At 61.2% G+C, this 97,105-nt stretch carries 84 protein-coding genes (1 of these 84 only partly in view); 34 read left to right on the top strand and 50 right to left on the bottom strand.

Features of this window, described 5'->3' with window-relative positions:
- Window positions 1-124: 124 nt before the first annotated feature.
- From AO388_RS21700 to AO388_RS21690, 3 genes are read right to left on the bottom strand one after another with little or no spacing between them, the layout of a single operon-like run.
- A complete protein-coding gene (locus AO388_RS21700; protein WP_058417088.1) occupies window positions 125-844 on the bottom strand; it encodes a cobalt-precorrin-6A reductase in 720 nt (239 codons plus the stop codon).
- Window positions 841-1,953, bottom strand: a complete 1,113-nt coding sequence (locus AO388_RS21695; RefSeq protein WP_044309575.1) for a cobalt-precorrin-5B (C(1))-methyltransferase — start codon at window positions 1,951-1,953, stop codon at window positions 841-843. Before AO388_RS21695 ends, AO388_RS21700 begins: the two co-directional genes overlap by 4 nt.
- Entirely contained in the window at window positions 1,953-3,155 is a 1,203-nt protein-coding gene (locus AO388_RS21690) for a bifunctional cobalt-precorrin-7 (C(5))-methyltransferase/cobalt-precorrin-6B (C(15))-methyltransferase (protein WP_058417087.1), read from the bottom strand. Before AO388_RS21690 ends, AO388_RS21695 begins: the two co-directional genes overlap by 1 nt.
- A gap of 135 nt (window positions 3,156-3,290) precedes the next feature.
- Here AO388_RS21690 and cobG point away from each other — a divergent pair, with 135 nt between their 5' ends.
- From cobG to AO388_RS21650, 8 genes are all read left to right on the top strand, one after another.
- Complete coding sequence (gene cobG, locus AO388_RS21685) at window positions 3,291-4,634, top strand: precorrin-3B synthase (protein ID WP_083515860.1); 1,344 nt, start codon at window positions 3,291-3,293, stop codon at window positions 4,632-4,634.
- Window positions 4,627-5,253, top strand: a complete 627-nt coding sequence (locus tag AO388_RS21680) for a precorrin-8X methylmutase (protein WP_003368856.1) — start codon at window positions 4,627-4,629, stop codon at window positions 5,251-5,253. The genes cobG and AO388_RS21680 overlap by 8 nt, the downstream gene beginning before the upstream one ends.
- Window positions 5,253-5,984 (top strand): precorrin-2 C(20)-methyltransferase, encoded by a 732-nt coding sequence (locus AO388_RS21675; protein WP_003368854.1) that lies wholly within the window; start codon window positions 5,253-5,255, stop codon window positions 5,982-5,984. The genes AO388_RS21680 and AO388_RS21675 overlap by 1 nt, the downstream gene beginning before the upstream one ends.
- A complete protein-coding gene (gene cobJ, locus AO388_RS21670; RefSeq protein WP_024662970.1) occupies window positions 5,984-7,687 on the top strand; it encodes a precorrin-3B C(17)-methyltransferase in 1,704 nt (567 codons plus the stop codon). Before AO388_RS21675 ends, cobJ begins: the two co-directional genes overlap by 1 nt.
- A 347-nt stretch (window positions 7,688-8,034) precedes the next feature.
- A complete protein-coding gene (locus AO388_RS21665) occupies window positions 8,035-8,850 on the top strand; it encodes a hypothetical protein (RefSeq protein ID WP_024662969.1) in 816 nt (271 codons plus the stop codon).
- 58 nt (window positions 8,851-8,908) lie between these two features.
- Complete coding sequence (locus AO388_RS21660) at window positions 8,909-9,607, top strand: hypothetical protein (protein ID WP_024662968.1); 699 nt, start codon at window positions 8,909-8,911, stop codon at window positions 9,605-9,607.
- Window positions 9,600-10,235: a hypothetical protein gene (locus AO388_RS21655; protein WP_024662967.1), complete on the top strand. Its 636-nt coding sequence runs from the start codon at window positions 9,600-9,602 to the stop codon at window positions 10,233-10,235. Before AO388_RS21660 ends, AO388_RS21655 begins: the two co-directional genes overlap by 8 nt.
- A gap of 35 nt (window positions 10,236-10,270) precedes the next feature.
- Entirely contained in the window at window positions 10,271-10,906 is a 636-nt protein-coding gene (locus tag AO388_RS21650) for a hypothetical protein (RefSeq protein ID WP_058417085.1), read from the top strand.
- A 6-nt stretch (window positions 10,907-10,912) separates the two neighbouring features.
- On the opposite strand, the gene AO388_RS21645 is transcribed toward AO388_RS21650, so the two are convergent.
- From AO388_RS21645 to cpaB, 20 genes are all read right to left on the bottom strand, one after another.
- Entirely contained in the window at window positions 10,913-11,509 is a 597-nt protein-coding gene (locus AO388_RS21645) for a MarC family protein (RefSeq protein ID WP_003313945.1), read from the bottom strand.
- Window positions 11,510-11,578: 69 nt separating this feature from the next.
- Entirely contained in the window at window positions 11,579-14,368 is a 2,790-nt protein-coding gene (gene retS, locus AO388_RS21640; protein ID WP_003431733.1) for a hybrid sensor histidine kinase/response regulator RetS, read from the bottom strand.
- A gap of 90 nt (window positions 14,369-14,458) precedes the next feature.
- Window positions 14,459-15,754, bottom strand: coding sequence for a phosphoribosylamine--glycine ligase (purD, locus tag AO388_RS21635; RefSeq protein ID WP_003431732.1), 1,296 nt, complete (start codon window positions 15,752-15,754; stop codon window positions 14,459-14,461).
- A gap of 118 nt (window positions 15,755-15,872) precedes the next feature.
- A complete protein-coding gene (purH, locus tag AO388_RS21630) occupies window positions 15,873-17,477 on the bottom strand; it encodes a bifunctional phosphoribosylaminoimidazolecarboxamide formyltransferase/IMP cyclohydrolase (protein ID WP_003368841.1) in 1,605 nt (534 codons plus the stop codon).
- An 80-nt stretch (window positions 17,478-17,557) separates the two neighbouring features.
- A complete protein-coding gene (gene fis / locus AO388_RS21625) occupies window positions 17,558-17,878 on the bottom strand; it encodes a DNA-binding transcriptional regulator Fis (RefSeq protein ID WP_002555375.1) in 321 nt (106 codons plus the stop codon).
- Window positions 17,875-18,888, bottom strand: a complete 1,014-nt coding sequence (gene dusB / locus AO388_RS21620) for a tRNA dihydrouridine synthase DusB (RefSeq protein ID WP_003368840.1) — start codon at window positions 18,886-18,888, stop codon at window positions 17,875-17,877. Before dusB ends, fis begins: the two co-directional genes overlap by 4 nt.
- Window positions 18,889-19,205: 317 nt before the next feature.
- A complete protein-coding gene (locus AO388_RS21615) occupies window positions 19,206-20,522 on the bottom strand; it encodes a DUF3426 domain-containing protein (RefSeq protein ID WP_058417084.1) in 1,317 nt (438 codons plus the stop codon).
- Window positions 20,523-20,546: 24 nt separating this feature from the next.
- Window positions 20,547-21,425, bottom strand: a complete 879-nt coding sequence (prmA, locus tag AO388_RS21610; protein WP_058417083.1) for a 50S ribosomal protein L11 methyltransferase — start codon at window positions 21,423-21,425, stop codon at window positions 20,547-20,549.
- 137 nt (window positions 21,426-21,562) lie between these two features.
- Window positions 21,563-22,906 carry an acetyl-CoA carboxylase biotin carboxylase subunit gene (gene accC, locus AO388_RS21605; protein ID WP_003368837.1) on the bottom strand — a complete coding sequence of 448 codons (1,344 nt, stop codon included), beginning with the start codon at window positions 22,904-22,906 and terminating at the stop codon, window positions 21,563-21,565.
- A gap of 17 nt (window positions 22,907-22,923) precedes the next feature.
- Window positions 22,924-23,385 (bottom strand): acetyl-CoA carboxylase biotin carboxyl carrier protein, encoded by a 462-nt coding sequence (gene accB, locus AO388_RS21600; protein WP_003368836.1) that lies wholly within the window; start codon window positions 23,383-23,385, stop codon window positions 22,924-22,926.
- 76 nt (window positions 23,386-23,461) lie between these two features.
- Entirely contained in the window at window positions 23,462-23,914 is a 453-nt protein-coding gene (gene aroQ / locus AO388_RS21595) for a type II 3-dehydroquinate dehydratase (RefSeq protein WP_002555369.1), read from the bottom strand.
- A 129-nt stretch (window positions 23,915-24,043) separates the two neighbouring features.
- Window positions 24,044-25,831 (bottom strand): protein-disulfide reductase DsbD, encoded by a 1,788-nt coding sequence (locus tag AO388_RS21590; protein WP_269085763.1) that lies wholly within the window; start codon window positions 25,829-25,831, stop codon window positions 24,044-24,046.
- 105 nt (window positions 25,832-25,936) lie between these two features.
- Window positions 25,937-26,209, bottom strand: a complete 273-nt coding sequence (locus AO388_RS21585) for a DUF3613 domain-containing protein (protein WP_003431725.1) — start codon at window positions 26,207-26,209, stop codon at window positions 25,937-25,939.
- Complete coding sequence (locus tag AO388_RS21580) at window positions 26,206-26,943, bottom strand: hypothetical protein (RefSeq protein ID WP_058398073.1); 738 nt, start codon at window positions 26,941-26,943, stop codon at window positions 26,206-26,208. Before AO388_RS21580 ends, AO388_RS21585 begins: the two co-directional genes overlap by 4 nt.
- A 35-nt stretch (window positions 26,944-26,978) precedes the next feature.
- Complete coding sequence (locus AO388_RS21575) at window positions 26,979-27,863, bottom strand: type II secretion system F family protein (RefSeq protein ID WP_003431722.1); 885 nt, start codon at window positions 27,861-27,863, stop codon at window positions 26,979-26,981.
- Window position 27,864: 1 nt separating this feature from the next.
- Window positions 27,865-28,749 (bottom strand): type II secretion system F family protein, encoded by an 885-nt coding sequence (locus tag AO388_RS21570; protein ID WP_044309561.1) that lies wholly within the window; start codon window positions 28,747-28,749, stop codon window positions 27,865-27,867.
- Between the two features lie 18 nt (window positions 28,750-28,767).
- Complete coding sequence (locus AO388_RS21565) at window positions 28,768-30,024, bottom strand: CpaF family protein (RefSeq protein WP_003313926.1); 1,257 nt, start codon at window positions 30,022-30,024, stop codon at window positions 28,768-28,770.
- A complete protein-coding gene (locus AO388_RS21560) occupies window positions 30,024-31,214 on the bottom strand; it encodes an AAA family ATPase (RefSeq protein WP_003368829.1) in 1,191 nt (396 codons plus the stop codon). The genes AO388_RS21565 and AO388_RS21560 overlap by 1 nt, the downstream gene beginning before the upstream one ends.
- On the bottom strand, window positions 31,211-32,461 hold the full coding sequence (locus AO388_RS21555; RefSeq protein ID WP_003431720.1) for a type II and III secretion system protein family protein: 1,251 nt from the start codon (window positions 32,459-32,461) through the stop codon (window positions 31,211-31,213). The genes AO388_RS21560 and AO388_RS21555 overlap by 4 nt, the downstream gene beginning before the upstream one ends.
- A gap of 20 nt (window positions 32,462-32,481) precedes the next feature.
- Window positions 32,482-33,441, bottom strand: coding sequence for a Flp pilus assembly protein CpaB (gene cpaB / locus AO388_RS21550; protein ID WP_058398071.1), 960 nt, complete (start codon window positions 33,439-33,441; stop codon window positions 32,482-32,484).
- A 329-nt stretch (window positions 33,442-33,770) separates the two neighbouring features.
- Here cpaB and AO388_RS21545 point away from each other — a divergent pair, with 329 nt between their 5' ends.
- Window positions 33,771-33,977 carry a Flp family type IVb pilin gene (locus AO388_RS21545; RefSeq protein WP_003368826.1) on the top strand — a complete coding sequence of 69 codons (207 nt, stop codon included), beginning with the start codon at window positions 33,771-33,773 and terminating at the stop codon, window positions 33,975-33,977.
- A 42-nt stretch (window positions 33,978-34,019) separates the two neighbouring features.
- A complete protein-coding gene (locus AO388_RS21540; RefSeq protein ID WP_003368825.1) occupies window positions 34,020-34,427 on the top strand; it encodes a response regulator in 408 nt (135 codons plus the stop codon).
- Window positions 34,428-34,553: 126 nt separating this feature from the next.
- On the opposite strand, the gene pbpC is transcribed toward AO388_RS21540, so the two are convergent.
- Window positions 34,554-36,902 (bottom strand): peptidoglycan glycosyltransferase PbpC, encoded by a 2,349-nt coding sequence (pbpC, locus tag AO388_RS21535; RefSeq protein ID WP_058417081.1) that lies wholly within the window; start codon window positions 36,900-36,902, stop codon window positions 34,554-34,556.
- 95 nt (window positions 36,903-36,997) lie between these two features.
- Here pbpC and AO388_RS21530 point away from each other — a divergent pair, with 95 nt between their 5' ends.
- Window positions 36,998-37,291 (top strand): hypothetical protein, encoded by a 294-nt coding sequence (locus AO388_RS21530; RefSeq protein WP_003307908.1) that lies wholly within the window; start codon window positions 36,998-37,000, stop codon window positions 37,289-37,291.
- 312 nt (window positions 37,292-37,603) lie between these two features.
- On the opposite strand, the gene AO388_RS21525 is transcribed toward AO388_RS21530, so the two are convergent.
- Complete coding sequence (locus AO388_RS21525; RefSeq protein WP_058417080.1) at window positions 37,604-42,550, bottom strand: alpha-2-macroglobulin family protein; 4,947 nt, start codon at window positions 42,548-42,550, stop codon at window positions 37,604-37,606.
- Between the two features lie 346 nt (window positions 42,551-42,896).
- Here AO388_RS21525 and AO388_RS21520 point away from each other — a divergent pair, with 346 nt between their 5' ends.
- Window positions 42,897-44,237 (top strand): MATE family efflux transporter, encoded by a 1,341-nt coding sequence (locus tag AO388_RS21520; protein ID WP_003431715.1) that lies wholly within the window; start codon window positions 42,897-42,899, stop codon window positions 44,235-44,237.
- On the opposite strand, the gene AO388_RS21515 is transcribed toward AO388_RS21520, so the two are convergent.
- The 6 genes from AO388_RS21515 to AO388_RS21490 all read right to left on the bottom strand — a co-directional run bounded on the left by AO388_RS21515 (window position 44,231) and on the right by AO388_RS21490 (window position 50,767).
- On the bottom strand, window positions 44,231-45,133 hold the full coding sequence (locus AO388_RS21515; protein ID WP_054081955.1) for an alpha/beta hydrolase: 903 nt from the start codon (window positions 45,131-45,133) through the stop codon (window positions 44,231-44,233). The genes AO388_RS21520 and AO388_RS21515 overlap by 7 nt on opposite strands.
- Window positions 45,134-45,213: 80 nt before the next feature.
- The gene (locus AO388_RS21510) at window positions 45,214-46,350 is read right to left on the bottom strand and encodes a contractile injection system protein, VgrG/Pvc8 family (RefSeq protein WP_058417079.1); all 1,137 of its coding nucleotides are present in this window, start codon (window positions 46,348-46,350) and stop codon (window positions 45,214-45,216) included.
- 230 nt (window positions 46,351-46,580) lie between these two features.
- A complete protein-coding gene (speA, locus tag AO388_RS21505) occupies window positions 46,581-48,494 on the bottom strand; it encodes an arginine decarboxylase (RefSeq protein ID WP_003431712.1) in 1,914 nt (637 codons plus the stop codon).
- Between the two features lie 88 nt (window positions 48,495-48,582).
- Entirely contained in the window at window positions 48,583-48,954 is a 372-nt protein-coding gene (locus tag AO388_RS21500) for a translation initiation factor Sui1 (RefSeq protein WP_003313912.1), read from the bottom strand.
- 188 nt (window positions 48,955-49,142) lie between these two features.
- Window positions 49,143-49,688 (bottom strand): NUDIX hydrolase, encoded by a 546-nt coding sequence (locus AO388_RS21495; protein ID WP_003368817.1) that lies wholly within the window; start codon window positions 49,686-49,688, stop codon window positions 49,143-49,145.
- The gene (locus AO388_RS21490; protein ID WP_003431710.1) at window positions 49,688-50,767 is read right to left on the bottom strand and encodes a DUF2333 family protein; all 1,080 of its coding nucleotides are present in this window, start codon (window positions 50,765-50,767) and stop codon (window positions 49,688-49,690) included. Before AO388_RS21490 ends, AO388_RS21495 begins: the two co-directional genes overlap by 1 nt.
- Before the next feature lie 264 nt (window positions 50,768-51,031).
- Between AO388_RS21490 and AO388_RS21485 the strand changes: the two genes are divergently transcribed.
- Complete coding sequence (locus AO388_RS21485; RefSeq protein WP_044309551.1) at window positions 51,032-52,687, top strand: response regulator; 1,656 nt, start codon at window positions 51,032-51,034, stop codon at window positions 52,685-52,687.
- 7 nt (window positions 52,688-52,694) lie between these two features.
- On the opposite strand, the gene AO388_RS21480 is transcribed toward AO388_RS21485, so the two are convergent.
- Window positions 52,695-53,489: a response regulator transcription factor gene (locus tag AO388_RS21480; protein ID WP_058417078.1), complete on the bottom strand. Its 795-nt coding sequence runs from the start codon at window positions 53,487-53,489 to the stop codon at window positions 52,695-52,697.
- A gap of 167 nt (window positions 53,490-53,656) precedes the next feature.
- Window positions 53,657-54,127, bottom strand: a complete 471-nt coding sequence (locus AO388_RS21475; protein WP_003368812.1) for an A24 family peptidase — start codon at window positions 54,125-54,127, stop codon at window positions 53,657-53,659.
- Between the two features lie 75 nt (window positions 54,128-54,202).
- On the opposite strand from AO388_RS21475, the gene AO388_RS21470 reads away from it, so the two are divergent.
- Together AO388_RS21470 and AO388_RS21465 are read left to right on the top strand one after the other, a co-directional pair.
- A complete protein-coding gene (locus AO388_RS21470) occupies window positions 54,203-54,658 on the top strand; it encodes a TadE/TadG family type IV pilus assembly protein (protein ID WP_003431704.1) in 456 nt (151 codons plus the stop codon).
- On the top strand, window positions 54,648-57,428 hold the full coding sequence (locus tag AO388_RS21465) for a PAS domain-containing sensor histidine kinase (protein ID WP_058417077.1): 2,781 nt from the start codon (window positions 54,648-54,650) through the stop codon (window positions 57,426-57,428). The genes AO388_RS21470 and AO388_RS21465 overlap by 11 nt, the downstream gene beginning before the upstream one ends.
- Here the strand turns inward: AO388_RS21465 and AO388_RS21460 are convergent.
- The 3 genes from AO388_RS21460 to AO388_RS21450 form a co-directional block, all read right to left on the bottom strand.
- Window positions 57,425-59,458, bottom strand: a complete 2,034-nt coding sequence (locus tag AO388_RS21460; RefSeq protein WP_058417076.1) for a TadG family pilus assembly protein — start codon at window positions 59,456-59,458, stop codon at window positions 57,425-57,427. The two genes, AO388_RS21465 and AO388_RS21460, sit on opposite strands and share 4 nt — an antisense overlap.
- Window positions 59,459-59,594: 136 nt before the next feature.
- The gene (locus tag AO388_RS21455; protein WP_003368808.1) at window positions 59,595-60,911 is read right to left on the bottom strand and encodes a bifunctional DedA family/phosphatase PAP2 family protein; all 1,317 of its coding nucleotides are present in this window, start codon (window positions 60,909-60,911) and stop codon (window positions 59,595-59,597) included.
- Between the two features lie 3 nt (window positions 60,912-60,914).
- Window positions 60,915-61,586 carry a DNA-3-methyladenine glycosylase gene (locus AO388_RS21450; protein WP_058398067.1) on the bottom strand — a complete coding sequence of 224 codons (672 nt, stop codon included), beginning with the start codon at window positions 61,584-61,586 and terminating at the stop codon, window positions 60,915-60,917.
- Between the two features lie 285 nt (window positions 61,587-61,871).
- Between AO388_RS21450 and AO388_RS21445 the strand changes: the two genes are divergently transcribed.
- The 12 genes from AO388_RS21445 (at window position 61,872) to lipA (ending at window position 73,279) form a co-directional block, all read left to right on the top strand.
- The gene (locus AO388_RS21445; protein WP_058398066.1) at window positions 61,872-63,137 is read left to right on the top strand and encodes a glutamate-5-semialdehyde dehydrogenase; all 1,266 of its coding nucleotides are present in this window, start codon (window positions 61,872-61,874) and stop codon (window positions 63,135-63,137) included.
- A 22-nt stretch (window positions 63,138-63,159) separates the two neighbouring features.
- The gene (gene nadD, locus AO388_RS21440; protein WP_161420682.1) at window positions 63,160-63,819 is read left to right on the top strand and encodes a nicotinate-nucleotide adenylyltransferase; all 660 of its coding nucleotides are present in this window, start codon (window positions 63,160-63,162) and stop codon (window positions 63,817-63,819) included.
- A 60-nt stretch (window positions 63,820-63,879) separates the two neighbouring features.
- Entirely contained in the window at window positions 63,880-64,266 is a 387-nt protein-coding gene (gene rsfS, locus AO388_RS21435; RefSeq protein WP_002555337.1) for a ribosome silencing factor, read from the top strand.
- Between the two features lie 9 nt (window positions 64,267-64,275).
- Entirely contained in the window at window positions 64,276-64,743 is a 468-nt protein-coding gene (gene rlmH / locus AO388_RS21430) for a 23S rRNA (pseudouridine(1915)-N(3))-methyltransferase RlmH (protein WP_002555336.1), read from the top strand.
- 28 nt (window positions 64,744-64,771) lie between these two features.
- The gene (gene mrdA, locus AO388_RS21425; protein WP_003431692.1) at window positions 64,772-66,667 is read left to right on the top strand and encodes a penicillin-binding protein 2; all 1,896 of its coding nucleotides are present in this window, start codon (window positions 64,772-64,774) and stop codon (window positions 66,665-66,667) included.
- A gap of 31 nt (window positions 66,668-66,698) precedes the next feature.
- The gene (gene rodA / locus AO388_RS21420; RefSeq protein ID WP_003368803.1) at window positions 66,699-67,802 is read left to right on the top strand and encodes a rod shape-determining protein RodA; all 1,104 of its coding nucleotides are present in this window, start codon (window positions 66,699-66,701) and stop codon (window positions 67,800-67,802) included.
- A gap of 17 nt (window positions 67,803-67,819) precedes the next feature.
- Complete coding sequence (gene mltB, locus AO388_RS21415; protein ID WP_058417075.1) at window positions 67,820-68,827, top strand: lytic murein transglycosylase B; 1,008 nt, start codon at window positions 67,820-67,822, stop codon at window positions 68,825-68,827.
- Window positions 68,827-69,855: a septal ring lytic transglycosylase RlpA family protein gene (locus AO388_RS21410; protein WP_003431690.1), complete on the top strand. Its 1,029-nt coding sequence runs from the start codon at window positions 68,827-68,829 to the stop codon at window positions 69,853-69,855. The genes mltB and AO388_RS21410 overlap by 1 nt, the downstream gene beginning before the upstream one ends.
- A 241-nt stretch (window positions 69,856-70,096) precedes the next feature.
- The gene (locus AO388_RS21405) at window positions 70,097-71,257 is read left to right on the top strand and encodes a D-alanyl-D-alanine carboxypeptidase family protein (RefSeq protein WP_003431689.1); all 1,161 of its coding nucleotides are present in this window, start codon (window positions 70,097-70,099) and stop codon (window positions 71,255-71,257) included.
- Window positions 71,258-71,347: 90 nt separating this feature from the next.
- Entirely contained in the window at window positions 71,348-71,623 is a 276-nt protein-coding gene (locus AO388_RS21400; RefSeq protein ID WP_003368799.1) for a DUF493 domain-containing protein, read from the top strand.
- On the top strand, window positions 71,623-72,279 hold the full coding sequence (lipB, locus tag AO388_RS21395; RefSeq protein WP_003368798.1) for a lipoyl(octanoyl) transferase LipB: 657 nt from the start codon (window positions 71,623-71,625) through the stop codon (window positions 72,277-72,279). The genes AO388_RS21400 and lipB overlap by 1 nt, the downstream gene beginning before the upstream one ends.
- A complete protein-coding gene (gene lipA / locus AO388_RS21390; RefSeq protein ID WP_002555327.1) occupies window positions 72,272-73,279 on the top strand; it encodes a lipoyl synthase in 1,008 nt (335 codons plus the stop codon). Before lipB ends, lipA begins: the two co-directional genes overlap by 8 nt.
- Window positions 73,280-73,333: 54 nt before the next feature.
- Here the strand turns inward: lipA and AO388_RS21385 are convergent, their stop codons facing one another.
- The 5 genes from AO388_RS21385 to leuS all read right to left on the bottom strand — a co-directional run bounded on the left by AO388_RS21385 (window position 73,334) and on the right by leuS (window position 79,553).
- Window positions 73,334-74,671, bottom strand: coding sequence for a lytic murein transglycosylase (locus AO388_RS21385; RefSeq protein ID WP_003368797.1), 1,338 nt, complete (start codon window positions 74,669-74,671; stop codon window positions 73,334-73,336).
- 83 nt (window positions 74,672-74,754) lie between these two features.
- Window positions 74,755-74,910 carry an alternative ribosome rescue factor ArfA gene (arfA, locus tag AO388_RS21380; protein WP_002555325.1) on the bottom strand — a complete coding sequence of 52 codons (156 nt, stop codon included), beginning with the start codon at window positions 74,908-74,910 and terminating at the stop codon, window positions 74,755-74,757.
- 262 nt (window positions 74,911-75,172) lie between these two features.
- Window positions 75,173-76,210, bottom strand: coding sequence for a DNA polymerase III subunit delta (gene holA, locus AO388_RS21375; protein WP_003368796.1), 1,038 nt, complete (start codon window positions 76,208-76,210; stop codon window positions 75,173-75,175).
- A gap of 41 nt (window positions 76,211-76,251) precedes the next feature.
- On the bottom strand, window positions 76,252-76,857 hold the full coding sequence (locus AO388_RS21370; protein WP_003368795.1) for an LPS-assembly lipoprotein LptE: 606 nt from the start codon (window positions 76,855-76,857) through the stop codon (window positions 76,252-76,254).
- Between the two features lie 89 nt (window positions 76,858-76,946).
- On the bottom strand, window positions 76,947-79,553 hold the full coding sequence (leuS, locus tag AO388_RS21365; RefSeq protein WP_058398064.1) for a leucine--tRNA ligase: 2,607 nt from the start codon (window positions 79,551-79,553) through the stop codon (window positions 76,947-76,949).
- 312 nt (window positions 79,554-79,865) lie between these two features.
- Between leuS and AO388_RS21360 the strand changes: the two genes are divergently transcribed.
- Window positions 79,866-80,207, top strand: coding sequence for a hypothetical protein (locus tag AO388_RS21360; RefSeq protein ID WP_058417074.1), 342 nt, complete (start codon window positions 79,866-79,868; stop codon window positions 80,205-80,207).
- A gap of 113 nt (window positions 80,208-80,320) precedes the next feature.
- On the top strand, window positions 80,321-81,091 hold the full coding sequence (locus AO388_RS21355; protein ID WP_058417073.1) for a YdcF family protein: 771 nt from the start codon (window positions 80,321-80,323) through the stop codon (window positions 81,089-81,091).
- A 66-nt stretch (window positions 81,092-81,157) separates the two neighbouring features.
- On the opposite strand, the gene lnt is transcribed toward AO388_RS21355, so the two are convergent.
- The 5 genes from lnt to miaB all read right to left on the bottom strand — a co-directional run bounded on the left by lnt (window position 81,158) and on the right by miaB (window position 86,575).
- Entirely contained in the window at window positions 81,158-82,678 is a 1,521-nt protein-coding gene (lnt, locus tag AO388_RS21350) for an apolipoprotein N-acyltransferase (protein ID WP_003368791.1), read from the bottom strand.
- Between the two features lie 28 nt (window positions 82,679-82,706).
- On the bottom strand, window positions 82,707-83,549 hold the full coding sequence (locus tag AO388_RS21345; protein ID WP_003368790.1) for an HlyC/CorC family transporter: 843 nt from the start codon (window positions 83,547-83,549) through the stop codon (window positions 82,707-82,709).
- Between the two features lie 5 nt (window positions 83,550-83,554).
- The gene (gene ybeY, locus AO388_RS21340) at window positions 83,555-84,055 is read right to left on the bottom strand and encodes an rRNA maturation RNase YbeY (RefSeq protein ID WP_003368789.1); all 501 of its coding nucleotides are present in this window, start codon (window positions 84,053-84,055) and stop codon (window positions 83,555-83,557) included.
- The gene (locus AO388_RS21335) at window positions 84,048-85,070 is read right to left on the bottom strand and encodes a PhoH family protein (protein WP_058417072.1); all 1,023 of its coding nucleotides are present in this window, start codon (window positions 85,068-85,070) and stop codon (window positions 84,048-84,050) included. Before AO388_RS21335 ends, ybeY begins: the two co-directional genes overlap by 8 nt.
- Window positions 85,071-85,246: 176 nt before the next feature.
- Window positions 85,247-86,575 carry a tRNA (N6-isopentenyl adenosine(37)-C2)-methylthiotransferase MiaB gene (gene miaB, locus AO388_RS21330; protein ID WP_003368786.1) on the bottom strand — a complete coding sequence of 443 codons (1,329 nt, stop codon included), beginning with the start codon at window positions 86,573-86,575 and terminating at the stop codon, window positions 85,247-85,249.
- A 139-nt stretch (window positions 86,576-86,714) separates the two neighbouring features.
- Here miaB and AO388_RS21325 point away from each other — a divergent pair, with 139 nt between their 5' ends.
- The gene (locus AO388_RS21325) at window positions 86,715-87,041 is read left to right on the top strand and encodes a DUF1820 family protein (RefSeq protein ID WP_003368785.1); all 327 of its coding nucleotides are present in this window, start codon (window positions 86,715-86,717) and stop codon (window positions 87,039-87,041) included.
- 42 nt (window positions 87,042-87,083) lie between these two features.
- Here the strand turns inward: AO388_RS21325 and AO388_RS21320 are convergent, their stop codons facing one another.
- The 4 genes from AO388_RS21320 to AO388_RS21305 all read right to left on the bottom strand — a co-directional run bounded on the left by AO388_RS21320 (window position 87,084) and on the right by AO388_RS21305 (window position 90,908).
- Window positions 87,084-87,632 (bottom strand): tetratricopeptide repeat protein, encoded by a 549-nt coding sequence (locus AO388_RS21320; RefSeq protein WP_003431680.1) that lies wholly within the window; start codon window positions 87,630-87,632, stop codon window positions 87,084-87,086.
- A 296-nt stretch (window positions 87,633-87,928) separates the two neighbouring features.
- Entirely contained in the window at window positions 87,929-89,212 is a 1,284-nt protein-coding gene (hemL, locus tag AO388_RS21315) for a glutamate-1-semialdehyde 2,1-aminomutase (RefSeq protein WP_003368783.1), read from the bottom strand.
- Window positions 89,213-89,469: 257 nt separating this feature from the next.
- Window positions 89,470-90,087 (bottom strand): thiamine phosphate synthase, encoded by a 618-nt coding sequence (thiE, locus tag AO388_RS21310; RefSeq protein WP_003368782.1) that lies wholly within the window; start codon window positions 90,085-90,087, stop codon window positions 89,470-89,472.
- Between the two features lie 23 nt (window positions 90,088-90,110).
- Entirely contained in the window at window positions 90,111-90,908 is a 798-nt protein-coding gene (locus AO388_RS21305; RefSeq protein WP_046718967.1) for a hydroxymethylpyrimidine/phosphomethylpyrimidine kinase, read from the bottom strand.
- Between the two features lie 365 nt (window positions 90,909-91,273).
- On the opposite strand from AO388_RS21305, the gene AO388_RS21300 reads away from it, so the two are divergent.
- From AO388_RS21300 to AO388_RS21285, 4 genes are all read left to right on the top strand, one after another.
- Window positions 91,274-93,268, top strand: a complete 1,995-nt coding sequence (locus AO388_RS21300; RefSeq protein ID WP_046718968.1) for a sensor histidine kinase — start codon at window positions 91,274-91,276, stop codon at window positions 93,266-93,268.
- 122 nt (window positions 93,269-93,390) lie between these two features.
- Window positions 93,391-95,040, top strand: a complete 1,650-nt coding sequence (locus AO388_RS21295; RefSeq protein ID WP_058417071.1) for an acyl-CoA dehydrogenase family protein — start codon at window positions 93,391-93,393, stop codon at window positions 95,038-95,040.
- Window positions 95,041-95,092: 52 nt separating this feature from the next.
- Entirely contained in the window at window positions 95,093-96,556 is a 1,464-nt protein-coding gene (gene amn, locus AO388_RS21290) for an AMP nucleosidase (RefSeq protein WP_003368777.1), read from the top strand.
- A gap of 79 nt (window positions 96,557-96,635) precedes the next feature.
- A protein-coding gene (locus tag AO388_RS21285; protein ID WP_003368776.1) for a pseudouridine synthase crosses the window boundary here: on the top strand, window positions 96,636-97,105 show its 5' portion. The gene runs 163 nt beyond the window's last position; the window shows 470 of its 633 coding nt (coding positions 1-470); its start codon is at window positions 96,636-96,638; its stop codon lies off the right edge, out of view.

Raw genomic sequence — 97,105 nt, 5'->3', positions numbered from 1 at the left:
ATCCTGTGGGAGCGAGCTTGCTCGCGAAGGCGTATTAACGGATCACAGATTTCCAGCGGCTCCCCCGACCTCTTCGTGAGCAAGCTCCCCACAGGTCCATTCAGTGAGGACTAAAGACGGCTGATCAATCCAGGCCCAACGCCTCCAGCACTGCATCCACACCCCAGAACAGCCTATCAGCGTCAGGCAACTGCGGGCGTTTGAGGATCAGGACGGGCAGGCCGCGTTCGCGGGCGACGTCGAGCTTGGGTTCGGTGGAGCTGCTGCCGCTGTTTTTGCTGATCAGTACGTCGATGCGGCGTTGTTCGAACAACTGGCGCTCGTCTTCCAGCATGAACGGGCCACGTGCGCCGATCACTTCGCAGCGTTGGTTGCCGGGGTAGTCGTCCAGTGCCCGGAGTGTCCAGAACTGGTGCGGCGGGATTTCGTTCAGGTGCTGCAAGGGCTCGCGACCCAGCGTGAACAACGGGCGCTTGAACGGGAGCAGGGCAGTGGCCAGTTCTGACCAGTCAGCCACTTCGCGCCAGTCGTCCTCTGGACCTGCCTGCCACGCGGTGCGGCGCAAGGCCCAGCAGGGAATGCCGGCCAGCCTGGCCGCTCGCGCTGCGTTGTGGCTGATCTGTGCGGCGTACGGGTGGGTGGCGTCCAGCAGCAAGTCGACGCCCTGTTCGCCCATGTACTGCGCCATCCCCTCGGCGCCGCCATAACCGCCGACCTTCAATTGGCAGGCCAGGTCAGACGGCACCCGGCCCACGCCCGCGAGGCTGTAGATGTGCTCAGGCCCGAGCTTCCGCGCAATCGCCAAGGCCTCGGTAATGCCGCCCAGCAGCAGGATGCGTTTCATGTCGCTTCTCTCTGTAAATCAACGCCAGCCTGACCCACCAGTCCGCCCTGACGGTCAATGGCGAAAACCTCCACCTGAACGCTCGCAGGCACGATGCTGCGCGCGAAACTCAGCGCGTGGCGACACACTTCGTCACCCAGTGGCACACCTGCCGCAGCGCTCATCGCCAGCGCTTGCTGACTGGTGTTGGCTTCAAGGATCCGTTGTTGCAGGCCTGCATCCGCGCCGACCTGCGCAGCCCAGTGCGCCAGTTGCGGCAGGTCGATGCTGGAATGGCGGCTGTGCAGGTCCATATGGCCGGCGGCCAGCTTGCTGATCTTGCCGAAGCCTCCGCACACGCTCAACTTATCCACAGGCACCTTGCGCAAGTGCTTGAGCACCGCACCGACAAAGTCGCCCATCTCGATCAGGGCGATATCGGGGATTTTATAGACGCGGCGCATGGTGTCTTCGCTGGCATTGCCGGTGCAGGCGGCGATATGCCGATAGCCGTTGGTGGTGGCGACGTCGATGCCCTGATGGATCGAGGCGATATAGGCCGCGCAGGAGAACGGCCGGACAATCCCGCTGGTGCCGAGAATCGACAGTCCGCCGAGAATGCCCAGGCGCGGGTTCATGGTCTTGAGCGCCAGCGCCTCGCCGCCCTCGACGCCGATCGTGACTTCGAATCCGCCGCTGTAGCCTTGTTCTTCGGCCAGCCGAAGCAGATGCTCGGTCATCATGCGCCGGGGCACCGGGTTGATGGCCGGCTCACCGACTGCCAGCACCAGCCCGGGGCGGGTCACGGTGCCGACGCCTGCACCCGCCACGAAGCGCACGCCTGCTGCCGCCTGTAGCCTGACGCGGGCAAATACCAGCGCGCCGTGGGTGACATCCGGATCGTCGCCTGCATCCTTGAGCGTTGCAGCTTCCGCGAAGTCATCCACAAGCCGGCAGAATTCCAGGCGCATCTGTACCTGTTTGCCCTTGGGCAGAACGATGTCCACCGCATCGCTGATCTGCCCACAGAGCAACAGCCGCGCGGCTGCGAGGCTGGTTGCGGTCGCACAACTGCCAGTGGTCAGGCCGCTGCGCAGTGGCGCAGGCTGTTCGGCGGTTTCTTCGCGCATCAGGGTTTGACTACGTCCAGCAGGGTGATCGGCAACGCCTGACGCCACGTGTCGAATTCGCCAAGGGGTTGTGCATGGGCGACGTGGATACGGGTCAGCTCGCCGCCATGCCGTTCGCGCCAGGCCATCAAGGCCGTTTCGCTTTGCAGGGTGACCGCATTGGCGACCAGTCGGCCGCCCGGACGCAGTTGTTCCCAGCAGGTTTCCAGCACGCCGACACGCGTCACGCCACCGCCGATGAAGATCGCATCCGGGCGTTCCAGACCGCTCAGGGCCTGAGGCGCGCTGCCCCGCACCAATTGCAGGCCGGGCACGCCGAGTGCGTCGCGGTTGAATTCGATCAGTTGCTGGCGGCCTTCATCGGCTTCGATAGCCATCGCCCTGCAGGTCGGGTGCGCGCGCATCCATTCGACGCCGATGGAGCCGCAACCCGCGCCGACATCCCACAACAGTTCGCCCGGCAGCGGTGCAAGGCGGGCGAGGGTGATGGCGCGCACGTCGCGCTTGGTAAGCTGGCCGTCATGTTCGAACGCGCTGTCCGGCAAACCTGAAATGGGGCTCAGACGGATGGCGCTGGCGTCGGCACGACAGTCGATGGCAACCAGGTTCAGCGCGGCGATCTCGGGGTTGCCCCACTCGCTGGCCAGTCCTTCGACGCGCCGCTCGGCTTCGCCACCCAGATGTTCCAGGACGGTCATGCGGCTTGGACCAAAGCCGCGTTCGCGCAACAAACCGGCAATCAGGGCGGGGCTGCTGCCGTCGTTACTCAACACCAGCAGACGCATGCCATGGTGGACGTGTGCGTTCAGCGCGGCCACCGGCCGGGCAACCACCGACAGGGTGACGACGTCCTGCAGCGGCCAGCCGAGGCGGGCGGCGGCCAGAGAGTAAGAGGAGGGCGCGGGCAGAATGCGCATTTCGTCAATGCTGACCACGCGTGCGAGACTGGCGCCGACGCCGAACATCATCGGGTCGCCACTGGCCAGCACGCAGATCTCGGCACCCCGCTGCTCGAGCACCGGGTTCAACGAGAAAGGACTCGGCCACGCACGTCGTTCGGCGCGAATGCACGGCGGCAGCAACGCCAGCTGACGCGGGCCGCCGAACACCTGATCAGCGTGCAGCAGAGCGTGTCTGGCGTTCTTGCCGAGCCCTTTGTAACCGTCTTCTCCGATTCCCACGACTGTCAGCCACGGTGACATGTACCTACCTCAATCCGAACTTCCGACAGAGCGCCTTTTCATGCCTGCGGACAAAGCAGGCATAATACCGCGCCCGACGGGGTACAAGTGCTCTAATCAACGTCCGTTTCCAGCCAGTTCACATCGGGTGACCCATTGAACGAGCAGCAGTCCGCTCGCACATCCTCTGCAACGCTACGCCCCTCGGCCTGCCCGGGGTTGCTGCGTATCGTCCCGGCACTGGACGGCGGGATCTGCCGGATCAAGCTGGCGGGCGGGGTGATCACCCGTGCGCAGGCCATGGCCGTTGCCGAGGCCGCGAGCACGTATGCACAGGGTGTTATCGAAGCCACCAACCGCGCCAATTTGCAGATTCGCGGCATTGGTGCCAATCACGACGGGTTGATCGGCGCCTTGATGGCGGCAGGGCTCGGCCCCGCCAACCCGGCCAGCGACGATGTGCGCAACCTGATGCTCAGCCCGACGGCCGGGCTGGACCCGCAGATGCTCTTCGATGCCCGGCCGCTGGCGGCGCAGATTCTCGACGCGCTGGAACATCACCCGCGTTTTCATGAGCTGTCCCCCAAGTTTGCCTTGTCGCTGGACGCTGGTGAAGCGCTGGTCATGCTCGAACACCCGCATGACGTGTGGCTGTCGGCGCTGAAAGTCGATGGCGAAGTGTTGCTGGCGTTCGGGCTGGCCGGCTGCCCGGCCCATGACCGACCGCTGGCGGCTGTCCCTGTGGCCGAGGGGAAGACGCTGGTTGTCGCACTGCTGGAGCTGTTTCTCGACCTTGCCCGTCCCGAGCACACCCGGATGCGACACCTGCTGGCCGAGGTTTCGACCGACGATATGCTGCGCGAGCTGTCGACCCGGTCCGGCTGCACAGTGCGGACCGATAAGGCGATCACCGATTGGCAGCGTCCGGCCATTCAAGGCATTCGCCACATTGGTGTTTATCCACAGGCCCAGCCGAATCGGGTGGCGGTGGGCGCTGCAGTACCGTTGGGGCGTCTCGATGCGGCGATGCTTTCCAGTGTGGCGCAACTGGCGGCGGATCAGGGCGACGGCACGCTGCGCCTGACGCCCTGGCAAAGCCTGTTGTTGCCGAACGTGCCGGTCGAGCGCGCCGCGGCGGTGCTGGACGCGTTGCAGGCATCGGGATTCGTCGCGGCGGCCGAGCAACCACTGGCGCAGATGCTCGCCTGTACCGGTTCTGCCGGGTGCGCCAAGGGGCTGGCCGATACCAAGTCCGACGCCCTGCAACTGGCTGCCGGGCTGGCTACCGGCCAGGCTGTGCACGTGAGCGGCTGCACGCGTTCCTGCGCTGCCGCTCACGTAGCGCCAGTAACCTTGCTGGCTGTCGCGCCGGGCCGTTACGATCTTTATTTTCGCGATGCAGCGCATGCCGGTTTCGGCGTGCTGCGCGCGCGCAACCTTACTATTGAAGCAGTCGGCGCGCAGTTGAACGCCGGCTCACGGAGCAACATGCATGATTGATTACATCCGCGATGGTCAGGAGATATATCGCAACTCTTTCTCGATCATTCGCGCCGAAGCGCGTCTTGACACGATCCCTGCCGACCTGGAAAAACTCGCCGTGCGCGTGATCCATGCCTGCGGGATGGTCGAAGTCATCGAAGACCTGCGCTTCTCGCCGGGTGCCGGTACTGCCGGGCGCAACGCTCTGGCCGCCGGAGCGCCGATCCTGTGCGATGCGCGCATGGTCTCCGAAGGCATCACTCGCACCCGTCTGCCCGCCAATAATCCGATCATCTGCACCTTGCATGATGAAGGCGTGCGGGAAATGGCCCTGGAGCTGGGCAATACGCGTTCTGCGGTGGCGCTTGAGCTGTGGCGTCCGCACCTGGAAGGCAGCGTGGTGGTCATCGGCAACGCGCCGACCGCGCTGTTCTATCTGTTGGAAATGCTCGATGCCGGTGCGCCGAAGCCTGCACTGATTCTCGGCTTTCCGGTCGGCTTTGTCGGCGCCGCCGAGTCCAAGGCGATGCTTGCCGCCGATAGCCGCGGTGTGCCGTTCGTGATCATGCAGGGCCGCCGTGGCGGCAGCGCCATGGCCGTGGCCGCAGTCAACGCACTGGCCACGGAGATCGAATGATGCAGGCACGCGGTCGATTGATTGGCCTGGGCGTAGGTCCCGGCGACCCGGAGCTGATCACTGTCAAAGCCCTGCGTCTGCTGCGCGAGTCGCCGGTGGTGGCGTATTTCGTGGCCAAGGGCAAAAAGGGCAACGCATTCGGCATCATCGAAGCGCATCTGCAGGACGTTCAGACCCTGATGCCGCTGGTCTACCCGGTGACCACTGAGGCATTGCCGCCGACACTGTCCTACGAAAAGCTCATCAGCGACTTCTACGACGAATCCAGCCGGCACATTGCCGCGCACCTGGACGCCGGACGTGACGTGGCGGTGATCTGCGAAGGCGATCCGTTTTTCTATGGCTCCTACATGTACCTGCACGATCGTCTGGCCGAGCGCTACGAGGCCGAAGTGATCCCGGGTGTGTGCTCGATGCTCGGTGGCGCTTCGGTGCTGGGCGCGCCGCTGGTGTATCGCAACCAGAGCCTGTCAGTGCTGTCCGGCGTGCTGTCCCACGACGACCTGAAACGCAAGCTGGCCGACGCCGACGCGGCGGTGATCATGAAACTGGGGCGCAATTTCCACAAGGTTCGCGAGGTGCTGACCGAACTGGGGATGGCCGGGCGTGCGCTGTATGTTGAGCGCGCCACGATGAGCAACCAGAAAATCGTCCCGCTGGACCAGGTCGACCCGATGTCTTCGCCGTATTTTTCGCTGATTATCGTCCCTGGCGACAGGTGGCAAGGCTGATGACCTCCATGACCCCGGCCATCGTCATTCTCGGCAATGGCAGCCTTGCCACCGCGCGGCGCATTCAACAGCTGTTCCCCGATGCGCTGATTCATGGCCTGGCCGAGCGCGTGCAGGGGGCCGACCGCACTTACAGCGAGTTCGGCGCGACGCTGCGCCAGCTGTATCAACAGAACACACCGATCATCGCCCTTTGCGCAGCCGGTATCGTTATTCGCACCCTGGCCGCCGTGCTGCTGGAGAAGGGCGCCGAACCGCCAGTGCTCGCCGTGGCCGAAGACGGCAGCGCCGTAGTGCCGCTGCTTGGCGGCCTTGGCGGGGTGAATGTCCTGGCGCGCAGCATCGCCAGCGGGCTTGGCGTTGCGCCAGCGATCACCACCAGCGGCGAGCTGCGTTTCGGCACCTGTCTGCTCAACCCGCCAAGCGGCTATGCGCTGGGCGATCTGGAGCTGGGCAAGCGTTTCGTTTCCGACCTGCTGTCCGGCGAACCTGTACGCATCGAGGGCGAAGCCCCTTGGCTGGCCCAGGCGCAACTGCCCGAAGACCCACAGGCCGCGCTGGCCATTCATGTTGGCAGTACCCTGCGCGAGCCGTCACCCCATGAATTGCTGATCTACCCGCGTAACGTGCTGGTGGCGGTGACTGACCTCAGTGACGAACTGGCTGAGCACGTGCGCTCGGCCCTGCGCGAGGTACGTATTGCCGGGCAGTCCTTGGCGTGCCTGTTGGCTGCCGAGGAGCAGATGGCCAATCCGCACCTGCACAAGGCTGCCGCCGAGCTGGACGTTGCGGTGCGATTCGTCAGCGCCGCTGCGGCCAGCGAGATGGCCATGAAGGCTGTGCCGCAGCTGTTGCCACCGCTCTGCGTCGACGCCCACACCGCGATTGCTGTCGCGGCGCAACCGCTGGAGGTGCAGAGTATCGGCCGCGGGCGTGGCCGCGTTGCCGTCATTGGTCTGGGCCCTGGCGCAGCAGACCTGATGGTGCCTGCGGTCAAGGCCGAACTGGCACGTGCCAATGATGTGCTGGGCTATGAAACCTACGTGCGGATGGCAGGGCCGTTTCGTGCCGATCAGGTACTGCACTGCACTGACAATCGCGAAGAAATGCAGCGTGCCCGGCATGCCTTCGAGCTGGCTGCTCAAGGCCGTTCGGTGGTCGTGGTGTCGTCCGGTGATCCGGGAGTGTTCGCCATGGCTTCAGCGGTGCTTGAGGCGTTGCATGAGTCGGATAATCCTCACTGGCATGCGGTCGAGCTGGAGATTCTGCCGGGTGTCTCGGCTTCTCTGGCAACCGCCGCTCAGGCTGGTGCGCCGCTGGGGCATGATTTCTGCGTGCTGTCGCTGTCCGACAACCTCAAGCCCTGGGACATCATCGAAAAGCGTCTGGACCTCGCCTGTCAGGCCGATCTGGCGCTGGCATTCTACAACCCGATATCTCGCTCCCGACCCTGGCAACTGGGGCGTGCGCTGGAGATTGTCCGCCAGCATCGCATCCCTGCAACCCCTGTGACGCTGGGCCGCGACATCGGCCGTCCCGGGCAGACATTGAGGGTTATCACGCTGGGCGAATTGACACCGGAGCAGGTGGACATGCGCACCATGGTGTTGATCGGCTCCTCCCTGACGTGCACCTTTGCGCGCCACGGAGGCGGCAACTGGGTCTATACGCCGCGTTGGTACGGCAACAAGCCTACAGGTTGAGCGCACACGCGTGTCATACCTGCTGCCATTTATCGTGGGAAAGTGCTGAAGTGGCGATGTCACTTCAAGCCTGTGAGCCTTTGTTTCGGCCCAGAGGCTTGAGCGAATCGGCTCTCTTCAACCGTCGTCGTCGGTAGTCCGATTCCAGAAGCCTCCCCGGAATATTCGCTCACCTGCGGTACGCCGGGAGGCAGATGGCGGGTTGAATCTGGCTCTGCGTATCGAGTTCGGCAGCCAAGTGCCCGAAAGCCACCAGAGGGCAACGGAAAGCTCCGAAAAAACCGCCTGATTTATTTCGTTAGTCTCGATTCAGTCCATCAGGACGCATGAGTTAAAGGACTAATGAAATGACACAGGACAAAACCATGAACAGCACTGACAACCTCGATTACATTGCCGCCTGCGAGCTGGCTGAATGCCCAGCTTCGTTGGGCGCATTCGCGGCCCCCGCAATCCCCGGATTGCCTCAGGCAGGTGACGTCACTGACGCACAGTCCGGCCATGAAGGTGCGGTGGTTGCAGGCAGTGTGCTGGCATTTCCCAACGGTATGTCGGCGCAGAGCAAGCAGGACGTGATGAATTCCTTTCTGTTCGCCACCCTTGTGGCCAACAAGGCGTTCAGCTCTGAAACCCAGGGCGATCAGTGGTATGACAAATTCAACGAAGTGCTTTCCAAGGTGGGCTGGCTCTCCACCCATTGGAACTATGCGCGCTACCGTGCCACCCAGCAGCGTTTCACCATGGACGAAGTCGGTCTGGAGATCCTCGGTTCGGCCATTGCAGCTGCCGCGTTACCCGGGCCTGCATCGCTGCTGATGCTCAAAGTGGCTGCAGATGCCGTCGCCGCGCTGCAGGCCAGGAAAGAACCCCTGCGCCTGTTCGAGAGCCAGACCAAGGCACACCGTGGCGGTAGCTTCCGTATCGCCTCCTGTATCGAATCCGGGGACAGCATCGTCAGTCTGGCCATGGCGGCAGTCAGCTTTCAGGCCGACAGTGACGTCACCAATGTGCTGTTCTGGGAATGGCAGGGCACCAGTGTCCAGACCTGGAAGGGCGAGCACAACCTGTTGCTCAACACGGACCTGTATGCGCGCTATCGCAAGCTGATCGAGCAACGGCTTGGCGACAATGTCAGTAATGCGATTGCAGAGTACGAAATCTGATCGGAGTGTTGGCGGAGGCGCGGACTGCCTCCGCTTTCGGGATAAAAGGAATTCTCCCATGAAGCAGGAATTGGATGCCGTAGTCGTCAATGCGGGCTGTTTGATGTTTTTCCCCGAGCCGCAGCGGGTCGCCCTGAAAAATGATGTGCTGGACTCGATGCTGTACGTGCAGCTGGCCGCATCGAAACAACACTCGAAGTTTGCCGAACCCGAAAAATGGAATGAAACCCGTCTCACCGCTGCGCAGCGTTTCGGCTGGCTGCCGAGCGCCAGCGAACATATCAGCCAGCCTTTGCCTGAAGACTCCGCTGAAACAGTGTGGAGTTGCATGGTGCGTGCGCTTGTACCGTGGGTGTCAGCCGAGACGCTCCTGCGTGCGGAGGCGTTCATGCGCAGGGCAGGCAGCCAGTCCGTCGCGAGCGAAGCGCTTCATCTGTTGCGCAGTCAGACGGTACAGAGCGGTTTGAATCACTCGGGAAAATTGCAGGTCAGCGTAGTTCTGCAACTGGCTTTCGTCGACACCCGACAGAAGCTCAAGCTGGTGCAGCTTCAATTCACCACACGTCAGCCGTTGTCATCCGGGTTTCTTTTCGAGGTCATCGAGTCGAAGAGTGTCTACGGCAACATCGCTGTGACTGTCCATGCAATGCAACTGTTTGAACAGGTCTATTCGCAGTTTCGCGATGGCATCGACACCGCGCTGTCGAGCAAGCGTGCGTGCCTGATCATGCCGCTCGGGGGCAGTCCCGATGTCTGATCCGGATGAAACTCTACTGACGGGTGCCAGCGTGCTGTCCTTCGCCCGCAATGTCGAACCTGATTTGCGCCAGGACATAATGGATTGTCTGCACCATGCCCGACTGGTCGCAGATGATCGCCATTCTTCCAGAGTGAACTGGCGTGCATGGCTGGATGCTTACCAGCGCTCGATTGCCGCCACAGGCGGTTCGCGGAGCGCCGGGATCAACGATGCCCGATTGAAAATCCACAGTTTCAGTGACATTGGAAAACTGCAGCTATCCGTGGTCGATAACGCTGGCGAGCTTCGCCAACTCTACCGCAGTTCGCTCGACAGGCTATTGAGCAGTGATCATGCGACGAGTTTTTTCAGCAGCTGGTTTACGTCCGGGCGCTCAGAAAGCTTTCAGCTCATGCCCTGTGCAATGCGCAATAAGGACGAGGTGTCGATCCTTCTGTGCAGCCTGCAGATGACCACCCTGGCGCTGCGGCCCGCGCGTTATTTCTGGCAGATATTGGGCGGCGAGATGCAGGTGCGTGCCGTCAGTACTGCGTTCCGCTTCAGTCGCCAGAGTTTCGAGCCTTTTCGCCAGACGGTGCAGGACGCCCTGGCTGATCGTGCTGCAGCCGAAATCATCAGTCTTTAGCAACCTGGATAAGCCCATGGAAGGGAGTAACGCAAATGAATGCAGACACAGGTAACGCGGCCTATCTGGGCACTATCGCCAGTATGGTCGCGTTTTTGCCCGGGCTTTCGAACGAAGAGCGCACGGATGTTCAGAACGTTCTTCTGGACGCCCAGTTGTTCGCGGGCAGGCAGTTTGATTTCAAAACCCAGTGGGGGACCTGGATGTATTACTACCGCAGCCGCCTCAAGGCGCGCGGTATACAGCAAAAGGGCGTGGTCCTTGGGGACTCGCTGGTGGTGAGCAGTGTCGACGATTTATTGCAGGCCACGTTCAAGGTCAGTCATCCTGCGGATCGTAAGCGTCTTGGCGACATGGTGCAGCGTGCGGTTGCTGCAATGGGGGTAGGCCAGGCAGCAGAGTCGTACTTTCAGCGCGGCTTCGACCAGGGACGTCTGGGCAGTTTTCAGATCGTACCCTGCGAAAAGTATGAACTTGGCCGGATGCTCCTGTTGCTTTGCAGTCTGCACCTGAGTGTGGACGACCATGCGCCAGGAAGGCGAAGACTGCTGTTTCACTTCAAGGGCGGCAGTTACATCTTTGACAGCAAGGTGTATGCCGCTCATCGTGACGCGGTGATGCGTTATCTGGACGGCAGGGCGCAAGGCATGGTGCGGGCTGCAAGTATCTGAGTTCTGTCAGGGCAGCAGGTAGCCCCTGATGCCGGTGAAAATGATTTGCGCGGCCAGTGCACAGACGAACAGTCCCATCAAACGGCTGACAATCTGCAAACCCTGATCGCCGAGGATGCGTTCGATACGGTTGGAGAGGTAAAGCACGACGCCGACGGTCAGACTGGCCAGCGCAATACTCAGAATGGCGGTGAGTTTGTCGTCCCAGTGGGGCTGACTGACGCCCATGACCAGCAGCGCACCGATCGTACCGGGGCCGACGGTCAGCGGGATGGTCAGAGGAACGATGGTCACATCCTGCTGGATATTGTCGGTCTGGACCGCCGACTTGCCCTGGGCCATGCCCAGTGCCGAGATGAACAGCACGCTGCCAGCCCCAATCCTGAATGCATCGACCGTGATGCCGAATACATCGAAAATCACGCGCCCGAACAGATACAGCAAGACGCTGGAAACCAGTGTCGCCAGTGCCACCTTCCAGGCCAGGCGCCGCTGTTCCTTGCGCGAGTGACCACGCGTCAGGCTGATGAAGCAGGAAAGAACGAAAAACGGGCTGTAAAGCACCAGCATTTTCAGATAGACGCTGAACAACACGTGAAGCATGGCTTCGACTCACAGCAGCAGGTGGATGGCATCGGCAGTCTATCAGGCCACAGGCCTTTCCCGTCGCCGTCAGTTTTGCCGATAGTGCTCGCCGTCCGACGTCAGCCCACGGGCCTTGTCACGGTGCGCCACCCAGTGCTCGACCAGTTCGCGCAACTGCGACAGTTCGATGGGCTTGGCCATGTGGCCGTCCATGCCAGCCTGGCGTGCGCGGTCTTTATGCTCGGTGAGAATATGCGCGGTCAGTGCAACGACCGGGGTGCGTACACGCTGATTGCCGACTTCCCAGGCGCGCAATTGCTCGGTGGCCGAGAAGCCGTCGAGTATCGGCATCTCGCAGTCCATCAGCACCAGATCATAACGCTGCGCTTTCATGGCTCGCAGCGCTTCTTCGCCATTGCTCGCGGTATCGGGGTTGAGGTTGAGCTTGCCGAGCATGCCGCGGATGACCTTGGTCGAAATGCTGTTGTCTTCGGCCACCAGAATACGGAAGTCGCCGGGGACGCTGACCGGCGGCGTCACGACCGGGCCGGGCTTGTTCGACACGACACCCTTGTTCAACTGGGTCAGTTCATCTGCCAGCGTGGTCTTGAGCGTATAGCCCGCCACCGGTTTGGCCAGAATGCGCTTGATGCCGCAGTTGCGCGCGATGATCTTGCTGGGTGCATTGCTGATGCCGGTCAGCATGATCAACAGTATGTCGTGATTCAGGCTCGGGTCTTCCTTGATCTTGGCGGCCAGTTGCATACCGGTCATGCCCGGCATGTTCTGATCGAGCAGGACCACATCGAAATAGTCGCGCAGGTGCGCCTTGGTCCTGAGCAAGGCCAGTGCCTCCTTGCCGGATGCCACTGCACTGACATTCAGGCCCCAGGCACTGCATTGCTGAACCAGCACTTTGCGGCATGTGTCGTTGTCATCGACCACCAGCACCCTGGCATCTTTGAGCGGGCTGTCCAGATCAATGGTCGGCTGTTCGAGCAGCTTGGCGTCCAGAGGCAGGTTCAACCACAGCGTATTGCCTTGCGCGCCATTGTTCTGAATGCCGAATTCGCCATCCATCAGTACGATCAACTGACGAGCGATCACCAGTCCCAGATGACCGCCGAGCCGGCTGCTGGCCAGGAAGTTCCGGCTGTGCAGTTCGGCGTGCAGCAGTTCTTCACGTTCTTCGTCGGAAAGCGTTTCGCCGCTGTCCTGAACCGAAATGCGCAGCCGCGTATTCCCGCTTTTCGAGGACTCAAGGGCGACTGCCAGCAGAATCTCACCTTCGTCGGTCTTCTTCAGGGCATTTTCCAGCAGGCTCAGCAGTGTCTGGCGCAGGCGGGTCGGGTCACCATTGATGACACGTGGCACCTGAGGCTGGATCTGGCTGATCAGCTCGACCTGTTGCTGTTCGGCCTTGGCGCGGAAGATATTCAGGCAGTCCTCGACCAGCGCGCCGATGTCGAACTGCACGTCGTCCAGTTCGATCTGTCCTGACTCGAGCTTGGTGATGTCGAGAATCTCGTTGATCAGCGTCAGCAGTTCGTTACCGGCACTGTGAATGGTCTGCACATAGTCGCGCTGTTTGACCGACAGCGGGGTGCCGAGCAGCAGCTCGGTCATGCCCAGCACGCCGTTCATCGGGGTGCGAATCTCGTGGCTGATCTTGGCCAGAAACTCGGCTTTGGCGTTGATTTCGGCGGTGCTGGCCGCCTGATCGCGGCTGATGCTGAAGCGGTCTTCGGTGATACTGCGATGGCGTTCGCTGAGGGCCAGGCTCATCAGCAGGCCGCTGATGCAGAACACGCTGAGCAGCGCCAGCAGCAGCCATTGCGGTGGCACCAGGCTCAGCCACAGCAGGCCGGGCAGGACCACCATGTAGCCGATATTGAAGGTGATCATTCCGAGGACAAACAGGCGCGCCGAGCGATAGCCCTTCTGCCAGTGCCACATCGACACCGCCAGAATGCTCAGTGTCGTCAGCGAGACCAGGCCGAACGTCAGGAAGTTGATCGGCAGCTTTTCGTCGAACAGCACCAGCAAGGCGCCGATCCCCATGAGCACCGCGTTGCCCAGCAACAGACGATCGAGTTTGCGGGCATTGCGATGGACGAAGAAACAGTAGGTGTAGATCAGGCCTGCGACAGCGGCCAGCAGCAGCGCCAGGTGTGCGCTCGGGGTTTGCGCGATATTCCACGGGTCGATCGGGCGGAGCAGGTTGAGGAGCAACAGCGCACTGAGCCCGAGTAACGATTCGCAGGCGGCCAGCCACAGATTGCTGCGCGACCGGGTGTGTCCGTAACGCGTCAGATTCTGCACGATCAGCATGGACAGCGCGCCAAACAGCAGTCCGAACAGCAATGGCTGGGTTTCGTTGGCGGCGCTTTCGATGGCCGGTTCAAGGGTGATGCTGGGGCGCATTTTCTGCGCAGAGACCAGTCTCAGGTAGATATCCAGCGAGGCCGAGCTTTGCGGAACCGGCAGCAGGAAATCGTTGGATGGCAGTCGCTGATCTTCAATCGGCACGTCGTTGCCCGTGCGTAGATGATCAATCTGTCGATCGCCGTCCATGACATACATGTCGGCGCTGGAAAGGTCCGGGGCGAAGATACGCAGCAATTGCTCGTGCTGGGTCGGTTGCAGGCGGTAATGCAGCCATACCGCGCTGCCGCGATCCGCTGCCGCGACCCGTTCCAGCTCGGTGGGGCTGAATTGATTCTGATAGCGCGCCGAGCGGATTTCATCCAGCGTCAGATGGGCCTTTTCGTCGAGCAGCGTCGACCAGCCTGCACCATGCTCGGCCTGCGCCGAAAGCATGAACAGCAGGGTCAGCAGTCCAACGGTTGAGGCTATGGCAATCCTGAGCCAGCGCACAATGAAATCCCTTCGTGAGTGAATGCCTGGTAAAACCGCGAATACCGGAGCAACCGGCCAGCCTCTGCTTGAAGAGGCTGGTCCGATCGATTATTCCTGGTCTTCGCCACGCTCGCGGGCAATGGCACGGTAGCCAATGTCCTTGCGGTAGAAACACCCTTGCCAGTCGACTTTTGCGGCCAGCGCATAGGCATTTTCCTGCGCGTTGCCGACGCTGTCACCCAGCGCTGTGGCACACAGTACACGACCACCGCTGGTCACGACACGCTCATCCTGCAAGGCCGTGCCTGCATGGAATATCTTGCCTTCGAGCTGTGCCGCTGCGTCCAGACCCTCGATGACCGCGCCTTTGGCGTAGTCGCCAGGATAACCGCCTGCGGCCAGCACGATACCCAGGCTGGGGCGTGGGTCCCACTGTGCTTCGATCTTGTCCAGCGCTTGCGCCAGCGCAGCCTCGACCAGCAGTACCAGGCTCGATTGCAGACGCAGCATGACCGGCTGGGTCTCCGGGTCGCCGAAGCGGCAGTTGAACTCGATGACTTTCGGGTTGCCTGCTTTATCGATCATCAAACCAGCATAGAGGAAGCCGGTGTAAACGTTACCTTCATCGGCCATACCCCTGACGGTCGGCCAGATAACCAGGTCCATGACACGTTGATGAACCTCGGCGGTGACCACCGGGGCAGGGGAGTAGGCACCCATCCCGCCGGTGTTCGGCCCGCTGTCGCCGTCGCCGACGCGCTTGTGGTCCTGGCTGGTGGCCATGGGCAGTACATTCTTGCCGTCGACCATGACAATGAAGCTGGCCTCTTCGCCATCGAGAAACTCTTCGATGACAACGCGCGAACCGGCGTCGCCAAAGGCGTTGCCAGCCAGCATGTCACGTACGGCGTCTTCGGCTTCTGCCAGGGTCATGGCGACGATCACGCCCTTGCCCGCGGCCAGGCCGTCGGCCTTGATGACAATCGGCGCGCCTTTTTCACGCAGATAGGCCAGGGCAGGCTCGATCTCGGTAAAGTTCTGGTAGTCGGCAGTAGGAATCTTGTGACGCGCCAGGAAGTCCTTGGTAAACGCCTTGGAGCCTTCAAGCTGGGCAGCGCCAGCGGTCGGGCCGAAGCAGTCCAGGCCTCGGCTGCGGAACAGGTCGACGACGCCTGCAACCAACGGTACTTCCGGGCCGACGATGGTCAGCGCAACGTTCTTTTCAGCGAAATCCGCCAGTTGCTCCAGTGCCAGAACGTCGATGGCCACGTTTTCGCATTTGGCCTCGATCGCCGTGCCCGCATTGCCCGGTGCGACAAACACCTTCTGCACGCGTGGGTCCTGAGCGACTTTCCATGCCAGGGCGTGTTCACGACCGCCGCTGCCAATGATCAAAACATTCATTTCAAAAACCTCGATGACGCTGATTCTGGAGTACGCGGTGTGCCTGGGGCGACCCAACCCGCTGTACGAGGCCGCAATGACGCAGCAGACGCCTGCGCCAGTGCGGCCGTTTTTCTGATTAGTGCCGGAAGTGACGCATACCGGTGAACACCATCGCGATGCCGGCTTCGTCTGCTGCAGCGATCACTTCGTTGTCACGCATCGAGCCGCCCGGCTGGATGACAGCGGTGATGCCGACCTTGGCCGCGTTATCGATGCCGTCACGGAACGGGAAGAAGGCATCGGAGGCCATCACGGCGCCCTGAACCTGCAGCCCGGCATGCTCAGCCTTGATGGCCGCGATACGCGCCGAGTTCACACGGCTCATCTGGCCAGCGCCGACGCCGACGGTCTGGCGGTTGCGGGCGTAGACGATGGCGTTGGACTTGACGTACTTGGCGACTTTCCAGGCGAAGATCAGGTCATGCATTTCCTGTTCTGTAGGCGCACGCTGGGTGACGACCTTGAGGTCGGCCTCGGTGATCATGCCGATGTCACGGCTCTGTACCAGCAGGCCGCCATTGACGCGTTTGTAGTCCCAGGCAGGCAGGCGCTCGCTCCACTGGCCGCTGGTCAGCAGGCGCACGTTGGCTTTGCTCGCGACGATGGCGCGGGCTTCGGCGCTGACGCTCGGGGCGATGATCACTTCGACGAACTGGCGCTCGACGATGGCCTTGGCGGTTGCAGCGTCCAGCTCGCGGTTGAAGGCGATGATGCCGCCAAATGCCGACTCGGAGTCGGTGGCATAGGCCAGTTCGTAAGCCTGGCGAATGCCGCCTTCATCGTCCGGGCAGACCGCGACACCGCACGGGTTGGCGTGCTTGACGATCACGCAGGCCGGTTTGACGAAGCTCTTGACGCATTCCAGTGCGGCATCGGTATCGGCCACGTTGTTGAACGACAGCTCCTTGCCTTGCAGCTGGGTGGCGGTGGCGATGCCGACCTCGGCAGGTTTGGCTTCGACGTAGAACGCCGCACTCTGGTGCGGGTTCTCGCCGTAGCGCATTTCCTGAGCCTTGACGAACTGGGTATTGAAGGTGCGCGGGAACTGGCTGCGGCCTTCGGTGCTCAGGGTTTCGGCAGTCTGGTCGACGCCGCCCAGGTAGTTGGCGATCATGCCGTCGTAGGCGGCGGTGTGCTCGAACGCCTTGAGCATCAGGTCGAAGCGCTGGGCGTAGGTCAGGCCACCGGCCTTGAGGCTTTCCAGAACCTGGCCGTAATCGCTGGCATTGACCACGATGGCGACGTCCTTGTGGTTCTTCGCTGCGGAACGGACCATGGTCGGGCCGCCAATGTCGATGTTTTCGATGGCGGTCGGCAGGTCGCAGCCTGGCTTGGAGACAGTGGCTTCAAACGGGTACAGATTGACCGCAACCAGATCGATCGGCTTGATGCCGTGCTCGGTCATGATGGCGTCGTCTATGCCGCGACGACCCAGAATCCCGCCATGGATCATGGGGTGCAGGGTCTTGACCCGGCCATCCATCATTTCAGCGAAGCCGGTGTAGTCGGCCACTTCGACTGCCGCGACGCCGTTGTCCTTGAGCAGCTTGAACGTACCGCCAGTGGAAAGAATCTCGACGCCCAGCGCTTCAAGCTCGCGGGCAAACTCAAGGATTCCTGTCTTGTCGGATACGCTGATCAGGGCGCGGCGGATCGGCAGGCGGGTAGTCTGGTCGGTCATCTCGATTTCCATCAAAAGCAAAAGAAGTCAGCAAAAAAAAGCGACCGCGGTGCAAGGTCGCCTTTTCTGTTTTGAATGCTTTAAAGCAGATCGTACTGTTTGAGTTTCTTGCGCAGCGTGCCGCGATTCAGTCCCAGCAGCTCGGAGGCCTTCGTCTGGTTGCCCTTGACGTAGTTCATCACGCTTTCCAGAAGCGGAGCCTCGACTTCCGACAACACCAGGTTGTAGACGTCAGTGACGGATGCGCCTTCGAGGTGGGCGAAATAATTGTGCAGCGCCTTCTCGACACTTCCGCGCAGGGTCTGACCCTCTTCGCTCGGCGTGTTGAGGTGCTGTTTCAAATTGACGTTGTCGCTCACGGGTGTTGTTCCACTCACTAAAGTCTCGGTCATCATCGTCATGCGGCCACCTCTTTATCATTCTCGTTATCCGGGCCCTTGCAGCCTTGGCTGAAGAACTCCCGGACGTTGGCGCACTGTGCTTCCGTATCTTCCAAACGATTGAAGTGGGCGCGAAACTCTCTGGCGCCCGGCAGGGTTGCGAGATACCAGCTGACGTGTTTGCGTGCAATGCGCACGCCCATCACGTCTCCATAGAAAACGTGGAGCGCTGCCAGATGCTCAAGCAGAATGCGTTCCACTTCACTCGACTGCGGCGCCGGGAGTGTCTCTCCGGTCCGCAGGAAGTGTTCTATCTCGCGAAAAATCCAGGGACGCCCCTGTGCGGCCCTGCCAATCAGTAATCCGTCTGCTCCGGTGGCCTTCAGCACGTGCCGGGCCTTTTCCGGTGAATCGATGTCGCCATTGGCAAAGACCGGTATCGACACGGCCTGTTTGATCTGGGCAATGGTGTCGTACTCGGCCTCACCGGTGTACAGGTCGGCACGGGTTCGCCCGTGCACTGCCAGTGCCTGAATGCCTGCCTGCTCGGCGATTTTCGCCACTGTCAGGCCATTTCGGTTGTCGCGATCCCATCCGGTGCGGATCTTCAGCGTGACCGGTACATCGACTGCAGCCACGACGGCCTGCAGGATGTCGTTGACCAGTTGCTCATCCTTCAACAGCGCCGAGCCAGCCGCCTTGTTACAGACTTTCTTGGCCGGGCAACCCATGTTGATGTCGATGATCTGGGCGCCCAGTTCGACATTGGCACGTGCTGCGTCCGCCAGCATCTGCGGATCACCACCGGCGATCTGTACCGAGCGCGGCTCGGGATCACCTTCGTGGATCATGCGCAGACGCGATTTGCGGCTGTTCCACAGGCTCATGTCACTGGTGACCATCTCCGACACCACCAGGCCGGCACCGAGTCTTCGGCACAGCTGACGGAAAGGCTGGTCGGTGACGCCCGCCATCGGGGCGAGGATCAAGCCGTTTTGCACTGTATATGGGCCGATGCGTACTGCCGACATAGCCTTACCTGTTGTGGAGGCCAAATCATCCGCAGGCCGTGTAAAAAACCGTTTCACCCGGTCTGCAACGGCTCATCCCGCCAGCCGCATGCGCCACCGTCAGATCGAACCGAGAGTTTGAAAAAGGGTTGGCATGATACCCGCTCTCGATGACTGGATAAAGGCTGAATTGGATAAAATCTGAACAGCTCTTGCCTGAGTTCGATGAGTCCGGTCAGAGGGTATTTTGTTGCTGAATTTCTGCGATCATGCAGCGTTCTTTGGTGAAAGTAGCGTGTAGAAAAGCAGTCTCGGCCGACGCTGTCGCGCCGGACGAGTCATTCCGGCGAGCGGAAGTTCAGGCTGTAGTTCACGGCCTTGGCACCTGGATCAAGGATATCCAGCGCGATATGGATCGGCGTCTGGGGTGGCATCTCTTCCTTGCCGGCCATTTCGCCGCTCAGGTATTCACTGGGCTTGAACCGACGACTGGCAATCAACTGACCGCCGGTATCGGAAAAACGCAGTTCCAGCAGGGGAAACGGCTGGGAAAACGAGGCGCGGTTGTAGATGATCGCGTCCACCACCAGAGCCCCCTGGAACTCTGGGTGGCTGCGCACGACCAGGTTGCTGCTCTTGAGCTGGGAAATGTCGACCTTGCTCGGCACCTTGCAGCCGACCTGCGGGCAAATCTGCTGAAACCACGGGCGATACTGGTCCTGGCGTGCCAGCTGATCGAAGTGGTACCAGACGTATTGTCCTGCCAGGCCCGCCAGCGCCAGTACGATCAACAGACCCCAGGCCAGGCGTCGCCCCCAGCGCGGTTTGGGCCGTTGCCAGTCCAGTTGCAAAGGGTCGTCGGTCAGGTCAAGAAGTGTCTGGTCGCGCACTGCCGGTTCGTTGCGGCTGCGCTTGCCCCGCGGTTCTGGCTCCGGCTCATGGTCGTCGTCTTCATCATCGTCATCCACCGCAGACCAGCGCTCGACTTTTTCGGCAGGCGGAGCTTTGCGCTGGATGATGACGGGCATCGGGGGCTCGTCATCGTCCAGATGCTTGTCCAGTGACAGCGACGGCTCGGTACGCGTGTCATCCTCCAGCGGCTCTGGAGCGTCTACAGCGTCGGTGTCCGGGATGACTTCTGCATGCAGCTCGGGCAGTTGCTCGACATCGTCGTTATGCAGCGTATCGACCCATGCCGCCTCGTCGCTCTGCCGACTGTCACGCTTCGCCGTCAGGCTCACATCGTCGTTGCCGATATCGCTTACAGGGCGGGCGAAGGTGTCAGGCCTGCGGGTCTCGCGATGTTCGAGGCGGGCCAGTTCTTCGTCCAGATTGAGATTGTCCAGATCCAGCTCGCTGACCTGCCAGGGATCGTCCTCTTCGGGCGTCTTTTCCGGCTCCGGCTCCGGCTCCGGCTCCGGCACTGGCGTCGGCAGGGCCTCCGGTTCGGGCAGGGCCGCGATCACCGGCGAGGCGGGCAGGGTCTCTTTTTCGGCGTCATCGCTGGCGCGCTGCTCGAGCAACTGCCGCGCTGCGTTGAACACCTGCAGGCAGGCTCCGCACCGCACCACGCCACGGGCCACGCTCAGCTGAGCGTGACTGACTCTGAAACTGGTCTGGCAGTGCGGGCACTGGGTGACGAAACTGTCGGTCATGCGGCTGTCCGGTTGAAGCGGCGATTAACGGCGGCGACCCGTGATGCGTACCCAGCCATCTCGGTTTGCGATCGGGTCCAGATCAAAACTTTCAGCATAGGCTGTCGCGACTTCCTCACCCTGTTCGGCAAGAATGCCTGACAGTGCCAGGCGTCCGCCGGTCCTGATCAGGGTTGCCAGTTGCGGCGCCAGGGAAACCAGCGGGCCAGCCAGAATGTTGGCGACCAGCACGTCGGCCTGCTGGGGCGGCAGATCCTCGGGCAGGTACAGCGGGAAGCGTTCGGCCGCGATATTGTTGCGTCCGGCATTGTCTCGAGAGGCTTCCAGTGCCTGCACGTCGATATCGGTACCAACGGCCTGTTCGGCACCCAGCAGCAGTGCGGCGATGGCCAGAATGCCCGAGCCGCAGCCGAAATCCAGCACGTTGCAGCCTTCGAGTTCCTGGCCGTCCAGCCACTCGAGGCACAGCGCGGTGGTCGGGTGGGTCCCGGTGCCGAACGCCAGGCCCGGATCGAGCAACAGGTTCACGGCGTCCGGCTGTGGTGCGGCATGCCAGCTCGGCACGATCCACAGGCGCTTGCCGAAACACATCGGCTGGAAGTTATCCATCCAGCTGCGTTCCCAGTCCTGATCTTCGATGACTTCGGCGCTGTGCTCGGGTAACTCTTCGCCGGTCAGCAGGCTCAGGTGTGCCAGGGCCATTTCGGCATTGGTGTCGGCTTCGAACAGTGCGAGCAGGTGGGTGTGCGCCCACAGCGGCGTGGTATTGAGTTCGGGTTCGAAAATCGGCTGGTCTTCGGCGTCCATGAAGGTCACGGACACGGCGCCGACTTCAAGAAGGGCGTCTTCGTAGGTTTCGGCTTGTTCTGGGCTGATGGCGAGACGGACTTGCAGCCAAGGCATGGCGGATTACCTTCGATTTGGAAATAAGTGCGGCTTTTACAGCCGGTGCGGCCGCAGGAAGCGGGCAAGTTTACTGCTATGCGCTGCAAACAACAAAGCCGCATCACTGCGGCTTTGTCGTGGTGAAGCAGACTGGCTTATTGATTGGCCAGTTTGTGCTCCAGGTAGTGGATGTTGATTCCGCCTTCGCAGAAGCCTTCATCGCGGGTCAGATCGCGGTGCAGCGGGATGTTGGTCTTGATCCCGTCGACCACGATTTCGTCCAGGGCATTGCGCATGCGTGCCATGGCTTCTTCGCGGGTCGCGCCCCAAGTGATCACTTTACCGATCAGCGAGTCATAGTTGGACGGTACCTTGTAGCCGCTGTACAGGTGTGAATCGACCCGTACACCGTTGCCGCCCGGTGCGTGGAAGTGCTTGACCAGACCAGGGCTTGGCACGAAGGTCTTAGGGTCTTCGGCGTTGATCCGGCATTCCAGCGCATGACCCTTGATGACCACGTCATCCTGGGTGTACGACAGTTTGTTGCCGGCGGCGATGCTGAGCATCTCCTTGACGATGTCGATGCCGGTGACCATTTCCGAAACCGGGTGCTCCACCTGAACACGGGTGTTCATTTCGATGAAGTAGAAACGACCGTTTTCGTACAGGAACTCGAAAGTACCCGCACCACGATAGCCGATATCGATACACGCCTTGACGCAGGCGGCCAGGACATCCTCGCGCGCCTTTTCGTCGATGAACGGTGCCGGCGCTTCTTCCAGAACCTTCTGGTGACGGCGCTGCAGCGAGCAGTCGCGATCGCCCAGGTGAATGGCCTGGCCCTGGCCGTCGGAAATCACCTGGACTTCCACGTGACGTGGGTTGGTCAGGTATTTTTCCAGGTAGACCATCGGGTTGCTGAACCAGGCCGCTGCTTCGGCGCGGGTCTGGGAAGCGGCTTCGATCAGGTCTTCTTCGCGATGAACCACACGCATGCCGCGACCACCGCCACCACCGGCGGCCTTGATGATCACCGGGTAACCGACTTCACGACCGATGCGCAGAGCGGTGGCCTCGTCTTCCGGCAGCGGGCCGTCGGAACCGGGAACGGTCGGCACATTGGCCAGCTTCATGGCGTCCTTGGCGGAAACCTTGTCGCCCATCAGGCGAATGGTGTCTGCTTTGGGACCGATGAAAGCGAAGCCCGATTTTTCGACCTGTTCGGCGAAGTCGGCGTTCTCGGCGAGAAACCCGTAACCCGGGTGGATCGCCGTGGCGCCGGTCACTTCGGCAGCCGAAATGATCGCCGGAATGTTCAGGTAGGACAGATTGGCCGGTGCCGGACCGATGCAGACGGTTTCGTCTGCCAGGCCCAGGTGCATCAGCTCGCGATCTGCGGTGGAGTGTACAGCGACGGTCTTGATGCCCAGTTCTTTACAGGCACGCAAGATGCGCAAGGCAATTTCGCCGCGGTTGGCGATCAGAACTTTTTCCAACATCGCAGGCTCTCCCCGGGTCAAACGATTGTGAACAGCGGCTGGTCAAACTCAACCGGCTGACCGTTTTCTACCAGGATGGATTCGATCACACCGCTGGCTTCTGCCTGGATGTGGTTCATCATTTTCATCGCTTCGACGATGCAGATGGTGTCGCCTTTCTTGACGGTCTGGCCGACTTCAACGAATGCAGGCGAAGTAGGCGCCGGGGTACGGTAGAACGTACCGACCATTGGCGACTTGACTACAAAGCCGTTCAGTTTCGGAGCCGATGGCGCTTCTGCAGCTGCCGCAACCGGTGCTGCTGCCGGAGCCGGAGCGGCTGCAGGTGCAGCAACCGGAGCCGGTGCGTAGTAAGGCTGTGCCGGAGTCTTGCTGTGGCGGCTGATCCGTACGGATTCCTCGCCTTCACGGATTTCCAGCTCGTCGATGCCGGACTCTTCCAGCAATTCGATCAGTTTCTTGACTTTGCGAATATCCATTAATCAACTCCCAAGGTTCTGTAAGGGCAATGTGTCGGCCGGCTCAAACCATATGGTCAGCTTCAGGCTGGACTCATCATGGCTTGGCACTGGCGGCCAGTTGTTCCAGGGCGGCTTCCAGGGCCAGTCGGTAACCGCTGGCGCCAAGGCCGCAGATCACTCCTACAGCGACGTCTGAAAAGTAGGAGTGATGGCGGAAAGGTTCGCGTTTGTGCACGTTCGATAAATGCACTTCGATGAATGGGATGCTCACTCCCATCAGCGCGTCACGTATTGCAACGCTGGTGTGCGTAAAAGCAGCCGGATTGATCAAAATAAAATCCACACCCTCACCGCGAGCGGCGTGAATGCGGTCGATCAGTTCGTACTCGGCGTTGCTTTGCAGATACATCAGATGGTGACCGGCATCGCGAGCGCGCTGCTCCAGGTCCTGATTGATCTGAGGCAGGGTGATAGTGCCGTAGACCCCGGGTTCCCGAGTGCCCAGCAGGTTCAGGTTGGGTCCGTGGAGGACCAGGATAGTCGCCATTGCGTGTTCCTTTTATTGTCTGCGAGCGGTTTACGCCCGGCGACTATGCCGGAAGGGCAGTGGACTGTCCAGTTAACAACAGTAGCCAGCACAATGAGCGATATTCGCGCAAAGTTTATGACTCAGGGATCAGTTTTGGTCATTGGCGCTGTTCAGACGCTCGATCAGGCCTGCCGCGTCGATTTCGCCGACGACCCGTACAGTTTGCTGTTCTTCGCCGTTTTTATCGAAGAAAAGCAGCGCTGGCGGGCCAAACAGCTTGTACCGGTCAAGCAGGGCGCGTTGCTCTGCGTTGCTGTCGGTCATGTCGAAACGCACCTGCTTGTAACCCGACAAGCGGGCGACCACACCCGGGTCAGGCAGGACTTCGTGTTCGATGACCTTGCAACTGATGCACCAGTCGGCATACCAGTCGAGCACCAGCGGTTTGCCCTCGCGCCGGGCTTCCTGCATCACACGGTCCAGTTCGGCGGAGGTGGTGATCGTCTGCCACTGTGAGGCGGCCGGAGCTACCGCTCCGTTATTCGCCGTGGCGTACTCGCGGCCCAGCGGGCGCACGGGGTCGGTGTGCCCGGACAGCGCGCCGTACCAGCACGCCAGCGCATAGACCAGCAGCGCCAGCCCCAGCAGTTGGGCGAGTTTCTGCCGTGTGGTTTTGACATTGAATTCCAGGGTGCCGAGAAACAGTGCGACACCGGCCGACAACAGACCCACCAGCAACAACGTGACTTGCCCTGGCAGTACGCGGCTCAGCAGGCCGATGGCCAGCCCCAGCAGCAGCACACCGATGGCGTTTTTAACCGTCACCAGCCAAGGGCCGCTTTTCGGCAGCCATGTGGCACCGCCGGTTGCGATCAGCAACAGCGGCGCGCCCATGCCCAGGCCCAGCGCGAACAGTTTCAGAGCGCCGCCGAGTGCATCGCCGCTGGCGCTGATATACAACAGCGCACCGGCCAGAGGCGCCGATACGCAAGGTGACACCAACAGGCTGGAGACCACGCCCAGCACCGCTGCACCCCACAATGAACCGCCCTGGGTCTTGCCGGCGATACGGTCCAGACGAGAGCTGATGGACTGCGGCAGGCGCAGTTCGAAAGCGCCGAACATGGCAATGGCGAAGATCACGAAGAATGCCGAGAACGGCACCAGTACCCAGGCCGATTGCAAGCGCGCCTGCAGGTTAAGGCCTGCACCGAACACACCCATCAGCGCGCCCAGCAGGGCAAAGCACGCCGCCATCGGCAGTACGTAAGCCAGAGACAGGCTCAGCCCGCGCAACCCGCCAACCTGGCCGCGCAGCACCACGCCGGACAGAATCGGCAACATCGGCAGTACACACGGTGTGAAGGTCAGGCCTACGCCCGCGAGAAAAAACAGCGCCAGTTCTTTCCAGCTCCAGGCGGCCGCTGTGGCTGCGCTGGCAGACGCCTGGTCGCTCGGGCTGGCGGCTACGTCGCCAATGCTCAAACGCTCGGTTTCAGGTGGATAGCACAAGCCCTTGTCGGCGCAGCCCTGGTACGTGACGGCGAGGGTGAAGGGGCGCTGTTCGCCGGGTTTGCGTGGCAGGTCGATATCGAGAATGCCGTGATAGACCTCGACATCGCCAAAATACTCGTCGTGTTTCTGCTCGCCCTTGGGCAGTTGCGCTTCGCCAAGGCCGATGTCGGCAGGCTCGGTGCGGAACTGAAAGCGGTGGCGATACAGGTAGTAGCCATCGGTGGCGACCAGCCTCAGCTTGATCGACTCCTGCGTCGTTTCGATCAGGCTCAACTGAAAGGCCTGACGCACTGGCAGGAAGTCCTTGCTGTTATCCAGCGAGCCGCCGCCCAGCGTGGATGAAGGTCGGCTGTCCAGCAGACCGGCGCCGGAGGCGGGTAGGGCCAGGATCAATAACAGCAGGCATAACAAACGGCGCATGGCAGTCTCGAATCTCGAAAGTCTGCGCATGATAACGGAGTGCCCGGCGGCGTGCCGAGGGCAGGTTGTAAGAGTGGGTGTCAGCAGGCCCACGACGTGCCGGAATTATTTCTTGCCCGAGGAAAAGCTGCCACCAGCTTCCTGGTCGTAAAAATCCGGGATCTTGTACTTATACGTGTCCAGCCAGCGTTGCAGGCTGAGGTCACGTTCTGCCGCGGTATTGACCTGCGGCGTCGGCGAAGCGGCCTTGCCGCTGGCTTGAAGCTGCAGCCAGGTCTCGGTCTGTCTGGTTTCAGAGGCCGCAGTTTCATTGTTGTCTGCCCAGGCATCACCTGCGCTCAACAGCAGTACACACCCGGTGAATAGGATGCGCTTCATGGTCGTACCTCCTGGGACTGACGATCATTTTGCCCTGTCAGGCTCGCAATGGGCCGTGCAGATGCTAGAGGAGCGGCAGGGGGCTTCCGCAATTGCTCGGCACGCGCCTGGGCATCGGTCACCTGCTCAGGCGTCAGCCCGGCCCGCGACGCCAGTTCGGCGGCTTGCGTCCAGTTATTCTGATAGATCAGCAGCGTGGCCAGGTTCACCGCCGCCAGCGAGTCCGATTGTTTGAGCTCCATGGCCGTCAGGAACTGAAAGCGTGCCTGTTCCAGTTTCAACTGATTGAGGTAGACGACGCCCAGGTCATTACGGATCTTTTCATCGGTCGGTTGCAGTTTGCTGGCCATCAGCAGGTGTTGCTGTGCCAGCGTGTTGTCACCACGCGCTGCGGCCAGTTGCCCTAGGCCATGCTCACCCTCGGCTGCCCGGCAGGTGCCCAGCAGGCTGCGGTACAGAGGCTCGGCCTCGTTGCTGCCCAAAAGCCGCAACACCCGGGCCTTGCGCAGGCGAACCTCGCCCAGGCTGTCGGGCAGGCTTTCCAGATTGGCAAGGCTGGCATGCAGGCGGCCTTCATCGGCCATGTTCTGAGCCAGATTCAGGGAGAACTCCTGATCCGAGGTCAGCTTGGGGCACTGGCCTGGCTGAGCCGTGGCCTGCGTCCAGAGGGGGCGACCATCACTGGCGCATCCGCCCAGCAACAACAGCCCGAGTAGTACGATCACTGGTTTCATTGCAATGCGTCCTTTCGTCCACGGGTAACACCGGGTCAACTGCCCAGTGCGCGGCTTATTGCCATGAAGCCTGGCCCGGCCAGAACAATCAGCAGGGCGGGGAACAGAAACACCATCATGACCACCGACATCTTTGCCGAGAGTTTGGAAATGTATTCCTGCAGACGGGTCAGGCGTCGGTCGTCGATCAGTTGCTTGAGCATGAGCAGAGACTTCAACGCGCCGCCGCCCTGATGAATCAGTTGATTGAGGATCACGCAGGTGTCGCTCAACTCGTCGACAGCCAGCAGGGCAGCGGTTTTTCTCAGTTCCTCGCCCAGCTCCAGGCCGGAGTCGACGCGCACCAGCACTACGCGGATTTCCTCGGACAGCACCGGCAACAGGTCCTTGCCTTCGTTGCTGAGCACCCGAAGGGCCTGCTCGACCGCCATACCGGACTCGAACAGGATGCGCAGCAGCGGGATAAAGGTAGAGATTTCCACCACCACTTGTTTCTGACGGCGCCGAGCTGCGGCCGCCAGAATCCGCTTGGGCAGCAGATAACCGACTCCCAAGGCAAAGATCGGCGCGATGAGCGGTTGCTGGACGCCTTTGAAAAACAGCAGTTGGCCGAGGATGACCATGACCATCAGGCCGACCGGAACGCCGACCTGGCAGGCCGCGAACAACGAACGTTTGCTGGCGCGCCGCCAGCCGATGCGGTTGAGCAGTATCTGGGTTTCCGAATCCAGGCTGATGCTGCGTTGGCCTATGCGGGTATCGCCGAGCAAGCGCAACAGGCTGCCGATGCGGCTTTCGCGGATCACCTGGCCCCTCAAGCGCCTGGCCACCAGACGTTCATTGCGGCGTTGACGGGCTACGCCGGACAACAGCAGAAATGCTGCAGCGGCAAGCATCATGGCAGCGAATACCAGTTCCATCTCAAATGCTCCTCAACATGCGCCACAGCACCACGCAGCCCGTGACCTGCAGCGCGAAGGCCATGCTCAGCATGATCTTGCCGCTGTCGTCGTCCCACATATGCAGCAGATAACTGGGGTTCACCGCCAGAAAGTAACCGGCCATGGTGATCGGCAGCAGGGCCAGCACCAACGCAGTCATGCGGGTTTCGCCGGTCATGGCGCGCAATTGACGACCGGCCTGTTCCCGATCGCGAATCAGCTTGATCAGGTTTTCCATCAGTTCGCTGGCATTGCCGCCATAACGGTGATTGACCCGCAAGCCGATGGCGAACAGGTGAAACTCGTCGCGCTCATACAGTTCGGCAAAATCCCTCGCCGCATCCGGCAGGCTGACGCCCAGCTGTACGTTACGCTCGATCCGGCTCATGCCGTCCTTGAGCGGCTGGTCCGTGGCATCGATGCCGTGCAGTACCGCGTCGGCCAGGGTTCTGCCGGACTTGAGGCTGCGCACGGTATGGTCGAGCAATTGCGGCAGTTGCTGGATCATGCGGCGCACGCGCACCTCATAGCGCCATGAAACGAACAGGCGCAGTGTCAAAGGCACCGCCAGCATGACGCTGATCGCGCCGACGCCCCCCGCCATTGCGTAGCCGATCAGTATCAGCAGCGCATACAGCGTCAAGGCCAGGCCCGCGCGCTTGGTCGGCTGTCCCAGCCCAGCGCGCAAAAAGGCCCGATCCAGGTAGGTCCAGCCGGTCTTTTCGACCACGGGTTGCACTTGCCCGGCCATCAGCCGCTGCCTGACCCGCTCACTGGCACCCTGGTTGAGCGCCAGATAGAACATGCGAATGGACGCCATCAGCAGCATCACGGAGATCAGGCCCAGTACCAGTGACGCACTCATGCCGACTCCCTGGTCATGTCAGTAGCCAGGCCGCAGCTTGTCGCCGGCAGCGTGGGCCGCTTCGCGCATGAAGCCGACCCCGGTGCGACGATCAACGCGGAACAGAGTATTGGTGACATAGATGTCATCGCGTATGCCGACCACTTCCACCACTTCACTGACACAGCGGCGCCCGTCAGGCAGACGCGTCAGTTGGATAATCACATCCAGTGCCGCGCAGACCATCTGGCGCAGGGTCTTTTCCGGGATCAGCCGCCCGGTCAGGCCCACCAGCGTTTCCAGGCGCAGCAGGGCATCCTGTGCATTGTTGGCGTGCACGGTACTCATCGAACCGTCGTGGCCGGTGTTCATCGCCGTCAACACGTCCAGCACTTCGACACCGCGGATCTCGCCGAGGATGATGCGGTCCGGGCGCATCCGCAGCGAGTTGCGGATCAGGTCGCTGGCGCGCACCTCGCCATGCCCTTCGGCGTTGGGCGGGCGGGTTTCCAGGCGCACCACATGCGGGTGACTGAGCTGCAACTCGGCGACGTCCTCTATGGTGACCAAGCGCTGATTGCTGTCGATCAACTGGCTCAGCACATTGAGCATGGTGGTCTTGCCCGTGCCGGTGCCGCCGCTGACCAGAATGTTGCAGCGTTTGCCGACGGCCTCCTGGAAGAATTCGAAAATCGACTGATCGATGGTCTGCATGGCCACCAGGTCAGCGCTCTTGAGCATGTCCTTGCGAAACTTCCGGATCGACAGACACGGGCCGTCCAGCGCGATGGGCGGAATGATCGCGTTGACCCGGCTGCCATCGGGCAGACGCGCATCGACCATCGGTGAGGATTCGTCCAGGCGGCGCCCGAGTGGTGCCAGGATGCGCTGCATCACGCGCTCGACATGGTGCGAATCGATAAAGCGCAGGTCGGTGTGGTGCAGCACGCCATCGCGCTCGACAAATACCTTGCCTGGCCCGTTGACCAGAATTTCCGTCACCGAAGTGTCGCGCAGCAGCACTTCCAGTGGGCCGAAGCCGGTCAGTTCATCGACCAGCTCTTCAGCCAGGCGCTCCATTTCGTAACGCGAGATGGCCAGCCGCAGCCGTGCGACGTATTCGGCCACCTTGTCGATGACGAATTGCGCCAGGGCTGGCCTTGAGCCTTCGAGCAGACTTTTGCCGCTTTCCTCCATGCCATCGATGATGTAACGGTGCAGCACCAGTTTCAGGCCTTGCCCGTCGTCAGGCTTGCCTTGCGTGCGCGATGAGACGCCAAACAGTTTCTCCGCCATTACCGGTTCCCCCACAGTCGAGCGAGCCAGCCCTGATCGGGTTTCTCGCGTGCCTCGGCATGCCGTGCCAAATGCTCGCCAAGCCGCCGCAGCCCGGAGCACAGAGCGTCGCGTGAGGCCAGTTCGAACAGCGTCACGCCCTGATTCTTGGCGTTGAGGCGCAGCTCCGGGGCAAGCGGCAGTACCGCCAGCACCGGCAGGCCGAAGGTTTTGCTCACGGTTTCGGAATTGGGTGCAACCGAGCGCTGATAGCGATCGACCAGCAGGCTGGCGTGCTGCATTTTCATGCCTTTTTCGCGCCAGTTGTTGAGCACCGTCAGGTTGCGTCGACAGCCCAGCACGCTCTGGTCGGTGTACCACAGCAACTGATCGCAATGGCTGACCAGCGAGCGCAAGGCCTCGCTGTCCGGCTGCCCCACCAGGTTCACGACCACATGCTGAAAATGCTGGCGCAGTGCGCTGAGCAGCATATAAAGCTCGGCGGCGCTGGACTGTTCCAGATGATCGTCGGCTTCGCTGTAGGCCAGAATGCGCAGGCCGCTTTCGCTGGTGGTGAAGGCGCTGTCGATCAGCGTTGCATCGAGCCTGCGCAAGTGGCGCAGGGCGTCACCGAAGCTGAAGGTCGATTCAAGACCGAGCATCAACAGGCTGTCGCCGCGTGGCAGGCCGAGGTCCAGCAGCAGTGTGCGCTGGCCGGTCTTGTGCACGACCATCGCCAGGTGCGTCGCGATCAAGGCCCCGTCGTCGTCGCTTTGTACGCCATACAGCACCGACAGGCCGCTCATGTTCGGGTTGGGCGTCACGGCGGGCAGGCGCTTGCTCAGACGTCTGACCAGGCCGGCGACCTCACTGGAGCGGGACCCGTAGGCAACGAAGTCCCTGGCCCCGGCGCGCATGGCGTTAAGCACCAACTGGTTGTCCATGCCATCGCCGAGCGCAACGATGGCCAGCATCGGCTTGGCTTCCAGCGCACTTTCGATCAGGGCGCTCTGAGTCATCAAATGCTCACGGTCGAGCCCGACGAACACCACGCTGGCAAACGTCACGTCCACCAGCGCCAGGAGGTCGTCGAGGCTGCCCGTACCGGCACTGACCACCTGACCCAGCGAACCCAGAGCACTTTGCAGCCACTCCAGGTCGGTATTATTACGGGTGATTGCCAGGAAGGTCTGGCTCAGGCTCTGGCTCATTTGGATAATCCGTCGCGGCGGTCGAAATCGCCGTTTTCCAGAAAATACAGACGCGGGAAGCTCGGGTCATAGGTGCGCAGCCCCTCGCCTGGCAGTGACGGCAGGCGGGCGTTGGCGGCCAGTGGCTGGACCAGATGCGGAGTGACGATCATCAGCAGTTCGCGCTCGTCGCGCTGGATCTGCGAGCTGCGGAAAAATGCACCGAGAATCGGGATGTCGCCGAGGCCGGGAAACTTGTCCACCGAGCCGCTGTTGCTGGAACTGATCAGGCCGCTGACCACGAAGCTCTCGCCGTCGGCAAGCGCAATGCTGGTGTCGGTACGGCGGATGTTGAGTGCCGGCACAGTGGTCCCGGCGATGGTGATACCGGCCGAGAAGTCCAGCTCGCTGACTTCCGGTGCGACCTTCAGCAGAATCCGGTCCCGGCCCACGACTGTCGGGGTCAGGGTCAGGCGCACGCCGAACTCCTTGTACTCGATGGAGATACCGTTGCCTTCACCATTGGGCACCGGCACCGGGAATTCGCCGCCGGCCAGAAAGCTCGCGCTTTGCCCGTTGAGGGCGACCAGGCTGGGGCGTGCCAGGGTGTAGGCGTAGCCGCTGTTTTCCATGGCATTGATCATGCCCAGCACCTTGCTGCTGCCACCGCCCCAGACGATATTGAAATTGCTGTTGTTCAGCGGAATGCTCGGCGTTATGCCGCCCACAGCGCCAGGTGTGACGTTGACGCCCGGCACCGTGCCGGGCGCGCCGAACAGAAAGTTGCTCGAGCCTTTGCCGAAGATCGAGGTGCTGGCCTCCTTGAGCTTGGTGCGGCTGACTTCGATAAAGCGGATGTCAGTCTGCACCTGGCTGGGTAACTGCGCATCGGCAGACGGCGCGGTGACACTCTCGACCATGGCGGTCGTCGCCCGGCCACGGACGAAGACCATGCTCTGGCGCGGCGCACTTGCGCAGGCAGTCCAGACCATCAGGCTGGTCGTACCCTGCGCGACGCCGGTCAACAGAAAACCGTCGGTGCCGTTGACGTGCACATCGGCGATTTTCGGATCACCCACGGCGATGCGGGTGATGGGTACCGCAGAGCGGACCTCCTGTTGAATGCCCTGGTCGATTTCCACGGCCGCCGGCATGGCGGCAAGGCCGGCACAATTGCCCGAAGCGGCCCACGCGCCTGGCGCGGACAGTGCTGCAAGGACTAACGCCAGCAGCCGGGGTTTTATAACTGGCACGGAACAACAGCTCATCAAATGCAATCCTTGCTCAATCAGGGAGTTTGTTGCGTGATCTGGTTACCGCGTATGACCTCGACAGCGCGAGACGTACGCGGGATTGCGCCTGCTGCTGGCGCGCTGGCCGGCCCCAGGCTCAGTTGTCTGAAGCTGACCAGTTGGCGGTTGGCTGAATCGAGTCGCTCGGCAGCGTCAGGGCCGCCGGCTTCGTTGGCCCAGTAGTCCTGCAGGTTGCCCTCGTCGGCGCTGCGCACGGCCAGACGCAGAACACCGGTTTGCGACGCCAGCATCAGGCGCGCCACCAGGGCCTGCGGCACCGCGACCGTGACGGTTCGCGCGTTGATTCGCTGCTGCTCCTGTTTGAGGCGTTCGTCAGCGTTGAGGTCCTGCACCGGCTTGCCGTTGCGGTCCGGACCGAGCAGCGCGCCAACGCCGAGAATCCGCAGGGCAGGCACCACGACCTGGCTCGACCGATTCGGATTGCTCACGTCCTCAGGCAGGTAAAGCAGTACATCCACGTAGTCGCCGGGGCTGAGTTGTCCGGAGGCGCCCGTCACTTCATCGACTTGCAACGCCAGGGCCCGCTCGTGTGGCCGAATCATCCGCGCCAGGGTGCCGCCCGTCTCGAAGCTGCTTTCGGTCAGCCAGGTTCCGGCGGTCAGCGTACGCCAACTGCTGCGGCCGACGATTTTATCGATGGCTTCAAAGCTACCGGGTGGGGCGACCTTGAGGCGCTCGATGGTCAGGTCATCGGCCGTGATTGCGGTGTAGGCAGGAACATCCCGCGCCAGCACCACAACGTTGTGACGCACAGCATCCTCGACGGGCGGAGTCGGAGGCGTCTGGATCGTTGTTACGGTGGTGACAGGCCCGTTGGGCGGAATGACAACAGCAGGTGCCTCAGCCTGTTTGCTGACGGCGATCCCCAGATACCCGGCAATCAACGCCCCCAATAAAAACAGGACAGCAAGCACCAGGGTAATGCGACTGCTCATGGCAACTTTTCCCTTTGTCATCGCAGGACAACTTCAACACACGCGGTGCGGCACTTCATCATCAGGCAATAGAGGACGAGGTTAAACGTCCGTTATGTGAAGGTAGCTCATGGCAACCAAAGCGCCATTCTGCTTTGGTATAAAAATGCTTTTACGTGAATGACATAGCCGTTTGGGCGCGCTGTGCAAGGTGATGGTCGACCCTATAACTTTCCGGTTAATGCTTTGTTGAGATTGTGGGTTTTTTGATTGAAGGCAATGCTGATATTGCGAGGGGATACACGCGCACGAAGGTTTATTGGCGCCACGAAGGCGCAAGGAGAAATGAGATGTTCCTTACACAGTTATATGTCAGCGTCTACGCTCGTATTCAGTCTTTTTTGAAGGACAAGGAGGGGGCATCGGCGATCGAGTACGCAGTGATTGTAGCCATGGTGGCGCTGGTGCTGTTTGCTATGGTGACGCCGATGGGCGACGCTGTTAAAGCTCAATTCAACAAAATTATCCTCGCCTTGGGTGGAACGGTGGCGAGTTAGTTTACTATTGTGACCTGAGTTCATTCTTGTCGAGATAACCACATGGCTGTCCACCCCATCCGCCAACAGCTGCTTCTGGTTGATGACGAAGAGGACGCAAACGAGGAATTGGCAGAACTGCTCGAAGGTGAGGGGTTCTGCTGTTTCACGGCGTCTTCCGTCAAGATGGCCCTGCACCAGTTGACCATTCATCCGGATATCGCGCTGGTAATCACTGACCTGCGTATGCCCGAGGAAAGCGGCATCCAGTTGATTCGCCATCTGCGCGATCACACCTCACGCCAGCATTTGCCCGTTATCGTCACCTCCGGCCATGCCGACATGGATGACGTCAGCGATTTGCTGCGCCTGCATGTGCTCGACCTGTTCCGCAAACCGATCTATCACGTCCGTTTGCTGGAAACCCTCAACAACCTGTTTCCCGAGCCGAAGGTTTTCCAGGTTCAGTGACGACAGGCATCGCGCCCTGCAGCATGATCACGCTGGAGCATGGGCACGATAGTTAAAGGGCTAGCGTTCCTCACGCTCCAGCGTGGGAACGCCTTTCGTGACGCTCTGCGTCACACCCGTCTGCGTTCACTCCACCACGCTGAATTCAACCCGCGCCGTCTGGCCGCTCTCGTCCAGCACGCTTAACTGATAACGCCCCGGTTTACTCAGGGTGGGGGTGAAGTCTTGCCGGGTGTCGGTGTCTGCCAGAGGTTTGCCATCGATAAACCACCAGCGATGGCCACTGCCGCCGAGCGCCGAGAGCGTGAGGCGTAAAGCCTGACGACTGGCGGCAGGCAGGCGCAGGTTGTCGCCTTCGCGCACGCCGACAATGCTCAGCGGGGGCGCCAGGTTCAGGTTCTGCGGTGGGCAATCCGGGTCAGCGAGCGGCAGGCGTGCATCACGCCGCTCTGCTCTGGGCAGCCAGGGCTCAAGAGGCGCAGGCCACAGCGCGATGTCCTGCGCTCGGGCGTCCGGGCAATTGGCCGCGACGCGTAGCCCCTTGGCATTGACCCAGACACGTTCCTGCACACCCAGCCCGAGCGGTTGGTCGGCCGCTTGCAGGGTGGGCGGCGTGGTGCCGTCAAGCGTCCAGGCGAAACGTTGGCGACGGCAATTGGGGTCGCTTTTGCTCATCGGTTGACCCAGCGGCCAGCAGATGGCGGCCACACCGACGTTCTGCGGCACGGGTTGCACCGGTGCGGCGATCCCGCGCTGACTGTCGCGATTGACCAGCACATCGTGCACCTGAAGCATCAGCGGCGCCGCCGAAGCCAGCCCGAACTGCCCTGGCACCGGTGTGCCATCCGGCCGACCGATCCAGACACCGACCAGGAAACGCGGCCCGACGCCAATCGCCCAGGCATCGCGGAAGCCATAGCTGGTGCCGGTCTTCCAGGCCAGTTGCGGGCGCTGTACCAGCTCGGCGCGCGGGTCGATGTCCGGGCGCGACTGGCCACTGAGAATGCGTCGAATGATCCACGCAGCGCCCGGTGACATCATCCGCCGTTCACGCAGTCGGTCCTGCGGTTGCAGTCGAACATCGGCACTGCGCCCGCCGCGCGCGAAGGCGCTGTAGCCTGTCACCAAGTCCTCTAGCCGACTGCCTGCGCCGCCAAGAATCAGTGCCAGACTCGGCTCGGCCAGCGGCGGCAGGGTCAGGGGGACGCCGCCATTGCGCAGTTCGGCGGCGAAGCGCTTCGGCCCGTAGACCTCGAGCAATTGCACGGCAGGCAGGTTGAGCGACATCGACAGCGCCGAACTGGCCGCCACCGGCCCGCCGAAACCGCTCGAAAAGTTGCCTGGTCGATAGTCGCCATAGCGCCGCGGTACATCCTGCATCAGGGATTCGGAGTGGATCAGCCCGGCGTCCATGGCCATGCCGTACAGGAACGGCTTGAGCGTCGAGCCCGGCGAACGCAGGGCAGTGACCATGTCCACATGGCCGAAACGCTTGGCGTCGTTGATGTCCACCGAGCCGACGTACGCGCGCACGGCCATGTTTTCCGCCTCGACCACCAGAATCGCTGCCGACGTTCGCTCCGGGAGTCGTGCGCGCCAGCCCATCAGCAGGTCTTCCATGCGCCGTTGCAGTGAGGCGTCCAGCGTGGTGCGGATCAGTGGCGGGCTGTTGGGGCGATTCAGGCGTCGGGCCAGCAACGGCGCCAGGCTCGGTTCCTGTCGCGGTGCCAGCCACAAAGGCTCTTCCAGTGCTTCGTTCACGCTTGCTTGCGGCCACACCTGAAACTCTGCCAGGCGCCTCAGCACCTTGTCGCGGGCCTGCTGCGCCCGCTGCGGGTGGCGATCAGGACGCAGGCGGCTTGGCGCCTGTGGCAGCACCGCCAGCAATGCTGCCTCGGCGCGGGTCAGGTTCTGCGGCGACTTGCCCAGATAGGCCCAACTGGCGGCTGCGACGCCTTGCAGTGTGCCGCCGAACGGGGCGCGATTGAGGTACAGACTGAGGATCTGATCCTTGGACAGGTGCCACTCAAGCTGCAGCGTACGCCACAGCTGACGAAACTTGCCGGATAGCGTGCGTGAATGCGGATCGAGCAACCGCGCCACTTGCATCGACAGCGTGCTGCCACCCGAGACTACACGGGCACCGCTGAGGTTTTGCCAGGTGGCGCGTAACAGCGCCAGCGGATTAACCCCGGGATGGCTGTAGAACCAGCGGTCTTCGTAGGTCAGCAGGGCTTCGAGGTAGTAGGGCGAGACCTGCTCGTTGCTGACCGGGTAGCGCCACACGCCATTGGCGTCGGCAAAGCGCCACAGTGGCGTGCCGTCCTCGGCCAGGACGACGCGAGCCAGATCGTCTCTGGGCAGTGGCAGCGGCCAAAGTCGGTCGGCCAGCCAGAGGAGGGCGATCAGCAGCATGATCGCGCCCGCCAGCCACTTGAATGTTCGCGGCAGGCGCAGAAGAAATTCAGGTTTCAACGCAAAGAGCCTTTATGATCCACGGAACCTGACACGCATTGCGACAGCCAAAGCGAGCAGACCATTTTCTTCACGACCCCAATCAGGACGTACATATGCAGGTAGAAGGCTTTTTTGAATGGCTCGGGCAGGCCATCGGCGCGATCATTCGCTTCTTTGTCGACGGTCTGGCGTGGTTGTTCAACGGGTTTACCCATGCTGGGGGAAATTTTGTCGATGGCTTGTCCCGCACGCTGGGCATGGACACCTCGCTGATCAGCATCATCGCACTGGTCATCGGCCTGATGCTGCTGTACTCGGCGGTCCGCGCCTTCATGCGCGCTTCGATCATCCTTGGCATCATCTGGCTGGCGCTGGGCCTCTGGTTGCTGAGCTGGATCATTCATTGATGCGTTGAAGGCTAGCCTGCCGCCATGGTGGGTGAACGGGGCGACGCCTTCGCGAGCAAGCTCGCTCCAACGTAGATACACCGAAGAACCACCATTGCTGTCGATGCAGTGAGGCCTTTGTGGGAGCGAGCCGGGCGACGCTTCGCTTGCTCGCGAAGACGATGGTTCGGGCACGCTGTTTCCGAAGCCTGTACCGGTCCTTTCGCGAACAATGCGGATCGCCGCCCCGGTCGCTCCTACTGGATCTGTGGTGCGTCGGCCCCTTTGTGAGCAAGCTTGCTTCCACTGTCATGCATTCCAATCAATTGGCGATCATTTTCCCTTCACCACCATCTGCGCTGGCGCTTCGCCCAGGGCTTGCCAGTTCGGGCGGTACATGGATTCGACCTGCGGCGGCGGTATGCGGTAGGTGCCCGGGGTGACGGCTCGCGCCAGGTAGAGCAGGTGCACAGTGCTGCTGCCGTCGATGTCCAGGGCTGCCACGTAGCGGTCGCCACGATATTCCTGATGCTTGATCCCGGCGTTTTCCATCGATTCGCGGATGGTTTTCACCTCCTCGCTGGCGTCTTCCAGGCTTGCCGCGCTTTGCGCCAGGTTCTGGTTTTCCAGCTCCAGGCCTGCAGGCAGCAGGTCCACCACCAGCGCATCCGGGACGCGCTGTTTGGCACCGATTTCCAAGTGCACCAGCACCAGTTGCCCGGTTTTCAAGGCGCCGATGTTCAGCGGTGCGCCGCTCAGGTTCAGGTACTCGCGGCGAATGCTCAGGTTTTCGCCACCCGCTACAGGCGCCTGGGTGGGATAACCGGAGACGGTCAGTTGCTGGTAAAGCGCTTCGACGCTCTGGTTGTGCACTGAAAGCGGCGAGGCCAGCAGCGAACCGTCCAGCTTGAGGCCCGGCTGCCGGTTGCTCAGTTCGCGGTTTTGAGTGCCGCTGACAATGCTGGCGGTCCAGTCTTTTTCCGGTTTGCCCAGCAGGTTACGGCCAGCCATGAACAGTGAATTGCCTTCCTGGGTCGACAGGTAACGATTGGCCGCCACCTCATCCGCCAAGGCGAATAGGCGCTCATCACGCTTGTCTTTGGCGAGGTCGTTTTCTTCCAGCAATGCCAGTATCAACGCCTGATCACGCAGCGAACTGCCGTAGTCGGCCAGCCATTCATTCTTGCGGCTGGCGGCCAGACCCGCCATCAGGGCCTGGTCGGCGCGGGGTTTGTCGCCCATCTTCTCCAACGCGACTGCCACTTGCACCAATGGCAGGCCGGAGCGGGCGTCACTGCGGCGGTCGAACAGGCTGCGCAAGGCGGCGAGCGGTGCCTGCTGACTGCGCGACAGCACCAGCCCGGCATAGGCTTGCACGGCGAAGCGCGTATGTTCGGCGTTCTGGCTGTAATTGACCTGAATCTGGCCGGCATCCTGCAGATAACGCAGCAGGCGTTCACTGGCTTTCTTCAGCGCATCCGGCGGCACGGCAAAGCCCTGATCGCGGGCGCGCAGCAGGAAGTCTGTGACATACGCCGTCAGCCAGTATTCCTCGTCGCTGTCCGAGCCCCACAGGCCAAAACTGCCGTTGTAACGTTGCATGCCCAGCAGCCGCTCGATGCCGATCTCGACCTTGCGCTTGCGTTCGGCATCCGTTTCGCCGGTCAGGCCCAGGCGTTTGAGGGTTGCGGCGTCGGCATACAGCGACGGGTACAGACCGCTGGCGGTCTGTTCCAGGCAGCCGTAGGGGTAGGCTTTCAATGCGCGAATCTGTTCGCCGAGGTTCAAGGGCGGACGGCTCGACAACGACAGCAGCGCCTCACGACCGGCCGGTTCGAACGCTTCCAGCGCGCCCTCCGGCAGGCTCCAGGGCTGATCATTGAGCGTGGCGCGATAATGCTTGAGCATTGCCGGGTAGGCCGGGCGTACGCCGACGGTCCATTCGCGTGTGAAGGCCGGCAGGTTTTCGCCCGGCAGGTCCAGACCTTCGACCAGCACCTTGATCTTGCCCTGACCCAGGCCGCCTTGCGCCAGCACCGGAACCTTCAGGGTGACGCGCTGGCCTTCCTTGAGCTGCAGGGGCTTGCTCTGGTCGCCGCCCGGAATGCTCAACTGGCCCTCAGCGCTGATTTTCACGTCCAGCTTCTGTGCCTTGCCCGACAGGTTGGAGACGTCCAGCGCCACGCTGGTCTGGTCGCCACCGGCAAGAAAGCGCGGCGTCGACAGTTCGGCGATGATCGGCGCGGCAACCACGGTTTTCGCCTCGGCCATACCGTAGCGGTCGTCGGTCCAGGCTTGAGCCATTACGCGCAGCTCGCCGTTGAAGTCCGGGATATCGACGCTGACTTCACCTTCACCGGCGTCATTGAGCGTCACCGGCGCACTTTGCAACGCCACGATGGTGACGCTGGTGTCCGGACGTTTGCCGCCCTTCGCCAGTGCATCGCCACCGAACGCCATGCTTGCCAGGCGCCCCTGACCGGCTTCGATCAGCTGACCGTAGATGTCCAGTTGGTCGGCTCCGTACTGCTTGCGGCCAAACAGGCTGGCAAACGGATCGGGCGTCGCGTAGCTGGTGATGTTGAGGATGCCGACGTCCACCGCCGATACCAGCACGTGGACTTGTTTGGGGACGCTGCCGTCAGCATTTTTGGCGGCGACCTTGAGGGTCAGGGGTTGTCTGGGGCGCATTTTCTCCGGCGCGGTGACCGTCAGCGCCAGCTTGCGCTGCGCCCGGTCCAGCGGCAGGTGCAGCACACCCACGGCGCGCTTGGGTGTGACATTGGCCTTGCGTTCACCGGGACGTATCACCAGAGCGGTGACGTACAGGTCGTGGCGTGCCCATTTTTTGTCCAGCGGGATGTCATACGATTTGCCTTCGGCAGGCACGTCGATTTCCTGCCACCACAGCGGACCTTCGCTGGACTCGACCAACAGATAACCCTTGCCCGCAGCCGGCGGGGTGACAGTGACTTTCGCGGTGTCGCCATCGTTGTAGGCCGGTTTGTCCAGCGCCAGCTTGACCTGATCCGGTCTGACCGCGCCGCCGTCAGTGTTGTCCTGCCAGCGATAACCGGCCCAGAAGCGCAGGCTGCTGACCATTCCGGTGGACGGGTCTTCCACCTCGACACGGTAAGGACCCCATTCGACCGGGAAGCTGACCTTGGCGGTGGCGTCCTTGGTGATGCTGACGGTTTCTTCGTTGAGGTTGAGGAATTTCTCGTTGAAGTGGTAACTCCAGCCGTCGTCGGCCGAGTAGTTCCAGTAGTAATCGCGACGCTCGCGGATCAGCCGGACTTTCACGTTGTCAGCGCCCAGCTTGTTGCCCGCCGCGTCGGCCATGACTATTTCAAAATCGGCCGGGCCGTCGCCGTTGGTCTGCGCTTCGCCCTTGGCCTCGTTGTCGTAGTCATCACCACCCGTGCTGCTGCCGAACAGTGCACGCACGCCGGGCAGGTGTTCGGCAGGCCAGATCGGCTGCACCAGACGACGGGTGATCGGCCGCCCGCCAGACTCTTGCAGGCTGGCTTGCAGAATCAGTTGCAGCGGCGATTTGGCCTGCGCCCACTCGCTCTGCACGGCGAGCGTCGAATGACCTTCGGCATCGAGGGTGACGGGCTCAAGCTCCAGATCATGCTTGAGGTCTTCCTCGGTGATCGAGCCGAACTGATAACCCGGCAGCTTCGGCACCGCCTCGCGCAGCGGGCGGACATAGACCTGACCGGTCAGCGTATTGCCCGAAGCGGGGGCGCCGTACAGGTAGCGGCCAGTGATATCGAATTGCGGGTTGTCAGCAGGCGCCACCGGCGTGTCGCTGCCCTTGAGTTCCAGCGCCAGACGCTCGGGCAGGAAGTCCTCGACCTTGAACTCGTAGAGCTGCGGTTTGCCGTCACCCAGGTTGAACATCAGTTGCCAGCGTCCGGTGGGCGCTTCGTCGGCAAGCGGCAATTGATACTGGTAGAAACCGTTGCTGTCGGCTTCCCAGACGAATTTGCGGCTGACCTGATCATCGGGACGGCGCACTTCGACGGTGATGGGCTGCGGCTTGACGGTGTTGCCGTCGCTGTCGCGCAGCAGGCCGTTGAGCAGCACGGTTTCGCCGGGGCGATACAGGTCGCGCGGGCCGAAGATGAAGAACTGCAGCGGGTGAGCCTGCGGGCCGGAGATATCGAACTCGGCCAGGTCCAGTGCCGAGCTGTTGAGGCGCAGCATGCTGGTCTGTTCGTCCTTGTGCGCCAGTACCACGGCAGCCTTGGCCGGCAATGGCAGTTGCGCGTGGCCGTCGCTGTCGGTCTTGCCCTGGGCGACGACCTTGCCGTTGTCGTCATACACATCGACGCTGATATCACTCAGCGCCTTGCCACCCTCGAGCGCTTGAGTGAAGACGTCCAGACGGTTGCTGTAACGGTGCACCGACAGGCCGATGTCACTGAGCGTCAACAGGGTGGCCGGCTGCGAGTAGCTGTAGGTGCCCGAGGCGCGCATCACCGCCAGATAAACACCTGGCTGTTGCAGGGGCTTGATACCGGCAATCGGCAGCAGCAGGGTTTCACGGGTGTTGCGCGCGGGCTTGAGGTCGAAGCGGCCGCTGTAGACCAGTTCGGCCATGGGCAGCAGTTCTTCGGAGCTGTAGCTGGACAGGCTCGACGCGCCGTCCCACTGGGCGAGGAAATTCGGCATCGAGTCGGGTTTGATGCGGAAGAACTCGACATCCACCTTGTCGACGTTCAGCGCGATCACCGGCAGGCCCTCGGCCAGACGGGTCGGCAACAGGCTGCCACGGCTGGCGAAACCGACCGAGGGCTGCAAGTCGCGGGTTTCCAGGCGGCTGATGTATTCGGCGGCAAGTTTGGCCTTGTTGACGGCCAGCAGACCGGCATCGACGGTCAGGACCAGTTTGCGCTGCGGCTCCAGGTGGCGCAGGCGCAATTCCATGAGGTTATCCGACAGTTCCCAGGCACCGTCGACCTTGCCGTTCTTGCTGTCCACCAGGTGAAGTTTTTCGTCGAATTTCTGTTCGGGGTCGAGCGGGACCGAGAAGCTCACCGACAGGGTGCTTGCGCCGTCGACCTGGATTTCCGACACGTCGATGACCGTCAGTTCGCGGCCTGCGTAGCGCTTGCTCAGCGCGGCTAGGTCGACTGCGGGTTTGGGCTTTTTGTCGTTGACCGTTGCCTGGGTCGTGGGGGCCGTGGCGGGCGCGGGTTTATCCGTTGAAGAAGAATCACAGGCGCTCAACAGCGCAAGCGCGCAAGCCAGAAACAATCCTTTGTTTAACATGGGGGCACTCATCGGCAACGGTAGAGAGGATGCGACTATATAACAGTCGTGATGACAAGTATTACTGTCAGATTGACCAGTAAGGTCACATATCGAGCGGACTGACTATCGTGCCATTGCGCGTTGGCATGCAGCGGGTGACGCAGAGCGTCACGAAATGCATTCACACGCTGTGGACTGACCCCAAAAAGTTAGACAGTTGACTATCGTTCCTCACGCTACAGTGGAGCGTGCTGAATGATAACGCTGCCGCTTTCGAGGCATGAGTGCCGTTTCCGGACGTATCGAAACGCTGGGACACCCTGCGTTTGATCTGGCTACAATGCCCGCCTTGCCGGGAGTTCTCATGTCTACGTTGTTCACTGACTGGCGTCATCGCTCAACCCATCGTCGTGTCTGGGCGCTTGCGACGCCGATGATTCTGTCGAATATTTCCGTGCCGCTGGTGGCGCTGGTCGACAGCGCGGTGATCGGTCATTTGCCGCACGCCCATCAGCTGGGCGCTGTGGCGGTGGGCTCTACGCTGTATACCTTTCTCGCCTGGGCGATGGGCTTTCTGCGCATGGGCACCACCGGTTTTGCCGCACAGGCGGCAGGGCGCAGTGATAGCGCAGCGTTGCGCCGCATTCTGTTGCAGGGGTTGCTGCTGGCCGTCGGGCTGGCGGTATTGCTGGGTGTGATCGCCTTGCCTTTCAGCCATCTGGCGCTGACGATGATGCAGCCGTCTGCCGATCTGCAGCAAATGACCCTGGATTTCTTCCACACCCGACTGTTCGGCCTGCCTGCGGCGCTGGCCAGTTATGCGCTGGTCGGCTGGTTTCTAGGCGCGCAGAACGCGCGGGCGCCACTGGCCATTCTGTTGCTGACCAATGCGGTCAACATCGTTCTCAATCTGTGGTTCGTCATCGGGCTGGACTGGGGCGTGATCGGTTCGGCGCGTGCGTCGGTACTCGCGGAGTGGACTGGCGTGGTGCTCGGTCTGCTGCTGGCACGTAACACCTTGCGCGCCTGGCCGGGCCGGATCGTCTGGTCGGCCTTGCGGCTATGGAGTAACTGGCGGCCCCTGCTGGCGGTCAACCGGGACATCTTTTTGCGCACACTCGCGCTGCAATCGGTGATGTTCCTGATCACCGTGCAGGGCGCTCGTTTGGGGGATGCGACGGTTGCTGCCAATGCCTTGCTGCTCAACGGCCTGCTGTTGACTGCCCATGCCCTGGATGGGCTGGCGCATGCGGTAGAAGCGCTGTGTGGCCATGCCATCGGCGCGCGGGACCGGGATACGTTGCGACGCTCCCTGGTGGTTGCGGGAGGCTGGTCATTGATTTCCAGCGTGGTGTTTGCGCTGTTCTTTCTGGTGGCCGGGCATGGCTTCGTCAGCCTGCAGACCGATATCCCGGAAGTACGCGCCACCGCGATGACCTATTTGCCGTATCTGGCACTGATGCCGTTGCTGGCCGTCTGGAGCTACCTGCTGGACGGCCTGTTCATCGGTGCTACCCGTGCGCGGGAAATGCGCAACGCGATGCTGTTCAGCGCAGCGGGCATCGCACCGTTGGCTTATCTGGCTGCCAGCCACGGCAACCACGCCCTATGGCTGACGTTCCTGGCCTTTACCCTGCTGCGCGGCCTGAGCCTTGGGTTCATTGCCTGGCGGCTGACGCGCAGCGACGGCTGGTTCGTTCACTGAGCCTTCTGCCCGGTTCCGTTCTTGTCAGACGCCATTTGCGGGGTGTGGCTGACGAACATGTCCACCTCATCGATCACAGGGGCCAGACCGCTCAGCAATCTGGCAAATGCGCCGACCAGCGTGCCGTGATTGGTGCGCGAGAAATACAAGTCTCGCACCGGCACGCCGGCTTCACGCAGCGACCTGGCCAGGCCGCCGGTGTTGCGCTTTGGATTGACCAGCGAGTCGGTGTTCGAGGCCATCAGCAATGCCGGTGGCGCGCTGGACGTGACGTGGTTGATGGGTTGCGAGTCTGGCGGTGAATTCGGGAAGAAGAACACCGGCTTCACGTCCGGGTTCTCGATGGGCAGGAAGTCGTAAGGCCCGGCCAGTCCGATCCAGCCGCTGAGGATGGAGGGGGACAAGCCTTCACGAGCCAGCCAGCGCGGGTCGAGCGCGAGCATTGCGGCGTTGTAGGCACCCGCGCTGTGGCCCATCACGTACAAGCGGCTCGGGTCGCCACCGTAGGTGTTCGCATGTTTGTGCGCCCAGGCCAGCGCCTTGGCCGAGTCTTCCAGAAAGCTGGGGTAACGTACCTGTGGATACAGCCTGTAGTCGGCGATAACCACCACCATGCCTCGCGCAGCCAGCGCTTCGCCGACGAACGCGTAATCGGCCTTCGAGCCGCTGTTCCAGCTGCCACCATAGAAAAACACCACGACCGGTGCCTTGGCCGGTTTCGCCTTGGGCGTGTAGATATCCAGCGTATTGCGTGGATCCGGCCCGTACGCCAGGTTGTAGACATGATCGACAGGCCCGCTGGGGTTCAACGTATTGAGCAGCTTCAAAGGCGAGCAACCGGACAAGGCTGCCAGTACGGCACCGGTCATCAGTGTCAGGAAAATCACTCGGATCATGGCGGAGGGGCTCTGGAAGGTGAGTCGGATATGCCTGAGACCATCACGCTTCATCCCAGTGCCGCACAGTTGCTGCTACGTCATTCAATGGCGTGTGGATCACTCGATTTGCCATCCGCTTTGTTGGCGAAGCTGATGCGCGGGCTGCTCAGCGTGAGACCGCTGTCGTCGATCTGTAACTTGCTCGGCCCGGCGTCGACGATCAGTGTGCTGCCTTCAGCCAGTTCTATGCGGGTCCCGTTCGCCAGTTGCAGTCGTCGGTCTGGCCCGGTGATCGCCTGCCAGTCAAGGTGCATCTCAACGTTATCGGCGGGTGCTTGATCACGCCTGTGGCAGCCGTCATCTGCCAGCGCTGAAAGGCAGCCACTGATCTGCGGCGGGCGTTTATCGTCTGCGCAAAAGCTCACTATCACCGACATCCCACCCCGACATTCGACATCCAGCCCCGCAGCCAGATGCAGCCAGCAGCCAGCATCGGGGCCTTCCGGGTGTTGCCAGTCCCATTCGAGGCGCACGTGCAACCGGCCTGACGCATCGGTCCTTGCCGGTTCGCCGTCGCGACCGATGATCCAGCCACGCTGCAGAGGCGCAATGCAGGGACGCGGTGCCGGGGCAGGTGCTGTGAACCCGGCTTCCCAAGGGATGGTGCCAAATACCAACTGGTGGCGGCGACGTGAGTGGACGAAATGGTAGTGAATGCCTTCTTCTGCACACAGCCGCTGGACCAGTTGCAGGTCGGATTCCTGGTACTGCACGCAGCTTTCGCGCTCGATGCATTCTGTCTGCAGGTCAAAGCGGAAGGTGTTCTTCAAACCATGTTCTTCCAGCACCTGGGCAATGATCCGCGTGGCAGTCATGTGTTGAAAGATACGTGAGTGCTGACGCAGCCCGAGGCAGGCCAGTCGAGGCCCCATCAGCAGCGTGTAGCAGGCCGGGCCGGGGTGGTAATGCTTGCGTGTCGCGCCGTGGATCTGACCGTGAAAGCCCTGCCCTTGAAAACTCTGCCCCGGAAAACCCTGCTCGCCGCCGCAGCTCAGCCAGGCAGGCTTATACATCAGGCTGGTGAGGTCCAGATCGAAACCGTCGCCGAGGATTTCCAGCTCAATGGTATACGGCTGGCTGATCGCTTCGGTTGCGCTGAACGATACGACGGTGAAACGGCGCTGCAGGCTTGCAATCTCCAGATGAAAGAATGGCGCGCTGGCGGGGTCGGGCATGGAGGGTTTCTCTACCGGGAATGCGACCGCGGATTCTCGCGCAGAAGCCGGGCAGGGTAGAGGTCTGCAGGTAGAACAGGACGTTGCCTACAGCAGGTGTCGGTGGGGGATTACGTCGAGTGGGTGGGCTGTATGAGCGCGGAGCATGCGCGGCGATGGTTACGCACGCCTCTGCATGCCAATGCGGAGCATTGGCATGATAAGCAGTCAGATCTGGCTCCGCGCAAGGATCAGGACGACAGGTACGACGAGCGGGTCAGCCCCAGGCGCAAGGCATCGAGGAAGTAGGTGCGCTCGCGTGGGGTGATCTTGGCGCTGGCGACCTTGTCCCGGTAATGGGTCATCAGTTCTTCCGGCGACAGGTGCACGTAGCGCAGCATGTCTTCGATGGTGTCGTGGGTTTCGATGCCGGCGTGGTAAACGCTGCCGTCCGGGTTCTGGTAGATGTTCACCGAGTCGGTATCACCGAACAGGTTGTGCATGTCGCCGAGAATTTCCTGGTAGGCACCCACCAGGAAGATGCCCAGCAGATAGTCTTCGCCTTCATTCAGCGAATGCACCGGCATGCTGGTCTCGATGCTCTGCTCATCGACGTACTGCTTGATCTTGCCGTCCGAATCGCAGGTCAGGTCCTGAAGCACGGCGCGGCGCACCGGCTCTTCGTTCAGGCGGTGCAGGGGCAGAATCGGCAGTACCTGGCCAATAGCCCAGGTGTCCGGCAGGCTCTGGAACACCGAGAAGTTGCAGATGTACTTGTCGGCCAGCTTGTCGTTGAGCTCGTCCAGCACCTGACGATGGGAGCGTTGACGGGCTTTCAGCGAGTTGTACAGACGGCGGCAGACGGCGAAGTAGCATTGCTCGCCCAGTGCCTTTTCCGACAGGCTGATCTTGCCGTCGGCGTACTGGGCCGCGATGTCGCTCATGTAGTGCGTGGCGCGCCAGTAGGTTTCGGTGACCATCTCGATGTCGGTCGGACCCAGCAGGTCGACCAGCCATTGCACGGTTTCCGGCAGGCTGGCCTTGTCGGCGATTTCCGGGACTTCGTCGTTGTGTTTTTCGACGTCGGTCACCTGAACCACCAGCATGGCGTGGTGGGCGGTCAGCGAGCGGCCGCTTTCCGAGAAAATATGCGGGTGCGGCAGGCTTTGCGCGTCGCAGAATTCCTTGAGCATGCCGACCACGACGCCTGCGTAGTCGTCCATGTCATAGTTGATCGAGCTGGCGTTGCGCGAGTGCGTACCGTCGTAATCGACACCCAGACCACCACCGACATCGATGTAGTCCACCGGCAGGCCGAGCTTGCGCAGTTCGCCGTAGTAACGGATCGCTTCCTTGAAACCGTGCTGATAGTCGGCCAGGTTGGCGATCTGCGAGCCCATGTGGAAGTGCAGCAGGCGGATGCCCTGATCCAGGCCGGCCATGCGGAAACGCTCGACCACCGACAGCAATTGCGCTGCCGACAGGCCGAACTTGGATTTTTCGCCACCGGTATCCGCCCATTTGCTCGATGCCAGGGAAGACAGACGCACACGCAGGCCGACCTGGGGGGCGACCTTCAGCTCGGCGGCTTCTTCGATCACCAGTTCGACTTCGGATTCTTTCTCGATGACGATGAACACGTTGTGGCCCAGCTTCTGGCCCATCAGCGCCAGACGGATGAACTCACGGTCCTTGTAACCGTTGCAGACGATGGTGCCGCCTTTCGGCGCCAGTGCCAGCACAGCCATCAGTTCAGGCTTGGAGCCCGCTTCCAGGCCGATGGAGACGTTCTGCGTGGCGATGATGTTTTCCACCACCGCTTCCTGCTGGTTGACCTTGATCGGGTACAGCGCGGTGTATTTGCTCTGGTATTCCAGGCGCGCAATGTTGCTGTCGAACGCGCCGGTCAGCTGACGCACGCGGTCTTGCAGGATGTCCGGGAAACGCACCAGCAAAGGCAGCGAGAGGCCGCTCTTGCGCAGGTTGTCGACCTGTTCGTAAAGGTCGATGGGCGAGCTGTCCGGCCCGTTGGGACGGACTTCAACGCGCCCCGCTTCGTTGATTGCAAAATAACCCGCGCCCCAATGGCGAATGCCATAAACGCTGCGGCTGTCCGCAACGGTCCATTGGCTGCCATCGTCTTTGCGTGTGCGTCGTACGGACATCGAAGTCCCCTATAAAGAAGTCGTAGCGCCAGCCAGTAGCCAGCTGCGCGCATTGTAATGAGTGGAAATGACGATTTGATTCGCGGGTTCAGCCGCCGGACTTTTTAGCCTTGAAGCCTTTTTTGATCAGCTCGGCCAACAGCAGTTCGACGTGATCGCCTTGAATCTCGATCACGCCTTCCTTGAGCGATCCGCCTGTGCCGCAGCGCTGCTTGAGGGCCTTGGCCAGCTCTTTGAGCGGCTCTTCGGCCAGCGGGACGCCGCTGATGGTGGTAACCGTCTTGCCGCCACGGCCCTTGCTTTCACGACGTACACGAGCAATGCCGTCACCTTCGGGGATGGCCGTCTGTTTGCAGGTGCACTCGGCAACGGGTTGACGACAATCGGGGCAGTGGCGCCCTGCGTCGGTTGAAAATACCAGGCCACCGAGGGCAGCGAGAGAAGCGGCTTTTTTAGCCACGCAAAAATCCTCTTGTTGAGGACTGAAGATGGGTCGGGCTCGTATGAGCCATCGACCGCGAAGCCCCACTCTGGCAGGGGCAGCGCTACTGAAACGGCAGGGCCGGTTCAGTTTGAAAAGGTCGCGCAGTGTAACGGCAAACCGGCCGGTTGCTAAGGGGCTGAATGCGCCAATTTCTGAACACTCGCTTACTGCTCGTTCTCTATCTGTTTCAGGTAGCGTTTCAGCGCCGCCAGGGAGTCGGGGCACCAGGGATTGTGCTCAGCCTGTTGCAGAACTTCGACGACGGGCATGAAGCGCGCTTCCAGCACCTCTTCAGGTTGCAGTTTCAAAGGGCCGTCCCACACGGCTGAAAACACTGCACACCAGAGCCGGTTGCCCGGCTGATCGAAGAAAAACTGTTCGTGGGCCTGCAGCGGCACGCCACTGACGCCCAGTTCTTCTTCCAGCTCGCGCGCAGCAGACTCCGCATAGCTTTCATCCGCCTGGACCATTCCGCCTGCGGCTACGTCCCAGTAGCCGGGATAGATCGCCTTGCTCAGCGTGCGTCGGTGCACACACAGCTCACCCAGACTGTTGAACAGCAGGATATAAGTGCCGCGTCCAATCAGCCCGCGTTCACGCAGGTCGGCGCGGACCAGTGAACCGAGCAGCCGATCCTGTTCGTCGACCCAGGCGATCTGCTCGGCATCCGAGGCGGCGCGATGCGCGGCCTCGTTGGCAGGTATGGACATCAGCCTTGATTCAGCAGCTGGCGCAGGTCAATGACTGCGGCGTTGGCACGCGAAATGTAGTTGGCCATGACCAGCGAGTGGTTGGCGAACACGCCGAACGGGCTGCCGTTGAGAATCATCGGGCTCCACATTGGCTCTTGCGAGGCCTCCAGTTCACGAATGATCTGGCGCACGCTGACCGTCGCGTTCTTTTTCGCCAGTACGTCGGCAAAATCAACCTCGATGGCGCGCAGCAGGTGCGAGAGCGCCCAGGCCTGACCACGTGCTTCGTAGAACACGTTGTCGATTTCCAGCCATGGCGTTTCGACGATTTCCTCATCGACCTGCGGTACTTCACCGGGCTTGACCGAAACAGCAGCTTCGGTTTTCAGCGTGCTGTTGAGTTTGACCCGGCCAACGCTGGCCGACAGGCGCTGCGACAGCGAGCCCAGACGGGTACCGACATCGCCCAGCCAGTTGTTCAGGTTGTCGGCGCGGGCATAGAACAGCGCGCCTTTCTGGTTCGGATCGGACAGACGTGCCTGGTAGCGGCTCAGGGAGTTGATCCCCTCGGCGTACTGCGATTCGCTGGAAGGCAGGACCCAGCTGCGATTATTGAAGTTGAACAACGGCTCGGCACGCGCCAGGTCGCCATCTTCAGCCGATTGCGACTGGGAACGCGCGAAGTCCTTGCGCAGCGCACGGCTCAGGTCACGCACCTGAACCAGCACGCCGTATTCCCAGCTCGGGATGTTGTCCAGCCACAGGCCCGGTGGCATGCGGTCGTTGGACAGGTATCCACCGGGCTTGTTAAGCAACGTGCCCGCCACGGTCTTGAGCGTTTCAACTGTCGTGTAACCGATGACCATCTGTTTGCCTTCACGCTCGGCGGCAGCCTGGGCGTTTTGCTGTACCGGGAACAGCGCAGGTTCCTTGCTCCAGTACCAGCCGACTGCCAGTGCCACCAGCAGGTAGATCAAGATCAGGGCGCCCAGCGCGCGACTATAGAACAGGTTACCCAGGTAACCGCGGCGTTTGGTCGATGAAGTGTCTGCGGTGCGCGCACCCGCGCTGCCTGCGCGGTTCTTCCAATCCAGCATGGTAGGGTCCTTTCGATCTTGAGTTGAATGCTTCACGAGGCGTTCGACCGCAACCTTACCTCAAGGTGCGGCTGGCAGACATTATCTTGAGATTTGAACTGTAACGTTGATAGGCGCAGTCTATGCACCGATTGATTTTGCATAATGGCTATGCGCCATCAAACTGTTGTCAAATAAGTGACTTGCGACACTGTTCTGTTGTAACGGAGGTGCTAGCATAGCGCCATCAGCCGTATCGCTCAGCAAAACCACAGTAGTCTGAATATGACCGACCCCGAAGACCCTAGCCGAGACCGCCTGAAGCACCACTTTGCCCAGAGGGTCATTCACCAGGCGCGCCAGATTCTGGAGACGTGGCAACGTCTGCAGAAGGCCGAGTGGTCGATTGGCGATATGGCCGAGCTCAAGGAGTCCACGCTGCGTCTTTCGCGCTTTGCCGAACGCTTCGAGCAGGCCGAACACAGCGCGCTGGCGCAGGAAATCAGCCAGGCGCTCGATGCGGTGGAAGCCAATCGCGGTCGCCTCAACAGCCGGGTCATCACCGATCTCAATCGTCTGATGCAGCGCCTTTCCCGAACCGGGCTGCGACACGGCGACCGTTTTGAGCAAACGACGCTGCCACCGTTGCGCAAGCCCGTCTATGTGGTGCTTCATGATCACGAGCGGGCCGAGCGTCTGGCCAAGCAGCTGGAGTTTTTCGGGTTGGCGGCGCTGTCGCTGCACAATGTCGGCGAGTTTCAGCGGGCGATGGCCCAGCGGCATCCGGCGGCGATTGTCATGGATGTCGATTTCAGCGGGCCCGGCAAGGGGCTCGAACTGGCCTCCCAGGCTCAGGAAGGGCTGGAGCAGAAACTTCCGCTGTTGTTTTTCAGCCTCAATGAAACCGATACGCCCACCCGCCTGGCCGCAGTCAGGGCCGGTGGTGAGGAGTTTCTGACCGGCGCGCTGGAAGCGTCGAGTCTGCTGGAAAAAATTGAAGTCCTGACCTGCGTGGCTCAATACGAGCCCTATAAAGTGCTGATCATCGACGATTCCCGCGCGCAGGCGCTGCACACCGAGCGTGTTCTGAACGCTGCCGGAATCGTTACGCGGGTGTTGCTCGACCCGATTCAGGCAATGTCCGAGCTGGCCGAGTTTCAGCCTGACCTGATCATCCTCGACATGTACATGCCGGGGTGTACCGGCACGGAGCTGGCCAAGGTCATTCGCCATAACGACCGTTACGTCAGTGTGCCGATCATTTATCTGTCGGCTGAAGACGATCAGGACAAGCAGCTCGATGCCATGAGCGAAGGCGGCGACGACTTCCTGACCAAGCCGATCAAACCCCGTCATCTCATCACCACTGTGCGCAACCGTGCCGCGAGGGCCCGCAACCTCAAGGCGCGCATGGTCCGCGACAGCCTGACCGGGCTTTACAATCACACGCACATTTTGCAACTGCTGGAAGATTGCTGCTTTCGTTCGCGACGTGAAGGCAAGCCGCTGTGCTTTGCCATGCTTGATATCGACCACTTCAAGAGGGTCAATGACAGCCACGGTCACCCGATGGGGGATCGTGTCATCAAGAGCCTTGCGCTGTTTCTCAAGCAACGCCTGCGCAAAACCGACTTCATTGGTCGTTACGGCGGTGAGGAATTTGCCATTGTCATGCCGGACACCGACATTCAAAGCGCTCATAGGGTGCTGGATGACATCCGCCAGCGCTTTGCCGAGATCCATTACCCGGCGCAGCCCGTCGACCTGTTCTGCACCTTCAGCGCCGGGGTGGTTTCGCTCGGTGCCAATGACGACAGCCTGAGCCTTGCGTCCCAGGCCGATGCGGCGTTGTACTGCGCCAAGCACGCAGGCCGCAATCAAGTGTATTCGGTGCTGGTCGATGTGCCTTTTCACGTCGTGCTGAGCGAGATCGAAGCCTGAGTCCCATTCAGCCCTGGCTTTCGATCAGCCTTTGCCGCTCCGCCGATTTGCCCGGTGAAAATGCCAATGCCAGCTGCGTGCGGTTATGCATGTGAGTCAGGCGCAGTACTTGCGACACATAGAGTTTCACAGTGTTTTCAGTAATCCCCAGTTCGCAGGCGATCTGATAATTGGTCAGTCCGGTGCTGACCAGGCGCGCTACGTCAAGCTGGCGAGGTGACAGCTTGGCCAGAGCCACCGGCATCTGCACCTCACGCGCCACACCGTCACGCGCTTTTCGTTCGGGCTGAGGCCTGTTCTGGACGCTGTCCAGGTTCTGATAAAGATCATCAATGGACGCGGCCAAAAACTGAAGCTTTTCGTTGAGCAGGCCCAGCTGCTGACGGTTTTTCTGCCGCTCGTTCAGCGCCTGGACCTGCAACTGCACACCTTCGAGCAACTCTTCCAGATCGACCGGCTTCTGGTAGTAATCAGCGATGCCGGCCCGAAGCGCCTTGATGACGTCTTTTTTCTCGGCCTCGCCGGTCAGCATGATGGCCTCGAACAGATGCGTCTTGCCGCCGGTCATCTTCATCGCTTCGACCATCTCGATCCCGTTCATGCCGGGCATTTCCAGATCGCAGAGTACGATGCCGATGGTGCCGTCAGCACTGAAACGCTCGATGGCTTCCAGGCTTGAATAGCAACGCACACACTCATAGCCGCTGCTCTCCAGAAACTCGCAGAGCTCCTCAACGATAAGGGGCTGGTCATCGACCACCAGAACTTTCGTGAGCGGGTAATTATCCACAGGCGACTCCATGCTATTGGGGGGCCTTCGACGGCGCCCCGATCCATTCAGCAAACCATGATTCGGCGTCATTCAATCGGTGCGGGTATTGCTGACAGTACGCCATAGCCATGACTTAACCGTAGTCGTACTTCCTGACTATGTACATAGCATTAAAATATTCCCGTGCCGTTATTCGACTAATGGAGCAGTGCTGTGCTCAGGAGTAAACCTGCGAATAAAAAAGGTGAAAAAGGATATTTATCTGGCGTGCCGGGGTTCATATACCGGTAGCGTTGCGCAACCCATTGCTGCGTATGAGGCCAGCTACTCTTTCCGACGATAAGCCAGGCTGCCATGGTGAGGCCGGCGCCAATAAACGTACACAGCAGGTAAGCACTGTTTGAGGCCAGCGCCAATGCCGTCATCAGTTTGACGTCTGCGGCGCCCAACTTGCCGAGGGCATAGCCTGGCAATGTCAGCGCCCATGCCAGGGTCACGGCCAGCAAGGCCTCCAGCGCAGGCGAGCCGAGCCAGGTCATACCGGTCAAAGCCAGGTAGATAATAGCCAGCGCTGCTGCGCCGAGTGTCAGCCCGTTGGAAATCTGCTTGCAACGCGCATCCTGTTCGGCGCAAATTGCAAACCATATCAGTAGGAAAAATAATTTCATCACGCCGAAGACATCCTGTTATCGGGAAAGAATCTATGCTGTGTTGATGCAGTACATGTCAGGGTAGACGTCGATATGAAAACAGTTCCGCAACATACCTTGCCCCGCCGTCAACACGGGGCTGCTGCTATTGAATTCTCTGCGGTGTTCGTTATCTTCTTTGCCGTGTTCTACGGCATGGTGAGTTATAGCCTGCCGTTGCTCATGGTCCAGTCATTCAATGCCGCCGCCAGTGAAGCGGTGCGCAGAAGTGTTGCCCTCAGTCCGACAGTTACTGGCTATAACGAGGTGTTGAAGAGTCAGGCCCAGAGTGTGGTCATGAACCAGTTGTCGTGGATACCTCCAGCGCTGGGCTTCAATGTCAGCTACACCAGCGTGACTTACAGCGCAGGCATTCTGACAGTGACCATCCAGTACCCCAAGGCCCGACTGGCTCAGGTTCTGCCCTTGCTGACCCTCCCTGGTATCGGGGAGGTCCCGCGCTTGCCGAGCAACCTGACTGCACAAGCGAGTCTGCAACTTGTCCCTTGAAAAGAATCGTTTGAGCCGTTGGCTGGGCCGTGGTGAAGCAACACAAGTGCCGCAGCCCTTGCCCGTATCGAGCGAGCCCGGTCCGATCGGTGCGGACCTCTATCTGCTGCTGGATGACGAGGGCCGCATCCAAAGCATCAGCCCGCACTTGCTTGCCCGCCTGGACATGGCTGCGCCACTGCCGGCTGCCCAGCGATTGATGAGTCTGCTGTTACCCAATAGCGCGCTGGTCATCGAAGGCGTGCCGCGTGACTGGCTGGGGCACATGCTCGACCTGGACTTCAAGAGTGCCGACGCACACACCTTGCACGCCCGAGGCTGGGTGCAGGCGCATGGCAAGGGCTGGCTCTTGCAATTGCTGGATATCAGCGACCTGATGGAGGAGGCCAGTGCCGCACGCAGCCGTCAGCAGTGCCTGCGGTTCGCCGGGCAAATGGCCGAGCGTGTGCGAGGGTGCAGCGTCGACCGCCTGACTGCGGTGGTGAGCGAGCAACTGGAGGAACTCGCGCAGCTGTGGCGCATCCCCTGTGTAGCGCTGGTGTTGCCCGAGGTCGGCGGTGTTGGCTGGCGCGTGTATTGTCAGTACAGCGCCCATACGGCGCCCGAGTTGTGGCAGGTCGGGCAGCGGTTGGGCTCCGCGCTGGATCGATTCAACGCCGACGCTACGCGACAGCTGAGGTTTGACGGCGGTGTCGATCAGGGGGCGCTGCAAAGTGCTTTCGGCAACGCTGACGGTTTTCTGATCCCCCACAGTCGCGATAACGTTGCCAAGGCCTGGCTGATGTTCGGATTTTATAACGCGCAGCAGCAGGCTCCGGACCTTGGTGAGCGAGAGTGGCTGAACCTGTGCTCGGCCTTGGCCGGGCCGGTGCTTTTTCGCCTGTCCGAGCAGACCAACCGTCACCATGTCGAACGCCTGGCAGTGCTTCAGGACCTGCTGGGCACCGGATGGTGGGAGTTGGTGCCTGATCGTGACGAGGTTTTGCTGGCGCCGCAGTTGGCTCGCAGTCTGCGTCTGGGCGACCAGGTCGAGAGCCTGTCGCGTCAGGACTGGCTGGCGCTGATTCATCCCGCCGATCGACAGGAACTGTCCAGTCGCCTCGCGCAGTTACGCGACAAGGGCACACCGCTGTTGCTCTGTGTGCGTCTGGCGCAAAGCGATCCCGCCCAGGAAACCCTCTGGTTTCGTATCCAGGGGCAGGCGTTGATCCGAGGGCAGGTTCAGCGTGTGCTGGGGTTCATGCTGGATGTCAGCGATATCAAGAGTCAGGAAACCGAGGCCGCTGCCGCCCATGCCCGGCTGGATAACCTGATTGCCAGTTCGCCAGCGGTGATTTACGTGCAGCGTTACGATCGCGGCAATCTGGAGCCAACCTTTTTCAGCGACAGCCTCACGCCTTTGCTGGGCTGGACGCTGGCCGATTGCGTCGATGGGCAACTGGCGGGATACATCCATCCCGACGATCACGACATCTGGTTCGAGCGTAACCGCCAACTGCTGCGCGAAGGATTCGTCAGTCGCCGGTTCAGATTGCGCAACCGGAACGGTCAATACCACTGGCTGCTGGACGAGGCGCGATTGCTGCGTGACGACCTTGGCATGCCGGTGGAGGCGGTGGGGCTGTGGCTGGACGTGACCGAGGCCACCCTGGCCGCCGAGCATATACGACGCAGCGAGGAGCGTTACCGCATTCTGGTCGAGGATTCGCCGGCCATGATCTGCCGCTACACGCCGGATCTGGTGTTGAGTTTCGGCAACCGGCCGCTGGCCAATTATATGGAGTGCACACCCGAGCAACTGACCGGGATCAACCTGGGCGACTGGCTGTCGGCCGAGCAGCGCGAGGCGTTCATCCGGCGTATCGGTCAACTGACTCCCGAGGCGCCGGTGAGTACCGAAGAAATCTGCATCGAGCTGCCGGGACGCGAGTATGCCTGGTGGATATGGGCCGACCGGGGAGTATTCGATGAGCACGGCAAACTGGTCGAAGTGCAGGCGGTAGGCCGTGACAACACCGATGTACGTCGCTCGCGCATGCAGTTGAATCAGAGCGCGAAGATGGCAACGCTTGGCGAGATGTCCACCGGTCTGGCCCACGAGATCAATCAGCCGCTCAACGTCATGCGCATGGCCGTGGTCAACGTTCTCAAGCGTCTGGGCCGGGGCGATGTGGACATCGAATACCTCACCGAAAAACTCAATCGCATCGACACCCAGGTGCAGCGTGCCGCCCGGGTGGTCGATCATATGCGGGTATTCGGTCGCCGCTCTGAGGTAGAGGAGCAGTTGTTCGATCCGGCCCAGGCGGTGGAAGGCACGATCTCGATGCTGGCTGAAGGCATGAAAGGCAAGGCCGTGCAGTTACGGGTCGGCGCGATGATCGACGCGGTGCAGGTTCGTGGCCATGTCGATCAACTTGAGCAGGTGTTGATCAACCTGATGGTCAATGCCCGTGATGCCTTGTTGTCGCGTCGGGAAAAGGACCGCGATTTCCAGCCGTGGATCAGCGTCGAGGCAGAACGCGATGAAAACATCATCCGCCTGGCGGTTCAGGACAATGGCGGGGGCATTGACCCGCGGTTGCTGGAGCGCATTTTCGAGCCGTTTTTCACCACCAAACCGGTGGGGGTCGGCACCGGTCTGGGCTTGTCCGTCAGTTATGGCATCGTTGACCAGATGGGCGGCCAGCTCAGCGTCGCCAACGTCGGCGAGGGTGCTCGATTCCAGATCGAGCTGCCGATCTTCAACGCCGATCAGACCGGCAGCTAAATGACCAGTGTCGCCTGACCCAGGTTGCAACTCAGGTTGGTGCCGACGTCGGTAGCCCCCATGCTCACGCCCAGCGATTCGAACAGGGGGTCGACAACCGACGTCAGCAAGCGTGCCAGGGTGTCATCGACAATCGCGTCCAGCGCCAGGGTCAGGCTGCTCAGCGTGGTGGCCGCGCCGGCGATGACGTTGCCCAGCACATTGCTGGTCGCCGGTTTATACACATTCACTTTGACGCTTGACGCCGTGCCGTTGAGCAAGGTGCTCGGCTTGGTGTGCGCAACGCCTGTCAGGTAATACGGGGCGCTGTTAATCTCCGGCAGGTTGGGCGAGCTGAACGTCGTACTGGTCACCGTCGAGCTGCCCAGTGCCGACTGGCTGACATTGTCGAAGGTCAGGCCGATGCCGCCACCCCCGAAAGGCGTGCGGGCGGTGCAATTGCCCAGCAGCCCAGCGATCTTCTGGCAGGTTTTGGTGCCGATATCGATGACAGGCAGAGGCAGTGCGGTGATTGCCGCCGGATCAGTGCTGGCGGGGAAGGCCGATGCACTGTCGATCCAGCCGATCTTGGCACTGAGCAGCGCTGCGTCGGTCTTGACGTTGAGGGTTTTGCTGGCGTTGCTGGTGCAGGTAAAACCGGTGACGTAGCTGTCGGCGCTGGCCATTGACAGGCTCATGTCGATTCTCGGGCCCGAGTTTGACGAGCTGTCTGTCAGAAACTTGAAGTCGGTCACCATGCAACTGTTCAGTCCCAGCGCGCAGGTGGCCGAGGTCCCCAGCCCGGCAATGTTCAGGCCCAATGCGCTGTTGAGGATCGGCGTCAGGCTGCCGATCACCGAACCTGCGGTATTGGCCAGCGAGGTTATCGTGCCGAGCACCGGCAGGTTGATCGACACCAGCGCGCGCATTTGTGCCGTACGCACGTAAATCCGGTTTGCACCGTTTCGAGGGTTGAGCGGGTCGATTTTGCTCGGGTCGCCGATGGCCGACAACTGAGGCGGCTCGATCACCTGAATGCGTGTGGTGACCTGCGCCAGCCCGGCGACATTGATCTGGGTCGCGGTCAGAACACCGGTCTTTTCGTTGGCCAGTTGCGCGAGGCCCTGAACCAGATCCATCAACCGCAGATTGGTATTCAGCGCGGCGAGGTCCGTGCCGCTCTGCACCGACAGTAGATCCCCCAGCAGCACGGTGGTCGTTCCCGCGGCCAGCTTCAAGGCTTGCAGGCCCTGAATGGCGGCGGCACCGCCCAGCGTGGCGTTCGGACTGATGATATTGATTGCGCTCTGCAGCAACTGACTGACCGATACCGAGGTGTTGAGTACATCGTTGTAGCCCACGGCCGTCAGGCTGAGGTCGGTTTTCAGCCTGTTCAGGTAGCTCAGCAGGCTCAGGTTGGTGTCGGCGATGCCTTGCCAGTTGGCAACACTCAGGTTCAACGAGCCCCCCAACAGGCTGCCGACCACCGGGTTGAGGAGGGCGGCACCGGTGCTGTCCACGGTGACTGCCGCACTGCGAATGGTCAGTGCCGCCAGCGGCGCGGCACTGGCGGCAACCGCGGTGGCGCTGATCGTGACGTTGGGTGGGGAGGGCGTTTTTTCGAACAGTGCGCCAATACCGGCTGCAATGCTGCGCGGCACCGGATGAGCCGCGACCACCTGGATAGCCAGCGCCTGCGTCGAATCAGCGACAAATACGCGCGGTCCCGCGACGTCCACCGTGAGTGTTCCGCAACGAGTCACCAGGGTGCGGCCATCGGTATTGGGGGTGAAACCGTTGCGAGTGGCGCTCTGATTGGCGAAATCGGGCGCCGTGGCCGCTGTGCCGCTGCACGTTCCTCTACGGCCCGCCGCTTCCAGTGCGGCAATGTCCGCAACCCGCTGCAACGAGCGCTTTTCCAGATACAGCCTGCCGCTGTCGATAACGGTCAGCGTGCACAGCAACGCCAGGCCCATGGTCAGCGCGGCCATCAGGCCGATTGCGCCGCGCTGCCGGGAGGGCATCGCCGTATAACCATCCAGTGGAGACATCAACACTCCTTCGATCACGCCGTTGCACACTCATCTGTCACTGGAGAGTGTAGTCAACGCCCCGAAAGAGCACTGGCAAGGTGCCAGATTTGAGAAGTGTCGCACCCGTCATGGGCGGCGCGATCAGTGCTGTCGATCAATACTGGTAACGCAGCACCCCATGCGACAGGGCACGAACGGCGAAGATACCCAGCAGTGCGGTCATGGCTGGCACAACGAGCCACCAGACGCGCACCGACATGGCCGGCAGGGAGTCCTTGCGTTGGATGAACGCCAGGCTGGCGGCACAGACGCAGAACGCCAGAAGCATGCCCGCGAGAATGTCGGTGGGCCAGTGCACGCCCAGATAAACCCTCGACAGCGCGATTGCCAGGGCCGGAATACCGGCGACCAGCATCCAGGTCAGGCGCAGGCGCACGGGTTGGCCGCGTCCGGCCAGCACTGCCAGAGTCATGAACAGCGCAAAGGCTGCCGAGCTGTGGCCGCTTGGCATGCTGTACGTCGTCAGCGGCTCTAACAGCACCTCCGGGCGAGCGCGGGCGAAAAACGTTTTCAGGACGCCGTTGGCGATCGCGGTGCCCAGTGTGGCGGTCAGGGCAAAGGCTGCGTGGCGCCATTGCCTGGCAACCGCCAGCACGATGATCAGCAGGCTGGCGGCCAGCAACTGCGCCCTGAAATCGCCGATGCTGGTGACGAAGACCACGATGTGCTGCGTGGCTTCGCTGCGGTGTTCCTGGATGAGCGTCATCAGGCCGTTGTCGAAGTCGGCCAGCAAGGGAAAGCCGAAGAACAGCGCCGCGACCAGCACCAGGCTGAGCGCGGAGATCAGTCGGGTTGCGTAGCGTTTCTGGCGAATACTGCTCTGGATGCTCAACCCGAACAGCACGGCCAGGCTGCCGCCGACCACGGCCGCCTCGGGCCAGAAGCCTTCCGGCAGTGGCAGGCGAATGGCCGCGCCGGCTGCCCAGCCCGGCATCAGGTAGGCAATCGACCAGCCGGCCGCCGCCAGCACGCTGACCGCCACGAAGCGCGGCAGCGGCATGTCGCACATACCGGCGATCATCGGCAGCATCGGGCGCAGCGGACCGATGAAACGTCCGACCAGCAAACTGGCAATGCCGTAACGGTGGAAGTATTTTTCCGCACCTTCCATCCACTCCGGGTGCGTGCGCAAGCCGGGCAACTGACGGATATTCTGATGAAAGCGCCGGCCTATGAAGTACGACACCGCGTCACCCAGCAGCCCGCCGAGAAAACCCAGTAACAGCACTTCGCTCAACGGCAGTATGCCGCTGCCCGCCAAGGCGGCGATGGCAAACATGATGACCGTGCCCGGCACGACGATCCCGACGATCGCGACGCATTCAGTGAAGGCTACCAAAAAGATCGCGACAGCCACCCATGAAGGATTTGCGGTCAGCCAGCCGGTCATTCCATTGAGCAGATCGCCCATCGGTCAGTTTCCTTGATCGAAAAATAGGTAGTCGCGGCCTTCGACCTGACCGCGTCTGAGGGGGTTCCGTGTACAGAAACGGGCGTAACCGGCATCCACGAAGCGATACATCAGGTGCTCATCGCGACCGGCAGGAATGCCCAGTCGGGTGGTCTGGATAACGCGTTCGGGTGTCTGACCGACGTCCTCGACCAGTAACCTCTGCGGGTCGAAGCGCTTGGCGTCCCACACCGGGACTTTCAGGCCGAGCGCCTTGCACAGCAGCGTCTGGCCAGCGCACAGCCGTTGCGCCGGGCGCATCGCACCGCTGGCGTCGGGGTTGTTCAACTGCATCTGCGCCAACGCGTTTTCGTCGCTGGTCGCGTCGGTCCAGGGAAATGCCGACTTGATCAGTACGGCATTGCCCGGCCCTTCGGCGCTGAAATTCAACGAATCTCCGCCGCGCGCGTAGTACATATAGATGTGGCCGCCGTCGAGAAACAGCGCCTTGCGTTTCTCGGTATAGCCCAGCGAGGCATGACTGCCCTTTTCGGCGCAGTAGTAAGCCTCGGTTTCGATGATCCGCGCGGCCAGCCACAGATCGCCTGCCTTGTGACGGATGACCTTGCCCAGCAGATCGCGCGCCAGCAACTGGGCATCGCGGTGAAAGAAGTGGTCGGGTAGGGCTGTGGGCATAATCAGACGGGTACATTGGGAAAGAGCCCGATGATAACAAGCGCAACTTTAATTGCAGCTGAATGTGTCTGGATTAGGCACTTTGTTGTTTCTGAACGTGACCGACGCATGACATGTCGTTAGGCCCGTGCGTGATGCCTGTCTGCGCATTGCCGCCGGCAACACCCGTCACTGTGGCGAAAAATCTGCGCACTGATATTGACCATCCGCCTGTCTGCGCTGTCGTTCGGACGGCACGACAGCTATAATCAGCCGCTTTCCTCTTTGCCAAGACCTCTGAGACCAATGACTGAGTCCGTTCTTGACTACATGACCCGCCTGGGTCGCGCCGCCCGCGAAGCTTCGCGAGTGATCGGTCGTGCCAGCACTGCGCAGAAGAACCGCGCCCTGCGGGCCACTGCCGCCGCTCTGGACGAAGCCCGCGCCGAGCTGTCTGCCGCCAATGCGCTGGACCTGGCCAATGGTCAGGCGAACGGGCTCGAACCGGCCATGCTCGAGCGTCTGGCGCTGACCCCCGCCCGGATCGACAGCATGATCATCGGCTTGCGTCAGGTTGCAGCGCTTGCAGACCCGGTCGGTGCGATCCGCGACATGAGCTATCGGCCTTCGGGTATTCAGGTCGGCAAGATGCGCGTGCCGCTGGGTGTTGTCGGAATCATCTACGAGTCACGTCCGAACGTGACCATCGATGCTGCCAGTCTGTGTCTGAAGTCCGGAAACGCAACCATCCTTCGCGGTGGTTCCGAAGCCATTCATTCCAATCGCGCCATCGCGGCCTGCATCGAACGCGGTCTGGCCGAGGCCGGGCTGCCCGCTGCTGTCGTGCAGGTGGTCGAAACCACCGACCGTGCGGCGGTTGGCGCGCTGATCACCATGCCCGAGTACGTGGACGTCATCGTGCCACGCGGCGGCAAGGGTTTGATCGAACGCGTCAGTCGCGACGCGCGTGTGCCGGTCATCAAGCATCTGGATGGCATCTGCCATGTGTATGTCAGCGCCCACGCCGATCTGGCCAAGGCGCAGAAGATCGCCTTCAACGCCAAGACCTACCGTTACGGGATCTGCGGCGCGATGGAAACCCTGCTGGTCGATCAGACCATTGCCGCCGACTTTCTGCCGTCGATGGCCGCGCAGTTTCGCGAGAAGGGCGTCGAGTTGCGCGGTTGCGAGCGTACCCGTGACTTGATCGACGTGATCCCGGCCACCGAGGACGACTGGCACACCGAGTACCTGGCGGCGATTCTGTCGATTCGCGTCGTCTCCGGTCTGGATGAAGCCATCGAGCACATCAACCACTACGGCTCGCATCACAGCGACGCCATCGTCTCGGACCACCAGAGTCAGGTGCGCCGATTCATGGCCGAGGTCGATTCCAGTTCGGTCATGGTGAACGCGCCGACCTGCTTCGCTGACGGGTTCGAATACGGCCTGGGTGCCGAGATCGGCATTTCTACTGATAAGCTGCACGCCCGCGGTCCTGTCGGTCTTGAAGGTCTGACCTGCGAGAAGTACATCGTGATCGGTGACGGCCAATTGCGCGGACAAGCCTGACTTGAATAGCCCCATGACCGCGCTGCCCAGACGTATCGGCATGCTTGGGGGCACGTTCGACCCGGTTCATATCGGTCATTTGCGCGGTGCGCTCGAAGTGGCCGAATTGCTGGAACTCGATGAGTTGCGCCTGACGCCCAGCGCCAGGCCTCCGCATCGTGACATGCCGAGCGTCACCGCAGAGGATCGTCTGGCGATGGTTCAAAGCGCCGTTGCGGGTGTTTCGCCCCTGACGGTGGATGACCGTGAACTGAAGCGTGACAAACCGTCGTACACCCTCGACACACTGGAATCGATGCGCGCCGAACTGGCGCCTCGGGACCAGTTGTTCCTGTTGCTCGGTTGGGATGCCTTTTGCGGGCTGCCGACCTGGCACAGATGGGAAGAACTGCTGGAGCACTGCCATATCGTGGTGCTGCAACGCCCGGATGCGGACAGCGAGTCGCCGGATGCCATGCGCAATCTGCTGGCGGCCCGCGCAGTCAGCGATCCCAAGGCCCTGAAAGGGCCGGGTGGACAGATTACATTCGTCTGGCAGACGCCTTTATCGGTGTCTGCCACCCAGATCCGTCAACTGCTGGCCAGCGGTAAGTCGGTACGTTTTCTGGTGCCAGACGCGGTACTGGCCTATATCGATGCACGCGGACTTTACCGCGCGCCGAACACTGATGGGTCGTCCTGAAACTGCTTTGATCGACAAGCGTCTGGACGGTCCCACACATACGAGCTGAATGAGTTTTATATGACAAAGCAAAAAATGAGCAGTGAAGAAGTCATCAATGTTGCGATTGCAGCCCTTGAAGAGGTCAAGGGTGCCGACATCCTGACCATCGACGTGCGCGACAAGACCAGCATCGCCGACTACATGCTGATCTGCACCGGTACGTCCAACCGTCAGTTGAACGCACTGGTCGATAACGTCCGTGACAAGGTCAAGGCTGCCGGCCTGAAGTCCCTGAGCGAAGAAGGCAAGGGTGACAGCGACTGGGTCCTGCTGGACCTTGGTGATGTGATCGTCCACGTGATGACCGCTGCCGCACGCCAGTTCTACGACCTTGAGCGCTTGTGGCAGGGTGCAGAGCAAAGCCGTGCTGCCAGCGCTGCGCACCACACACCAGGCAACGAATAAGGCTTTGATGTGCGTCTGCGTCTGATCGCTGTGGGTTCGCGCATGCCCAAGTGGGTGGAAGAAGGTTGGCACGAGTATGCCAAGCGGATGCCCTCCGAGCTTGCGCTGGAACTGGTGGAAATTCCGCTCAATACCCGAGGCAAAAACGCCGACGTCGCACGCTTTATCCGTCAGGAAGGCGAGGCGATGCTGGCAAAAGTGCAGCCGGGCGAGCGGATTGTCACGCTGGAAGTGCATGGCAAACCGTGGAGCACCGAACAGTTGGCGGTCGAACTCGATCGCTGGCGTCTCGATGCACGCACGGTCAACCTGATGGTCGGCGGCCCCGAGGGGCTGGCACCTGAAGTCTGTGCCCGCAGTGAACAACGCTGGTCTCTGTCGCCGCTGACCCTGCCGCACCCGTTGGTGCGCATCCTGATCGGCGAGCAGATGTATCGCGCCTGGACGGTCCTGTCCGGGCACCCTTATCACAAGTAGCATCGTCTTTACTGTGAATACGGCCTAAATGTCTCAACCGATCCGCCTCAAAGACCACGAAAAGGACGCACGCCTGGTGCGCGGCAGGGTCGTGTTCGGTGCCGTGGCGGTGGTGTTGCTGGTGTGCGTGCTGATTGCCCGGTTGTATTACCTGCAGGTCATCCAGTACGAGTATCACTCCACGCTTTCGGAAAACAACCGCGTTCACGTTCAGCCGATTCCGCCCAGCCGTGGGCTGATCTACGATCGCAATGGCGTTGTGGTCGCCGATAACCGGCCCAGTTTCAGTCTCAGCATGACCCGTGAACGCGCAGGCGAGTGGTCCAGCGTGCTCGACACCATTGTCGAGATCCTGCAGCTCACCCCTGACGATCGCATCATCTTCGAAAAGCGCATGAAGCAGGGGCGTAGGCCGTTCGAGCCGGTGCCCATCCTGTTCGAGCTGAGCGAAGAGCAGATCGCCCTGATCGCCGTCAACCAGTTCCGCCTGCCGGGCGTCGAAGTGGTTGCGCAACTGGTCAGGCATTATCCGCAAGGGCCGCACTTTGCCCACTCGGTCGGCTACATGGGACGGATCAACGAGAAAGAGCTCAAGAGCCTCGACCCGATCAATTACAGCGGCACGCACCACATCGGCAAGACCGGTATCGAGCGCTTTTATGAGCCCGAGCTGCATGGTCAGGTCGGCTACGAAGAGGTCGAGACCAACGCCCGTGGTCGCGTACTGCGTGTGCTCAAGCGCACCGACCCGATCCCCGGCAAGGACATCGTCCTGAGCCTGGACATCAACCTTCAGGAGGCTGCCGAAGCCGCGCTGGGCGGTCGTCGTGGCGCGGTCGTCGCACTGGATCCGGCTACCGGTGAAGTGCTGGCGATGGTCAGTGCGCCGAGCTTCGATCCGAACCTGTTTGTCACCGGCATCAGCTTCAAGGCCTATGCCGAGCTGCGCGATTCCATCGACCGGCCGCTGTTCAACCGCATCCTGCGAGGACTTTACCCGCCGGGGTCGACCATCAAGCCTGCGGTGGCGATTGCCGGGCTGGATACCGGTGCGGTGACGCCTGGCTCGCGGGTATTCGATCCAGGCTATTACCAACTGCCCAATTACGATCACAAGTACCGCAACTGGAACCGCACCGGCGACGGTTGGGTTGATCTGGACACGGCGATCATGCGTTCAAATGACACGTACTTCTACGATCTGGCGCACAAGGTGGGCATTGATCGGCTCGCTGCCTATATGAACAAGTTCGGTATCGGGCAGAAGGTCTCGCTGGACATGTTCGAAGAATCTCCCGGCCTGATGCCTTCCCGTGAATGGAAGCGCGCCACGCGTCGTCAGGCTTGGTTCCCCGGCGAGACGCTGATCCTCGGGATCGGTCAGGGCTACATGCAGGCAACGCCGTTGCAACTGGCCCAGGCGACCGCGCTGGTGGCCAACAAGGGGGTGTGGAACCGTCCGCATCTGGCCAGAACCATTGAAGGCAAGGCGCCTGTGGATGAAAACCCGATGCCGAACATCGTGCTGCGCGATCCGGCCAACTGGGAGCGCGTCAACCACGGCATGCAGGAAGTGATGCACGGCGCGCGCGGTACGGCGCGCAAGGCCGCCATCGGTGCGCAGTACCGGATCGCCGGCAAGAGTGGTACGGCCCAGGTGGTGGCCATCAAGCAGGGCGAGAAATACGACCGCACCAAGGTGCAGGAACGTCATCGCGACCACGCCTTGTTCGTCGGCTTCGCCCCGGCCGACAACCCGAAAATCGTTGTTGCAGTGATGGTCGAGAACGGCGAATCCGGTTCCGGCGTTGCTGCACCCGTCGTGCGTCAGGTCCTGGACGCCTGGTTGCTCGACGAAAACGGCCATCTCAAACCCGAGTACGCCGGTTCCCTGAATCTGGAGGCTGCGGCCCGTGAAGAGTAATTTCGACCGCATCCTGTCCAGTGAAGACGTGATGCGTCGCCGCGCTACCTTTCTGCAGCGCATTCATATCGATGGTCCATTGCTGATCCTGCTGCTGACGCTGGCGGCGGGCAGCCTGTTCGTGCTGTATTCGGCCAGCGGCAAGAACTGGGATCTGCTGATCAAGCAGGCCAGTTCGTTCGGTATCGGTCTGGTGGCGATGGTGGTGATCGCCCAGCTGGAGCCGCGCTTCATGGCGCGCTGGGTGCCGGTACTGTATGTCATCGGTGTCCTGCTGCTGGTAGTGGTGGATGTCATGGGCCACAACGCCATGGGCGCGACGCGCTGGATCAACATTCCCGGGGTGATCCGCTTCCAGCCTTCGGAGTTTCTCAAGATCATCATGCCGGCGACCATCGCCTGGTACCTGTCCAAGCGCACGCTGCCCCCGCATTTGAAGCATGTGGCGGTCAGTCTCGCACTGGTCGGTGTGCCGTTCATTCTGATCGTTCGCCAGCCTGACCTGGGGACGTCGCTGCTGATTCTGGCCTCGGGTGCCTTTGTGCTGTTCATGGCCGGTTTGCGCTGGCGCTGGATCATCAGCGTATTGGCGGCGGCCGTACCGGCGGCGGTGGCCATGTGGTTCTTCTTCATGCATGACTACCAGAAGCAGCGCGTACTGACGTTTCTGGACCCCGAAAGCGATCCGCTGGGGACCGGCTGGAACATCATTCAATCAAAGGCTGCCATCGGTTCGGGCGGCGTGTTCGGCAAGGGCTGGCTGCTTGGCACCCAGTCGCACCTCGACTTTCTGCCGGAAAGCCATACCGACTTCATCATTGCAGTATTGGGTGAAGAATTCGGCCTGGTAGGCATCTGTGCGCTGCTGATCATCTATATGCTGCTGATCGGTCGCGGGCTTGTGATCACTGCACAGGCGCAGACATTATTCGGCAAACTGCTGGCTGGCGCGTTGACCATGACGTTTTTTGTTTACGTTTTCGTCAACATCGGTATGGTCAGTGGCCTGCTGCCAGTGGTGGGGGTGCCGTTGCCCTTCATTAGCTACGGCGGAACTTCGCTCGTGACCCTACTGTCAGCGTTTGGGGTTTTGATGTCGATCCATACACATCGTAAATGGATCGCTCAGGTTTGATTAAGGTGAACTATTCAATGCAAGCAATGCGTAACTGGGCTCGATATGCTCCGGTGGTCGGTCTGGTGGGCATCCTTGGCTCGGTGCAAGAGGCACTGGCGGGCGACTATGAAGGTTCGCCCCAGGTGGCGGAATTCGTCGGTGAACTGACCCGCGATCATGGTTTTGCCGGTGAGCAGTTGATGAGTCTGTTTCGGGAGGTCGAGCGCAAGCAGGCCATTCTCGATGCCATTTCCCGCCCGGCCGAACGGGTCAAGCAGTGGAAAGAGTATCGGCCGATGTTCATCATCGACACGCGCATTGCTCGCGGTGTCGACTTCTGGCGTCAGCATGAGGCGGCCCTGGCGCGTGCCGAGCAGGAATACGGCGTGCCGGCGCAGATCATCGTGTCGATCATTGGTGTAGAAACCTTTTTCGGCCGCAATACCGGTAACTATCGGGTCATCGACGCATTGTCGACGCTTGGCTTTGATTACCCGCCACGCGCCCAGTTTTTCCGCAAGGAGTTGCGCGAGTTTCTGCTGCTGGCTCGCGAGCAGCAGGTCGATCCACTGACTCTCAAGGGCTCGTATGCCGGGGCCATGGGGCTGCCGCAGTTCATGCCGAGCAGTTTCCGCGCCTATGCAGTGGATTTCGACGGCGACGGCCACATCAATATCTGGACCGACCCGGACGATGCAATCGGCAGTGTCGCCAGCTATTTCAAACGTCATGGCTGGGTGGCCGGGCAGCCGGTGGTCAGTCGTGCCACGGCGCGTGGCGACCGGGTTGACGAGGGGTTGAGCCCTGCGCTTGATCCGGTAATGTCGGTCGGGGAGTTGCGACAGCTGGGCTGGGCGAGTCATGATGCGCTGCGCGACGATATGCCGGTGACGGCGTTTCGTCTGGAAGGCGACAATGGTCCTGAATACTGGCTGGGTTTGAACAATTTTTATGCAATTACCCGTTATAACCGCAGTGTGATGTACGCCATGGCCGTATATCAGCTGTCTGAATCGTTGGTTCAAGCTCGAGGCGTCAAGTAATGCGGGCATCGCCAATTCTTCAATCATTCAAGCTTCTGGCGCTGACCGGCCTGGCAGTGCTGGTTGCCAGCTGCTCGTCTCCGTCACGCACAACGTCGTCGCAGTCGCCAAAAGGCGGTGCAGTCGTGCGCTCGATGCCGGGGCTGGATATCAACCGGGCCCACAAGGACGGCGCGCCGTGGTGGGATGTGGATGTCTCGCGTATCCCTGATGCAACGCCGACCCTGCACACCGGGGCCTACAAGGCCAATCCGTACACCGTGCTGGGCAAGACCTACTTCCCGATGAGCGATGCCAAGCGTTACGTCGCTTCGGGCACCGCCTCCTGGTACGGCACCAAGTTCCATGGCCAGAACACCGCCAATGGCGAGGTGTACGACCTGTACGGCATGAGTGCCGCGCACAAGACCCTGCCGCTGCCCAGCTATGTCAAAGTGACTAACCTGGACAACAATCGTACGGTGATCCTGCGCGTCAACGATCGCGGGCCGTTCTATTCCGACCGTATCATCGACCTTTCGTATGCGGCCGCCAAAAAGCTCGGCTACGCCGAAACCGGCACTGCACGCGTCAAGGTAGAAGGGATCGACCCGCAGGAATGGTGGGCGCAACGTGGTCGTCCGGCGCCGCTGATGCTCAATCAGCCGCAGGTCGTTGCCCAGGCGACGCCGCCTGCGCTGTCCACTTCGACCGGCACCGTCGAGCAGTACACGCCACCCCCTCAGCAGCACGCCGCACCTGTCGTGCCGTTGCAGGTTGACGCAAAAAAAAACGCTTCAGGACAAGCCGCTGGGCTGTTTCTCCAGGTGGGAGCCTTCGCCAATCCGGACGCTGCGGAACTCCTGAGGTCGAAATTGAGCGGGATGGTTCGAGCGCCGGTGTTCGTCAGCTCGATAGCGCGCAATCAGCAAACGCTCTATCGAGTGCGGATGGGACCGATCGACACGCAGGGTGAAGCCCAGCAGCTGCAAAACAGCGTCAGGTCGGCCAATCTGGGTCAGCCGAGCGTAGTGACATCGGATCAGTAAGTTTTTTCGACAATCGTTCCCCGGCAACAATGGGGGACGGTATGCAGTCGCAGGCGGCGCAGATTTGCTTTCAGGGCAAGCGTTGCAGGTAACTGCCCACAAGGTCGTGTGTCGAACAGGCGACTTTGTCAGCCAGGGTTACAGCCTGGCGCCACGAGCCGTACCGAGGCGTTTCGCTTCGCCGGTCTGTTCAGTTTTGCCCGCAAGGGCATGTTTGCCCATTAGGATTCTCGAGAGACGGATGAACATCACCACCTTTGCAAAACGTTTGTGCCTGCTTGTTCCACTGATTATCACCCCGACTGTGTGGGCGGCAGAGCAGATGACGCCTGCTGCACCGCAACTGGCGGCCAAGGCCTACGTGCTGATGGATGCGACCAGCGGCAACGTCCTGGTCGAGAACAACGGTGATCAGCGTCTGGCTCCTGCCAGTCTGACCAAGCTGATGACCGCCTACATCGCGACCCTGGAAATCCGTCGCGGCCAGATCGGCGAAAACGATCCGGTGACGATCAGTGAAAACGCCTGGCGCACAGGCGGTTCGCGGATGTTCATCAAGGTCGGCAGCCAGGTCACGGTCAGCGACCTGCTGCACGGCATCATCATTCAGTCGGGCAACGACGCCAGCGTCGCGATCTCCGAGCACATTGCCGGCAGCGAAGATGCCTTTGCCGACATGATGAACAAGACTGCTGCCGATCTTGGCATGACCAACAGCCACTTCATGAACCCGACCGGTCTGCCGAACCCTGAGCACTACTCGTCGGCTCACGACATGGCGATCCTGGCGCGCGCAATCATCCACGAAGACCCGGCTCACTATGCGATCTACTCGCAGAAGGAGTTCTTCTGGAACGGCATCAAGCAGCCTAACCGCAACCTGCTGCTGTGGCGCGACAAGACCGTTGACGGTCTGAAAACCGGCCACACCGATGAAGCCGGCTATTGCATGGTCTCTTCGGCAGTGCGTGACGGCATGCGTCTGATCGCCGTGGTGTTCGGTACCAACAGCGAACAGGCCCGTGCAGCTGAAACCCAGAAGCTGCTGACCTATGGCTTCCGTTTCTTCGAAACCCAGAACTTCTACCAGAAGGGCACTGAGCTGGCTCAGGCCACGGTCTGGAAAGGTACAGAGCGTCAGGTCAAGGCCGGTCTGGCTGAAGATCTGAGCATGACCATGCCAAAAGGCGACATGAAGAAGCTGTCTGCCAGCATGACCATGAACCCGCAACTGGTTGCGCCAATCGCCAAGGGCGACGTGATCGGCAAGGTCGAGGTCAAGAAAGACGATCAGGTGGTTCACACCGCCAATCTGATTGCCCTTGATGCGGTTGAGGAAGGTGGTATTTTCCGCCGCGTGTGGGATAGCATCCGCCTGTTCTTCTACGGCTTGTTCAACTGATCCAGTAACCAATGCCGACCTTCTCGCGGCCTGCTCATGATCTGAGCGGGCCGCGTGTCCGTCGTCACGGCTTGTGAGACCTTTACTGCCATGACCGATACCGACATCAAGTCGCACAAAATCGAATTTCCCTGCAATGACTATCCGATCAAGGTGATCGGTGACACCAGTGTGGGCTTTACGGCGGCCGTGATGGAAGTGCTTAAGAAGCACGCCACGGTCGACCTCAAGACGCTCGCCGAGCGGCAGAGCAGCAACGGCAAATACACCACTGTGCAATTGCACATTGTTGCTACCGGCGAAGACCAGTTGCGCGATATCAATAGTGCCTTGCGCGCTACGGGTTTCGTGCACATGGTGCTCTGATGGCGGGTACGCTGGGTTTTCGTGATCTGGGCCTGATCGATTACGAAACCGCCTGGCACGCCATGAAGCGCTTTACCGACGAGCGTGGCCGCGAGGCTGCCGATGAAGTCTGGCTGGTCCAGCATCCGCCGGTTTTCACCCAGGGACAGTCCGGCAAGCCCGAGCATTTGCTGCTGCCGGGTAATATTCCTGTCGTACAGGTCGATCGTGGCGGCCAAGTGACTTATCATGGCCCGGGCCAACTGGTGGCTTATCTGATGCTGGACGTCAGGCGCCTTGGTTTCGGTGTTCGTGATCTGGTCACCCGGATCGAGAACACCCTCATCGCCTTGCTCGCCGACTACGGCGTCAAGGCAGCAGCCAAGGCTGATGCCCCTGGCGTATACGTTGATGGCGCGAAAGTCGCGTCACTCGGTCTACGCATTCGCAACGGCTGTTCGTTTCATGGCCTGGCGTTGAACGTCGACATGGACCTTGAGCCGTTCCGCCGCATCAACCCTTGCGGATACGCGGGGCTGGCCATGACCCAACTGAGCGATCAGGCAGGGCAGATAGAATTTTCCGAGGTAAGTGCCCGACTGCGTGCGCAGCTCGTCAAACACCTCGACTACGCTGAGCAGGCGACCCTTACGGGCGGAATAAACCATTATGACTGACACCGTGCAAACCCTGATCCCGACGCTGGATGTTTCCGAGCGAGTGGCCCGTCCGAAAGTCGAAGCGGGCGTCAAGCTTCGCGGAGCGGAAAAGGTTGCGCGCATCCCGGTCAAGATCATCCCGACGGTAGATCTGCCGAAGAAGCCCGACTGGATTCGCGTGCGCATCCCGGTTTCTCCGGAAGTCGACCGCATCAAGCAATTGCTGCGCAAGCACAAGCTGCACAGCGTCTGTGAAGAGGCGTCCTGCCCCAACCTGGGCGAGTGCTTCTCCGGTGGCACTGCAACGTTCATGATCATGGGCGACATCTGCACCCGTCGCTGCCCGTTCTGTGACGTGGGCCACGGCCGTCCGAAGCCGCTCGACGTCAACGAACCGAAGAGCCTCGCCATCGCGATTGCCGACCTGCGCCTGAAGTACGTGGTCATCACCTCGGTGGACCGTGACGACTTGCGTGACGGCGGCGCTCAGCACTTCGCCGACTGCATCCGTGAAATCCGCCTGCTGTCGCCGGGCGTACAGCTCGAAACGCTGGTGCCGGATTACCGTGGCCGGATGGACGTTGCGTTGGAAATCACCGCCGCCGAGCCGCCGGATGTGTTCAACCACAACCTGGAAACCGTGCCGCGTCTGTACAAGGCTGCGCGTCCGGGTTCGGACTACCAGTGGTCGCTGACCCTGCTGCAGCGCTTCAAGCAGATGGTCCCGCACGTACCGACCAAGTCCGGTTTGATGCTGGGGCTGGGCGAGACTGACGAAGAGGTCATCGAGGTCATGCAGCGCATGCGTGAGCACGACATCGACATGCTCACTCTGGGTCAATACCTGCAGCCTTCGCGCAATCACTTGCCCGTGCAGCGCTTTGTCCACCCGGACACCTTTGCCTGGTTCGCCGAAGAAGGCTACAAGATGGGCTTCAAGAACGTCGCGTCCGGGCCACTGGTACGCTCTTCGTACCACGCCGACGAGCAGGCCAAGATCGCCAAGGCAATGCTCTGACAGCACGNACGCTCCGCGTGGGCATGCCGTTCTGGACGCTCCGCGTCCTCCCGATTACTGCCCGACAGGCTTGCGCAGGTTCTCCAGCAATTCATGTGTCGGATAACCATCGGCTGGCCAGCCGAACGATTGCTGCGCACTGCGGATGGCCTTGCGTGTGTTAGCGCCGATAATGCCGTCTGGCGCGCCTGCGTCGTACTGGCGTGCCGAGAGCAGGGTTTGCAACTCAATGCGCTCTGAGCGGCTCAGCGGCAGGTCTCCGCGTGGCCAGCTGCCCACTACATAACCCGCGCCCTTGAAGCGATCGGAAAGCAGGCTGATCGCCAACGCGTAGGAGGTCGAGTTGTTGTACTTGAGAATCGCGCGGAAGTTGTCCAGCACCAGGAAGGCTGGCCCGCGATAACCGGCTGGCAACAACAAGGTGGCTTGCTGCTGGCTGGCGGCGACCGGAATGGCTGAGCCGTCCGGTTGTTTCAAGCCCAGTTGTTGCCATTCAGCGAGACTCTTGCGGGTCGTCGAGTCGGCCAGCGAGTAATCGAATCCCGAGCCGAGCACCACTTCAAAGCCCCAGGGCTGACCACGCTGCCAGCCGGAGCTTTGCAGGTAGTGTGCGGTGGAGGCCAGGGCATCGGCAGGGGTGTTCCAGATATCGCGGCGGCCATCGCCGTCAAAATCCACGGCATGGGTGTTGTAGGTGGTTGGGATGAACTGGGTCTGGCCCATCGCACCGGCCCACGAACCCAGCATCTTGTCCGGTGTGATGTCGCCATGCTGGATGATTTCCAGCGCGGCCAGCAATTGGCTCTGTGCAAAACCGGGACGACGGCCTTCGTAGGCCAGCGTTGCCAGTGAGCGAATGACGGATTGCGTGCCCTGGAACGAGCCGAAGTTACTTTCCATGCCCCATACCGCGACCAGCGCCTGACGATCCACGCCGTACTGCTGCTCGATCTTCTGCAGGTCGTCGGCATACTGCGAAAGCAGCGCCTGACCCTTGCGCACACGTACGGCAGAGATGGCACCGTCGAGGTATTCCCAGACCGGGCGGCTGAATTCAGGCTGACTGCGGTCGGCCTTGACCACGCTCATGTCGGGGGTGACGCCGGCAAATGCCAGATCGAATACGTCCGCACGGATACCTGCCTTCAACGCCTGGGCACGAAAGCCGGCCTGCCATTCGCTGAAGCTGACGGCGGGCTGAATCGTGAGGTTGTCATCAACGACCAGCGCTGGCGTAGGCGCCACGGCAGGAGCGTTTGTCTGCACCTTGCTGGATTGAAGAGGCGTGGCATCGGCTGCAGTGGGTTTTTCTGCGCAGGCTACCAGGGCAACAAGACTGGAGGCAGCGATGAGTTGGCGCAGCTGCGGGCGATGGGTAAAACGAGAAGGCATGCTTGAGTCCAAGGGTATTACCGTTAGGTGCAGACCATAACACGGCTAAGCGGTTGAAAGCGCCCCGGAAATGTTGCTCGATATCAGGCTGCCATAAAGCAGGAAGCCTCCCAGCTTTTAGACTGGAAGGCTTCGCGGCGGTAGCTGCCTTTGCCCTTGGCGGGTTGTTCCTGACGACTGCGGAACAAGGGCTGGGCGATGATGGATTTGGCCTTGTTCGGCCGCTTTGGCTTGCTCATGGCGGGTGCTCCTGATGGGTGTTGTAAAGCGATGCAAATCATCGGGCAGAACGGCGCGTGTGTCTAATAGTCGTGTGCTATGACGCTGAGCACGTGATTGGCCGAGTGACTGTAGACCTGTGGGAGCGAGCTTGCTCGCGAAGGGGCATGAATAGAACCATCGCTTGATTATCGTGCCGATGCTCTGCGTCGGCATGCAGTTAGTGACGCTCCACGTCAAAAGAGGACGCAGAGCGTGGGAACGAGAGTCGACAACATCTGCCTACTCCGCAGGCAGTGCCAATCGTTGCCCCGCCATCAGCAGCGCCAGCCTGCTCAGGCTGCTCCAGGGCGAGCCTGCTGCCTGGCCTTTGATCTGCGCATCGATGCGTTGCGCATCCATGAGCAACTGGCTCCAGCGTTTTGCCGAGTGGCGTTGCAGGGCTTTGCTCATCAGTGGCTTGCGCTTGTCCCAGATCGGCGGGCGTGCCGAGCTGAAGACCTTGTCCAGCGGCACGCCCTGACTGAACTGTTGCGACATATTGGCCAGGGCGCGCAGTTCACGGGTCAATGCCCAGAGAATCACCGGCGTCTCGACCCCTTCGCCACGTAGTCCTTCGAGCATGCGCAGGGCATGGGCAGCTTCGCCATTGAGCACGGCATCGGTCAGGCCAAATACGTCGAAGCGGGCACTGTCGGCTACCGCCGCCTGCACAGTCTCGACGGTGATCTGGCCTTCTTCGGCCATCAGCTTGAGCTTTTCGATTTCCTGCGCGGCGGCCAGCAGGTTGCCTTCGACCCGGGCCGCGATCAGTTCGACGGCGTCCTGAGTCGCTGCCAGACCCGCCTGCGACAGGCGCTGGCGAATCCATTGCGGCAGCTGGCCGATGTCCACCGGCCAGATTTGCACGAACTGGGTTTGCGCACCCTCAACCAGAGCCTTGCCCCATTTGGTTTTCTGCGCACTGCCATCGAGCTTGGGCAGGCTGATCAGCAGCAGGGTGTCTTCGGCAGGTCTGGCGCAATATTCCATGAGCGCCGCAGCACCCTTGTCGCCGGGCTTGCCGGAGGGCAGACGCAACTCCAGGAGACGGCGTTCGGCAAACAGCGACATGCTGGCACCCGCCTGGAGCAATGTGCCCCAGTCGAAGCTGGCGTCGGCGCTGAACACCTGGCGCTCATCGAAGCCCTGCTGGCGTGCGGCCGCGCGAATGGCGTCAGCCGCTTCCTGACAGAGCAGCGGATCGTCACCGCTGATCACATAGACGGGCGCAAGTGTGCCTTGCAAGTGCTTGCCGAGTTGGGCGGGGGCGAGTTTCATGAGTCAGAGCATGTCGGGGCCGGAAAGCCGGCCCCGAACACTTATCTGGCTGGAACTTCGACAGGCGACTGCTGAGGCGTCTCGTCGCGGATTCGCTGAGCAGCCTCGAGTGCGTCGGCTTCGGCCTTGGCAACCGCATCGGCCTTGGCCTGCAGCTCGTCCAGGCGCGAAGGGGTCAGTTGCTGCAAGCGAGCCATCAGTTTCTGGATCAGGTCGTTGCGCATTTCCTGACGAACCTGAGAGGCTTCCTGGTCGGAACCGGTCAGGTTGTTGCCGTCGTGTACGTAGGAACGGTCTGCGGTGACTTTATCGCCAAGCAGGAAGCGATCCTTGTCGCCATGCACTTCATAGGTCAGGGTGGTGGTCAGCTGGTATTCAGCCGAGCGACCCGAGCCCGAGTAGCTGATGACCCGTTGAGTCTCGGCTTCGTTGGTCAGCATCAGCTTGTAAGGCGCGCCCGTGTAGACCTTGACGCCAGAGCTGGTCAGCAGGCGAGTGAGTTGCGTCACGGTGTCGCCATAGGCGTTGCGGGCGCTGACATCCAGCTCCTTGATCGCCAGCTCGGTGGTGCCGGTGCCACGCAGATGGAAGCCACAGGCACTCAACAGAACAGCCAGGCCCATCACCAGCAAATTGCGTTTGATCATCTTGATGCTCCCCTTGAATCCGTTTGGGCCGCCAGTGCGTGCCCTGGAAATATGTTCGGCGCCCTGCGTTTGCCGGGCGCCCGATCCAATCAGCTTGCGACGATGTTGACCAGCTTGCCAGGCACGACGATCACCTTGCGAATGGTCAGGCCATCAGTGAAGCGCAATACGTTCTCGTTGACGCGTGCGGCCGCTTCGACTTCTTCGCGACTGGCGCTGGCAGGCATCTCGATGTGACCGCGCAGCTTGCCGTTGACCTGAATCACCAGTTGCAGACTGTCCTGCACCAGTGCGTTTGCATCGAATGCAGGCCAGCCCGCGTCGATCACCGGCTCATTGTGGCCCAGTTGCTTCCACAGTTCGTGGCTGATGTGCGGCGTGATAGGCGCCAGCAGCAGGGCGACGGTTTCCACGCCTTCCTGCATCAGTGCGCGATCCTGCGGTGTGTCCTGCGGGGCTTTTTCCAGCACGTTCATCAGCGTCATCACTTGCGCGACAGCGGTGTTGAATTTCTGGTTCTGGCCAATATCCTGGCTCGCCTGTTTGATCGCCTGATGAATCGCGCGGCGGATGGCTTTCTGCTCATCGGACAATGCCGCAACGTCCAGGCCGGTCGACGGGCCTTGAGCCACGTGCGCCTGGGCCAGACGCCATACGCGGCGCAGGAAACGATGCGAACCTTCGACGCCCGAGTCGGACCATTCCAGGCTCATATCGGGCGGGGAGGCGAACATCATGAACAGGCGGCAGGTGTCGGCGCCGTACTGGTCGATCATGGTCTGCGGGTCGATGCCGTTTTTCTTCGACTTCGACATCTTTTCAGTGCCGCCGATTTCCACCGGCAGGCCATCGCTGGTCAATGTGGCGCTGATCACCTTGGCCTTGGCGTCTCTTTCGAGGGTCACATCGGCCGGGTTGATCCAGGTCTTCTTGCCGCTGGTTTCCATGCGGAAGTAGGTTTCGGCGTTGACCATGCCCTGGGTGAGCAGGTTCTTGAACGGTTCGTTCGAGGTCACCAGGCCTTCGTCGCGCATCAGCTTGTGGAAGAAGCGCGCATAGAGCAGGTGCAGGATCGCGTGTTCGATACCACCGATGTACTGATCCACCGGGAGCCAGTGGTTGGCAGCGTTCGGCTCGACCAGACCACCCTCGTAATGCGGTGAGGCATAGCGCGCGTAGTACCACGAGGACTCGACGAAGGTGTCCATGGTGTCGGTTTCACGCTTGGCCGGTGCGCCGCATTTCGGGCAGCTGCACTCGTAGAACTCGGGCATGCGTGCCAGTGGCGAGCCAGCGCCGTCGGGCACGACGTCTTCCGGCAGGACAACCGGCAACTGGTCTTCCGGGACCGGCACGTCGCCGCAGGTGTCGCAATGCACGATAGGAATCGGGCAGCCCCAGTAACGCTGGCGGCTGATACCCCAGTCGCGCAGGCGGAACTGGGTACGGGACTGGCCCAGGGATTTCTTGACCAGTGCGGCTTCAATGGCGTCGAACGCGTCCTGGAAGGTCAGGCCGGTGAATTCGCCGGAATTGATCAGCTCGCCATGCTCGCCGTAGGCCGGCTGCCATGGGGCAGGTGTTTCGTCGCCGGCGCTGGTGCGGACCACGGGCTTGATCGGCAGACCGTACTGGGTGGCAAACTCGAAATCACGCTCGTCGTGCGCCGGTACAGCCATGACCGCGCCATCGCCGTAGTGCATCAGCACGTAGTTGGCGACCCACACCGGCAGTTTCTCGCCAGTCAGTGGATGCTCGACGAACAACGAAGTCGCCTGGCCTTTCTTTTCCTGCGTGGCAACGTCGGCTTCGGCAACGCTGCCGCCCTTGCATTCATCGATGAACGCCTGCAGGGCTGGGTTGCCTTGCGCGGCCAGGGTTGCCAGCGGGTGTTCGGCCGCCACCGCGACGTAGGTCGCACCCATCAGGGTGTCAGGGCGGGTGGTGAAGACTTTCAGGGCACCGGCTTCGCCGATCGAGGCCTGGTCGTACGGAAACTGCACTTCCATGCCGCGCGAACGGCCGATCCAGTTGCGCTGCATGGTCTTGACCTGTTCAGGCCAGCCCGGCAGTTCGTCGAGGCTTTCCAGCAGCTCATCGGCGTACGCGGTGATCTTGAAGTAGTACATCGGGATTTCGCGCTTTTCGATCAGCGCGCCGGAACGCCAGCCGCGGCCGTCGATGACCTGCTCGTTGGCCAGTACGGTCTGGTCGATCGGGTCCCAGTTCACGGTGCCGTTCTTGCGGTAGATCACACCCTTTTCGAACAGGCGAGTGAACAGCCATTGTTCCCAGCGGTAGTAATCAGGCTTGCAGGTGGTGACTTCGCGCGACCAGTCAACCGCCAGACCCAGGCTCTTGAGCTGGGTCTTCATGTAATCGATGTTTTCGTAGGTCCACTTGGCCGGCGCGACGTTGTTGTCGATGGCGGCGTTTTCAGCCGGCATGCCGAAAGCGTCCCAGCCCAGTGGTTGCAGAACATTCTTGCCCAGCATGCGCTGGTAGCGGGAGATCACGTCACCAATGGTGTAGTTGCGCACATGACCCATGTGCAGCTTGCCGCTCGGGTAAGGAAACATCGACAGGCAGTAGAAGGTGTCCTTGCCTGGCTGTTCACTGACTTCAAAAGACTTTTGCTCATCCCAGAACGTTTGGGCGGCGGCTTCGATTTCACGGGGCTGATAGAGTTCGTGCATGGCTACTTTTTACTAAGGATTAGTGACCCTTGACCTCTTCATTGCTTCGCCGAGTCAGGTCGGCACCGCGTGGCGGACATTTGCAACTGTCTGTGCGGTGCGTTCAGGCTCAAGAGCGCGGAAGTGGAATTACAGGAAGCGCAGTAGCATACATGAGGGCCGTCTATCGAGGGAAACCCTGATTGCGTCCCTTGCGGGCTCAACGCCCGGCCGGCAACCTCATCTGGCCGTTGGTCGTAGTCCCCTACCGGTTCTTGCAGCAGCGCTAAGCTCAAACGCGAGGGTGATGATTATCTTCGATGAGGTGAGTGGATGACAGAGTTGCAGCATGTTGCAAGCCTGACCAGGCTGTATGAGCGTCTGATCGATCGTCTCGGACTGGCACTCGAGACGGCGAGTACCTCGGTCCGGCTCCGAAACGAGTCGCCTGCCGAGCTTGAGCTCAAGGGGTTGAGCCATGCCGAGTTCCGGTTGATCGAAGCCTATCTCGAAAAGGGCAACGGGGACGCAGGCGCAGTTGTCGTCGACATGCCTGCGGGCAGCGCTCTGGCGGCTGCGGAACATGGCAGGTCGCCCCGTGCGTCAGCCACCATCGTGTGGCTGAAAGATCGGCGACGAGCCAGGGCGTCAGTGCGGCTGGGCCGTAACACTTAGGCATTGCCTGCCTGCACGCGGGCCAAGGGCCTGGCCATTTCGGGCTTCCTGCTTCAGGCATTGTCGCGTGTCTGTAAACATTCTAGGCTGCGGGCACTCATGGAGATGTCCCGATGCCCTTGCGCTACCTGCTCAAAACCCTTCTTTTGCCGCCCGGTATCCTGTTTGTCCTGCTGATTCTTGGCTGGTGGCTGCGTCGCTCCCGGCCACGACTGGCGACGGTATCCTTTGCGGTCGGCCTCGGCGGATTGTGGCTGATGAGCCTGCCGGTCGCCTTAGAGTTCGCAGCGCGTAAACTTGAGCAGATCCCGCCCTTGCCGCAACAGCAATGGGCGACGCTGGCGCAGCAGGCCGACGCCATTGTGGTGCTGGGCAATGGGCGCGAGCGCAACTCGCCGACCTGGGGTGCAGACACGCCCACCGGTCTTGGACTGGAGCGCCTGCGTCTGGCGGCTCGATTGGCGAAAGAATCCGGACTGCCGATATTGACCTCCGGCGGCCTGCATTTTGACCAGCCGCCCAGCGAGGCGGCGATCATGGCGCAGTCACTGCAGGACGATTTTGCTGTGACGGTGCGCTGGCAGGAGGGGCTGAGTCGCACCACGTGGGAAAACGCGACCATGAGCGCCGCAGTTCTGCAGCCGCAAGGCATCAAGCGCGTGGTGCTGGTGACTCAGGCCTGGCACATGCCGCGGGCACGCTGGAGCTTCGAGCAGGCGGGCTTTACTGTAGTGAGTGCGCCGGTCGGCTATCTGGGTGTCGACAATGCTCGGCCTTTTGGCGGCTGGCTGCCTGAAAGTCGCGTGTTCACGCAGAGCGGGATGCTGCTCAATGAAGCCGCAGGCTTGCTGGTTTATCCGTGGATCTATCGGAAGGGGCAATGATCATCTGAAGCAGTGGCCATCTGAAGCCGATTCCACCTGCAGGCAGATGAAACCGGCTTGGTGCAGTCAGACGGTCTTGGAAATCCGTGCCGCCATCAACGCCCAGCCAAACAGCAGCAGGCAGACAATCGCCAGCGGCCACGAGCGCCAGTGCAGATAAGGCGTGAGTTCATGCATGGGCACCACTTCGCCGTACAGCACGCCGCGTTCGAACTGCGGAATCTGCTCGGTGATCTTGCCAAACGGGTCGATCAGCGCGGTCACGCCGTTGTTGGTTGCCCGGATCATCCAGCGGCCTGCTTCAAGGGCGCGCATCTGGGCCATCTGCAAGTGTTGCAGAGGGCCGATCGAGGTGCCGAACCAGGTGTCGTTGCTGACCGTCAGCAGCAGGTCGCTTTGCGCCGACAGGCCTGCGGCGAACTCTGGATAGACCACTTCGTAGCAGATGAACGGCGCGATGTGATAACCCTTGGCCTGCAATAACGCCTGATCGTTCGGCCCGCGCGCGAAGTCCGACATTGGCAGATCGAAGAAGGAAATCAGCCCGCGCAGCAGGTCCTGCAGCGGCACGTACTCACCGAACGGCACCAGCTTCTGCTTGTAGTAGGTGCCGTCACCCTGACCCGTGACCGTGATGCCGTTGTAATAACGATACTCACCGCGCCCGGTCGGTTCACGCACCGGTACGCCGGTGATCAGCGCCGCGCCGCGGTCCGAAGCGAACTTGCCCATCATCGACAGATAGCCTTCTGCGCTTTCCTTGAGCACCGGCACGGCGGTTTCCGGCCAGACGATCAGGTCTGCCTGCTGCGAGCGGAAGGTCATGTCGCGGTACAGCGCCAGCTGATCGTTAAGCTTTTGCGGGTCCCACTTCATGCTTTGTTCGACGTTGCCCTGCATTGCCGCGACTTTCAGTGGCGCGCCGGACGGCGATGTCCAGGCGTGACCCTTGAGGGCCAGGCCTGTCACCCACGGGGCCAGCAACAGCACCACGCCCATGGCCAGAAACGATTTGCGTGCACGCAGGCGGTGCAGGTTGCACAACAGTGCAGCAGTCAGCGCCAGCGAGAACGAAATCAGCCATACGCCGCCGACGGGGGCAAGCCCGGCCAGTGGGCCGTCGAGCTGACTGTAGCCGGAGTAGAGCCACGGGAAACCAGTGAGAAACCAGCCGCGAAACGCTTCCTGCCATAGCCATAGCGCTGCGAAGGCCAGCGCATCGGCCAGCGGTGCTTCATTGCGACGCAGCCAGCGCGCCCAGACCCAGGCGGGCAGGGCGAAGAACAGGGCAATGGCGGCGATGAACAACAGCATCAGCAGCCCGGCCAACAGCACGGAAGCGCCGCCGTAGGTGTGAATGCTGACGTAGATCCAGCTGGTGCCAGCGCCGTACAGACCGAAGCCATAGCACCAGCCACGGGCCAGTGCCTGGCGCGGGTTCAGGTCGCGCAGGCCCAGATAGAACATCGCCACTGCGACCAGCACCAGAGGCCAGAGGTCAAAGGGCGCCAGGGCCAGGGTCGTGAGCCCGCCAGCCGCCAGGGCCAGCAGGTTACCGGGCCAGCCGGGGCGGGTTATCCAGCGCATGTAGATTCCTTAAAGCAGCATCAAGTGTTTACGGACGTGAAATGGGCGTCACGCGCAGCAAATGAATGCGACGGCTGTCAGCGCTCAGGATGCGGAAACGATAGGCACCGATTTCAGTGATTTCGTTGCGCTTGGGCAGATGGCCAAAGGCATTCATCACCAGACCGCCCACAGTATCGAACTCGTCGTCCGAGAACGTGCTGTCGAAGAATTCGTTGAAATTCTCGACCGGCGTAAGGGCCTTGACCAGGAAGTCGCCGCTGGGCAGCGGTTTGATGTAGCTGTCTTCCTCGACGTCATGCTCGTCTTCGATATCGCCGACGATCTGTTCCAGCACGTCTTCGATGGTCACCAGACCTGCCACGCCGCCGTATTCGTCAATGACGATGGCCATGTGGTTGTGGTTGGCGCGAAATTCGCGCAGCAGCACGTTGAGACGCTTGGATTCGGGCACGAAGGTGGCCGGACGCAGCAGCTTCTTGACGTCATCGCTGTCACCGTCGGCCTTGAGGATCAGCGGCAGCAGATCCTTGGCCAGCAGCACACCGAGCACATCATCGTGGCTTTCGCCGATCACCGGATAGCGCGAGTGCGCAGCATCGATGACCGCCGGCAGAAATTCCCGGGGTGTCTGGGTCGCCTTGATGCTGATCATCTGCGAGCGCGGCACCATGATGTCGCGCACTTGCAAGTCAGCCACTTGAATGGCGCCCTCGACGATGGCCAGCGCTTCGCTGTCCAGCAGTTTGTTCTGGTGGGCTTCGCGCAGCAGCTCAAGCAGCTCCTGGCGGTTTTTCGGCTCATGGACAAAGGCCTGGGTCAGTTTACCCAACCATGACTTTTGCCCGTTGCTCGATCGGTCTTCGCTCATAGCCCTTACTCGTGGTCCTTGCTTGGTGTGTCTGAATGTGGATGGTCGGCACTTTCATCGTCGGCGTAGGGATCGGGATAGCCCAGCTCCTCAAGCAACGTTCGTTCCAGTGCTTCCATTTCTTCGGCTTCTTCATCATCGATGTGGTCGTAACCCAGCAGATGAAGGCAGCCATGAATGACCATGTGCGCCCAGTGCGCGTCGACGGACTTGCCCTGTTCAACGGCTTCACGGTTGACGACCGGAACGCAGATAACCAGATCACCCAGCAACGGGATGTCCAGCATGTCGTCTGGAACGTCTGCCGGGAATGAAAGCACGTTTGTTGCGTAATTTTTGTGTCGCCAGGTGTGATTGAGCTCACGCCCTTCGGTTTCGTCAACCAGGCGGATGGTCAGCTCGGAGTCGGCACTGCGCTGACGCAGGCCCATTTCACACCAGAGGCGGAATCGGGCTTCGTCAGGGGCGCTTGTCTCGCTTGCAATCTGCAGGTCCAGCTCAAGCATCGCGGTGGTTGTCCCGTGGGTAACTGTTGTTGCCCGACGGACCATCGCTGAGGCGGTCGTCGAAACGCTCGTAGGCTTCGACGATGCGCTGAACCAGCGGGTGGCGAACCACATCCTTGGGTTTGAAATGCGTGAAGCTGATGCCCGGCACGTCCTTGAGCACATCGATGACGTGCGTCAGCCCGGAGCGAGTGCCCTTCGGCAGGTCGACCTGGGTGATGTCGCCGGTGATCACGGCCGTGGAGCCGAAGCCGATACGGGTCAGGAACATCTTCATCTGCTCGACGGTGGTGTTCTGACTTTCGTCGAGAATGATGAAGCTGTTATTAAGGGTGCGTCCGCGCATGTAAGCCAGCGGTGCCACTTCAATGACCTGCTTCTCGATCAGCTTGGCGACGTATTCGAAACCGAGCATCTCGTACAGCGCGTCGTACAGCGGGCGCAGGTACGGGTCGATCTTCTGTGCCAGATCGCCGGGCAGGAAGCCCAGCTTCTCGCCAGCCTCGACCGCCGGGCGCACCAGCAGGATGCGTCGGATCTGCTCGCGCTCCAGTGCATCCACCGCGCAGGCCACCGCCAGGTAGGTCTTGCCGGTACCCGCCGGGCCGATGCCGAAGTTGATGTCGTTGCTGAGGACTTCCTTGACGTAACGCTGCTGGTTCAGGCCGCGCGGGCGAATCATGCCCTTTTTGGTGCGCAGCGAGACGCCGACTTCGGCGGCAGGGTGATTGTCGAGGCCGTCCACACCCGATTCCTGAAGGAACAGGTGGACCATGTCCGGCGTCAGTTCGGTACCTTTGGTTTCCCGGTACAGACGGCGCAGAAGGTTCTCGGCGGAATGATTTTGTTTGGCTTCGCCAATCAGCTCGAATTGATTGCCGCGATTGCGGATCTCGATGTCCAGGCGTTGCTCGATCAGGCGCAAGTGCTCGTCGAGTTGCCCGCACAAGTTGGCGAAACGATGGGCCTCGAAAGGCTCGAGGGTGAAGCGATGAGGTTCTATGGGTGCGTTCAAGGTCGTTTAATGGCCGTCCGGCGGCAATTGAGATGTATTGAAGAATACCCCTAGCGCTGATTGTGCGAAAGCGTTGCCTTGTTAAAGGCCGCGCCAGGGATTCACCGTGCTCAATGGTAGGGACCGCGCAGAAACGAATTCATTCGGCGATTCGTTTCTGCGGCGACACTCAAGCTTTACTGTAGCAGCGAGCCGCGCAACGAGTGAGGCTGCGCATCATCGATGTGTACATCGGCAAACTGCCCGATCAATTTGGGGTTGTCGCAGCGAAAATTGACGATCCGGTTGTTCTCGGTGCGGCCCTGCAGTTCGCCTGGGTCTTTCTTCGAGTAGTCGGTCACCAGAATGCGCTGGATGCTGCCCACCATCTGCCGGCTGATCTCGAAACCCTGCTGGTTCAGACGATGTTGCAGCGCTGCCAGGCGCTCTTTCTTCAGGGCTTCGGGCGTATCGTCCTTGAGGTCCGCGGCGGGCGTGCCCGGGCGCGGGCTGTAGACGAACGAGAACGAGAAGTCGAAACCCACGTCCTCGATCAGCTTCATGGTGTTGTCGAAATCCTTTTCGGTCTCGCCGGGGAAGCCGACGATGAAGTCGGAACTGATACTGATGCCCGGCACTGCGGCCCTGAGCTTGCGCAAACGCGACTTGTATTCCAGCGTGGTGTGGTTGCGCTTCATCGCCGCCAGAATACGGTCGGAGCCCGACTGCACAGGCAAATGCAGGTGTTTGACCAGTTCCGGCACTTCCGCGTGGGCCTGGATCAGGCTGTCGGAAAACTCCAGCGGGTGCGAGGTGGTGTAGCGAATTCGGTCGATGCCATCGACGGCGGCGACCACGCGGATCAGGTCCGCCAGGTCTGCGACGCGGCCGTCGTGGGTGGTGCCGCGATAACCGTTGACGTTCTGCCCCAGCAGGGTGACTTCACGCACGCCGTTTTCGGCCAGGTGGATGACTTCGCTCAGCACATCGTCGAACGGGCGACTGACTTCCTCGCCACGGGTGTAGGGCACCACGCAGAACGTGCAGTATTTGCTGCAGCCTTCCATCACCGACACATAAGCGCTCGGGCCATCGACGCGCGGCTCGGGCAAGTGGTCGAATTTTTCGATTTCCGGGAACGAGACATCGACCTGCGGCAAGCGGGTCACGCGTGCGGCGTCGATCATTTCCGGCAGGCGGTGCAGGGTCTGCGGGCCGAACACCACGTCCACATAGGGCGCGCGATCACGAATGGCTGCGCCTTCCTGGCTGGCCACGCAGCCGCCTACAGCGATAACCATTTCCGGATTGGCCAGCTTCAGCTCACGCCAGCGGCCGAGCTGGGAATACACCCGGTCCTGGGCGCGTTCACGAATCGAGCAGGTATTGAGCAGGATCACGTCGGCGTCTTCCGCGCGAGCGGTGACTTCCAGGGCCTGATGTTCGCCCAGCAGGTCGACCATGCGCGAGCTGTCGTACTCGTTCATCTGGCAACCGTGGGTTTCGATATAAAGCTTTTTGGCCATGCGTGATGATCAACCGTGTCAGTGAACCGCGCATTATAAGGATGAAGGGCTCGGGTTCCTAGCGTCGGCTGTCCGACGAGGCGGGCTGACATGCTATAGTCCGTGCCCCTTTTTCATCTCCGATCGTTACCCGCCCGTTATGACCAAACGCGAAGCTCCAATCTACAAGGTGATTTTCCTCAACCAGGGACAGGTGTTCGAGATGTACGCCAAGCAGATCTACCAAAGTGATCTGTGGGGCTTTCTGGAAGTTGAAGAATTCGTCTTCGGCGAGCGCACGACCGTTGTGGTGGACCCGAGCGAAGAGAAGCTCAAGGCCCAGTTCGAAGGTGTGGTGCGCAGTTTCGTGCCGATGCATTCGATTGTGCGCATCGATGAAGTCGAACGCATGGGCACGCCGAAGATCAGCGAAGCGCGCGGCAGCAGCAATGTGATGCCGTTCCCCATGCCGATGCCGGAAAAGTAAGCGTTGCAGGTGTGAATCGCGATTGCCCTGAAAGATTCCTGATCAGGGCAACGGAGAAAAAGGACTGCGACCTTCGGCGGTCTGCAGTTCAAGCAGGTATTTGCGGAAAATCTGCCCGAGTACCTGAGTGGCGACTTCGAGCTCGTCACGTTGCATCTTCGCCGAGACTTCGTCGGCAGCGTCCAGCGCGTCTTCCGAACCGTTGACCGCGGCCATCTTCAGCACGATGTAGGCCTGAATGTTGTTGGCCTGCACACCTTCACCACGGCTGAACATCAAGCCCAGTTGATACTGCGCCTGGGCATGGCCCTGCAGCGAAGCCTGCTCGAAATAATTCAGCGCCTGCGACAAATCGCGAGGTGCATTTCTGCCCTCGTAATAGAACTCACCCAACTCGTACTGCGCCTGCGCGTCCCCACCCTTGGCGGCCTGCTGGCAGGCTTCGAGCGCTGCAGGCAGGTTCTCTGGCTGGGTATTGAGGGTGCAACGACCCATCGCCGGGACTAACAACGAGTTGCCGCCGGCAGTTGCCAGCAGAGGATAGACAAGCAACAGGCAGCCCAATACAAGGGTGCGGCCGGTGCGGTTCATGGGAGTCGACTTACCTCTGAAAAAGGTGCGGGCATGCCCGACCAGCTAAACGTGCTGGCTGCGCATTATGAAATAAGCAGAGCCAACCTTACAAAGTCTTTACGGATTTTCTGCTGCACGGCCTGAAAACATCCTTTTTTACGGGCGGATTACCTGAAAGAGGGTTGTTGTCAGCGTGTCTGTGCAGCGTTCGCATTGCATTGTAGAAGCAAAATACGTACTTAACGTTCAGTTTCATTCGCAGTCATCACTCGCGCCGGTTCACTGACACCCTGCGCGAGTGATGCCTGACGAGCTTATTTCAGCGCAGCGAATGCCTTTTCTGCGGCATCCAGTGTCAGTTTCAGCTCGGCATCACCATGGGCGATGGAAGTGAAACCCGCTTCGAAAGCGCTCGGCGCGAGGTAAACACCGCCTTCCAGCATCAGGTGGAAGAAGCGCTTGAAGCGCTCGGAGTCACTGGTCATCACGTCTTCGAACGTCACGATTTGGTCGGCTTCGCTGAAATACAGGCCGAACATGCCGCCGGCCTGGGTCGTCACGAACGGGATACCTGCGGCATCGGCGCGCTGTTGCAGGCCTTCGAGCAGGCGGCGGGTGTAGTCGCTCAGTTCATCGTGAAAGCCCGGACGGCTGATCAGACGCAGGGTGGTCAGGCCGGCCGCCATCGCCAGCGGGTTGCCCGACAGGGTGCCGGCCTGATAGACCGGGCCGAGCGGTGCGATGTGCGACATGATTTCGCGTTTGCCGCCAAAGCAGCCGACCGGCATGCCGCCGCCGATGATTTTGCCAAAAGTGCTCAGGTCGGGCGTCACGCCGTAGTAAGCCTGTGCGCCACCGAGGGCAACGCGGAAACCGGTCATCACTTCATCGAAAATCAGCACCACGCCGTGCTCGTCGCACAGGTCGCGCAGCCCTTGCAGGTAGCCAGGCGCAGGCGGCACACAGTTCATGTTGCCAGCCACGGGTTCGACGATGATGCACGCCACTTCCTGACCCACTTCGGCCAGCAGGTCACGCACGGCGTCGAGGTTGTTGAAGGGCACGGTCAGGGTGTGTTTGGCGAAAGCAGCAGGTACGCCAGGCGAGCTGGGCACGCCGAGGGTCAGCGCACCGGAGCCGGCCTTGACCAGCAGGCTGTCGGAGTGACCGTGGTAGCAACCTTCGAACTTGAGGATGCTGTCGCGGCCGGTGAAGCCACGGGCCAGACGGATTGCACTCATGGTCGCTTCAGTGCCCGAGCTGACCATGCGAACCATTTCCATGGATGGCACCAGTTCGCAGACCAGGTCGGCCATTTCGGTTTCCATGGCCGTCGGTGCGCCGTAGGACAGGCCGTGTTCCAGCTGGCTGCGCACGGCGTCGAGCACGTCGGGGTGGCTATGGCCAAGAATCATCGGGCCCCAGGAGCCGACGTAATCCACATAACGCTTGTCGTCTTCGTCAGTCACGTAGGCGCCCGCAGCGTGCTTGAAGAACAGTGGCGTACCACCCACGCTCTTGAAGGCGCGAACCGGCGAATTGACGCCGCCGGGGATGTGTTTTTGGGCGTTGGCGAACAGTGTTTCGGAACGGGACATGATCGGGTCTCTGCTTTGAAGCGGGGGAATTCGTGTCTACGCTGGGGTCAGCCGAGGCGGGCAGCTTCAGGGTGGGCTGCTTTATTGGGTGGCATGAGCCAGAGAAGGCGCAGGAACACGCACTATATCAAATGAAGGAGGATCCACGTACTGGCTCGCGAAGGGGGCAGTGCAGGCCCCGAAAACAGAGCATTCTGAACCATCGCCTTCGCGAGAAAACGAAGCGTCGCCCGGTTCTGGCCCACCACCATTCCGCTCTACAACAACGCCGTGAAAGCTTTTGCCCGGCGCGTCACTTCCTGAGTGTTTTCAGCGCCGAACAAGCCGTGCACCACGGCGAGCAGGTCGGCCCCGTGTTCAACCAGTTGCGGTGCGTTCTCCAGGGTAATGCCGCCAATCACCGCGATCGGCAGGTGGACCCTGGCACGCACCTGAGCGATCAGGTCCAGCGGTACAGCGGGGGCGCCAGGCTTGGTCAGGGAATTGAAGAACCTGCCAAATGCCACGTACGTCGCGCCGTCAGCCTTGGCTTGCTCGGCCAGCTCCACGCGGCCATGACAGGTGGCACCGACAATCGCCTTGTGTCCGAGCAGGGCGCGGGCATCGGGCAGCGAGCCGTCGGACTGTCCCAGATGCACGCCCACCCCAAGCCGCGCAGCCAGCTCAGCGTCATCGTTGATGATCAGCCGGGTCTTGTAGCGCTCGCAGAGCTTGAGCAGTTCGGTCGCTTCGCGCAGACGCCGGGACTCGTCACTGTTCTTGTCGCGGTATTGCAGCAGCGTCACGCCGCCGTCCAGCGCAGCTTCGACATACGACAGAAATTTTCCGGACAGCAACTGGCTGTCGGTAATGGCATACAGGCCACGCAGTTTCATGAATCGACCCTCATGGCGATGTGTTACGAGCAAAAATCCAGCGGCAGCCGACGTGGCACGAATTGCCCCCGGCCCAACTGTTCGGCATCCCTCAGGGTCCGCCAGGTGTAGTCGAGTGCCGACTTCACCGCGCTGACCAGCTCTTCACCCTGGGCGATGCGCCCGGCCAGTGCGCTGGCCAGGGTACAGCCAGAGCCGTGGTAGCTGCCGGGCAAACGCTCGCAGACGAAAGTGTGGGTCCGGCCGTCACGCAGGTACAGACGGTTATGGATTTGCTGCTCGTCACCATGTCCGCCTGTGATCAACAGATATTCACAAAACGGCAGTAGTTTGTCAGCGCACTCGTCCGCAGTCCCTTCGGGAAGCTCGGCAAGGATGCGGGCTTCCGGAAGGTTCGGGGTGGCGATGGTCGACAGGGGCAACAGGCGTTCACGCATGGCGTAGCCGACCTCGTCCTTGCCCAGTCTGCCGCCGCCGCCAGCGCGTAGCACCGGATCACAGACCATGGGCAAATGCGGGTGGGCCAAAAGCAGTTCGACTACCGTATCGACCATTTCCAGTGACCCCAGCATGCCCAGCTTGACGGCTGCTACGCTCGAATCGTTGAGGACTGCATTGGCTTGCGCCATCACCCATTCGCGATCCAGCACGCGGAAATCACTGACGTTCACCGTGTCTTGCACGGTGAGCGCGGTAATCACCGGAGCGGCATGGCAGCCTTGGGCGAGCAGGGCTTCTATATCGGCCTGCATACCGGCGCCGCCACTAGGGTCGTGACCGGACAGGCAAAGGACTACGGGGCGGGAGCTATAGATATTCATGGTGCGCGAGCTTATCACTAAACCTTTCGCGGGCCGCTCGGGGTGCCGGTTTTTTCTTGCGGGTCGAGCCCGATCGGTGACAACGGCAGGCTCGACAAAACCTTAAAAAGTACTCATGTTTGCCTTGCGGTCACCGATATAGAGCTATTGCCTTGATTTTGATCGCGATACTGTCTTTAAGCTATTAGCGGCTATGCTTGAGTGGCAAGGCTGACAAGTGACGGTTCGGGTCTTTACTGATGTCTGCCGGTACATGTGCACGTTCAACGGTCTGTTTGAATCATTAGCCTGTTTCAAGGATAGAAATTTGCGGGACGTCGTAATCAATGGATGGATTGAACGCGACGACCTACCTTGGGGCTTCAATGCGCTATCTGTTGATCATTCTGGCTCTTTGGCTGCCGTTGCAGAGTCATGCAGTCGAGTTTGATGAAAACACTCGTTTTCTGCCGTTGGGCCGTGCCATTCAGGTATTCGAAGACCCGACCGGCGAGGCGACCATCGAAAGCGTCAGCGCCGCCGCTCACGCCGGTGCCTTTCAGTCCGTGCCTTCCGGGACCTTCAACGCCGGTTATTCGCGTTCCGCCTTCTGGCTGAAGGTCGAGCTGACCTATCGCCCGACGGACGCCAGCATCCATAACGACTGGTTGCTGGAACTGGCCTATCCGCCAATGGACCACATTGATTTCTATGTCCCGGATGCCGACGGGAATCCCGGGCGGGTCTGGCAGACTGGAGACATGCTGCCGTTCTCCAGCCGCCAGTTCGCCCAGAACAACTACCTCTTCCAGCTGGACCTGCCGCCGGGCCAGGCGCGAACCCTGTACATGCGTATTCGCAGCGAAGGCTCTGTTCAGGCACCGCTCAACCTCTGGTCTACCCACGCGTATCTGGACGCTCAGCCCACCAAGGTTTACGTCTTCGGTCTGATCTACGGCGTGCTGCTGGGCATGCTGGTCTACAACCTGTTCATCTACCTCAGCGTTCGTGAGGTGGATTACCTGTACTACCTGCTGTATGTCGCCTCGTTCGGGCTTTATCAGATGTCGATCAACGGCGTCGCCATCGAATACCTGTGGCCTGACAGCCCCTGGTGGGCGAATGCGTCGACCCCCTTCCTGATGTCGCTGGCGACGTTATTCGCATGCCAGTTTTCGCGCAGCTTTCTGGGCACCGCGCAGTTGAGCCGCTGGCTGGACCGGCTGCTGCTGGCGGTTATCGGCGCTGCCGTACTGGTCATGTTCATGGCCTTGTTCCTCAGCTACGGGCCGGCTCTGCGCGGTGCCACTCAGCTGGTCATGGCGGGCTCTCTGACGATCTACCTGGCGGGTATCGTTGCGGTCATCAAAGGCGAACGGGTCGGGCGCTACTTCGTACTTGCCTGGTCGGTATTCATGGTCAGCGGACTGATCTTCGGCTTGATGCTGCTTGGCTATCTGCCCAATACCTTCCTGACCATGTACGCCTCGCACATCGGCACGGTGCTGGAAATGGCCTTCCTGTCGATGGCGCTGGCCGACCGTATCAACCACGCCCGCAGGCAGCAGGCGCAAACCTTGCTGGCCGCCGGTCAGGATCTGGAGCGCCTCAACCAGCAACTGGCCAACAGCAACCGGCTGAAGGACGAGTTCCTTGCCACGCTCACCCATGAGCTGCGAACGCCGATGAACGGGGTGATCGGATCGTTGGAGGTCATGCAGACGCTGGACATGGACGACGAAGTCGAGATGTATCAGCAAACCGCCGCCAGTTCGGCACGCGACATGATGAGCATGATCAACGGTATCCTGACCCTCACCGAGCTGCAGGCCGGTGTGCTGTACGCCGACTGCGAGGCGTTTTCCCCCGAGGATCTGGCTGACAGGTTAGAGGAGCGTTTCAGCGGCGCGGCTCAGTCCAAGGGCCTGATATTGACGCTCGATCTGGACGATAAACTGCCGCCGAGCCTTCGTGGCGACGCGAGCAAGCTTTACCAGTGCATCGAGTGTCTGGTGGACAACGCGATCAAATTCACCCGGAAGGGCGCGGTGCAGGTACGTTTCAGTGGCCATCCGCAAGACCTGGAGCGCCTGTACCTGCGGGTCGAAGTGATGGACAGCGGTATCGGCTTCAGCCGCCTGGACGAAGCCCGGCTGTATCAGCATTTCTTTCAGGTCGATGGCTCCATGACCCGCGAATACGGCGGGCTGGGCATCGGACTGGCGATCTGCCGGAAACTGGTCGAGTTGCAGGGCGGCGAACTGAGTCATCGTTCCGAGCCCGGCAAGGGCAGCTGTTTCACGCTGAGCGTGCCGATGCTGATGGTCGTGCCGGGCGCGGTGCGCAGGGCGCCTGAACTCAAGGCTCAATGGGGTATATAAGCGGCCTTATAGCGTCATCAGCTGAAAGCGCCGACGGTTAGGCGGCTACGGCACTTTTGCGAGGGCCGGGTGCGTGATTCACTGTGTGCATGTTGTGTGTGTACTCAGGCAGGAGATGACTCATGAACCTGAATCAATTCGCCGAAACCCACGAAGTCACCAATCAACCGCCGCCGCTGGACGGGGCAAACCTTTACCGTATCGACGTGCCACTTCAGGAATGGAGCAGGCGATTCGGGGCGGGCTGGGCGCAGTCGCGTATCGATGCCTACGGTGCGCTGGCAGGTGGCCCGCTGATGGCGGCGGGCTTTCTGGCCAACCAGCACAAGCCTGAGTTTGCCAGCCATGACCGTTACGGGCACCGCATCGACCTGGTCGAGTTCCACCCGGCGTATCACCAGTTGATGAGCACGGCCATCGAGCATGGCATCCCGTCGTTGCCATGGACCGATCCGCAGCCCGGCGCTCACGTGGCGCGTGCGGCCATGAGTTATTTGCATACCCAGGCAGACCCTGGCAGCGGCTGTCCGCTGACCATGACCTTCGCCAGCGTTCCTGCGCTCAGGCTGCAACCGGATCTGGCTGAAATCTGGCTGCCCAAGGTGCAGTCGACTGAGTACGATCCACGCAACGTGGGCATTGCGCACAAGCGTGGCGCGACCATCGGCATGGCCATGACCGAGAAGCAGGGCGGCACCGACGTGCGCGCCAACACCACGCGTGCGTTCCCGGTGGGAGCAGGCGGCCCCGGCCAGGCCTACGAGCTGGTCGGGCACAAATGGTTCTGCTCGGCACCGATGTGCGATGCATTCCTGACCCTGGCGCAGACCGACAAGGGCCTCAGCTGTTTTCTGCTGCCGCGCCATAGGCCGGACGACACGCGTAACGAGTTTTACATTCAGCGCCTGAAAAACAAGCTCGGCAACTGGTCCAACGCCTCCAGCGAAGTCGAGTTTCGTGGCGCGCTGGCATGGATGATCGGCGAAGAAGGGCGCGGCGTCCCGACCATCATCGAAATGGTCGCCATGACCCGTTTCGACTGCATGATTGGCTCCAGTGCCCTGATGCGTCAGGCGCTGACTCAGGCGACTCACCATTGCGCGCACCGTACGGTCAGTGGCCGGTTGCTCGCCGAGCAGCCGTTGATGCAGAACGTGCTGGCTGATCTGGCACTGGAAAGCGAGGCCGCGCTGGCCCTGACCCTGCGGATGGGGCGCGCGCTTGATCACCTGGATGATGACCACGAAAAGCGTTTTGTGCGTCTGGTCACGGCAGTGGGCAAATACTGGATCTGCAAACGCGCCCCGGCCATGATCAACGAAGCCGCCGAGTGCCTGGGCGGCGCCGGTTATGTCGAGGACAGCATTCTGCCCCGCTTGTACCGCGAAGCGCCGGTCAACTCGACATGGGAAGGCTCCGGCAACGTGCAATGCCTGGACGTGCTGCGAACCCTGTCCAAGGAGCCCGGCGCACTCGATGCGCTGTTCGACGAACTGGGCGACGGACATGGCGACCGGCAGCTGGCGGCACATATCGGCAAGCTCAAGGCGGCGTTTCAGGACACCGGCGACATTCAGTACCGCGCCCGCCAACTGACCGAAGACATCGCCATCGCCTTGCAGGGCAAGTTGTTGCTGGAAGCGGGTAACGCGGCGGTCAGTGACGGCTTCATTGCCGGTCGACTGGTGTCTGGCGGGCGGGTGTATGGCGCTTTGCCCAAGGGTGTTGACGTAGAAACATTGCTGCAAAGGGCCTCGCCGCAGGTGGCATGAGCACGCGAACCCGTTACGATGCACGTCTGCAAGATCAGACAGGACATGAATCGTGACCCAAGCCTTTGTTGTTGTCGACACCGCCGAGCAGGCTGTAGAACGGCTCGCCGAGCTGCATGAACGCGCCACCAGTGCGCTGAGTCAGGCGCTCAAGCGCTACCTGAAAGACCGCGTTGAACCCACTGCCGAAGAGCGAGCGCAATTCAGCTACCCGGAACTGCGCCTGGTCTACAAATGCCAGGGCGAAGTGCCGGTCACTACGCGCGCCTACGCCAAGGTGCAACTGCCGGGCACTTACAGCGTCACCGTCACGCAGCCCAAGGCCTTCAAAAAGTACCTGCTCGAACAACTTGTCCCGCTGATGAACGATTTCACCGTGACGGTCGAAGTCGGTATGAGCGAGCAGAGCATTCCTTATCCTTACGTGGTCGAGCAGGGCGATGAGCTGGCCGGCACGGGCGTCACCGCGGCGGCGCTGGCACGAGTGTTCCCGAGCACCGACCTGTCGGCTGCCACCGACGGCATTGCCGACGGCCTCTACGACTGGGCCAACGTCGATCCGCTGCCACTGGCGCTGTTCGACGCTGCGCGGGTGGATTTTTCGCTACGCCGTCTGGTGCATTACACCGGCAGCGACTGGCGCCATGTGCAGCCGTGGATCCTGCTGACCAACTACCATCGCTATGTCGACCAGTTCATTCTGCACGGCCTGGAAAAGCTCCGCGAAGACCCGCGTTTCGTGCGCATGGTCCTGCCGGGTAACGTGGTGGTCGACAAGAGCATGGGCCAGGAAGAAGCCCAGGCCATCGTCGCCAGCGTGGTCTGGCACCGCTATCAGATGCCGGCCTACCACCTGATCGCCGAAGACGGTCATGGCGTGACGCTGGTCAACATCGGCGTCGGCCCGTCCAACGCCAAGAACATCACCGATCACCTCGCGGTGCTGCGTCCGCATTGCTGGCTGATGATCGGTCACTGCGGCGGCCTGCGTCAGTCGCAGACCATCGGCGATTACGTGTTGGCTCACGCCTACATGCGTCGCGACGGGATTCTCGACCGCGTACTGCCGCCCCATATCCCGATTCCGGCGCTTGCCGAAGTGCAACTGGCCTTGCAGGAGTCGGCTGCGCAGATTACCGGCGAGCGCGGCGAAGAGCTCAAGAAGCGCCTGCGCACCGGCACGGTGTTGACCTATGACGACCGTAACTGGGAACTGCGCTGGGCTCAGGAACGTCCGCTGATCAACCTGTCGCGCGCAGTGGCGGTCGACATGGAAAGCGGCACCATCGCTGCTCAGGGATATCGCCTGCGTGTGCCTTACGGCACGTTGCTGTGTGTATCCGACAAGCCGCTGCACAGCGAAATCAAGCTGCCGGGTTCTGCGAATGCGTTCTATGAGCGTGCTGTCAGTCAGCACCTGAAAATCGGCATCGCTGCGCTGGACCTGCTGCGTACCGAGGTGAACTCGCTGCACTCACGCAAACTGCGCAGCTTCGACGAGCCGCCATTCCGTTGATGGCTTGCCGTTAATAGATTGGTATTTGCACCAAGGGCCACTAAAGTGGCCCTTTCTGTTTTCCGATTGCCGAATTCTCATGTCCCGCACCCAACGCCCCGTATCCCGCCGTCCTGCCTCCACACCGACAGGCACTGCCCGGCGTGTCGCCAAAGCGCCACCGGCCGAGCCCAGGCTGATCCTGTTCAACAAGCCTTTCGACGTGCTGACCCAGTTCAGCGATGAGGAAGGGCGCGCCACGCTCAAGGACTTCATCAAGATCCCCGGCATCTATCCGGCCGGGCGTCTGGATCGCGACAGCGAAGGTTTGCTGCTATTGACCAACGACGGCCAGTTGCAGGCGCGCATTGCCGATCCCAAGCACAAGCTGGCCAAGACCTACTGGGTGCAGGTCGAAGGCGAGCCGAGCGATGAGCAGTTGCAGCAGTTACGCGACGGTGTCCAGCTCAATGACGGGCCGACCTTGCCCGCCGAAGCGCGGCGGCTCGATGAACCGCAACTCTGGCCGCGCAACCCGCCCGTGCGCTTTCGCAAGAGTGTGCCGACAAG

This window comes from Pseudomonas sp. ICMP 10191 (genome assembly GCF_001467335.1).
Taxonomy (GTDB): Bacteria; Pseudomonadota; Gammaproteobacteria; order Pseudomonadales; family Pseudomonadaceae; genus Aquipseudomonas; species Aquipseudomonas cerasi.
The sequence above is the reverse complement of the archived record's forward strand: the minus strand, read 5'-3'. Positions and strand labels throughout refer to the sequence as shown.

Bases quoted from the DNA above. Each gene is read 5' to 3' on its own strand.
- AO388_RS21700 (WP_058417088.1), bottom strand. From the start codon at position 844: ATGAAACGCATCCTGCTGCTGGGCGGCATTACCGAGGCCTTGGCGATT.
- AO388_RS21695 (WP_044309575.1), bottom strand. From the start codon at position 1,953: ATGCGCGAAGAAACCGCCGAACAGCCTGCGCCACTGCGCAGCGGCCTG.
- AO388_RS21690 (WP_058417087.1), bottom strand. From the start codon at position 3,155: ATGTCACCGTGGCTGACAGTCGTGGGAATCGGAGAAGACGGTTACAAA.
- AO388_RS21680 (WP_003368856.1), top strand. From the start codon at position 4,627: ATGATTGATTACATCCGCGATGGTCAGGAGATATATCGCAACTCTTTC.
- AO388_RS21675 (WP_003368854.1), top strand. From the start codon at position 5,253: ATGCAGGCACGCGGTCGATTGATTGGCCTGGGCGTAGGTCCCGGCGAC.
- cobJ (WP_024662970.1), top strand. From the start codon at position 5,984: ATGACCTCCATGACCCCGGCCATCGTCATTCTCGGCAATGGCAGCCTT.
- AO388_RS21665 (WP_024662969.1), top strand. From the start codon at position 8,035: ATGACACAGGACAAAACCATGAACAGCACTGACAACCTCGATTACATT.
- AO388_RS21660 (WP_024662968.1), top strand. From the start codon at position 8,909: ATGAAGCAGGAATTGGATGCCGTAGTCGTCAATGCGGGCTGTTTGATG.
- AO388_RS21655 (WP_024662967.1), top strand. From the start codon at position 9,600: ATGTCTGATCCGGATGAAACTCTACTGACGGGTGCCAGCGTGCTGTCC.
- AO388_RS21650 (WP_058417085.1), top strand. From the start codon at position 10,271: ATGAATGCAGACACAGGTAACGCGGCCTATCTGGGCACTATCGCCAGT.
- AO388_RS21645 (WP_003313945.1), bottom strand. From the start codon at position 11,509: ATGCTTCACGTGTTGTTCAGCGTCTATCTGAAAATGCTGGTGCTTTAC.
- purD (WP_003431732.1), bottom strand. From the start codon at position 15,754: ATGAATGTTTTGATCATTGGCAGCGGCGGTCGTGAACACGCCCTGGCA.
- purH (WP_003368841.1), bottom strand. From the start codon at position 17,477: ATGACCGACCAGACTACCCGCCTGCCGATCCGCCGCGCCCTGATCAGC.
- fis (WP_002555375.1), bottom strand. From the start codon at position 17,878: ATGACGATGATGACCGAGACTTTAGTGAGTGGAACAACACCCGTGAGC.
- dusB (WP_003368840.1), bottom strand. From the start codon at position 18,888: ATGTCGGCAGTACGCATCGGCCCATATACAGTGCAAAACGGCTTGATC.
- AO388_RS21615 (WP_058417084.1), bottom strand. From the start codon at position 20,522: ATGACCGACAGTTTCGTCACCCAGTGCCCGCACTGCCAGACCAGTTTC.
- prmA (WP_058417083.1), bottom strand. From the start codon at position 21,425: ATGCCTTGGCTGCAAGTCCGTCTCGCCATCAGCCCAGAACAAGCCGAA.
- accC (WP_003368837.1), bottom strand. From the start codon at position 22,906: ATGTTGGAAAAAGTTCTGATCGCCAACCGCGGCGAAATTGCCTTGCGC.
- accB (WP_003368836.1), bottom strand. From the start codon at position 23,385: ATGGATATTCGCAAAGTCAAGAAACTGATCGAATTGCTGGAAGAGTCC.
- aroQ (WP_002555369.1), bottom strand. From the start codon at position 23,914: ATGGCGACTATCCTGGTCCTCCACGGACCCAACCTGAACCTGCTGGGC.
- AO388_RS21590 (WP_269085763.1), bottom strand. From the start codon at position 25,831: ATGCGCCGTTTGTTATGCCTGCTGTTATTGATCCTGGCCCTACCCGCC.
- AO388_RS21585 (WP_003431725.1), bottom strand. From the start codon at position 26,209: ATGAAGCGCATCCTATTCACCGGGTGTGTACTGCTGTTGAGCGCAGGT.
- AO388_RS21580 (WP_058398073.1), bottom strand. From the start codon at position 26,943: ATGAAACCAGTGATCGTACTACTCGGGCTGTTGTTGCTGGGCGGATGC.
- AO388_RS21575 (WP_003431722.1), bottom strand. From the start codon at position 27,863: ATGGAACTGGTATTCGCTGCCATGATGCTTGCCGCTGCAGCATTTCTG.
- AO388_RS21570 (WP_044309561.1), bottom strand. From the start codon at position 28,749: ATGAGTGCGTCACTGGTACTGGGCCTGATCTCCGTGATGCTGCTGATG.
- AO388_RS21565 (WP_003313926.1), bottom strand. From the start codon at position 30,024: ATGGCGGAGAAACTGTTTGGCGTCTCATCGCGCACGCAAGGCAAGCCT.
- AO388_RS21560 (WP_003368829.1), bottom strand. From the start codon at position 31,214: ATGAGCCAGAGCCTGAGCCAGACCTTCCTGGCAATCACCCGTAATAAT.
- AO388_RS21555 (WP_003431720.1), bottom strand. From the start codon at position 32,461: ATGAGCTGTTGTTCCGTGCCAGTTATAAAACCCCGGCTGCTGGCGTTA.
- cpaB (WP_058398071.1), bottom strand. From the start codon at position 33,441: ATGAGCAGTCGCATTACCCTGGTGCTTGCTGTCCTGTTTTTATTGGGG.
- AO388_RS21545 (WP_003368826.1), top strand. From the start codon at position 33,771: ATGTTCCTTACACAGTTATATGTCAGCGTCTACGCTCGTATTCAGTCT.
- AO388_RS21540 (WP_003368825.1), top strand. From the start codon at position 34,020: ATGGCTGTCCACCCCATCCGCCAACAGCTGCTTCTGGTTGATGACGAA.
- AO388_RS21530 (WP_003307908.1), top strand. From the start codon at position 36,998: ATGCAGGTAGAAGGCTTTTTTGAATGGCTCGGGCAGGCCATCGGCGCG.
- AO388_RS21525 (WP_058417080.1), bottom strand. From the start codon at position 42,550: ATGTTAAACAAAGGATTGTTTCTGGCTTGCGCGCTTGCGCTGTTGAGC.
- AO388_RS21520 (WP_003431715.1), top strand. From the start codon at position 42,897: ATGTCTACGTTGTTCACTGACTGGCGTCATCGCTCAACCCATCGTCGT.
- AO388_RS21515 (WP_054081955.1), bottom strand. From the start codon at position 45,133: ATGATCCGAGTGATTTTCCTGACACTGATGACCGGTGCCGTACTGGCA.
- AO388_RS21510 (WP_058417079.1), bottom strand. From the start codon at position 46,350: ATGCCCGACCCCGCCAGCGCGCCATTCTTTCATCTGGAGATTGCAAGC.
- speA (WP_003431712.1), bottom strand. From the start codon at position 48,494: ATGTCCGTACGACGCACACGCAAAGACGATGGCAGCCAATGGACCGTT.
- AO388_RS21495 (WP_003368817.1), bottom strand. From the start codon at position 49,688: ATGTCCATACCTGCCAACGAGGCCGCGCATCGCGCCGCCTCGGATGCC.
- AO388_RS21490 (WP_003431710.1), bottom strand. From the start codon at position 50,767: ATGCTGGATTGGAAGAACCGCGCAGGCAGCGCGGGTGCGCGCACCGCA.
- AO388_RS21485 (WP_044309551.1), top strand. From the start codon at position 51,032: ATGACCGACCCCGAAGACCCTAGCCGAGACCGCCTGAAGCACCACTTT.
- AO388_RS21480 (WP_058417078.1), bottom strand. From the start codon at position 53,489: ATGGAGTCGCCTGTGGATAATTACCCGCTCACGAAAGTTCTGGTGGTC.
- AO388_RS21475 (WP_003368812.1), bottom strand. From the start codon at position 54,127: ATGAAATTATTTTTCCTACTGATATGGTTTGCAATTTGCGCCGAACAG.
- AO388_RS21470 (WP_003431704.1), top strand. From the start codon at position 54,203: ATGAAAACAGTTCCGCAACATACCTTGCCCCGCCGTCAACACGGGGCT.
- AO388_RS21460 (WP_058417076.1), bottom strand. From the start codon at position 59,458: ATGTCTCCACTGGATGGTTATACGGCGATGCCCTCCCGGCAGCGCGGC.
- AO388_RS21455 (WP_003368808.1), bottom strand. From the start codon at position 60,911: ATGGGCGATCTGCTCAATGGAATGACCGGCTGGCTGACCGCAAATCCT.
- AO388_RS21450 (WP_058398067.1), bottom strand. From the start codon at position 61,586: ATGCCCACAGCCCTACCCGACCACTTCTTTCACCGCGATGCCCAGTTG.
- AO388_RS21445 (WP_058398066.1), top strand. From the start codon at position 61,872: ATGACTGAGTCCGTTCTTGACTACATGACCCGCCTGGGTCGCGCCGCC.
- rsfS (WP_002555337.1), top strand. From the start codon at position 63,880: ATGACAAAGCAAAAAATGAGCAGTGAAGAAGTCATCAATGTTGCGATT.
- mrdA (WP_003431692.1), top strand. From the start codon at position 64,772: ATGTCTCAACCGATCCGCCTCAAAGACCACGAAAAGGACGCACGCCTG.
- rodA (WP_003368803.1), top strand. From the start codon at position 66,699: ATGCGTCGCCGCGCTACCTTTCTGCAGCGCATTCATATCGATGGTCCA.
- mltB (WP_058417075.1), top strand. From the start codon at position 67,820: ATGCAAGCAATGCGTAACTGGGCTCGATATGCTCCGGTGGTCGGTCTG.
- AO388_RS21410 (WP_003431690.1), top strand. From the start codon at position 68,827: ATGCGGGCATCGCCAATTCTTCAATCATTCAAGCTTCTGGCGCTGACC.
- AO388_RS21405 (WP_003431689.1), top strand. From the start codon at position 70,097: ATGAACATCACCACCTTTGCAAAACGTTTGTGCCTGCTTGTTCCACTG.
- AO388_RS21400 (WP_003368799.1), top strand. From the start codon at position 71,348: ATGACCGATACCGACATCAAGTCGCACAAAATCGAATTTCCCTGCAAT.
- lipB (WP_003368798.1), top strand. From the start codon at position 71,623: ATGGCGGGTACGCTGGGTTTTCGTGATCTGGGCCTGATCGATTACGAA.
- lipA (WP_002555327.1), top strand. From the start codon at position 72,272: ATGACTGACACCGTGCAAACCCTGATCCCGACGCTGGATGTTTCCGAG.
- AO388_RS21385 (WP_003368797.1), bottom strand. From the start codon at position 74,671: ATGCCTTCTCGTTTTACCCATCGCCCGCAGCTGCGCCAACTCATCGCT.
- arfA (WP_002555325.1), bottom strand. From the start codon at position 74,910: ATGAGCAAGCCAAAGCGGCCGAACAAGGCCAAATCCATCATCGCCCAG.
- holA (WP_003368796.1), bottom strand. From the start codon at position 76,210: ATGAAACTCGCCCCCGCCCAACTCGGCAAGCACTTGCAAGGCACACTT.
- AO388_RS21370 (WP_003368795.1), bottom strand. From the start codon at position 76,857: ATGATCAAACGCAATTTGCTGGTGATGGGCCTGGCTGTTCTGTTGAGT.
- leuS (WP_058398064.1), bottom strand. From the start codon at position 79,553: ATGCACGAACTCTATCAGCCCCGTGAAATCGAAGCCGCCGCCCAAACG.
- AO388_RS21360 (WP_058417074.1), top strand. From the start codon at position 79,866: ATGACAGAGTTGCAGCATGTTGCAAGCCTGACCAGGCTGTATGAGCGT.
- AO388_RS21355 (WP_058417073.1), top strand. From the start codon at position 80,321: ATGCCCTTGCGCTACCTGCTCAAAACCCTTCTTTTGCCGCCCGGTATC.
- lnt (WP_003368791.1), bottom strand. From the start codon at position 82,678: ATGCGCTGGATAACCCGCCCCGGCTGGCCCGGTAACCTGCTGGCCCTG.
- AO388_RS21345 (WP_003368790.1), bottom strand. From the start codon at position 83,549: ATGAGCGAAGACCGATCGAGCAACGGGCAAAAGTCATGGTTGGGTAAA.
- ybeY (WP_003368789.1), bottom strand. From the start codon at position 84,055: ATGCTTGAGCTGGACCTGCAGATTGCAAGCGAGACAAGCGCCCCTGAC.
- miaB (WP_003368786.1), bottom strand. From the start codon at position 86,575: ATGGCCAAAAAGCTTTATATCGAAACCCACGGTTGCCAGATGAACGAG.
- AO388_RS21325 (WP_003368785.1), top strand. From the start codon at position 86,715: ATGACCAAACGCGAAGCTCCAATCTACAAGGTGATTTTCCTCAACCAG.
- AO388_RS21320 (WP_003431680.1), bottom strand. From the start codon at position 87,632: ATGAACCGCACCGGCCGCACCCTTGTATTGGGCTGCCTGTTGCTTGTC.
- hemL (WP_003368783.1), bottom strand. From the start codon at position 89,212: ATGTCCCGTTCCGAAACACTGTTCGCCAACGCCCAAAAACACATCCCC.
- thiE (WP_003368782.1), bottom strand. From the start codon at position 90,087: ATGAAACTGCGTGGCCTGTATGCCATTACCGACAGCCAGTTGCTGTCC.
- AO388_RS21305 (WP_046718967.1), bottom strand. From the start codon at position 90,908: ATGAATATCTATAGCTCCCGCCCCGTAGTCCTTTGCCTGTCCGGTCAC.
- AO388_RS21300 (WP_046718968.1), top strand. From the start codon at position 91,274: ATGCGCTATCTGTTGATCATTCTGGCTCTTTGGCTGCCGTTGCAGAGT.
- AO388_RS21295 (WP_058417071.1), top strand. From the start codon at position 93,391: ATGAACCTGAATCAATTCGCCGAAACCCACGAAGTCACCAATCAACCG.